We start from the raw sequence: 115343 nt of genomic DNA, 5'->3' as shown, positions 1-115343 counted from the left end.
TTTCAAACTGGTGAACGATACGTTGGGCCACAATGCCGGCGACGAACTGCTCAAGACTGTCGCGAGCCGTTTGGTGGGATGCGTGAAGGCGACCGACACCGTCGTGCGGGTAGGCGGCGACGAATTTGTCATCGTCCTGTTCGATCAACCCACCAATGTCGATGTCATTTCGGAAACCCTGCAGACGATCAGGGATGCGATTGCCGAGCCGGTTCCTGTCGCCGAGCACCGCCTGCGATTAACGGCCAGCATCGGTATCGCAAATTACCCGAAGGACGGGACGAGCCCGGACAAGCTGTTGGCCAATGCCGATGCCGCCAAGTCTCGCGCCAAGGAATTCGGCCGCGACAATTTTCAGTTCTACGCCCCCGAGTTCAACTCAAGCGCACACGAAAAATTCCTGCTTCAAGGGGAGTTGCGAAACGCGCTCGCCCGTTCGGAATTCGCGCTGCTCTACCAGCCGCAGGTCGATCTGCGATCGGGTCAGATCCTGGCCGTCGAAGCGTTGGTACGCTGGAACCACCCGGCGCGAGGCGTGGTGTCGCCCATGATGTTCATCCCGACCGCCGAGGAGACCGGGCTAATCGTGCCGATCGGCGACTGGATCCTGCACGAAGCCTGCCGGCAAAACAAAGCCTGGCAGCGCTCCGGTCTGCCGCCCGTCACCGTCTGTGTCAACGTGTCGGCGCGGCAGTTCAGGGAGAAGAACCTGATCGACCGCGTCGTCAACGCATTGAAGGAAAGCGGCCTGGAGGCGAGGTATCTCGAGCTCGAGGTGACCGAAAGCCTGATTATGCAGGATTTCGAGTTGGCGGTCGCAACGATGAACGGGCTGCAAGGGCTCGGCGTGCAGATATCGATCGATGATTTCGGAACCGGCTATTCCAGCCTCAGCGCTCTCAAGACCTTTCCTGTTCAGCGGCTGAAGATCGACAAGTCCTTTATCGACGACCTCGCGACCGACGAGAACGATCAGGCGGTTACCAGTGCCGTCATGTCATTGGGTCAAAAGCTGAACCTGAGGGTGCTTGCCGAAGGCGTCGAGACGGATGACCAGGTTGCCTTCCTGCGTAAGAACAATTGCGACGAAATGCAGGGCAATTATTTCAGCAAACCGCTGTCGGCCGGGGATATCGGCAAGCTCATCGCGAAAGGCTGACGATGGTTTGGCGTCGCTAACCGCAGGCGCTTACCTTCCCAGCACCAGGCTCCAGTAACGGACAGCGCTGTCGCGTCCGTCGCGCACATAGGCAAGGCCGAAGCGGCTGAAATCCGGATCGAGCATGTTGTGGCGGTGGCCAGCCGAATGCATCCAGATGTCGAACAGTTTCTGCTGGTCGAACCGGCCCTCCGCGATGTTCTCGGCAGCGGCGCCCCGCACGCCATTGTCCTTCATCCGCGACGCGAAATCCTTGCCCCAGCCTGTCGTGTGGCTCATGCGTTCGCGGGTGGCCATATAGCCGGCCTGCTGGAGTGCGGCCTGCTCGAGTTGTGCGTCCGGCACCAGCGCCGGCAGCCCGGCCGAGGCGCGGATGCCGGCCAGCGTCGCGGTGGCGGAGGACGAGACACCGGCGCCTTCGCCGGTCGGCACCGAAACGGTGCTGCAAGCGGCGAGCCCGGCCATGGCCGCGAGGCCGATCAGCAGCATGCGCCGGTTTGGTTTTGGGCTGATCTCGCGGGAACGGGATTGCGAGAGCGGATGATTGGCGGTGTCGATTGATGTCATGCCTGCCTGACTTAGCGGCGATCATGGCTTTTGCCGGGCAGGGCGAGCAAAAAACCGCGTGCTTGGCGAAGCCGCCGGTTGCGCTAGGTTGAGTGAAAGCATGCTCCGGATCGTCCGGACCGCTGAAGGTCCCGCGTGAGCTGCGCCAGAAGGGCTGGTTCAAGGGCAGCTACCCCGATTTCCGCATGCTTGGCCGGCTGGCCGACGATCGGCCCCGCGAAGTTTCGCGTCTGCCGGCCGAGCGATGAAAATCGCGTGAAGACGAAGGAAATGCCGTTGGCACGGCGACTTTTCCCTAGATATCGGCTATGATGCCGCCGTTCTTGAAGTGGCAGCTGCGGGCGGCCATCCAGGCAGTGACCGCCCCGACACACGGGAGGAAGGTTATGGCCGGCTTTCATGTCATGGCGGACGCGCACGGTATGCATGTGCAGCCCACGGTGCGCCATATCACCACCGCGGACCTCTGGGATGCGCTCAAGCTCGGTTTCGACGATTTCTGGGCCAAGCCTTCGCATTACGTGTTTCTCTGCCTGATCTATCCCGTCGTCGGCCTGATCCTGACGCGGTGGACCTCCGGCTCCAACGCTATCCAGCTGGTCTATCCGCTGATGTCGGGCTTCGCCCTGGTCGGCCCGTTCGCGGCGATCGGCCTCTACGAGATCAGTCGCCGGCGCGAACTCGGCATGAACACCTCCTGGCGGCATGCGCTTGATGTGCGCCGCTCGCCGGCGCTGCCGTCGATCGCGGTCATCGGCGCCATGCTGATGGTGCTGTTTTTGTTGTGGATGTTCACCGCACAGTCGATCTACACCAGCCTATTCGGCGATCAGCCGCCGGCTTCGATCGCCGGATTTCTGAGCGAGGTGCTGACGACCAGCAAGGGCTGGACGCTGATCCTGTTCGGCAATGCCGCCGGTTTCATCTTTGCCGTGATCGTGCTGGCGACGACGGTGGTTGCATTCCCGCTGCTGCTCGACCGCGACGTCGGCGCCGTATCGGCGATCGAGACCTCGGCGCGCGCGGTGATGGCAAATCCGCTGCAGATGCTGCTGTGGGGGCTGCTCGTCGCAGTGCTGCTGGTGATCGGCTCGATCCCGCTGTTTGCCGGGCTCGCCGTGGTCATGCCGGTGCTTGGCCATGCCACCTGGCACCTCTATCGCAAGGTGGTGGAGCCGGAGCGCGCGCAGCAGACGCGGCGGCCAATGTAGCGGTCACACATAGGGTGCCTTGATATCCAGGTCAGGCCGGCATCACCCGGATGGCAACGCACCCTAGCGCTGGGCGTCGGTTGCCATTTTCAGCGCCAGCGCGGCAAGCACCGTGCCCATCATCCAGCGCTGGATGACCATCCATAGCGGCCGTCCGGCGAGGAAGGTGGCGATTGAACCGGCCGTCACCGCGATGATCGCATTGACGGTCAGGCTGATTGAAATCTGCGTGGCGCCGAGCACCAGAAGCTGCGACAGCACATGGCCCTTGCCCAGCGAGATGAACTGCGGCAGCAGCGACAGATAGAGCACCGCCACCTTGGGGTTGAGGAGATTGGTCATCAGGCCCATGGCGAACAGCTTGCGCGGCCTGTCCTTCGGCAGTTCGCGCACCTGGAACGGCGAGCGCCCGCCGGGCCGCACCGCTTGCCAGGCGAGCCACAGCAGATAGAGCGCGCCGGCAATACGCAGCGCGTCATAGGCGAACGGCACGGCAAGCAGCAGCGCGGTGATGCCCAGCGCAGCCGATACGACATAGAACAAAAAGCCGACCGCCACGCCGCCGAGCGAGATCAGCCCGGCCTTCGGGCCCTGCGACAGTGAGCGCGAGATCAGGTAGATCATGTTCGGCCCGGGCGTCAGCACCATGCCAAGGCAGACCAGCGCGAAGGCGAGGTGGTTGGCGGTTTCGGGCACGGGCAAATCTCCAGGGGGCGGCGGCAACCTGCGCGTTCCGTTTTCACCGCAGTGCCGATCATGGCCGCATATCTGCGCTTGGCCGAAGCGGCGCACAAGAGCATGGCGTGATCAGCCATTGCGCCACGGGCCGACAGGACCGTGCCTAGCTCACCACGCGCAGGTTCGACAGCTCGTTGGCGATTTCCTTGAAATTGTCCGACAGCGTGGCGCCCGTCGCATTCCAGAACAGTTTCGCGGGCTTGCTCGGGTCGGTCGGATCCTTGCGGAAGCGTGAGTCGGACGAACACGTCTTCAGCGCGTCCATCGCGCTCTTGTCGCCGGCGTCGGTCGTCGACATGTCGAGCGCCACCGTCATCACCATGATGTTGGCCGCCTTGGCGTTGTTGCACAACGTCGCCATCTGCTCGTTGAGCGCGGCGGTGTAGTTGCTCGACGAATAGTTGAACTGGCCGATAGCGCTCGACGTGCCGCCGAACAGGCGGGTGACCGCGGTGCCGTTGTAGCCGACGCCGGTATAGCCATAGCCCGCATAGGTCGACTTGTTGCCGGCGGGATCGCTAGGGGGCATCGAATAGGTGTTCTCGCCGTCGGTAAGCACGATGACCACCTTGTCGTTGCCGCGCTCGGTCTCCGGGCGTCCCTCGGTGAAGGGCTCGGTGCTGGAGACGGTGCGCCAGCCCCAGGCCATGCCTTCCGGCACATTGGTGTTGCCGTTGGGTGCCATCAGGTCGATCGCAGCCTTGATCTTGGCCAGCCCGTCGGCGTTGGTGACATCGGTCAGCGGCGTGATCGGCGTCGTGGTGCAGCTGTAATTAGGCCCGGCGCCTTTCGACAGCACCGGCGCATTGATCGGCCGCGGCTGGAAATATTTCGCCATGTTGGACTGTCTGGTCTTGCCGGTGGTGCTCGACGGATCGTCGTTCCACCAGCTGTTGACAGCGCCATAGGTCTTGGGCGCCACCTCGTCGGGATCCTGCGTGATATACCAGTGGTTGCCCGGCTCATCTGGCGCAAACATCGGCACGAACATGGTCGCGGGGTCGCCGACGCCGGTGCCGGTGTTGTTCGGTCCGCCGGAGGCCGGCGCGTCGTTGACATTATAGGGATAGGGACGGACTTCGACACAGCCCTGCCAGCTGGCGAACGGACCGTATGTGTCGTTGTAGTCGTACTCGTCGTGGCTGCGCTTGCAGGTGTGGTTGGAGCGGTATTCGTCGCAGACCACGCGTTTGCTGCCGACGATGCGTTCATGGCTGGTGACCACCTTCATGTCGCGGTAAAGCGAGAAGCGGGTCAGCATCTGGCCTTCCTCTTCGCCCCAGCCGGTACCCTTCTTGTACCAGATGCCGCCGATCTTCTGGGCGTATTTGTCGGCAGCGTTCAGCGTCGACCAGTCGAAGTTCTCATTGTGGACAGGCGACAGCCCATAGGCGTCGATCCATGACGCGTTGTCGTTGCTGGCGCCGACATTGACGGATGCGGCGAACGGCACCAGGCTGAACTGCACCGGCTTGTCGATTTGCTTGATCATCGCTGCCTGCGAGGCAAGCGTGTCGACCAACTGCTTGGCCGCCTGCTTGAGAAGGTCGATGCGCTTTTGTCCGGAGCCGGTGCCGTTGTTTGACATCGAGCCTGAATTGTCGAGCACCATGGCCACTTCCAGCGTGTTCTTCAACCGCACCTGCGAGCACACGGAGTAGTCGATGTCGCCTGACGTCTTGCCGATCAACATCGAAGCTGCCGGCAGGAAATAGGGCTTGTAGACCAGGCTTGCGCAAAGCTTGACGATGCCGCCGCCGGCTGTGCTGCTGGGCAGCGTAACGTCGAGCGTCGTGTTGGCGGGATCGACGTCGTTGAGGTTTGCCTTGAAGAAGTCGAGTGCATAGGCCCGCAATTGGTCGTCGGTGGCGCCTTCCACCAGCTGGCGCGCGGTGGCGAAGTTGGCGGCGTCGAGCGCGTTGACCACCTTCTGCTTCTCGCTGATCATGCCGCTGAAGTCGACCGCCATCGCCACGCCGCCCATCAGCGGCACCATGGCCAGAACGGTCATGAGAGCATAATTGCCGCGCCGGTCGCGCCAGAAGTCACGCCAGAATTTGCGCATGTTATGTAAGCGGCCCCCGCCTGCGGATTCTTCAATGCCGCCACACTTTCACAAAACGCTGAAGGACGGGTTTGGGAAACCGCTCGATTGCGCGCCGAGCGCTTCACCAAGCGCTAACCAAAGGTGGCGGCCGGTGGATGACCGCTCCTCGCAGAAACGCCCCGCCGGAGACGGGGCGCTTCGTTTCCAAGGGAATGCGCCGGTCAGCCGACGATGCGCAGATTGGACAGTTCGTTGGCGATTTCCTTGAAATTGTCTGACAGCGTGGCGCCGGTGGCGTTCCAGTAGAGCTTCGCCGCCTTGCTCGGATCGTTCGGGTCCTTGCGGAAGCGCGAATCCGAGGAACATTCCTTCAGCGCGTCCATGGCTTTCTTTTCGTCCGACTTGGTGTCGACGAGGTCGAGCGAGACGGTCATGACCAGGAGATTGTTCGCCTTGGCATTGGCGCAAAGCGTCTTCATCTGCTGGTCGAGCGCGGTAGTGTAGGCAGTGGAGGTATAGGTGGAGACATTCGTATTCATGAACAGGCGCGTCACACTTCCCGATCCAGGGTAGGTTAGGCCGGTGTAGCCATAGGCGGCATAGGTCGATCGGTTGTTGGAACTGCTTGCATCGCTGACCGCGCTATAGGTGTTGGCGCCGTCGGTCAGCACGATAACCACCTTGTCGTTGCCTTTTTCGCTGTTCGGCCTGCCGTCGGTGAAGGGCGCGTTGCTCGATACCGTACGCCAGCCCCATGCCATGCCTTCCGGAACGTTGGTGTTGCCGGTCGGCGCCATGTCGTCGATGGCGTCGTCCAGTTCCTTTTTCTGGTCCGCGTCTGTCACGTCTTTCAGCGGCGTGATCGGATTGGTCGTGCAGCCAGCGTTCGGACCGTCGCCCTGTATGGTCTGGGCTGATCCATAGGGCTTTACCAGGAAATATTTTCGCATGTCTGACTGGCGTTGCTTGGCGCTTGAAACACCCGGCGAGTCTGCCCACCAGTTGTTGTCGGACTTTGGGTTGTTGATCCAAGCACTGACGTCGTTGTTGCCGTCGTGGTTGAAATCGAGCCACAGTGTGCCGGCCTCGTCCGGTGCGAACATCGGCACGAACAGCGTCGCCGGGTTGGCGGTATCCGGCGTGGTGTCGTCGTCATTGTATGGGTAGGGCCTCGCCTCCACACAGCCCTGCCAACTCGCATAGCGGCTCGTGGTGTAGACATAGGTCGGCGGCGGGTAGAACCAATGGCCCTTGTCACACGTGCCGTTCTTCTTGAAAACGTCACAGACATATTGCCTTGGGGTGGTAACCGTTTCGCGGCCGGATTCGACGGTCATGTCGGAATAGAGGCTGAAGCGGGTCAGCTTCTCACCCTCCGTATCCCCCCAACCAGCCCCGCGTTTGTACCAAACGTCGCCCACCTTCTCGGCATATCTGTTGCCATTGCTGGCCGCGTTGGCCGCCGTCATCGTCGTCCAGTCGAAATTCTCGTGATGGACCGGGGAGACGCCCTGCTTGTCCATCCAGTCGTCCTTGTCGTGGTCGGGGCCGACATTGACCGACGCCGAAAACGGAACCAGGGAAAACTGCACCGGCTTGGAGATCTGCTTCATCTGTTGCGCCTGAAGCGCCAGCGTGTCGACCAACTGCTTGGCGGCTTCCTTGAGCAGGTCGATACGCTTCTCGCCGGTGCCAGAACCGAGATAATTCATCGAGCCGGAATTATCGAGCACCAAGGCAACTTCAAGCGTGTTCTTGAGACGAACTTCCGAGGTGGCGGTCATGTGGACATCGGTGTTGCCTGACGATTTGCCAAGCATCCAGGCCGCGACCGGCAGAAAGTATGGCTTGAACGTCAGCGTCGCCTGAAGTTTCAGCGTGCCGCCGCCGGTATTGTTGTTGGGCAATGTCACGGTCAGCAACGCATTGGCGGGTTGGACGTGGCCGAGATTGGCCTCGAAGAAGTCCTTGGCATAGGCCTTGACCGCATCGTCGGTCGCGCCGGAGACGATCTGCTGGGCCGTGGCGATGCCTGCGGCGTCGAGCGCGTTCAGCGTGTCCTGGCGCTGGCGGATCAGTTCGGTGTAGTCGACGGCGAGTGCCAGGGCGCCCATCAAGGGCACCAAGGTTATCACTGTCATCAAGGCATAATTGCCGCGTCTGTCGCGTAGAAATCTGCGGATCATGCCTTCAGCACCCCTGCCAAGACCCAAATGTCGAATATCGGCGCGAAGATGCCCACAAATCGTTAAATTTCAGGTTGCTGAAATACGTTCAAGATCCGCCCATCCTTTCAAGGCTCGTTAACCACTCGGCCCTGGTGATCGGGGACGCGACATTTTTCGATCGACCGAAGCTTGGGGAAGGGGCGCTTTCCGCGAGATGCAATCGCCATCAAGCCGTGCCGCGACGGCGTCGAAAACGCCGAAAGCTGGTGACAGGATGAAACGCTTCGGTTAATGCGGGGCCGGTTGCGGCGTACCGTCGGCTGCAGCTCTCGCAACGATCGTCACATCAGGAAAACGGCATGGCGGATTCGCCTGACATCATCGGCTCGCTCGCGGATTTGTCGGGAGCGTACTCGGCCATCCTGTGCGATGTCTGGGGCGTGATCCACAATGGCGAATGGCATTTCCCGGCGGCCGCCGAGGCGCTTGCCGCTGCGCGCACTGCGAAGGTTCCGGTTGTCCTGATCACCAATTCACCGCGCCGCAATGCCGATGTGGTGGCGCAGATGAATGCGATCGGCGTCCCCACCGCTGCCTACGACCGTGTCGTCACCTCAGGTGATGTGACCCGCGACCTCATCGCCGAGGGCCCGCGAAAAATCTTCCATATCGGCGCCGACCGCGATTTCACCCTCTATGACGGTCTTGACGTCGATCTCGTCGAAGAGTTCGAGGCCTCCGGCGTCGTCTGCACAGGCCTGTTCGACGACGAGGTGGAAACACCTGAGGATTATGCCGAACTGCTGCGCCGGCTGCGGGCCAGGAACCTGCCTTTCATCTGCGCCAACCCCGACATCGTGGTCGAGCGCGGCGAGCGCATGATCTGGTGCGCCGGGGCCTTGGCCCGCGACTATGCCCAGCTCGGCGGCCGCACGCTGATCGCCGGAAAACCCTATGCGCCGGTCTATGACGCAGCAATGCGGGAGGTCGCCTTGCTTCTTGGCCGTAACGTCGAGCGCGCGGAGGTGCTGGCCATCGGCGACGGCATGATGACCGACGTCAAGGGTGCCGCCGACAATGGCATCGACGTGCTTTACGTGTCGGGCGGCATTCACGCGCGCGACTATGGCGATCCTATGCAGCCGGACCCCGCCAGGCTTGCAGCCTTTCTGCAAAAGCACGGCTACCGGCCCGTCGCGGTCATTCCGAGACTGCAGTAGGGTCGCTTCCATGAGCGCAGCCTTCGAACATATTTCCGCAACCGCGCCGCTGCCGGCGCACTTGCGTGGCGGCGTGGTGGCGATCGGCAATTTCGACGGCGTTCATCGTGGCCACCAGGCCGTGCTCGAACGCGCGCTTGCCGAAGCCAGGCGGCGCGGCGTGCCGGCGCTGGTGCTGACCTTCGAGCCGCATCCGCGCAAGGTGTTCAGGCCCGATATGCCGCTGTTCGTGTTGACGCCGCCGCCGATGAAGGCGCGGCTGTTGTCGCATCTGGGCTTTGCAGCACTCGTCGAACAGCCATTCACGCGCGCCTTTGCCGGCCTGTCGGCCGAGGCTTTCGTGACCGATGTGCTGGAAAGGAACCTCGGCATCACCCATGCCGTCACCGGCTTCGATTTCCACTTCGGCAAGGACCGGCAAGGCGGCCCGGCCTTTCTGATGGCGGCAGGCGAGCGCCACGGTTTCGGCGTCACTTTGGTCGACGCTTTTCGCGACGAAGGCGCCGAGGTCGTGTCGTCGAGCCGCATCCGCGCATTGTTGTGCGAGGGCGAAGCCGCGGAGGCCGCTGGCCTGCTCGGCTACCGCTTCACCGTCGAAAGCGAAGTCATCGGCGGCCAGCGGCTCGGCCGCACGCTCGGCTTCCCGACAGCCAACATGAGGCTTTCTCCGGAAGCTGAACTGAAGGAAGGGATTTATGCCGTCCGCTTCCGCCGCGCCGATGGAACGCTTTATGACGGCGTGGCCAGCTTCGGCCGCCGCCCGACCGTCGACGACAATGGCGCGCCGCTGCTCGAAACCTTCGTCTTCGACTTTTCCGGCGATCTCTATGGCGAGATTTGCGAAGTCTCGTTCTTCGGCTTCCTGCGCCCCGAGGTGAAGTTCGACGGGCACGACGCGCTGGTGGCGCAGATCAAGCGCGACGAGGCGGAGGCGCGCGCGCTGCTGGCCGGCGTCAGGCCACTTTCAGACCTGGACAGCGCGATCGCTTTTTGAGCGTCCGGCTGCCTACCTCTTCAAGGCCAGTCCGAGGGCGATGAAGCTCCAGCCCTGGAAGATCAGGTCGATGGCCAGGAACAGCCCGAGCACCCACAGGCTGTTGACGGGCCAGCCCATGGCGATGGTCAGGCCCGCCAGCACGCTGATCAGGCCCGCCGCGACGACCCAGCCCCAGCCATTTTCGGGCCGGTGGCTGTAGCCGACCCAGGCCCTGAGCGCGCCTGAGGCGACCAGCGCCACCGCCAGCAGCAAGGTCAGCACCGTCGATGCCAGCAGCGGATTGTCGAAGGCGAAGAAGCCGGCAACCGCATAGAGCAGGCCGCTGAGCAGCCAATAGAAGAAGCGGCTCCAGGTCTTCACGCCGAAGGCGTGCACGATCTCGATGATGCCGGCCATCAGCATCAGCCATCCGACGACATAGACCGAGGCGACGGTGGCGATAAACAGATTGCCGAAGGCAATGCCGCCGAAGATGAGCAGCAGCACGCCGAGCGCGACGAACCACCCCCATTTGTCTCGTGTCCGTCCGATCGCGTCTTTCAGGGTGTCGCCGTGCAGGGTCATAGCCGCATCTCCTCAAAGTCACTTTGCATCAAAGATCGCCTGGCTTGTCGCCGCCCCTGAGGTTAATCCCGGCGTCCGCGCCCGTCCAGCGATGCCGGGCAGCTCCGAACGGGCAAACGGTGATCTCTGTCTCGGATTTAAATCAAATTTTACCAAACGGTCGTCAAAGCTGTGGCCGGGGCACGGCTGTGTTGTGTTAGTGGAGTGACCATGAGTCCGGTCGGGAAAATGTCTGCGGTTGTGGCAGCGATTATGCTGGGTGCGCCCACGGTGGCAAACGCAGGCGAGGGCACCTTTGGCTGGCTCTCGGGCGACTGGTATCTGACGCTTGGCGCCACCGGCATGGTGGCGCCAAAATTCGAGGGCTCCAACAGTCTGCTGCTCGGCGCCACGCCGATCATCTCGCTGGGCAAGGTCGGTCCCTCCGCCCGCTTCACCTCCCGCAATGACAACATTTCGCTGGCGCTGGTCGACGATGGCGGCGTCCGCGCCGGCCTGACCGGAAAGTTCCTGTTTTCGCGCAGCAGCAAGGATGAGCTGAAAGGCCTCGACCCCGTGCGCTGGGGCGGCGAGGTCGGCGGTTTCTTCGAATTCTACCCGACGGACTGGCTGCGCGCCCGCGCCGAACTGCGCCACGGCATCCGTGCCCATGACGGCTTTGTTGCCGACATCGCCGCCGATGCGTTTTACGATGTGACGCCGACGGTCAGGATTTCGGGCGGCCCGCGTGTGTCGTTCGCCTCGTCGGGCTATTTCGACTCCTACTACGGCGTCAAGGCCAAGGAGGCCGCAGCCTCGGGCCTTAGCGAATATCACCCCGGCGGCGGCCTGAAATCGACCGGCCTCGGCGGCGCCATCACCTGGAAGGTGACGGAGCCGATGACCGCCAGCCTGTTCGGCGAATATGCGCGCCTGATGGGCCCGGCCGCCGATTCCAGCCTGGTCAAGGAGCGCGGCCAGCGCGACCAGGTCACGGTCGGCGTCTCGACCACCTACCGTTTCAACTTTTCAATGTAGGCGATTTCCGCGCTTTATTCCTGCCGTGGCTTCGGCTAAAAGCCCAGCCATGACCAGCTTTTCGCGCCTTTTCGCGATCGCGATACGAATTACAGGCCCGGTGTTCCGGGTGGCCTGAGCGCCGCCGGAGCCGCCGGGAATCTTGGCGCGCGCTCTCGCGCTTTTTCCAGATCATGATAATTCAACGCCCGAGCCTCTACGCCCGCCGGGCAATGCACATGGCAGACCAATGACCGACACTGTTGAAACGATCGACTATTCCAAGACGCTTTATCTGCCGCAGACGGATTTCCCGATGCGCGCCGGCTTGCCGGAGAAAGAGCCGCTGCTGGTCAAGCGCTGGCAGGACATGGACCTTTATCGCAAGCTGCGAGAGAAGGCCGCCGGCCGCGAAAAATACGTTCTGCATGATGGCCCGCCCTATGCCAACGGCAACATCCATATCGGCCATGCGCTGAACAAGATCCTCAAGGATGTCATCACCCGCTCGTTCCAGATGCGCGGCTACGACGCCAATTATGTGCCGGGCTGGGACTGCCACGGCCTGCCGATCGAATGGAAGATCGAGGAACAGTACCGCGCCAAGGGCAAGAACAAGGACGAGGTGCCGGTCAACGAATTCCGCAAGGAATGCCGCGACTTCGCCGCGCACTGGATATCGGTGCAGGGCGGCGAGTTCCAGCGCCTCGGCGTCGTCGGCGACTTCAAGAACCCCTATACGACAATGGCCTTCCACGCAGAGTCGCGCATCGCCGGCGAACTGTTGAAATTCGCCATGTCGGGCCAGCTCTACCGCGGCTCAAAGCCGGTAATGTGGAGCGTGGTCGAGCGCACCGCTCTGGCCGAGGCCGAGATCGAATACCAGGATTACGAGTCGGATACGATCTGGGTGAAGTTTCCGGTCGCCAGCCTGGTCCGTCCGATCGATGGTGGCGAGGCCAAGCTGACCGAGGGCGCGCTCGATCTACTCCAGGCCCACGTCGTCATCTGGACGACCACCCCGTGGACGATCCCCGGCAACCGTGCTGTCAGCTATTCGTCACGGATCGGCTACGGCCTTTATGAGGTGACGGCAGCCGAAAATGCGTTCGGTCCACAGCCCGGCGAAAAGCTGATCTTTGCGGACGCACTGGCCGAAGACGCCTCGGCCAAGGCCAAGGTCACCTTGAATCGGCTTCGCAGCGTTTCGGCTGAAGAGCTTGGAAGCCTTACGCTTTCGCACCCATTCAAAGGCCTCGGCGGCGGTTATGAATTCTCCGTACCGCTGCTCGCCGGCGACCATGTCACCGACGATGCCGGCACCGGCTTCGTCCACACCGCCCCCGGTCATGGCCGCGAGGACTTTGACGCCTGGATGGATGCAGCATCGGATTTGCGCCAGCGCGGCGTCGATCCCGCCATCCCGTTCACCGTTGACGATGCCGGCTTCTTCACCAGGGACGCGCCGGGTTTTGGCCCGGACCGCGAAGGTGGCGCCGCGCGCGTCATCGACGACAACGGCAAGAAGGGCAACGCCAACCAGGCGGTCATCGACGAGCTGATCCAGCGCAACGCGCTGTTCGCGCGAGGCCGGCTGAAGCACAGCTACCCGCACTCGTGGCGCTCGAAGAAGCCGATCATCTTCCGCAACACGCCGCAATGGTTCGTCTATATGGACAAGGACCTCGGCGACGGCACGACGCTGCGCAGCCGGGCGCTGAAGGCCATCGACGACACGCGCTTCGTGCCGGCGGCCGGCCAGAACCGCATCCGCGCTATGATCGAGGAGCGCCCTGACTGGGTGCTGTCACGCCAGCGCGCCTGGGGCGTGCCGATCGCCGTCTTCGCCGACGAGGACGGCAATGTGCTGAAGGACGAAGCGGTCAACCAGCGCATCATGGACGCCTTCGAACAGGAAGGCGCCGACGCCTGGTTCGCTGCCGGCGCCAAGGAGCGCTTCCTCGGTAATCACGATGCCTCCAAATGGAAGCAGGTGATGGACATCCTCGACGTCTGGTTCGATTCGGGCTCGACGCATGTCTTTACGCTGGAAGACCGTCCGGACCTGAAATGGCCGGCCGACGTCTATCTCGAAGGCTCCGACCAGCATCGCGGCTGGTTCCACTCCTCGCTGCTCGAAAGCTGCGGCACCAGGGGCAGGGCGCCCTACGACACCGTCGTCACCCATGGCTTCACCATGGATGAGGAGGGCCGCAAAATGTCGAAGTCGCTCGGCAACACCGTCGTGCCGCAGGACGTCATCAAGCAGTCCGGCGCCGATATCCTGCGGTTGTGGGTGGTGACGACAGATTATTGGGAAGACCAGCGGCTCGGCAAGAACGTGCTGCAGACCAACATCGACGCCTACCGCAAGCTCCGCAACACCATCCGCTGGATGCTGGGAACGCTCGCCCATGACGACGGCGAGGAGGTACCGCTGGAAAAAATGCCGGAGCTGGAGCGGCTGATGCTGCACCGGCTGGCTGAGCTGGATGAGGTCGTGCGCTCGGGCTACGACGCGTTCGAGTTCAAGCGCATCACCCGCACTTTGCTCGACTTCATGGTGGTCGAGCTGTCGGCCTTCTATTTCGACATCAGGAAGGACGCACTCTATTGCGACGGGCCTGCCAGCGTGAAGCGCAAGGCCTCGGTGCAAGTGGTGCGCCACCTCTTCGACTGCCTGGTGAAATGGCTGGCGCCGATGCTGCCTTTCACCATGGAAGAAGCCTGGCTCGACCGTCATCCCGATGCCGTTTCGTTGCATCTCGACCAGTTCCCTGAGATTCCGGCCAACTGGAAGAACGAGGCGCTGGCCGAGAAATGGCGCAAGGTGCGGCAGGTCCGCCGCGTCGTCACCGGCGCCCTCGAGATCGCACGGGCGCAGAAAGTCATCGGCTCATCGCTGGAAGCCGTGCCCGTCGTGACGCTCGACGATGCCGCGCTTGAAGCCGCAATCGCCGACGTCGACATGGCCGAAATGGCGATCACCAGCGATCTTGTCATCGCTCATGGCAAGGCGCGGGAAGGCGCCTTTGCGCTTGACGATGTTAAAGGTGTCGCCGTCGTGGTCGAAAAGGCCGAGGACCGCGGCTTGGTCAAATGCGCGCGCTCGTGGCGCTATACGGCCGATGTGGGGCAGGATGCCGAATTCCCCGACGTTTCGGCCCGCGATGCCGCGGTGCTGCATGAGCTGCAGGCTCTGGGACGTTTGTGAGTCCATAAGCCGGTGCACAAAGGCCACGCCGGGCGGGCGAAAACCGCCCGCGCGTTGCCCTTAACGAGTGGTTGAGGTAAACACGCGAAACTCCGGAAGACAAATTGTCGCCGGATTTCCGTCGCAAGAGCGTGGACGATGGGGACCGGACCTTTGGCCGGTGACGATCGAGAGGCTGTCTAGAGTGGGACTTTTTGGCATGACCGACAGAACTTCCGTGCGCGTTGCGCTGCTGGCGCCGCTTGTCGCGTCCGGCCTCGCTCTGTCCGGCTGCATGAGTTCGCCCACCTACGGCACCGACAAGACGGCTGGCGAGCAGCTTGCCGGCGACCTGTCCGGCGCCTTTTCAATCTCGCCGAAGCACAAGCAACAGATCGACTACAAGCCGCGTCCGGAGCTGGTGAAGCCCGCGCCAGGGCAAAAGGAAGTGCTGCCGGCACCGCAGGAAAGCATCGAGACGGCGAGCACCGATTGGCCCGAATCGCCCGAGCAACGCCGCGCCCGCCTGCGTGCCGACGCCACCGCCCACCAGGATGATCCGTCCTATCAGTCACAGATCGTCGACGATGTGCAGACCGATCCGGCTGCGGTGAAGAAGGCGATGGCGGATTCAGCGTCGAGCCACCCGCCGCGCTGGTCGCCGGCGGATTCCGACAAGGGCCGCGCCGCCGAGATCCAGCGCCGCACGGCTGAAGGCAAGCAGGGCGATCCCACCACGCGCAAATATCTGAGCGAGCCGCCTCTGGCCTATCGCGCCGCCGCCGACACCGCGCCGCAGGGCGAACTCGGCGAGGATGAATACAAGAAGGAACGCCGCCTCAAGAAGGAGGCAGCCGCCAAGAGCAAGAGCGGCGGGCTCTTCGACTGGCTGCCTTCCTGGTAGGGACTCCGCCCGCCATCATTGGCGAGGCCTACGTCTCGCGCCTTTCCCGAAAGAAATCCTTGAGCAGCAAGGCCGCATCGGCTTCGGCCATGCCCGGATAGATATCGGGCGTATGGTGGCAGGTGGATGAGGCGAAGAAGCGCACGCCGTTGACCACCGCGCCGCCCTTCTCGTCGGCCGCGCCGAAATAGAGCCGGCGCAGCCTGGCGAAGGAAATGGCGCCGGCGCACATAGCGCAGGGCTCCAGCGTCACATAGAGGTCGTGCCCGGTGAGCCGCTCGCTGGAGAGCGTTTGGCAGGCCGTGCGGATCGCCAGCATTTCGGCATGCGCCGTCGGATCGGCAAGCTCGCGGGTGCGGTTGCCGGCTGATGCCACCACCGTATCGCCGCTGGCAATGACGGCGCCGACCGGCACTTCGCCGCGCAAGGCGGCGGCTTGCGCCTCTTTCAGCGCCAGCGCCATGAAATCCGGCCGCTTCACGCGGTTTGCATCCTGATTATCTCCTCGCCACTTAGCTGTGATCCTGTTATGGAGCGCGTCAACCCGAACATCGGAACAGATTTTCGGAAATGATCATGCGCCACATCAAAGTGCTATAGCGTTCGTTGCGCGCCCCAAAGGATGCGCCACGCTGTAGCAGCGCAAACGGACAAAGGCCACATGGACGACAACGACAAGAAATCTCCGCGCCACAAAGGCCCGGGCAAAGGCGGCCCGAGAGCCGCAGGGCCGCGCCGTGATGGCGTCGCCGGCAAGGGCGGCAAGCCTTCCTTCGGGGCCAAGAAACCCTATGCGCCGCGTGGCGCCCGGCCGGCAGCGGCTGAAGGCGAGCGGCCGAAGCGCGACTTCAAGAGCGGCGACCGGCCGTTCAGCAAGGGTCCGCGCCCGGAAGGCAAGTCGTTCGAAAAGCGCGAAGGTCCGCGCAAACCTTACGCACCGCGCGGCGATCGGCCGATGGCGGCCGATGGCGAGCGGCCGAAGCGCGACCTCAAGAGTGGCGACCGGCCGTTCAGCAAGGGGCCGCGTCCCGAAGGCAAGCCTTTCGAAAAGCGCGAAGGGCCGCGCAAACCTTATGCACCGCGCGGCGACCGGCCGATGGCGGCCGATGGCGAACGACCGAAGCGCGACTTCAAGAGCGGCGACCGGCCGTTCAGCAAGGGACCGCGTCCCGAAGGCAAGCCCTATGAGAAGCGCGAAGGTCCGCGCACGCCCTACGCACCGCGCGGTGATCGGCCTGCCGCCGCCGAAGGCGAAAAGCGTTTCGACCGGCCAAAGCGCGATTTCGGCGATCGCCCGCAGCGCGACGCCGGGGATCGTCCCAAGCGTGACTTCGCGGATCGCCCCAAGCGCGATTTCGGTGGTGACCGGCCGCAAGGCGCATCCGGCAGCGGCTTCAAGCCGAGACCGCGCGCCGTGGAGACGGAAGAAGCCGGCGAGCGCATCGCCAAGCGGCTAGCCCGCGCCGGCCTTGCCTCGCGGCGCGATGCCGAGGATCTGATCGCGGCCGGCCGCGTCAAGGTCAACAACCGGGCTTTGACCTCGCCGGCCTTCAACGTCATGCCCGGCGACATCATCCATCTCGACGGCATGGAGATCCCGCCGATCGAGCGCACAAGGCTGTTCCTGTTCCACAAGCCGGCCGGAGTCGTCACCACCAACCGCGACCCCGAGGGACGCAAGACCGTGTTCGACGTGCTGCCGGCCGAATTGCCGCGGCTGATGACCATCGGTAGGCTCGACATCAACACCGAAGGCCTGCTGCTGCTCACCAATGACGGCGGTCTGTCGCGCGTGCTCGAACTGCCTGCCACCGGCTGGCTGCGTCGTTACCGCGTGCGCGTTCATGGCAAGGTCGAGGAAAGCGTGCTCGCAGGCCTGCGTGAAGGCATTGCCGTAGACGGCGTCTTCTACGGCGCCATCGAGGCGACGCTCGACCGTGAGCAAGGCACCAACGCCTGGCTGACGATCGGCCTGCGTGAAGGCAAGAATCGGGAAGTGAAGAACATCCTTGGTTCGCTCGGCCTCGACGTGACGCGGCTGATCCGCATCTCCTACGGGCCGTTCCAGCTCGACGACCTCGCCGAAGGCCATGTGCTGGAGATCAAGGGCCGCGTCTTGCGCGACCAGCTCGGCGAACGCCTGATCGAGGATTCCGGCGCCAATTTCGACGCCGAGATCACCAAGCCGTTCTCCAACCAGCCGGTGCGGCGTGAGCGCGAAGTGGAGCCCGAACGGCCGAAATTCACCCGCGAGGGCGACCGCCGGCCGATCGGCGAGGGCGGTCTGATCAAGAACCGCAAGCGCCGCGAGGGCAGCCGCGACGAGGCGCTGGGCAAGCTGTCGACCAGCCCCGAAAGAGCCGCTGTGCCGGCAAAGAGTTTTGGCGACCGCGGCCCCCGGCCCGAGCGAAGCGAGTTTCGCGACAAGCCACGTGGCGATTTCGGCGACAAGCCGCGTGGTGGCTTTGGCGATAAACCCCGTGGCGCCTTTGGTGACAAACCGCGTGGCGGCAAAAAACCCGAGCGCGAGCAGCGGCCGATCGAGCCGCCGGGCCAGCGCAAGGCCAATGTCTGGATGGCGCCGGGCGCGCGCCCGATCGGTAAGGGCAGGGCGGAAGCCGATGCCGCCAAGGCGGCCGACGCCAAGGCGCGCAAGGCCTCATTCAAGCCGGTCTATGGCAAGCCGGCCTATGGCAAGCCGGGTGGCGCCAAGCCGTTCAGCAAGCCGCGCGGCGAGCGTCCCGATGGCGGTCGGGGCGGTGAGCGGCCGCGCAATGGTCCCAAGGGTCCCCGGACCAGATGAGGGCCGTTTAGATGAGAATCGTCGGCGGCCAATTTCGCGGGCGTCCGCTGGCGACGCCGCGCGACCATGCCATCCGCCCGACCACCGACCGCGCCCGCGAGGCCGTCTTCAACGTGCTGGCGCACCGCTTCGCCGACAAGCTCGAGGGCGCGCGAGTGCTCGACCTGTTCGCCGGCACCGGCGCGCTCGGCCTCGAAGCGCTGTCGCGCGGCGCTTCCTATGGCGTCTTCATCGAGGAATCGGCGGAAGGCCGCGGCCTGATCCGCACCAATGTCGAAGCCTTTGGCCTCACCGGCCGCACCAAGATCTTTCGCCGCGACGCGACTGCCTTGGGCGAGGCCGGCACGCTTGCCGCATTTGGCCTGATCTTCGCCGATCCGCCCTATGGCAAAGGTCTCGGCGAGCGCGCACTGCGTTCGGCCAAGGCAGGCGGCTGGCTGCTGCCCGGCGCGCTCTGCGTGGTCGAGGAAGCCGCCTCGGCGCCCTTCGAGGTTGGGCCCGAATTCTCGGTGGTTGATGAGCGCAACTACGGCGAGACGGTGATCCGGTTCATCGAGCTTGGGTGATTAGCGCCTTCAAAATGACGCACAATTCACTTTGCCTCGGTGGCTAACCTTGCCTATCGTCGCGCGATAACAAACCGGAGCCATTGATGACACTTCATACTGAATGGCTGCGGAGAGCGTTGCTCGCCACCGCGCTGACCGTGGCCGGCCCGGCTCTGGCCGCGGACGACGGCAAGGTGGCGAACTTCCTGCTCGACAACGGCATGGAAGTGGTCGTCATCCCAGATCATCGCGCCCCGATCGTCACCCATATGGTGTGGTACAAGATCGGCAGCGCCGACGAGCCGCCAGGCAAGTCCGGCATCGCGCATTTCTTCGAACATCTGATGTTCAAGGCCACGACCAACCACGCCGCGGGCGAGTTCGACCGCGCCATTTCGGACATAGGCGGCTCCAACAACGCCTTCACGTCCTATGACTACACGGCCTTTCACGAGACGGTGACGCCCTCGGCGCTCGAACTGATGATGCGCTTCGAGGCCGACCGCATGCGCAACCTCGTCTTGACCGACGAGGTCATCAAGACCGAGCGCGACGTGATCCTGGAGGAGCGCCGCTCGCGTATCGACAGCGACCCCGAGGCCGTGCTCGACGAGGAGGTCGACGCGACACTCTGGCAGAACCAGCCCTACCGCATTCCTGTCATCGGCTGGATGCAGGAGATGGAACAGCTGAACCGCACCGATGCGGTCGCCTTCTATGACAAGTACTACCGCCCCAACAATGCCGTGCTGATCGTTGCCGGCGATGTCGAGCCGGACGCGGTGAAGGCGCTGGCCGAAAAGACCTATGGCAAGGTCGCGCGGGGCCCGGATCTGCCGCCGCGCATCCGCCCGGTCGAACCGGAGCAGAACACCAAGCGCACGGTGACACTCACCGATGCGCGCGTTTCGGTGCCGAGCTTTTCGACGCAATGGGTGGTTCCGTCCTACCACACCGCAAAGCCCGGCGAGGCCGAGGCGCTCGACCTGTTGGGAGAGATCCTTGGCGGCGGCAGCCGCAGCCGGCTTTACCAGCAGCTTGTGGTCAAGCAGGGCATTGCATCGGGGACCGGCGCCTTCTTCCAGGGCACCATGCTCGACGCTACCAATTTCACCGTCTATGGCGCGCCGCGCGGCGACGCCAAGTTGAGCGACGTCGAGGCGGCCGTCGACGCCGAGATCGCCCGCATCATCAAGGACGGCGTCACCGCCGACGAGCTGGAAAAGGCCAAGGCCCGCTATATCAGGGCCATGATCTTCGCCCGCGACAAGCAGGACGAGATGGCCAATCTCTATGGCGCCGAACTCGCCACCGGCGGCAACGTTAAGGATATCGAGGAATGGCCGGACCGCATTCGCAAGGTCACCGCCGACGAGGTCAAGGCGGTCGCCGCCCGCTATTTGCTGCTCGACCGTTCGACCACCGGCTATCTCTTGCCGCAGCAACAGGCGGGGAATTGATGATGAGCCTGGTTTCGACAAGCATGCGCGAGATTCCTTCTGCCCGCCAGGCTCCCCCTTCTCCCCTTGTGGGGTCCGAAGGACGGGGCGAGACCCGTGGCTCGCCCCTGGGCGGTGGCCGAGCGAAGCTCGGTCGGATGAGGGGTGCTTCAGCTTGGCAAGGACGGCGATCCGTCACTCACCCCTCATCCGTCTCGGCGCTGCGCGCCGATCCACCTTCTCCCACAAGGGGAGAAGGTAAGGCGCTCCGTACCTTCACCACCCTGTTCCTGTCCATCCTCTTCCTCGTCCTGCCGGCGCTTGCCGCGCGCGCGATGGACATCCAGCAGGTGACCTCGTCAAAGGGCATCAACGCCTGGCTGGTCGAGGATCACTCCATTCCGATCGTCGCCATTCGCTTCGTCTTCGATGGTGGCTCGACGCAGGATCCGGCCGGCAAGGAAGGGCTGGTCAATCTGATGACCGGCCTGTTCGACGAGGGCGCCGGCGACCTGGACAGCGAGGCCTTTCAGACCAGGCTTGACGATGCCGGCGCCGAAATGGGCTTCGACGCGGCGCGCGACGGCACCTATGGCTCGATGCGTATGCTGGCCGAGCAGAAGGATGCGGCCTTCGACCTGCTCAGGCTGGCGGTTACCAGCCCGCGCTTCGACCAGGCGCCGATCGACCGCATCCGCTCCCAGATATTGTCCGGCATCATCGCCAGTGAGCGCGACCCCAACACCGTCGCCCAGACCAAATGGCTGCGCGCCATCTATGGCGAACATCCCTACTCCCGGCCGGACCAGGGCACCAAAGACAGCATCGCCACCATCACTGCGGCGGATCTGGCTGCCTTCCACAAGGCCAATTTCGCCCGCAACGGCCTGCATGTCGCGGTGGTCGGCGACATCGACGCCGCGACGCTGAAAAAGAAACTCGACGAGGTGTTCGGCGATCTGCCGGAAAAGCAGCTGCTGCGGCCGGTTGCCGATACCGAGCTGAAGCTCGGCCAGCAGCTCGAGGTCGATTACGACCTGCCGCAGACCTCGCTGCAGTTCGCCTATCCCGGCGTGAAGCGCGATGCGCCGGATTTCTTCCCGGCGGTGCTGATGAACCAGATTCTCGGTGGCGGCACCTTCACCTCGCGCCTCTATGACGAGGTGCGCGAAAAGCGCGGCTTGGCCTATAGCGTCGATTCCAACCTGGTCGATCACCAGCATTCCAACGCGCTGATCATCACCACGGCGACGCGTTCCGACCGCGCCGCCGAGACGCTCGGCATCGTCAAGGACGTGGTCAGGAAGATGGCCGAGGAGGGCCCGACCGAGGCCGAACTGGACGCAACCAAGAAATACATGGTCGGCTCCTATGCCATCAGCAATCTGGATTCTTCCAGCTCCATTGCCGCGACCCTGGTGGAATTGCAGCTCGACCATCTTGGCATCGATTACGTGCAGCGCCGTACGGCGCTCATCAACGGCGTGACGCTCGATCAGGTCAAGGCGGCGGCGAAGAAGCTGCTGTCGGCGGCCCCTGCGATCATGAGCATCGGCCCGAAGCTGGAGGCCAAATGACAGGTCCCACTTTCGGCATCGCCTTTGGCGGCGGCGGCGCTCGTGGCCTGGCGCACATCCACATCGTCGAAGCGCTGGACGAGCTCGGCATCAAGCCGGTGGCCATCGCCGGCTCCTCGATCGGCGCCATTATGGGCGCCGGCATGGCCGCGGGCATGAGCGGCAAGGACATCGAGGACTATGCCCGATCGATCCTGAGCCGCCGTGCCGAGGTCGCGGCGCGCATGTGGCGCTCGCGGCCGGGTACCATCGCCGAGGCCATGCAGGGCGGCATCCGCGTCGGCCAGTTCAACATCGAGCGCATCCTGAAGGCATTCCTGCCCGAAGCCATTCCCGAAACCTTCGCCGAGCTGAAGATCCCGCTCAAGGTGACGGCGACCGACTATTTCGGCCACAAGCTGGCGGTCTTCGACGATGGCGACCTGCATTCGGCACTCGCTGCCTCGGCTGCCATACCCGCCGTGTTCCGCCCGGTGACGCGCGACGACCGCGTGCTGATCGACGGCGGCATCTACAATCCGGTGCCGTTCGACCTCATCGAAAATGCCGCCGACATCATCATCGCCATCGACGTAGTCGGCGCGCCGAGCGAAGCCGAGCGCAAGCACCCGACCACCGTCGACCTGATGTACGGCGCGACGCAATTGATGATGCAGTCGATCATCGCCCACAAATTGAAGCAGAATCCCCCCGACATACTGATCCGCCCCAACGTCTCAAAATACCGCGTGCTCGATTTCATGAAGATCGACACCCTGTTGGCCGAGACGCAGCAGATCAAGGACGAGCTGAAGCGCGAGGTGGAAAGGGTGGTCGAGGCGCGCGCCAGGGGCAAGCGAGGGAAGAAGGCCGGGTAGGGGGAGATGGGCGGCAGGCCAGAGGGGGGCGTCTCGCGTGAAGCTCGGTCCCCTACGGCGCGATAGGAGGTCGCGTCAGGACGGACCGCCCCCCTCTGTCGCCTTCGGCTACATCTCCCCCTCAAGGGGGGAGATTACCCCCACCAGCGCATCACACCTTCCCGGCCGCATATTCCAGCGCCACCACACCATTGCTGAACGTCATGGCCGAGATCGGCTCCAGCGCCACTGGCATATCGGTCGGAAACAGCTTCTTGCCCTCACCGACAGTGCCGGGATAACTGAGCAGCCTGACGCGGTTGACCAGGCCGTGGCGCAGCAGCTCCTGCGCGACGCTGAGGCTGCCATGCACATAGATGTTGCCGCCATTGCCTTGCTTCAGCTTGCTCACCGCTTCCGGTAAGGAACCCGTAAGCAATTCCGCCGGCTTCCAGTCCAACGCCTTCAGGCTGGTCGAGGCGACATATTTCGGCAGCGCATTGAACCGGTCGGCAAAGTCGCCGGTTTCGCTCGGCCATGAGCCGGCAAAGATCTCATAGGTCATGCGCCCCAGAAGCATGGCGCCGCTATCGGCAAGCTCATCCTCCTTGAACCTTTGCATTTCATCGTTCCAGGTCACTTTGGGCAGCTTCTCGACCTCGGCAATGCCGTCGACACTGATGAATTCGGTGACGATGAGTTTTCTCATGGCGTTCTCCTTTGGTCAGAGGACGGATGGCGCTGGGCAGATGCTACACGCTTGGTAGAAAAGAGTGCGGCGTTTCGACAACCAACCGCTGACAGGCGAGGTTTGCCGAACGCAATTGTGGTCTAACCATCCCCCTTGCCATCCCCTCGACCTTCCCCTAATCTCTCTGAGAAAACCTTTTCCCAAATCGCCGAGAACGTGCCGACCTCACCAGTCCGCACTCCACAGGGCGGTAAGAGAAAACCTTTTCTCAACTAAGGAACGCGCCGCGCACCATGTCTTCCGACGCCCCGCCCGCCAAGACACCGGTCACTCTGCGTGAGGTGGCGTCCGCCGCCGGCGTCAGCGTGGCGACGGCGTCGAAGGCGCTGAACGGGCAGGGGCGCATGACGGCTCAGACGCGCGAGCGTATTCGCGAGACGGCGCAGCGGCTCGGGTTCCGGCCGAACAGCTTGGCGCAGAGCCTGTTGCGCAAGCGCTCCTTCACCGTCGGGCTGCTTACCAACGATACTTACGGCCGCTTCTCGCTGCCGCTGATGGCCGGTGTCTCCGATGCGCTGGTCGATGCCGGCGTCTCGGTGTTCCTGTGCAATGTCGAGGACGACCAGCGGCTCGGCCAGCTGCATGTCGAGGCCATGCTCGACAAGCGCGTCGACGGCATCATCGCCACCGGCAAGCGCATCGACCGCCACCTGCCGGTCGACCTCGCCAATCTGCGCATCCCGGTGATCTACGCCTTCACCCAGCCCGATCCCGACGCCATCGGCTTCGTCTCCGACGATGCCGGTGGCGCGCGGCTGGCGGTCGAGCAGTTTTGCGCGCTCGGGCGCCGGCGCATCGCCCATGTCAGCGGTCCTGCGAGCTTCGCCGTGGTGCATGAGCGCGCCCGCGCCTACCGCGAAGTGCTGACCGAGCATGGCCTGCCGGTTGCCGAGCCGCTGCTCGGGCATTGGTCGGAGGCCTGGGGGCATGAGGCGGTCGCAAGACTGTTCGACGGCAAGTCGGGCAGGGGGGAGAAACCCGACGCCGTCTTCTGCGGCAACGACCAGATCGCGCGCGGCGTCATCGATGCGCTGCGCGAGCGCGGCATCGGCGTGCCCGGCGATGTCGGCGTCATCGGTTTCGACAATTGGGAGATCGTGGCGGAAGCGACGCGGCCGCCGCTAACCTCGGTCGACATGAACCTTTCAGCGCTTGGCCGCGAGGCCGGGCTTGCGCTGCTTTCGCTCGTCGGCGGCCAACCGGCCGCGCCGGGCATCCGAAAACTGCCGTGCCGGCTGGTGGTGCGTCAGTCATGCGGCCGTCCACCAGGCGGCTAGGAGAACGCGCGGCGCGATCTGGGAGAGCGCCGCAATAGGGAGGAGAACAAACATGAGGAGGAGAACCATGAAAACCATGATTGCCGGGCTTGCCTTTGCCGCGAGTATTTTCGCTATGCCCGCCATGGCCGCCGACACGGCCAATATCTGGGTGCGCGCCGACGGCTCGAATTTCATGCCGCGCATCGTCGACGCCTTCAACAAGGCGCATGAGAACCAGATCAAGCTCGACATCATCCCCAATGCCGAGATCATTCCGAAATATGGCGCCGCAGCCGCCGGCGGCACTGCGCCCGACGCGCTGTCACTCGACCTGATCTACACGCCGGCCTTTTCCGCCGCCGGCCAGCTGGAGGACATCACCGACTGGGCGAAGTCGCTGCCCTATTTCGCCAGCCTGTCGCCGGCGCACGTCAAGACCGGCACCTACAAGGGCCGCATCTACGGCCTGCCGTTCTCGGCCGATAGCTCGGTGCTGATCTGGAACAAGAAGCTGTTCAAGCAGGCCGGGCTCGACCCTGAAAAGGGCCCAGCCAACTGGGCCGAAATCGAAGCCGACGCCGAGAAGGTCAACGCGCTCGGCGGCGACATCAAGGGCTTCTATTTCTCCGGCAATTGCGGCGGCTGCAACATCTTCACCTTCACGCCGCTGGTCTGGGCCTCGGGCGGCGATATCCTCTCCGAGGACGGCTCGAAGGCGACGCTGGACAGCCCGCAGCTACGCAGCGCCATCGACCTCTACCGGTCGATGGTCAAGAAGGATCTGGTGCCGGCCGGCGCGCAGACCGACACCGGCTCCAACTTCTTTGCCGCCTTTGCCGCCGGCAATATCGGCATCTCGCCGTCCGGGGCCTTTGCGATCGGCGCGCTCAACACGCAGTATCCCAATGTCGATTACGGCGTCACCTTTCTGCCGGGCAAGGATGCCGGCTGGTCGTCCTTCGCCGGCGGCGACAATTTCGTCGTCACCAAGGGCACCAAAAAGCTCGCCGTGGTGAAGGAGTTTCTCGACTTCGCCTATTCGCTGGAGGGCCAGACCATCCTCGCCAAATACGGCAGCCTGCCGGTGCGCGGCGACATCGCCAAGGAGGCGCTGAAGGATCTCGATCCGCGCTACCAGATCGCCGCCGAGGCGATGGCCAAGGGCCGCACGCCCTATTCGGTGGTGTTCAACGATTTGATCAACTCCGCCAACGGCCCGTGGACGCAGATGGTCAACGAAGTCTTCTTCGGCGACGATGTCGACGGCGCGATCGCGAATGCCCAGGAGACCATGCAGTCGATCATCGACCAGGCGCCGCAGAAATAGCGCCGCCCTCAACCTCCCCCTTGAGGGGAGGTCGGACCCGAAGGGTCCGGGTGGGGTCGCCTGCGAAGTGCTCGGCCTTTCTGTCGGCGCACTGCGCAGAGGACCCCACCCCCGGCCTTCGGCCGGACCCTCCCCTCGAGGGGGAGGGGACGCCGCAACTGGAGCATCGCATGACCACCATCGCAGCAACCTCCGCCCCGGCGCGCCCGCGAAAACTGGTCGGTGCCGGCCGCCGGCAGTGGATCGGCCTGCTCTATGTCGCGCCGGCCGTGGCGCTGGTGGTTGTCTTTTTCATCATCCCGCTCGGCATGACGGCGTGGATGTCGTTGCACAACTGGCCGCTGATGGGCGAGCACAGCTACATCGGCCTCGATAATTATTGGGCGATCCTGCGCGACACCCGCTTCTGGAATGCGCTGCGCTTCACCGGCCTCTACACGGTGGTGGTGACGATCGCGATCTTCGCCGTCGCCTTTCCGCTGGCGCTGTTCATCGAGCGTCCCCGGCGGCTCACAGGCTTCTACCGCACGTCCTTCTTCATGCCGGCTGTTATCGGCTTTGCTTCGGCGAGCCTGCTCTGGTCGTGGCTTTTGAATGTCGATTCCGGCCTGTTCAGCCCGGCGGCCTTCGACCTCGGCCTGACCGGGAAGAAATTCAACCTTCTGGCCACCTTCCAGCCGGCCTTCTGGTCGATCATCGCCATGGTCGTGTGGAAGGTGGCGGGCTTCACCATGATCATCCTGATGACTGGCCTGCAGTCGATTCCGACCGACCTGCAGGAAGCCGCGATGATCGATGGGGCAGGGCCGTTCGCGCGCTTTCGCGCCATCACGCTGCCGCTGATGCGCCGCACGCTGGCGCTGGCGCTGATCCTGTCGGTCGCGGGCTCCATTCTCGCCTTCGACCAGTTCTACATCATCCTGCGCGGCGGCCCGCGCAATCAGACGCTGACCGCCGTCTACTGGATCTTCAACCAGTCCTTCGTATCGTTCAAGCTGGGCTATGGCGCCGCACTGTCGATGATCCTGCTCGCCATCCTGGTCGCGCTCAGCACGTTCCAGCTCTGGCTGCTGCGCAAGCCCGAGGGGGTCGACTGATGGCGCAGGCAAGAAGCCGCAACAGCCGGTTGCGCCTCGGCATCGCCGAGCACGCGACCGGCATGATCGCCTCGGTGCTGTTCCTGGCGCCGATCGTCTGGACGGTGCTGTCGGCCTTCAAGCCGTCGCAGGAGGCGCGCCTGCCGCCGCTGCCGCCTTGGCCGACCACCGGTTTTTCGGTCGAAAATTACGGCACGCTCAACACTTTCGGCGACGGGCTGTGGCTGCCGGCGCAAAACAGCCTCTATGTCTCCGCCATGACGGTGGTGTTTTCCGTCATCGTCAGCGTGCTTGCCGGCTACGGCTTCTCGCGCTTCCGCTTTCCGTTCAAGGACCTGCTCTTCGTCGTCATCCTGTCGACGATCATGATCCCGTTCCAGTCGATCCTGACGCCAATCTTCCTGGTGCTGACCAAGGTCGGCCTGCACAACACGCTGACCGGGCTGGTCTTTGTCTACGTCACGCTGCAGCTGCCGTTCTCGATCTTCATGATGCGCAACGCCTTCGACGCGGTGCCGCGCGAGATCGAGGAGGCCGCCCGCATGGACGGCGCCAACAATCTCACCATGCTGCTGAAGGTGATGCTGCCTTTGGTCTGGCCCGGCATCGTCACCATCGCGCTGTTCGCCTTCCTCGGCGCCTGGAACGAGTTCCTGGCTGCGCTGGTGCTGATGACCGACCAGTCCAAATTCACGCTGCCGATCATGATGACCGCACTTCAATCCGGCCGCTTCGGCGCCATCGACTGGGGCGCCGTGCAGGCCGGCGTCACCGTGATGATGGTGCCTTGCCTGATCCTCTTCCTGTTGCTGCAGCGCTTCTACATACGCGGCCTGATGGCCGGCGCCGTGAAATGACCGGCGGTGAAATGACAATGACGAAATCGAACGGAGCCAGCCGATGACCGCACACAAATCCGCCGCCCGGAAGACGGGAAAACTGAGCCTCGCCTTTCGCCCGCTGCCGGTGCCGCAGGTCGACGTGCGCGGCTTCTGGGGCGACCGCGTCGATGCGGTTGCGTCGCGCACCGCCGACATCCTCTATGAGCGCTGCGTCGAAGCCCGCATGCTGGACCAGATCGATCCGGACCGGCCATCGCCCGGCCTCGTCATCCCATTCCATTCGCCGTCGCCCGACGAGGCGGCCACGCCCGGCTTCACCGGCTCGACCGTGACGACGCAGATGTTCTGGGATTCCGACTGGGGCAAGACCATCGAGACCGCCGCCTATTCGCTCTACCGCCGCCGCAACGACCGGCTGGAGAAAAACATCGACGCCGTCATCGACATGTACGAAAAGCTGCAGCAGCCCGACGGCTATCTGTCCTCCTGGTACCAGCGCATCCAGCCTGGCCTGCGCTGGACCAATTTGCGCGACTGCCACGAACTCTACTGCGCCGGTCATCTGATCGAGGGCGCGGTCGCCTATTTCCAGGCTACCGGCAAGCGCAAGCTGCTCGACATCCTATGCCGGTATGCCGACCATATCGCCGACAGGTTCGGGCCAGAGCCCGGCAAGCAGAAGGGCTATTGCGGCCATGAGGAGATCGAGCTGGCGCTGGTCAAGCTGGCGCGGGCGACCGGCCAGCGGAAATACATGGAGCTGGCGAAATACTTCATCGACCAGCGCGGCGTTGAGCCGCATTATTTCGACGAGGAGGCGCGTGCGCGCGGCGCCGACCCGAAGGCCTATCATTTCAAGACCTACGAATACAATCAGTCGCACAGGCCGGTGCGCGAGCAGGACAAGGTCGTCGGTCATGCGGTCAGGGCGATGTACCTCTATTCCGGCATGGCCGACATCGCCACCGAATATGGCGACGATACGCTGCGGGCAGCGCTCGACCGGCTCTGGGACGATCTCACCACCAAGAGCCTTTACGTCACCGGCGGCATCGGGCCGTCGGCCCACAATGAAGGCTTCACCAGCGATTACGACCTGCCCAACGAAACCGCCTATGCCGAGACCTGTGCCTCGGTCGGGCTGGTGTTCTGGGCCAGCCGCATGCTCGGCATGGGTCCCAACGCCCGCTACGCCGACATGATGGAGCGGGCGCTCTACAACGGCTCGATCTCCGGCCTGTCGCTCGACGGCTCGCTGTTCTTCTACGAGAACCCGCTGGAAAGCCGGGGCAAGCACAATCGCTGGAAATGGCACCGCTGCCCCTGCTGCCCGCCCAATATCGGCCGCATGGTGGCGTCGATCGGCAGCTATTTCTACAGCGTCGCCGACGATGCGCTGGCCGTCCACCTCTATGGCGACTCGACGGCGCGTTTCGACATCGCGGGCACGCCGGTCAGACTGGTCCAGACCAGCAATTATCCCTGGGACGGCGCGGTCTCGATCCGGGTCGAACCGGATGCCCCCGTTGAGTTCACGCTGCATCTGCGCGTGCCGTCCTGGTGCCGCAAGGCGACGCTGAAGGTCAACGGGGCGTCTGTCGACCTCGATGCCGCGTCGAACGATGGCTACGCAGCGATCAGGCGCGAATGGCAAAAGGGCGACCGCGTCGAGCTTGACCTCGACATGTCGATCTCGCGCCTGTTCGCCAACCCGCAGGTGCGCCAAGACATCGGCCGCGTAGCACTTGCGCGCGGGCCGTTGATCTACTGCGTCGAAGAGACTGACAATGCCGGCCAACTGCACCGCATCACCTTGCCGCGCACGGCTGAGATCAAGGCGCAGCCCGAGCCGAACGTTCTCGGCGGCGTCGTCACCCTCTCGGCCACCGTCGATCGCGAAGCGGCGGAAAACTGGGACAACGGCCTTTACCGCGCCGAGGCGCCAGCCGTCGAGCAGGCGAAGCTCAAGGCCGTCCCTTATTATGCCTGGGACAATCGTGACCCCGGCGAGATGGTGGTGTGGTTGCGGGACGGGTGAGCTACAAACTCACAAAAGCCGTCAGCGGCAGGTGATCCGACGCCACCCGCGACAGCGGTGTGTCATGGGCTTCCACTGACGAGACCATGCCGTGCCGGTTGGCCATGATGCGGTCGAGCGCCAGCACCGGCAGGCCTGAGGGAAAAGTCGGCACCGCCGGCGGCGTGGCAAAGGTGGTGTGCAGCGTCTTCAGCGCCGAGCGGTTGCCCAGCCGCCATTCGTTGAGATCGCCGAGCAGCAGGGTCGGCCTTTCATCCTGGCTGCTCATAATGTCGAGCACGACGCGGGCCTGTTCGGAGCGCGAGCGGCGCAGCAGGCCGAGATGCGCGGCAATGACGCGCAGCGTGCGCGTTTCGTCGAGGTCGATCTCGGCCACCAGCGCGCCGCGCGGCTCCAGTCCCGGCAGCTTGATCTGATGCACGTCGCGCACGGTGCCGCGCTTGAACAAAAGCACGTTGCCACGCCAGCCATGGCCCTTGCCGTTTCCCGAAACCGGCACGGGGACCAGCCCGGTTTCGTGTTCGATCCGGGCCAGGTCTAGCAGCCCGGCGCGATCGCCGAACCGGTTGTCGGCCTCTTGCAAAGCAATGACGTCGGGGCCGATCTCGCGGATGACGCGGGCGGTGCGTTCAGGATCGAACCTGCGGTCGGTGCCGATGCATTTGTGAACATTGTAGGAGGCGACCACCATCTCAGCGCCATCAACCCGCTTGCGCGGCGTCGCGTTCGCCCTGCGCGCTTTCCTGCCGCGGATCGACAGGAGCACGGTTTCGGGGAGGCTGCGTCCGTTTATGTCCATGGGCCTGCGTTCAATCTGTCCTGATTCCTTGTTTTATGCATATCGTTCTCTCAAAAACCGGGACCACTTTTGAGCGATATGCATTAGAGATAGGGCGATCCCAGCCATAGCAACCGGTCGAAGACACGGATGACAAATGGCCGCGCTTTCAAGGTTGCGAATGTCACGGGTTTGGCCGCCGCGATTGCCGCTCCGATGCGCGCTTCGATCTCGGCGGCAAAGCCTGCATCCAGAACCTCGAGGTCGATCTCGAAATTCAGCCTGAGCGACCGGGCATCGAGGTTGGAGGAGCCGACATAGGTCCACACGCCATCGACCGACAGCAGCTTCGAATGGTCGAACGACCCTTCATGGCGCCACACCCGGCAATAGTGCTTCAGCACCTGGTCGTATTGCGCAGTCATGGCGCGGCCGACCAGGAAGAGATTGTTGACTGCCGGCACGACAATATCGATCTCGACGCCGCGCCGGGCCGCCGTGGTCAGCGCGCTGATGAATTCCCGGTCCGGCAGGAAATAGGGCGACATGATGCGGATCGATTTGCGGGCGACGGAAAATGCGCCCATCAGCAATTTGTGGTTGGTTTCGATGCTGGCGTCCGGACCCGACGCCACAGCCCGCATCAGGATTGGCTGACCGGGCGGCGGCGAGGGTTTCTCGACGTGCCAGACCTCGTCCTTGAGGGCCTCGTTGCCGGCAAAGCGCCAGTCCTCGGCGGCAACCGCAAACAGGTCGGCCACGACCGGTCCAGTGACCTGGAAATGCGTATCCGCCGAACTGGCGGTTCCCGTGAATTTGGCAGAGAATCCCTTGCGGATGTTTATGCCTCCCGTGAATGCGACCGCACCGTCGACGATCAGGATCTTCCTGTGCGTTCTCAAGTTCGCATAGGGAAGTCTCAGGCCCATGACGATGTTGCCGTTGAAGAGGTCGACGGTGACGCCGGCTTCGCGGAGAGTCGTGAGGATGCTGGGCACGGAATAGCGCACGCCGACGGCATCGATCAGCACGCGCACAGTGACGCCGCGCCGCACCGCGCCGGCCAGCGATTCGACGAACAGTTTGCCGACCTCGTCATTGTCGAAGATGTAGGTCTCGAGCAAGACGCTGCGCTGTGCCTCATCGATCGCCTTGCGCATGGCCGCGTAAGCATCGTCGCCTGTCCTCAGCATGGTGATTGCGTTTCCCGAAAGCAGCCCGCGTCGCGCCACCCTGTCGCCCAATGTCTTCAGGCCGGCAAAGCGTTGGCCGAATTCGGCTGAGATCAGCGCTTCGAGCGCAATGTCGCGGTCGTGTTTGGCTGTCTCGGCTTCGCCGGCCACGGGCCGCATCGCGCTGATCGTCGCGCGGCGGATGCGGTTGATGCCGGCAATGGCATAGATGATGGCGCCCAGGAACGGCGACAAGATCATCACGCCCACCCAGCCGGTGGCGGCGCGGACGTCTTCCTTCGTCATGATGGCGTGGACGATGCCGATGGCGGCCATCAGCATCGGAATGATCACGAGGATCAGAGGCCAGTAGGTCACAAAGGTCTGCCACATTGGCAGGACTATCGAGCCAGCGGCCGCAGAAGGCAATGCAAGGGATTAACGAGGACTGGGGCTTGGCACCTCAGTCCTTCGCCCGCTCCACATAGGAGCCGTCCGCCGTCATCACCACCACGCGCGTGCCGGCGCTGATGTGCGGCGGCACTGCGGTGCGCACGCCATTGGAGAGAACGGCCGGCTTGTAGGAGGACGACGCCGTCTGGCCCTTGGTCACCGGTTCGGTCTCGACCACCTCGAAGGTGGCGCGCTGCGGCAGCACGAGGGCAATGGCGATGCCGTTGAACTGCGAAATCTGGACCGCCATGCCTTCGAGCAGATAGGGCGCCATGTCGCCGACCACGCTTTCCGACACTGCGACCTGGTCGTAGGTTTCCGGATTCATGAAGTGATAGCCTTCGCTATCGGCGTAGAGGAAGGTGTGCTCGCGGTCCTCGACATAGGCGCGCTCGACCTGCTCGGTGGTGCGGTAGCGCTCCGAAACCTTCACCCCGTCGGAGATGCGGCGCATGTCGAGCTGGGTGACCGGAGTGCCCTTGCCAGGGTGGATGTTTTCGGCAAAGAGGATCACGTAAAGCTTGCCGTCCTTGTCGACGACGTTGCCTTTACGCAGGGAACTGGCGATGACCTTCACCACGGTTTTCAATCCTAGACTTCGTTGGCCTGAAACGATTGTTCGGCGCAAATCGGCTGCGAGAGCCGTCGCCGTAGCGCATCTTGGCGCGAACCGCCAGCCCTGTCAGCAATTCCGTTGCCCGGCAAATCCATGACCGAGGCCTCGCCCTGGTGGACACCGGACGTTCACGCCGACCGCCGGCCGCGGCTGATGGCGCGCAACGCCATCGCGGCCGCGATGCGTGACTGGTTTGGCGAGCGCGATTTTGTCGAGGTCGAGACGGCGGCCCTGCAGATATCGCCCGGCAATGAGGCGCATCTTTCGGCTTTCGCCACCGAGGCAATTGGTTCTGACGGGGAGCGCCGGCCGCTTTATCTCCACACATCGCCGGAATTCGCCTGCAAAAAGCTGCTTGCCGCCGGCGAAAGGCGCATCTTCAGCCTGGGTGCGGTCTGGCGCAACCGCGAGCGCGGCCCTTTGCATCATCCGGAATTCACCATGCTCGAATGGTACCGGGTCGGCGAAACCTATGAGAGCCTGATGGCCGACTGCGCCGAGCTGCTCACGTTGGCGGCCGAGCGGGCCGGCGCCAAAACCTTCCGCTTTCGCGGCCGCGAGGCCGATCCGTTCGCCGAGCCGGAGCGGTTGAGCGTGGCCGAAGCGTTTCAGCGCCATGCCGGCATCGACCTTCTCGCCACGGTGGCCGTGGACGGCAGCACGGATCGCGACGCGCTCCATCAAGCGCTGGTCAAGGCCGGCCTGCGCACGGCGGACGATGACAATTGGGCGGACCTGTTCAGCCGCGTGATGGTCGAAAAGATCGAACCGGTGCTGGGGCGGGGGCGGGCCACCATCCTGTACGGCTATCCGATCTCAGAAGCGGCCCTTGCTCGACCTAGCGCCGAGGACCCGCGCGTTGCCGAACGTTTCGAGCTCTATTGCTGTGGCGTCGAGCTCGCCAACGCTTTCGGCGAACTGACCGACGCTGCCGAGCAGCGCCGGCGCTTCGCCGCCGAGATGGACGAGAAAGAGCGCGTCTATGACGAGCGCTATCCGCTGGACGAGGATTTTCTCGCAGCCCTTGCCCTCATGCCGCAAGCCAGCGGCTCGGCGCTCGGTTTCGACCGGCTGGTGATGCTTGCGACGGGGGCAACCAGGATCGAAGACATCATCTGGACGCCCGTCGCCTGAAGGACAGGCAGGGCGGCTTATGCGGCCGCTTCTGGCTGCGCCGCGCCAGAACCTTGGCGACGAAAGCAGGACTATCGGATCTCCATAGTTCGTTCTGAAATGGATGCGATCCTGCCGGCCAGAATCTGTGTGCATAAATTAAATCAACTTGATTTTCTAAAGTGGTATTCTATGATTATGGAGCCCGGTAACAAGCCATATGACATCCAGAAAAGCCATCTCCGGCACCAATCTCGAACAGGCCAAGTCGCACAACAGGCGCGTGGTGATCGAGGCGATCCGCACCAATGGCGCCCTGTCGCGGGCGTCGATCGCGCGGCTGACGGCGCTGTCGTCGCAGACCATCTCCAACATTGTCGAAGAGCTCGAGCGCACCGAACTGCTGCGCCCGGAGGCGACGCTGAAGGGCGCGCGTGGCCAGCCGGCCGTGCCCTATTCGATCAACCCCGATGGCGGTTATTCCATCGGACTGCAGCTCGACCATCAGCTTGCCGTCGGCGTCGTCACTGACCTCTCCGGCACGATGCGCGCGCGTATCGAGAAAAACGTCGACCGGCCGACGCCTGCCGAGGCCATGCCGCTGCTCGCCGCCATAGCCGCCGAACTGATCGCCACCTCGCGTCTCGACCGGACAAGGCTGCTTGGCATCGGCATGAGCATGCCCGGCCCGTTCGGCGTCGAGGGCCTGACCTCCGTCGGCCCGACGGCGCTGCCCGGCTGGCACGATTTTCCGGTGGCCGAAGAGTTGCAGCGGCTCACCGGCATTCCCATGATGGTCGAAAACGACGCCACAGCAGCGGCCATCGGCGAACGCCTCTACGGCGTGGCCAAAAACCTCGACAGCTTCGTCTATCTGTTCATCGGCACCGGCCTCGGCGCCGGGCTGTTCCTCAACGGCCATCTCTACAAGGGCAGCCGGCACAATGCCGGCGAGATCGGCCACATCATCGTGCGGCCGGGCGGTCTGGCCTGTGGCTGCGGCAAGCGCGGTTGCCTGGAGCGCTACGTCTCGCTGCGCGCCGCATACGAGACGCTCGATTTGCCGGACCCCGACCATGCCTCGCCCGAGCTGCTCGAGGAATTGCTGGCCAAGGGCGACAGCCGTCTCGACGCCTGGATCGCGGACGCCGTCGAGCCGCTGCGCCAGGCGATCGACGTGCTGGAACTCGCGCTCGACCCGGAAACCGTGGTTCTCGGCGGCTTCATGCCGCTGTCGGTGATCGAGGAACTGGCGAGCCGGCTCGAGCCGCTGCATCTCTCCGTCAGCGCGACCAGCGCCCGCACCACGCCGCGCGTGCTGGTGGGTGCGGCCGGCAAGGACACGTCCGTTCTCGGTGCCGCCGCCTTGCCGATCTTTTCGGAAACCAACCCGCAATTCGACGTGCTGCAGAAACCGTTCGGCTGAAATCTTATGGCGGTTCGATCGATCATAAGATTTCCCAATCCGCTCCTGCGTGCTGTCGCGGAGCCGGTCGAGCTGTTCGACAGCGGCTTGTCCAGTCTGGCTGACGATCTCATCGACACTATGCACGCAGCGCCCGGGATCGGCATCACCGCCCCGCATATCGGCGTTTTGAAACGTCTGGTGGCGATACAACTGCCTTCGGCCTCTAAGTCTGGGATTTATGTAAATCCATCCATTGTCGAGGCCTCGCCCGAAGTGATCCGCCATACGGAAGGCAGCGTTTCGATGCCCGGCGTCACCGAAGAGATCGAGAGACACGCAAGCGTACGGGTTCGCTATCAGGATCTGGATGGCAACGAGCGCTTCGAGGACGCCGATGGACTGCTGGCGGTTTGCCACCAGCACGAGATCGATCAGCTCGACGGTATCTTCTGGACGCAAAAACTGTCGCGCTTGAAGCGCGACCGGCTGACCAAGCGCTACGACAAGCTGATGCGGACGACCTGAACGGAAGTCCGACGCTAGGATACCCCGTAGAGAGCCGGCATCAGTCCGGCGAGCGCACGGAATCGTTCCCATGACTTTCGCTCCGGCGTGGACCAGCCGGTTTCGGCAAGCGCCGAAAGCCTGGGAAAGACCAGCCGGTCGAAGACCGTGCGGTCGGTCATCGGTTCCGACCAGATGCAGCACTGCACGCCGAGGAAATGCTTCTTCTGTGTTGCGCTCCAGCCTTCGATGGGATCGAATCCGTAGAGTTTCTCGGGTGATGACCAGCCGGCCCAGGCAGCGCCCGGCTCCGACCATTCCTGGCTGTTGGCCATGTCGAGGTAATAGACCTGTCCCGGATTGACGACGATGTCGTAGCCTTCGCCGGCAAGTGCGGCCGAAACCTCGACGTTGCGCCAGCCATTGAGATAGCTTTTCGTCTTGTCGATGACATTGCCGTGCGCGGCTTCCTCCCAACCACCAGTGATGCAGCCTCGCGATGCCAGGAAGGTCTGGATCCGCTTGAGAAACTGGGCTTGCAGAACGGCAGCACCCGAGCCGTCGATCTCGTCGGCGCCATGCGTGTTAGTGACCACGCCGAGCCGCTTGGCATGCGATTGCGCCAGCGCCTCGCCACCGAGTTCGGCAAGCCGTTTCAGCGCCTGCGGCGAGCCCGACCAGGCGCCGATCGGCACCTCGTCGGCGCCGACATGGATGGCCTTGAAAGGGAACAGCTCGATCATCTCGTCGAAGATCGTTTCGAGCACGCGGTAAGTTTCCTCGCGAGCCGGGTTGAGGCAGTTGTTGGGAAAGCCCTGCACCGAAAAATAGTCGCCGTGCTCGCTGGGGTCGCGCAGCTCGGGCAGCGCTTTAAGCATGGCGTAGCAATGGCCGGGTACGTCGATCTCCGGCACCACCTCGATGCCGAACCGGCCGGCAAGCCCGACGATGTCGCGGATCGCAGCCTTCGTATAATAGCCGCCGGTCTTACCTGGACCCGAACCGAGGAGCGAGGGGAGCGGCAGGCCATGGCCGCGCCATGCGCCGATGCCGGTCAGTTGCGGATAGGCCGATATTTCGACTCGCCAAGCCTCGTCGTCGGACAGATGCCAATGGAAACGGTTCAGCTTGTTCCAGGCGAAAATGGCGAGGAATTGCTCGACCTCGGCCGAGGCATAGAACTGGCGCGCCGTATCGAGATGGCAACCGCGCCAGCCCATTGACGGCTCATCATGGATTTGACCCTGCGCCGGGAAGACGAAGGTTGCCGGATGTTTTCGGGCGCCGCGCAGGATCTGGCCGAGCGTGATCAGCCCGTAGAGAAACCCGGTGTCCGTCGCCGCTGACACCGTCGCAGCCTCGGCTGCGAAATCGATCGCATAGGCTTCCGGCCCAAATCCGTCTTTGCGGGAAAGATTGATCGGGAAGCCGCCTTCCGCCGCTGGGCGTACAAGTCCTTCGACCGGAAACAGCCTGGCGCTGAGCTCAGCGAAAGCAGCGGCCGCAGCTTTGGCCTCTTCGCCTTGCGGCCTCGGGTCGATGCCGGCCGGCACGGGCAGGGCACCGGACACCTCGACCTGGCGCGGCCATGGGATGACCGAAATGATGACTGGCGCCACGGCCGGCACCGGGTAGGGCTCGGCGCCGCGCTTCAGTGGCGCGTTGTCGCCTTTCGCTTTCGTCGGCTCGACGGAAAGGCGCTGGACGCTGCCATCGGCGAGCACCAGGTACGCGCCGGTGGCGCCGTCGGTCCAGTGCCGCAGCGGATAACTCAGGCCGCGCACCGTCAATGTCCAGGCAGCACCCGGTTCGAGCACGAAGCCGGGGGGCGGTACGAATTCGGCATGGTTCGATAGCCGCTCGACCAGCGTGGCACCTTCGACGGCGGCCGCCGGGTCGATCCGCGCCGGGCCGCTGATGCAGAGCCGGAAATCCTTGAGCGCCTGCTTTGAGGCGTTGGTGAGCTTCAGCGAATAGGCCAGCGCCTGGCTGTCCGATGCGGGCGTCCAAAAACTCTCCAGCCGCAGGGCAAGTGTCTCGGTCATGGCAATCTCATGTGTAAGCGTGAAAAGATCAGTCGGCCGATCTCAGCAGGCCGGCATAGATGCCGGGCTCCGAATTGGGGATTTGCGTCGCGCCGACAGTGCGTTCGTAGAATTCGGACGGGCCGACATCGCCGATGATGGCGTAGGCGTAGCCCATGGTTTTCAGATCGAGCAGCGAGGCCAAAAGCAGCGCATGGCCGATGCCCTGGCCGCGCACCGCCTCGTCGACGCCGGTGGGGCCGAAAAAGCCGCGGGCGATCGACTCATGGCAGGCGAAGCCGACCAGTTTTTCCGCCCTTGAGGCCAGAAAACAGGTCGGCGGCTGGCGCATGATCGAAACAGCCGTCTCGCCGGCCCAGCCGGCACTGAACTTGCGCCGCACCCAGTCGGTGACCAGCTCATATTCCGGCGCCAGGGCGCGGCGGATGGTGACGCCGGCCTTCGCCACGCGCTGGTCGAGCGCGGGGTCGGCTGCTAGCACGGAGAGATTGACCAGATAATCCATTGCGATGTCCGTTAAGAAGCCGCGCCGAGTGCGCGCACAAAATGGTCCGGCCCGACCTGGTCCACGACTGTGGATGTCGGGCGCGAGCGCTGCCGCACCTCCTCGGCATGGCCAAGGAAACGCGCGCTGTCGCCGGGTACGAAGGGACGGTCCGGGTCGGGCACGGCCGACAGCAGAAGCTGCGTGTAGGGATGGTGAGGATCGCCGATGACGGCATTCGTCGCGCCCCATTCGACCATCTGTCCCGCGAACATCACAATGACGTCCTCGGCGACATGGGCTGCGGTGGCGATATCGTGCGTGATGTAGAGCATGGCCAGGCTCTTCTCGCGCTTGATGCGCGCCAGCAGGTCGAGAATGCCGAGCCGGATCGAGACGTCGAGCATCGAGGTCGGCTCGTCGGCGACCAGCACTTCCGGCTGCACGGCGAGCGCCCTGGCGATGTTGATGCGCTGGCGCTGTCCGCCCGACAGCTCGTGCGGGAATTTGTGCGCCGTCAGATCGGGGTCGAGGCCGACGCCGGCAAGCAGTTCCGACACGCCCTTGGTTAGTGCTGCCTTGCCCTTGGCATGGCCATGCAGCGCCAGCGGCCGCGCCAAATGGTGATGCGCGGTGAACACCGGATTGAGCGAGGCGAACGGATCCTGGAACACCATCTGCACCGCGCGGCGATACGCGCGTTCTTCCTCAGCGGTGCCGGCTTTGGTCGCGTCACGGCCGCGAAAAGACAATGTTCCTGATGTCGGATGGTCCATGCGCGCGATGATGCGGGCGCAGGTGGTCTTGCCGCAGCCGGATTCGCCGACCAGCGCCAGCGCCCGGCCGGGCCGCAGCGCCAGCGTGATGCCGCGCAGCGCCTGCACAACGCCGAAGCTGCGTTCGATCGCTTCCAGGGCGATAATGGGTTCGGCGTTGACCACTGCCGAGAGCGAGGAGGGGAGCGCGTTCATACGGCCACTCGCGCCCGCGCCGGCAGTTGCGGGATCGCCCCCCACAGCTTGCGCGTATATTCATGCACCGGCGCCCGGCTTACTTGGCTGACGTCGCCGACTTCCACCAGTTCGCCTTTCAGCATCACTCCGATACGGTTGCACAGTTGCGACATCAGATGCAGATCGTGGGTGATGAACAGCACGGAGAAGCCGAGGCCGCGCTGCAGGTCGATCACCTGCTCCAGGATCTCGCGCTGCACCACCACATCGAGCGCCGTCGTCGGCTCGTCCATGATGATCAGTTCCGGCTCCAGCGCCAGGCAAATGGCAATGACGATACGCTGGCGCATGCCGCCGCTGAACTGGTGCGGATAATCGCGCAGCCGGTTGGCGGCGATGCCGACCAGCTTGAACATCGCCTCGGCGCGCGCCCGCGACTGCGCGCGGCTGAAGCTGTTGTGCCGGCGCAGCACGTCGTGAAACTGGTCTTCGACCCGCATCAGCGGATTGAGTGAATTCATCGCGCTCTGGAACACCATGCCGATACGGCTCCAACGCACTTTCTGCAGGGCCACTTCGGTGAGCTTCAAAAGATCCTGGCCGTTGAGCAGGATCTCGCCACCCGCCACCCAGGCCGGCGATTTGGCCAGCCTCGTAATGGCATAGGCGATGGTGCTCTTGCCGCAGCCAGATTCGCCGGCAAGCCCGAACAGCTCGCCGCGGCCGATATCGAACGACACGTTCTTCACCGCGCGGAAGGCACCCTTGTCTAGCAAATAGTCGACGCTGAGGTCGCGGACTTGCAGCAGGGGTCCGCTCACCGTGCTGCCTCCAATTCGCGCTTGCGCAGCCTGGTCAGTCGCAGCCAACGGGTGAGCGCCGGACCGGAGCGCAACTGCGGGTTGGCGATCTCGTCGAAGGTGAAATTGAGCAGCGCCAGCCCCAAGCCCACCAGCGCGATGCCGAGGGCCGGCGCACCGATGTCCCACCAGGCGCCGACGATGATCGCCGACGAGTTCTGCGCATTGTAGAGCATGGTGCCCCATGTGACGTTGAGCGGATCGCCGAAGCCGAGATATTCGAGTGTGGTCTGCGCAACGATGGCGTAGATGATCGAGCCGACGATGTTGATGCCGATCAACGGCACCAGATTGGGCAGGATCTCGACGAAGATGATGCGCCATGAAGGCTCGCCGACCATGCGCGCGGCGGTGACGAATTCACGGTTGCGCAGCCCCATCATCTGCGCCCGCGTCATGCGCGCGCCCCATGGCCAGGAGGTCAGCGTGATGATCGTCATGATGGTGATCGGCCCCACTGTTCCGGCAAAAGACGCCAGCAGAATGAGCAATGGGATGTTGGGAATGACCAGCACTGCGTTCGTGGCAAGATCGAGCGTCGCGTCGATGCGGCCGCCGAAATAGCCGGCGAAGAGGCCGATCACCGTGCCGAGTGCCGTAATGGCCAAACCTGTGGCGAAGCCGACGGCGAGCGAGGAGCGGGCGCCCCAGACGAACTGGCTGTAGACATCGCGGCCCATCTTGGTGGTGCCGAAATAATGCTCGATCGTCGGCGGCTGATGCGAGCGGCCGACGCGCGCGCCTGGGTCGTTCGGCGCCAGGACGGGTGCTGCCAGCGCCGTCAGGCAAAGTGCCGCGACGATGATGAAGCCGGCCACCGCCTTCTTTTGCCGGAGCAGGAGTTGCAGCCCGAACCTCATGCCCGCTCCTCGCTGACGCGCGGGTCGACCACGCCATAGACGATGTCGACCAGCAGATTGGCTCCGAGCGTCGCCAATGTCATCAACAGAAGCTGGCCCTGGATGACCGGATAGTCGCGCGCTACGCTCGCCGTGAACAATGTCAGGCCGAGGCCTGGGTAGTTGAACACGATCTCGGTGACGATCGAGCCGCCGAACACCGCGCCCAGCATCAGCGCCAGATTGGTTAGAACGGGGAGCATCGCGTTGCGCGCCGCGTAGGAGAACATCACCGCCGTTTCCGACAGGCCCTTGGCGCGGCCCATGGTGACATAGTCCTCGCCGAGCACCGAAATCATCGAGGAGCGCATTGTGGTCTGGAACTCGCCGATCATCAGAGGCGACAGCGTCAGCACGGGCAGGACGGCGTGCCAGAACACGCTGCCGAAGAAGGTGAAGTTGAGCCCTGGATCGAGGTCGGGATTGTAGGCATAGCCAACCGGACACCAGCGCAGCGCCACACCGAACGTGAACAGCGCCGCGAGCGCGAAGATGACTGGCGGAATGGCTTTCAGGACGACAGAAAACGGCGAGACGAACGCATCGAAACGTCCGCCCCGCCGCCAGGCTGCCACTGCGCCGAGGGAGACACCGACGCAGAGGGAAAAGATGATGGCGCAGGTGATCAGCAGCGCCGTCCAGCCGGCCGATCTCGCCAGCACCTGCGTGACCGTCTGCGGATAATATTTCACCGACACGCCGAGATCGAAGGTGGCGAGCCCCTTCAGATAGTCGACGAACTGTAGCCAGACAGGCTGCTGCACGGCGCCAAAACGGGCCTTGATCGCCTCGATGGCCGCGGGCGTGGCGCGCGGCCCAAGCTGCGCGATCATCGAGTCCACCGGGCTGCCAGGCATCAGCCTGGGAAGCGTGAAGTTTACGACGACGGCAAACAGGAAGGCGGCGAAATAAACGCCCAGCCGCCGAAGAGGTATCCGCATCGTCATTCCCCGTTGGTCTCCGTTTCGACCGGTGTCACAAGCAGTGCGAACAGGAGAGTAGCCTGATCCGCTTCGCCTGCCCGTGCAAATCGCCGCCTTCCCCTCGCAGTCGAGAGGGGAAGGCGGCTTAACTGTTTATTGCACCGGCTTCAGCCGCAGGAGATGCATCAACCGCATGCGGTTGTTGTCGTGGTTCTCGGGGTTCATCACCGGCTCGTCCTTGGTCACCCAGCCGGTGAAGCGCTTGGTCGAATACTGGTACCAGGTCGGGCCGTTGAACACCGGCACGACAGGGAAATCGTCGGCGATGATCACCTGCACCTGGTCGAACAGCTTCCTGCGCTCCTCATCCGTGGTTGCCTTGCGGTAGTCGTCGAACACCTTGTCGAGTTCAGGATTGGAGTAGCGCGAGTCGGCGTGGACGATGCGCCCGGCGAACGCCGTCGACAGCGTCTGGTAGTAGCCGCGGAACGGGGTCGGGCCGTCGGGACGGGAGTTCATGACGGCGTCGAAAGACCCGTCCAGGAGTTGCTTCTGCCACTGCTCGTATTCCGGCGTGGCAACCGAAGCATTGATGCCGATCTTGCGCAGACCCTCGGTGGCGATCTGCACGGCGTCGATCCAGTCGGTCCAGCCATTCGGAACGATGATGACGAAGGCGATCGGCTGCCCCTTCGGCGTGGTGCGCATGCCGTCGGCGCCCTTTTTGTAGCCGGCGTCGTCAAGCACCTTGTTGGCCTTGTCGACATCGTAGGTCATCCACACGTCCTTGTCGCCTTCGGCGGCCTTGTTGCGCCAGGCGTCGAAGCGCGGCGGCAGGCCGCTCGCGTGCAGATTGACCACCGGATAGCCGAAGCCGGCAATGTCGACCATCGCCGTGCGGTCCATGGCCAGGCTGAAGGCATGACGGAAATTGATGTCGCCGAAGGCTTCGGCCAGGCCGGGATTGGCGGTCTTGAAGTTCATCTCGAAGGCGATGGTTTCCGCCGGCGGCTGCCAGTAGCCGTTGTGGTCCTTGTCGAGCGCGACATAGGTCTTGTCGATCTCGGGCAGGAAGGAGCCGATCCAGTCCATCGAACCTTCCGGCAAAAGCGCCAGCATCTGGTCGTTGCCGGCAATCTGCGGCAGCTTCAGGCAGTCCACATGCAGCGAGGCAGCGTCCCAATAATTGGGGTTGCGGCACTGCTCATAGACCTGCGGCGTGAAGCGGCGGATCTCGGTCATCGGGCCGGAGCCGACCGGCTTCTCGTTCTTGAAGGTGAGCGGGTCGGCGATATCTTTCCAGATGTGCTCCGGCACGATGGGGAAATCGGCCATCGATTCGGGGAAATGCGTGTCGACGTCCTTCAGCGTGATCTTCACTTCCGTCGGCGAGGGCGCCTCAACCGAAGCCACGCTTTCGCTGACGCCGACGATATCGACGGCCTTGTTCTTGAGCATCAGGTCGAGCGTGTATTTCATGTCGGCCGAGGTCAGCGGCTTGCCGTCCGACCATTTGACGCCGTCGCGCAGCGTGTAGGTAATCGACTTCAGATCGTCGGAGAATTTGTAGCCTGTCGCCAGCCGGAAGATCGGCTTGCCGCCGTCATAGTCGTTGAAGATGACCAGCGGCTCGTAGACGAAATCCATCGTGCTCTGGCGGCGTCCGCCAAGGTCGAAAGGATTGAAGTTCTGCACCCAGCTCGTCTGCTCCTCAATATGCATGGCGAGCACCGATTCGGCCGCTGCCGGCTTCATCCCCGAGGCGAGGGCGACTGACGCCAAAGCCGCGCCGCCCAACGCCAAAAATCGGCGCCGGCTGAACCGCTCGCGCCCGGGTACCAACTGGTTGAATGGTTGCACGCGACCGAGCATCTTTTCTCCTCCCTGAGCAGACTGGCCTATGATGTAAATCAAATTGATTTAATCGTAGGCGAAAGCGGGCGTCAACCCTGCGTCCTGTGGAAAGGGCTGCTGTTTCGAGAAAGTTCGAAGCCTTGCCGCCGCGCAGTCGGCTTATCATCACCATCGCCTTGGCCTGAGGTGCCGACGCGGCGTTGCGGTCTGCTCGGGCGCTATGCCGCAGCGGCGCAATTGCCGGTCCGCCATTGCACAAGCCGCAGCGGAACAATAGATGGTGCAGCAGCCGCTACCGCCCGGCGCGGCTTGAAGCCAGGACCATGCCCATGACCGATACATCAGAGGCAGCGAAATTGACCGACCGCGTCGCGGCTCTGGTCGAGGCTGCCAAAAAGGCTGGCGCCGATGCTGCCGATGCGGTTGCCGTGCGCGGCCGCTCGACCGGCGTGTCGGTGCGGCTGGGCAAGGTTGAGAACACCGAGGCCTCCGAGGGTGACGATGTCTCGCTGCGCGTCTTCGTTGGCAACCGGGTGGCGAGCGTATCGGCGACAGCGGCGTCGGACCCCAAGGCGCTGGCCGAGCGCGCCGTTGCGATGGCGAAGGTCTCGCCCGAGGATCCCTTTCAGGGTCTCGCCGATCCGGCCTTGCTGGTCGGCAAGGTGCGCGACCTCGATCTGTTCGACGCCACCGAGGTCTCGGCCGATCAATTGAAGGAAGCGGCTTTGGCCGCCGAGGAAGCAGCGCTTGCCGTCAAGGGCGTCACCAATTCGGCCGGCAGCAGCGCCAGCGCTGGGCTGGGCGGACTGGTGCTCGCGACGTCGAACGGCTTTGTCGGCCACTATGTCGCCTCGCGCTTTTCGCGCTCGGCCAGCGTCATTGCGGGCGAGGGCACCGGAATGGAGCGCGATTACGAATATTCCTCGCACCAGCATTTTTCCGATCTCGACGCCCCCGAGCTGATCGGCCGCAAGGCTGGCGAGCGTGCCGTGCGCCGCCTCGGTGCCCGCAAGGCGGCGACCGGTCCGGTCAACGTCGTGTTCGATCCGCGCGTCGCGCGCGGCATTGCCGGCCATCTTGCCGGCGCCATCAACGGCGGCTCGGTGGCGCGCAAGACCAGTTTTTTGCGCGAGATGATGGGCAAGCAGGTCGCCTCAGCTGACATCACCGTCACCGATGAGCCGCTGCGGCGCCGCGGCCAGGCCTCGCGGCCATTCGACGGCGAAGGCGTCGAGGGCGAAAAGCTGCTGATGGTCGAAAACGGCGTGCTGAAGCACTGGTTCCTGTCGACGTCCGCCGCGCGGGAATTGGGACTGACCACCAACGGACGCGGTGCGCGCAGCGGTTCCTCAGTGTCGCCGTCATCGACCAATCTCGCCATCGAGCCGGGCGACAGGACGCCGGAAGATCTGATCAAGTCGCTGAAATCAGGCTTTTACGTCACCGAAGTGTTCGGCCAGGGCGTCGACATGGTGACCGGCGAATACAGTCGCGGCGCGTCCGGCTTCTGGATCGACAATGGCGAGCTTGCCTATCCGGTGGCCGAGGTGACCATCGCCTCCAATCTGAAGACGATGTTCCTCAACATGGTGCCGGCGAGCGACCTCGACCGTAATTTCGGCACCGCGGCACCGACGCTGCTGATCGAAGGCATGACCCTTGCCGGCGCGTGACCCGGTCATATCGGCTGCAGAAGACCTTGAGCTTTTGCGCGACGCCGCCCGCGAGGCCGGCGCCATCGCCATGCGCTATTTCGGCAAAAACCCGCAAGTGTGGATGAAGGGCGGCACCTCGCCGGTCAGCGAGGCCGACCATGCGGCTGATGCCTATTTGCGTGAGACCCTGCTCGCGGCGCGGCCGGACTATGGCTGGCTGTCGGAGGAAACTACCGACGATCCGGCGCGGCTTCTGGCGCGCCGCACCTTTGTCGTCGATCCCATCGACGGCACCCGTGGCTTCCTCGAAGGCCTGCGCTCCTGGTGCGTCAGCGTCGCCGTGGTCGAGGATGGCCGCACGCTCACCGGCGTGCTCGAATGCCCGGCCAAGGACGAAACCTATTGGGCGCTGCCCGGACAGGGCGCATTCCTCAATGGCGAGCCCATTGCCGTGCGCCGCTTGGACGAGACGGTCGAAATCGGCGGGCTGAAGCAGCTGATCGACCTTATGCCGGCGGAGTGGCAGGGCAGGGTGCATCGCGCGGCGCACATTCCCTCGCTCGCCTACCGGCTGGCGATGGTCGCCAACGGCACGCTCGACGCCACCTTCGTCAAGCCCAACGCGCATGACTGGGATATTGCCGCCGCCGATCTCATTCTGCGCGAAGCCGGCGGCGCCGTGCTCGACGGGCATGGCCGCGCGCCGCTTTACGCCGGCGAGGTGATCCGTCACGGAGCCTTGGTCGCCGGCAGCGGGAAGCTGCTCACCGTGCTTGCCGGCGTCATTGCCGGTACGGAAGCGTGATCGAAGGTTCCAAAGTCGACAGCTTTGGTCTAGACCTGTCACAAACTCACAATATGTGAAGGACCGAAATGGCCGCGGAAGACGGAAAGAAACAGCTTTTGCACCTGGTGTTTGGCGGCGAGCTGAAGAAGCTGGGTGGCACCGAGTTCCGCGATCTCGACGCGCTCGACATCGTCGGCGTCTATCCGGACTACCAAACCGCGCACAGCGCGTGGAAAGCCAAGGCGCAAGCCAGCGTGGACAATGCCCATATGCGTTATTTCGTCGTCCATCTGCATCGGCTGCTCGACCCCGAAAATAAGGCGGTCGGTTGACTTCGATGGATCATGATCTGGCGAAAGGGCCAGCGAATGAAGCCGCGCCCACGGGCAGGGGCCGCAGTCGTACGACCAAGGCGTTCTGGCGCAAGATTCGCGAACCGCTTGCACAGTCGCGATTCGTCAAAAACGCCATTGCCAGTCTGCTCGCCCAGTACGTGCGGCTGGTTCGCATAACCAGCCCGCTGGTCGCCGGATCGGCACGCTTTTCGGCCGGTGGCTATTCGGAGTTCGAACCCGGTATCATCGCGCTTTGGCACGGCCAGCACTTGCTGACGCCGGCCTATTATCCCAAGCGCAAGCCGCTGGTCGCCATGGTGTCGCGCAGCGCCGATGCAGAGCTCAATGCGCTGATGCTGGAGAAGTTCGGCATCGAGGCCGTGCGCGGTTCGGGCGGGCGTGAAAGCACGAAGCATCTCGACAAGGGCGGCGCCAAGGCGCTCATCGCCCTTAAAAAGTCGCTCGTCGCCGGCAAGAACGTCGCCATGATCGCAGACATTCCCCATGGCACGCCGCGCGACGCGGGCCTTGGTATCGTTCTTCTGGCGCGCCTCTCGGGTCGGCCGCTCCTGCCGGTCGCTATCGCCACCAGCCGCCGCAAGGTGCTGGAAAAGAGCTGGGACAAAACCACCGTCAACCTGCCATTCGGCCGTTCCGCTGTTACCATCGGCACGCCGATCTTCGTGGCGGCGGATGCCGATGAGTCTGAAATGGAGCGCAAGCGCCAGGAAGTCACGACCGCGCTCAATGCCGCAACCGCTGAGGCCTATCGCCTCGTGGACGGCATCCATGAGTGAGCGCTGGGCACGCGCCTTCCTGACGGCGTACCGCTTCGCCGGAGCGGCCGCCTATCCGCTGATCGGGCCTTATGTGGCCTGGCGGACGTCGCAGGGCAAGGAAGACCGAAGCCGCAGCCGCGAGCGCTATGGCGTCGCCGGGCGGCCGCGTCCCGAAGGCCCGGTGATCTGGATCCATGCCGCGAGCGTCGGCGAGACCATCGCTGTCGTGCCGCTGGTGCAAAGCATCCTCGACTACGGCGTCAACATCGTGCTGACGACGGGCACGGTGACCTCGGCGCAGGTCGCCGACGAACGGCTTGGCGACCGCATCATCCACCAATATGTGCCGCTCGATCTCAAGCCGGCGGTCAGCCGCTTCCTCGATCACTGGCGGCCGGACCTGGCCATCATCGCCGAATCCGAGATCTGGCCGATGACCATCCTTGAACTCGGCGCACGTCGCGTGCCGCAGGTGCTGGTCAATGGCCGGTTGTCCGACCGTTCGTTCAAATCCTGGAAGAAGCGCGCCAACATCGCCGAGGCGCTGTTCGAGAACCTCGCCCATGTCGTTGCCCAGTCTGATGTTGATGGCGAACGGTTTCGCGCGCTTGGCGCCCGGCCGGTGACCGTGTCCGGCAACCTCAAGGTCGACACGTTGCCGCCGCCGGTCGACGAAAGGACTCTGGCGGCGCTGAAGCGCCAGATCGCCGGCCGCCCGACCTGGGCGGCGATCTCGACCCATGACGGCGAAGAGGTGGTCGCCGCCGAGGTCCACGCCATGCTCTACAAGCGCCACCATGGACTGCTGACGATCATCGTTCCGCGCCACCCCGACCGCGCCGAAGCGCTTGCCGCGCAGATTTCCGGCATGGGCCTGAAGCTGGCTCGGCGCAGCAAGGGCGACCGGATCACCGCCGACACCGATATCCTGCTCGGCGATACGATCGGCGAGATGGGGCTTTATCTCCGGCTGACGGAAATCGCCTTTGTCGGCCGCTCGCTGACCTCGGAAGGCGGCCAGAACCCGCTGGAGCCGGCCATGCTCGACACCGCTGTGCTTGCCGGCCGCAACGTCCAGAATTTCCGCGAAGCCTATCAGCGTCTGCTCGACAGCGGTGGCGCCAAGCTGGTGCGCGACCGCGACATGCTGGCCGGTGCCGTCAATTTCCTGTTGAGCAATGAAGTCGCCCGCCATGAGATGATGGCGGCCGGTGCCGCCACGGTCGACCAGATGCGCGGTGCGCTGGCGCACACGCTGAAGTCGCTCGAGCCTTATATCCAGCCGCTGATCGTCAAGTCGCGCCTGAAGGGCGCCGACGGGCGCTAGGGTGGCGTCCGAAGCGCCACCTTTCTGGTGGGAAGCGCCGGACTGGCGGGTCTTCGCGCTGTCGCCGCTATCGGCCGCCTATGCCCTCGTCGCCGGCCGCCGTATGCGCCGGGCGCCGCGCGAAAAGATCGACGCGCCAGTGCTTTGCGTCGGCAATTTCACCGTCGGCGGCAGCGGCAAGACGCCGGTCGCCATCGCTCTGGCAAAGCAGGCCAGGCGCATGCAGCTCAATCCCGGCTTCCTGTCGCGTGGCCATGGCGGCTCGTTCGCGCAGCCGCATGTCGTCGATGTCAGCCACGACGCCGCCAAGCATGTCGGCGACGAGCCTCTGCTTCTGGCCGAGCATGCGCCGGTTGCGGTGAGCCCCAACCGCGCCGCCGGCGCCAAACTGCTCATGGAGGCCCATGGCTGCGATTTCCTGATCATGGATGACGGCTTTCAGAGCGCGCGCATCCATATCGATTATGCGCTGGTCGTCGTCGACGCCCGCTACGGCATCGGCAATGGCCGCGTCATTCCGGGTGGGCCGCTGCGCGCCAACATCGTCGATCAGCTTGTCTTCACCGACGGGCTGCTGAAGATGGGCGAGGGCACCGCCGCCGACCAGGTCGTGCGCCAGGCCGCGCGCGCCGGCCGGCCGATCTTCGAGGCACATGCCGAGCCCGGGGGCAAGGAACGCTTCGCCGGTCGGCGTTTCCTCGCCTTTGCCGGCATCGGCCACCCCGAAAAATTCTTCGACACGCTGCGCGGCACCGGCGCGGAGGTGGCGCTGAGCCGATCGTTTCCGGACCATCACTTTTATGCCCCCGATGAACTCGCCGAACTCGCGGCAACCGCGCGCCGCGAGGGACTGGGCCTCGTCACCACCGCCAAGGACGCCGCCCGGCTGCGCCATGGTGCAGCCTCGGCCGAATTCCTTGGCCAACTCGACGTGCTGGAGATCGACGCCACGTTCGAGCTCGACAATGTGCCCGAACGCATCATCGACGAGACGCTGGACGCCTGGCGCCAGCGCAAGCTGCGGGGCTGAGTTCGGTCCGGTCCGGCAGGAGGGGGCTGGCGTCAGCGCCGGCTGCGCAGTTCCGGATGCGTTTCGATCTCGCGGCGCAGCGAGGCGGCGGCGCTGACATAGGGCTCCTGCCTGGCGACGCTCCAGTATTTCAGCTCATCCAGCGGAATGCTCTCGCCGGTCACCGCGCAGCGCACGAATGCGCCGGGGCTGGTGACCTGGAAATCGCCGTCGAGATAGCGGATCCGGGCTTCCTTGCCGCCAGGGCCTTCGAAACGGTTCATCATGGGGTGATGCCAGAGTTCATGCTGATTTCATCGCCATAAATTGCCGGCAAGGTCAAGCTTGACGCAATGCAGAGGCGCTATCGTCGCGCCGCAATCCATTCTTATTGGACCGGCATGGACATTTCATCCACCCGCCTGACCGCCCTGCTGCGCGAAGCCATGATATTGGCAGCGGCGCCGTCGGCGAAGGCCGACCCGGCGAAAACGGCGCTGATCAAGGCGCTGGTCCAGCCATCGCCGCCATCCGGCGCGCCGTTGCCGCCGGCAGCGGCGCCAACGCTGCAGGCGCTGTTGTCTGCCACCCCCGCCAAGGCGCAGCAGACAGGATCGGCCGAAATCCTGCAGGCCTATCTGGCAATTGCCGAACCAGGCGCCGGGGCGCCAGATGGTGCGGGGCGGCCGATACGGGCCGTGGCGGCAGCACCGGCAAACGACGACGCTCAGCACGGTTTGCCGGTGCTGCCGCCAAGGACCGACGATGGCGCTGCTGCGAAACCCGCAGGCCTGCCATGGCTTGCCTTTCTCGTCCCTGAAGTTTCGCCGCAGTCTCGTGCCTCCGCAACCAATGCAGCGGCGAAACGAGGGCAGGCGGCGCCTCGATCGAATGGCGCAGTCCAGCCCGAAAGCCAGCAAGAGATGCGTATCGGGCTGATGGCGGTGGGGACCGGGTTTTTGGCTGTCGCGATTATCGGGTTCGTCCTGCTGGTGCTTCGCTGAGCACCGAACGATCGTCGCTAGCGTTCGGCTTCGAGGAACGCTTCCATCTTTTCCATCGCCAGCCCCGCCTCGATTGCGATGCGGCGTGAAAGTTCGGCGGCAGCAGTACGCGGCCGTCCCAGCGGCCGGTCGAGCCAGTATGACACCGGGTTGAGCGCGGTGCGCTCATCGACGGCGACGATGCGGCCCGCCTCCAGCTGTTGCCCGGTCAATGGCGGCCGCGCCAGCGCGATGCCGAGCCCATAGGCGGCGGCATCCAGCACCAGATTGTAGTCCTCGAAGCGGCGGTCCTGCGGGCGCGGGCGGTAATCCATGCCTTGCGCGGCAAACCAGGCGCGCCAGCCCGAAGCATCGGAATCGTTGATCAGCGGAAATTTGAGCAGCCGGGCAGGGTCGCCGCGGCCGATCTCGCGGGCAAGGCCAGGTGCGGCGACAGGGAAGACATGCTCCTCGAACAGCTTCACCGAGATGCGGCCCGGAATGCCGCCGCGCCCGCAGCGGATCGACAGGTCGATGCCCTCGTCGGCAAGGTCGGCCTGGCGGATGTCAACATCGAGCACGATGCGCAGCTTGCTGGGATTGTTCTCAAGCGCCGCCATGCGCGGCATCAGCCATAGCCCGCTGACCGAGGGGATCGAGGTCAGCCGCACCACGGCGGTGCCGCGCGGCTCGACCCAGCGGTCGGAATGGGTGGAGATCAGCGCAAAAGCTTCCGCCGTGCGCAGATGCAGACGGTTGCCCTCGATGGTCAGCGAGACGCCGCGCGCGCCGCGGTCGAACACTTTCAGGCCCAGCCAGTCCTCCAGCTTGGCGATCTGCCGGCTGACGGCGCCATGGGTGATGTTGAGCTTCTCAGCGGCGGCCGAAAAGCTGCCGGTGCGTGCCGCCGCATCGAAGGCCCGCAGTGTCTCGAGCGGCACCATTGTGTCTGAGCTGTGATCCATAGTCACAGGTGATCCTCGATTTGATCGTTTGTCAACGGCGTCGAAAAGGCGCTTTCTGGCTTTCGAGACCCAAGAACACGAAGGACAGTGAGATGAGCGCAACGACCAGCACGTCGAATCCGACACAACGGATGGACGCCACGGCAGCCATCGCCGTTGCGCTGACGGTGGTCGGCTGGGCGTCCGCCTTTCCCGCGATCCGCGCCGGCCTCGCCGCCTTCGGGCCGCTGGAACTCGGTGCGCTGCGCTTCGCCATTGCCGCGGTGCCGGCGGCGATCTTCCTTGCCGTCAAGCGCCCGGCGCTGCCGAGGCTCGACGAATTGTGGCGCCTCGTCTTTGGCGGCGCGATTTTCGTCGCGCTCTACACGGTCATGCTCAACTATGGCGAACTGACAGTGTCCGCAGGTGCGGCCGGTTTCATCATCAATGTCAGCCCGATCTTCACCGCCATCATGGCAATGGCATTGCTGGGCGAACGCTTCTCAGGGTGGGCCTGGTTCGGCACGGCGATTTCTTTCGCCGGTATCGGCATCATCGCCGTGGCCGACGGGAATGGCTTGCATTTCGACACCGGTGCGCTGCTGGTTCTAGGCTCCGCGCTGTGCTCGGCCGTCAACACCATCGTCCAGAAGCCGCTGTTTGCCCGCCATCACCCGCTGACCATCTCGGCCTCGAACATGATCCTTGGCGCATTTTGTCTGGCGCCCTTTCTGCCAAGCGGCTTTGCCCAGGCAGCGGTCGCCAACACAGCCGGGATCGGCGCCGTGATCTTTCTTGGCATCGTGCCGAGCCTGATCGCCTATGCCGCCTGGGCAACCGCTCTTTCGCGTCTGCCTGCGGCGCGCGCGTCAAACTTCCTCTATCTGGTTTCGCCCATGTCGGCCCTGATCGGCTTCTTCTGGCTGGGCGAAGTGCCAACGCTGCTCGGCATCCTCGGAGGTGCGCTGGCGCTTGGCGGCGTCATCGTGGTGAATTTGAAGCGCTAGATCAAAGCGTTGGACGCCTTTCTCGAATCAAAGTGAGAGCCCCGCCGGAGCTTCGCAGCTCACGAGATATCCGACTGCCGCTGCAGTGCAGACAGGACCCGACCGGGTGGCTATGGTGCGTTGAAACTCACCGGGGGGTCGGGATGGTCAGGCAGTTCGTATCAGCGGTCTTCTGCTTGCTGATGCTCAGCGGCAAAGCCACTGCAGGTTGGTATCACGTAGAAAACTACGAAGGGTCTATCGGTCCCGATCCCGTCCATCTCTCCTTGCAAACCTACAGTTTCGGCAGCGGCCTCACTGTCCAGGGCAGCTACTTCTATGACGCGAAGCAAAGTCCGATCGCGCTCTACGGCAAAGCCAGTGGCGCCGGCCTTGCGCTTTGCGCGATTGCGGATGACGAAGAGTTTGAGCGCGTCATCGTCATGGGCAAAAAAACAGGCCTTGATACCGCTGGATGCCCGTTTTCTCTCGAGCTTGGTGACGGTGTCTTGACGGGCAGCTGGAGCAAGGGCGCCGACAAATTTCCGGTCAGTCTCAGGAAGGTCGCGGGCCTTGACGATACCGGGGAGGGCAAGGTCGAAGGAACCGTCGAGATTCCCTTCTGGGCGCAGACGGCCACCGACCGGTTTGCCGGGATCTACACGAAAACCGACAACGGAATCTGCATGACAAAGATGCAGGTCATCAACAAGAAGCGGAAGAAGGTCGTGCAGACCATCAAATTCGGCGGCGACCTCTGCAATGCGGGCATGCTGATGACCCCCATCTACTGGAATGTGCAGAAGCAGACAGAACGGGGCAAGGACATCATATCGGTGAATTTCTACGACGGCCGCGCAGGCTATGAGGAGGAGTATGTCTTTGACCGCAAGATCAAGAAGTATCGCCTGAAGAAGTGAGACGACACTGCCCACGCAGTAGCCCACAGGCGTCGTTGTCGTCAGCGAAGGCGTATCGCGATAGACGCGGAAATCGAATCGCCTGCCGTTAGATTGCACTTGCGCCGGGCGTCATCCTTCAACGGCAAAAGATAGCTGCCGTCCTTGGGAAACAGCGATGTACCGAACGTGACGCCATTGATGGTGGCCTCGACAGGTATCACCCCCCAGCCATAGGTCGCGAACTTTGCCACCTTTTTGATCTCTTCGCCATGCTGCGCGGGGATTGGCGCGAAGAAGTATGGCGAAGGACCCCGCCAGTGGATCACCTCGGCTTCGAACTGGAACTGGAGCGTCGAGTTGCCGCTCACAGGCTTACCGCCGCCCGAATAGCCGCTCGATGTCGGCGAGCTTGAGCTCGATATAGGTCGGGCGGCCATGGTTGCATGTGCCGGATCCCGGCGTCGCCTCCATCTGGCGCAGCAGCGCGTTCATCTCTTCGGGTTTGAGCAGGCGGCCGGAGCGGACCGAGCCGTGGCAGGCCATGGTTGCCGCAATCTTGTCCAGCCGCTCTTTGAGTGTCTCGACCGTGTCATTGTCGGCGATCTCGTCGGCAAGGTCGCGCACCAGTTGCTGGACATTGGTTTCGCCCAGCATGGACGGCGTCTCGCGCACCGCCACCGCGCCCGGGCCGAAGCGCTCGATGCCGAGGCCGAAGCGGGCCAGCGTCTCGGAATGCAGGGCCAGCCGTTCGGCGTCCTCTTCCGGCAGGTCGACGATTTCAGGCAGAAGCAGCATCTGTGAGGGTACCGCGCGGGAATGCAGCGCATTCTTCAACGCCTCGTAGACCAGCCGCTCATGCGCCGCATGCTGGTCGACGATGACAAGCGAATCCCTGGTTTGCGCGACGATGTAGTTCTCGTGCACCTGCGCGCGGGCCGCGCCCAGCGCCATGCCGAGCAGCGTCTCGGTCGGCTCGGCTGTGCCGGCACGCGCATCGGCGCTGGCAAGCGGCCCGGCATCGAACGCCGCCTGGTCGTTGTCGGCAAAGCCGTTTCGTTGCGCCCTTGCTTCGCCGTAACCCATATCAAGCGGTCGCTGTGGCGAGTGCGATGGGTCGAAGCCGCCGGAGCCAGACGGCCGGTAGGCCGCGTCGTAGCTGCGGTGGCCGTTGGCCGGGCCGGCATGGGCATAGGACGCAGCGCCCGGCCGGAACGCCGCCATCATGCCGGCAGCGCCTGATGTGGCGGCGCGGATGCCGGCATTGGCCAGGGCCTCGCGGATGGCGCCGACGATCAGCCCGCGCACCAGGCCCGGGTCGCGGAAGCGCACATCGGCCTTGGCCGGGTGGACGTTGACGTCGACGGTCGCCGGATCGAGTGTCAGGAACAGCACGGTGACCGCGTGCCGGTCGCGCGGCAGCACGTCGGCAAAGGCGCCGCGGATCGCGCCGGCAATCAGCTTGTCGCGCACCGGCCGGCCGTTGACATAGGCATATTGCTGCAGCGCGTTGGCGCGGGTGAAGGACGGGATCGAGACATGGCCGGTCAGATGCACGCCGTCACGGCTGGCGTCGATGGCAACGGAATTGTCTGGGAACTCGGCGCCCATCACTTGGGCGACGCGGCGCAGGCTGCCTTCCGCGCTGTCGTCGGTCGCCGGCAACTCCAGCGTCGAGCGGTCGGAGCCGGCAAGCGTGAAGCGCACGGCGGGGAAGGCGATGGCGATGCGCTTGACCACGTCGCTGGTGGCAGAGCTTTCCGCCCGCTCCCCCTTCATGAATTTCAGCCTTGCCGGCGTCGCGAAGAACAGGTCGCGCACCTCGACCGTGGTGCCGCGGTTGGCGGCCGCCGGCTTGACAGCCGAAACCCGGCCGCCTTCGATGCCGATCTCGGCGGCAGCGTCGCCCGCGGCCGTGCGCGAGCGGATCGACAGCCGCGCCACCGAGCCGATCGACGGCAGCGCCTCGCCGCGAAAACCGAGCGATCGGATGTCGTGGATGTTGTCGGCGAGCTTGGAGGTGCAATGGCGCGCGATCGCCAGCGACAGCTCCGGTTGGGGGATGCCCGAGCCGTCGTCGGTGACGCGGATCAGATTCAGTCCGCCGCCAGCGGTGACGATCTCGACGCGGGAGGCGCCGGCATCGAGCGCATTCTCGACCAGTTCCTTCACCACGCTCGCCGGACGCTCGATGACTTCGCCGGCGGCGATCTGGTTGATCATCGTTTCGGAAAGCTGGCGAATGGGCATGGGGCACTATAGGCGGATTCGAGACGGCTGCGGAAGCGTTGATGCTACGGAACATCGGATACGCCAGCGGGACAGCACCCCCCTCTGGCCTGCCGGCCATCTCCCCCGCAAGGAGGGAGATTGGCAGCTTCATCGTTTCGCCAGCCTTTGGACGTTGAAAATTGGCGAAGGTCGAGGCGGTATCCGATCTCCCCCCTTGCGGGGGAGATGTCCGGCAGGACAGAGGGGGGTGTGAAGGAACTCCACGATGGTGATTGCGTAACGAGACGACTTCTCACGCCTGCGCGGCCAGCCAATCCCTGACCTTGCGCGCATTCTCGCTCAATTCCCGGTTCTTCGGCCAAACCACATAGAACGCCTTGCCGGTCCTCAGCACGTGATCCGTCACCGGCACCAGCAGCCCCGTCGCCAGCAGCCGTTCGGCCAGATGCCGCCAGCCGAGTGCGATGCCCTGGCCCTCCATGACGCCCTGGATCACCAGGCCGTAATCATTGATGCGCAGGCCGCGTGCGGTGTCGCCGAGGCTGCCGCCGGCCGACTGGAACCATTCGTCCCAGCTCGCCGCCTCGCGATAAGGTTCCTCGAGATGGATCAGTCGGTGCGTGGCCAGCTCCTCGACGCTTTTCGGCATGCCGAACTTTGCGAGATAGCTGGCGCCGACGACCGGGAAAATCTCCTCGTCGGCGAGCGGCAGCGAATGATAGTCGGCCCAGTCGCGCGGTTCGCCGCCGCGCACGGCGAGCGGAATGCCTTCGGCGATGATGTCGAGGTCGCGGTCGGCGGTCTGGATTCTGAGATCAATACCCGGCAGTTCGTCGCGGAACTGCTGCAGGCGCGGCATCATCCAGAACGAGCCGAAGGCAGTTGAGGCGGCAAGCGTGACATGGCCGCCGGTTGCCTGCAGGCGCAGGTCCTCCGCCGATTTGCGGATATGCGAGAGGCCGAGCGAGACATCGGCATGAAAACGCTCGCCGGCTTCGGTCAAAATCACCTGGCGGTGGCGGCGCTGGAAGAGCTGCGCGCCGAGCTGTTCCTCCAGCCCGCGCACCGCATAGGAGACGGCGGCCTGCGTCATGCCGAGCTCACGCCCGGCGGCGGTGAAGCTCGACAGCCGGCCCGCCGCCTCGAAGACGATCAGGCTGCCGGCCGAGGGCAGGAGGTGGCGCAGGCTTCGCATAAGCTGAGCTTATACAAGAGATCAGGATTTTCCAGCGTCACATCCATATTTCGTCTCGCTAACTTGACTGGATAAGACCGCAAGGGAGGCACCATGAACGCACCGGCCGCTGAACTGACCGAGCAGACCCACCGCCGTGGTGGCGGCCGCCTTGGGCGCAAGGCGTTGAGGAGTGCGCCCGTCACCTCGTTCCCGACCCTGGTCCGCGAGATTCCAACCTATCAGATGGTCCCGGATGAGGCGGTGGAGCTGATCCACCAGGAATCGCTCGCCATCCTCGAAGAAGTCGGATGCGAGTTCCGTGACGATGAGGCCATCGCCATGTGGAAGGCGGCGGGCGCCGATGTCTCGGAAACCCGTGTCCGCATCGACCGCGGCCTGTTGATGGAGCTGATCTCTAAGGTCCCGCCGGAATTCACCCTCAATGCGCGCAATCCCGAACGGACCGTGCGCGTCGGCGGCAAGAACTCGGTCTTCGTGCCAATGTATGGCGCGCCCTATGTGCGCGACCTCGACAACGTCAGGCGCTACGGCACACTTGCCGACCTGAACAATTTCCACAAGCTCGCCTACATGGCGCCGGCGCTGCATTCGTCGAGCTCGATCATCTGCGAGCCGATGGAAATCGCGGTGCCTAAGCGGCATTTGCACATCATCCATTCGGCGCTGAAGCACTCCGACAAGCCGTTCATGGGCATCGTCACCTCGAAGGAGCGGGCCGAGGACACGATGGCAATGGCTGGAATTGTCTTCGGCGAAGAGTACGTCCGCGAAAACCCGGTGCTGGTGTCGATCACCAACTGCAATTCGCCGCTGGTCTGGGACGCCACCATGCTGGACGCGATGAAGGTCTATGCGCGCCACAACCAGCCGCTGATCCTGGCGCCCTTCGCACTGTGCGGCGCCTCGACGTCGGCCTCTGCAGTCGGCGCGGTGGCGCAGGTCAATGCCGAAGCACTGGCCGGCGTCGCCTTCACCCAGCTCATCCGCCCGGGCTCGCCGCAGATCTACGGCCAGTTCATGGTGACCGTCGACATGAAGACCGGTGCCCCGATGGGCGGCACGCCGGAGGCCGCGCAAATGATGTATCTGATGGGCGCGCTGGCGCGGAAATACAAATTGCCCTGGCGCACCTCCGGTTTCCATGTCGGCTCGAAACTCAACGACGCCCAGGCCGGCTATGAATCCAATATGCTGATGCATGCCGCCATCCTCGCCGGCGCCAATTACATCTGGCATTCCGCCGGCTGGCTCGAAGCCGGGCTCACCTGCGGCTATTCGAAATTCGCCACCGACTGCGAGCAGCTCGTCGGCTGGTACAAATATGCTGGCGGCTTGCCGTTCGACGATTTCAAGGAGGCGATGGCGGCGATCCGCGAGGTTGGGCCGCAGGGCCATTTCCTTGGCACTCAGCACACGCTCGAGCATTTTGAGTCCGCTTTCTTCATGCCCACCATCATGGACTTCAACTCCTTCGAACAGTGGAAGGCCGAAGGCGCCAAGGACCACGACACGCGCGGCCGCGAGAAAGCCCGCAACATGCTTGCCGACTATGAGGAACCGAAGCTGGATGAGGGCATCGCCGAGGGCCTCAAGGATTTCATCGCGCAGCGCGAAGGGAGTCTGCCCGACAGCGTCAGCTGACAGAAACACCAGCGCGAATTGATAACGGGCAAAGACCCGACGGGAACCGCAAGGGAGGAAAACATGACACTGTTCAGAAGCAATGGCGATCGTGTGCCTGATACCATCGAGGCGATGGCGCAGGAAACGCGTGCGGGCCGTATGGACCGGCGCGAGTTTCTTGCATTGGCAAGCGCGTTCGGCGCCTCGACGGCGCTGGCCTACGGAATGATCGGCCTCGCCGCGCCGGGACAGGCTTTGGCCGAGGAGCCGAAGAAGGGTGGCACGCTGCACATTTCGATGTCAGTCAAGGCCCAAAAAGATCCGCGCACCTATGACTGGGTGGAGCTCGCCAACATCTCGCGCTGCTGGCTGGAGCCGCTGGTCCGCTACACCAGGGAATTCACCTTCGAGCCGGTGCTGCTCGAAAGCTGGGACGTCAATGACGACGCCACCGAATACACGCTGCATGTGCGCAAGGGCATCACCTGGAACAATGGCGACGCCTTCACCGCCGATGACGTGGTCTTCAATGTCACCCGCTGGTGCGAGAAGGCTGTCGCCGGCAATTCCATGGCCGCGCGCGTCGGTGGGCTGATCGATGAAAAGTCGGGCAAGGCGCGTGATGGCGCGATCACCAAGGTCGACGACTTCTCGGTCAAGCTTACGCTCGCAGCACCCGACATTTCGCTGATCCCCAACCTCACCGACTATCCCGCACTCGTCGTTCACCGCAATTTCGATGCCGACGGCGCCGACCCGATCAAGAAGCCGATCGGTACCGGACCGTTCGAACTGGTGTCTTACGATGTCGGCCAGAAGGCGGTGGTCAAGCGCCGTGAAAACGGCAAGTGGTGGGGCGGCGAGGCGCCGCTCGACAGTGTCGAGTTCATCGACTACGGCACCGACTTCAACGCCTCGGTGAACGCCTTCGATTCCGGTGAGATCGACCTCAATTTCGAGACGCCTTCCGACTTCATCGACATCCTCGACAAGATGGGCCTGCAGAAGTCGGAGGTCGCGACCGCGACCACTCTGGTTGCCCGCACCAACATCACCCACAAGCCCTATGACGACCAGCGCGTGCGCAACGCGCTGCAAATGGCGGTGGACAACAATACGGTTCTGCAGCTCGGCTATAACGGCCGTGGCACGGTCGGCGAAAATCACCATGTCAGCCCCATCCATCCGGAATATTTTGCGCTGCCCAAGAAGACGCGCGATGCCGCCGGCGCCAAGAAGCTGATGGCGGATGCCGGCCAGGCCGATTTCGAGCACGAGCTGATTACCGTCGAGGACGACTGGCAGAAGAACACCGGCGACGCGATTGCCGGCCAATTGCGCGATGCCGGCATCAAGGTGAAGCGCACCGTGCTGCCGGGCTCGACCTTCTGGAACGACTGGACGAAATATCCCTATTCGATGACCATCTGGTACATGCGCCCGCTCGGCGTCCAGGTGCTGGCGTTGGGCTATCGCACTGGCGAAGCCTGGAATGAATCGGCCTACGCAAATCCCGATTTCGACGCCAAGCTTAAGCAGGCGCTTTCCTTGATCGATGTGGAGAAGCGACGCGAAGTGATGAAGGATGTCGAGCAGATCCTGCAGGATTCCGGTGTCATCATTCAGCCCTTCTGGCAGAAGCTTTACAGCCACATGAACAAGAAGGTGAAGAACTACGGCGTCCACCAGACCTTCGAGATGGACCTGCAGAACGTCTGGCTGGATGGCTGAGACGCTGCACGCAAGGACTTCATGAGCCGCAAAAAAGCCGATATGCAGGATGTGTGGTATTGCCACCTTGCCGCCGAACATCCGGAGATTCCTGCATGAGACCGATTGTGCTGGCCGCTGCCCTTTGGATGGCCTTGCCCGCCGCTGCGCTGGCAGGGCCGGTTTCGAACGCCGTGAAGTTCTTTTATGTCCCTGAAGTGAAATTCGAAGGGGACGCCAAATACCGCGACCGCTTCACCGAGCCGGTGACGAAACTCTTCGATCTCAACGACCAGGCGCAGAAGAACAAGCCCGATGAGGTCGCTTGCCTCGACTTCGATCCCGGCCTCGACGCCCAGGATTTCGACCAGAAGACGATTGCCAAGACATTGAAGCTGGCCGAGTCCGTCAACGGTGATACAGCCGAGGTGACGGCGACGTTCAGCCTTTTTGCGGAAGGCGATGAGTCCAAACGCGAAATGCTGTGGTCGTTGAAGAAAATCGACGGCAAATGGAAGATCGCCGACATCACTTCGAAGACCAGCAACTGGACACTGAGCGCGCTCGAATGCATGCCCGACAAAGCGCCGGAGTGATCCAGTGTTCCGCCGTCTCGCCCTGGCGCTGCCTACTCTGTGCCTGCTGGCGGTGGGTATGAGCGGCGCCGCCGCTCAGGGGCTGCTGGGTCCGCCACCCGCAAATGCGCCGGCTGAGACAGCGCCGGGCGGCGCACCGCCCGCAAATCCACCTGGTAATGCGGTGGAGCCGGCGAAGCCACCCCTGGCATGGCCGCCATCCGAGCCGGCCGCGCCCGTGCTGCCGGGCTCGCCGACGGCTGTGGTGAAGCCGTTCTACGAACATCTCGGCCTGGAGCTCGATCCGACCCAGCGCAAGAACTTCGTCGATCCGGCCAAGACCGTGCTCGACAAGAGCGATGCATTGCGGGCGTCGGGGCAGGGCGAATGCCTCGACCCCAACATGGCGCTCGACAATGCCGATTACGACAAGCTTGCAATCGACAAGAGCCTGAAGAGCATCGAGGCCGTCAACGGCGATCAAGCCAAGGTGGTGGTCGCCTTCGTCGTCGAAGGCAATCAGCATCGGCTGGAGTGGAAACTGAAGAAAGTCGACGGCGCCTGGAAGATATCCGACCTGCTCTCGGTGACCGGCGAATGGGCGCTCAGCCAGTATCAGTGCGAATGATGATTGAGGATCGGCGCTTGCGATCCTTCGCGCCCCCCTCTGTCCTGCCGGACATCTCCCCCACGGGTGGGGAGATCAGCAGCTCCAGCGTCGCGCCCGCTCCGCACCGTTTGAGATTGGCGAAAGCAGCCGCAGCGGCCAATCTCCCCCCTAGTGGGGGAGATGTCCGGCAGGACAGAGGGGGGCGCTGTCCCGCCAAAGTTCCGCAAATAGAATCAGCCGCGGCCGCGATAGGGGGCAACGCCGGTGTCGGGCAGCCAGGCGTCTTCGGGTGGCGCCCCCGTCTGCCAGAAGACGTCGATCGGAATGCCGCCGCGCGGATACCAATAGCCGCCTATGCGCAACCACAGCGGCTTGGTCGCCGCCACAATGCGGCGGCCGATCGTCACCGTGCAGTCTTCATGGAAAGCGCCATGGTTGCGAAACGAGGTCATGAACAGTTTGAGCGACTTCGATTCCACCAGGGCGGCATCGGGTGCGTAGTCGATGACGATATGGGCAAAGTCCGGCTGGCCGGTGACCGGGCAGAGCGAGGTGAATTCCGGACAGGTGAAGCGCACGATCGCCGGCGGCCCGTCGCCGCGCTGGAACGGCACGGTCTCGAGGACCGCAGTTTCGGGGCTCTGTGGCGTCTCGACGTGCGCGCCGAGCTGGGTAAGGGTTTTGGTATCGATCATAAGCGGTTGTCCTTGGATTTTTCGCGCTCATTAGCATCGGACCGAAAAATGTGCAGCGGTTTTCGGATAGATCCGATGCTTAAAATAGGAACTGGAGCAGCGCATGCTGCTCCGACACAAAATGAAAATGCAGGAAGACGATGACCTCCAACGATCCGCTTCTCCAGCCCTATCAGCTCAAGCACCTGACGCTGAAGAACCGGGTGATGTCGACCAGCCATGAGCCGGCCTATTCCGAGGACGGCATGCCGAAACAGCGCTATCGGCTCTATCATGCCGAAAAGGCCAAGGGCGGCATGGCGCTGACCATGACCGCCGGCTCGGCGATCGTCTCGCGCGACAGCCCGGCCGCATTCGGCAATCTGCATGTCTATGACGACCGCATCGTGCCGTGGCTGGCCGAGCTTGCCGACGCCTGCCACGAGCATGACTGCAAGGTGATGATCCAGATCACGCACCTTGGCCGCCGCACCGGCTGGAACAAGGCCGACTGGCTGCCGGTTTTGTCGGCCTCGCCGGTGCGTGAGCCGGCGCATCGCGCTTTCCCAAAAGCCATCGAGGACTGGGACATCGAGCGCATCGTCGCCGACTATGCGTCGGCCGCCCAGCGCTGCCAGGCGGCCGGCCTCGACGGCATCGAGTTCGAATCCTACGGCCATCTGATGGACGGTTTCTGGTCGCCGGCCACCAACCACCGCGACGACGAGTTCGGCGGTTCGCTCGACAACCGGCTGCGCTTCACCGACATGGTGCTGGATGCCGTACGGGCGGCGGTAGGCGAAAAATTCGTCGTCGGCATCCGCATGGTCGCCGACGAGGATTTTGAAAAGGGCCTGTCGAAAGCGGAGGGCGTCGAGATCGCCAAGCGGCTCGCTGGCTCCGGCAAGGTCGACTTCCTCAACATCATCCGCGGCTCGATCGAGACCGATGCGGCACTGACCAAGGTCATCCCGGTGACCGGAATGCGCTCTTCGCCGCACCTCGATTTCGCCGGCGAGGTGAGGGCGGCGACGAAATTCCCGACCTTCCATGCGGCGCGCATTTCCGATGTCGCCACCGCGCGCCATGCCATAGCGACGGGAAAGCTCGACATGGTCGGCATGACCCGCGCCCATATCGCCGATCCGCACATCATCAAGAAGGTCATGGAAGGCCGCGAGCACGAGATCCGCCCTTGCGTCGGCGCCACCTATTGCCTCGACCGCATCTATGAAGGCGGCGAGGCGCTGTGCGTCCACAATGCCGCGACCGGCCGCGAGGCCGAGATACCGCATATCATCGCCAAGACCGAAGGGCCCAGGCGGAAAGTCGTCATCGTTGGCGCGGGGGCAGGCGGGCTGGAGGCTGCCCGCGTGATGGCCGAACGCGGCCATGACGTCACGGTGCTCGAAGCCTCTGGCCAGGCCGGCGGCCAGGTTCGACTGGCGACGCAGAACCCGCGCCGCAAGGAGTTGATCGGCATCATCGACTGGCGGCTGGCCGAACTCGACCGGCTCGGTGTCGAGATCCGCTACGACACATGGGCCGAGCAGGACGACGTGCTGGCGCTGGCGCCCGATGTGGTGGTGATCGCCACCGGCGGCCTGCCGCAAAACCCGCCGCTGACAGCGGGCGACAATCTCGTCACGTCGAGCTGGGACATCATGGCCGGCAGCGTCAAGCCCGCGGAGAACGTGCTGCTCTTCGACGACAATGGCGGCCACCAGGGCATGGGCGCGGCGGAACTGATCGCCAATGCCGGGTCAAAGCTGGAACTGGTTTCGCCGGAACGCTTCTTCGCCCCGGAAATGGGCGGCATGAACCACGTTCCCTATATGCGCGCCTTCCAGGAAAAGGGCGTCACCATCACCATCAACACCAGGCTGCGCTCGGTTCGGCGCGAGGGTAACCAGCTGGTCGCCGAATTGGCCTCCGATTTTGCCGATGGCTGGCGCGGCGAAAGGCGGGTCGACCAGGTCGTGGTCGAGCATGGCACCGCCCCCCTCGACGATCTCTATCTCGCGCTGAAGCCGCTGTCGAAGAACGGTGGCGCGATCGACTACGAGCGGCTCGTCGGCGGCGGCGACATTTTTCCGCAGCGCAACCCGCAGGGCAGCTTCGTGCTGTTGCGCATCGGCGACGCGGTCGCCTCGCGCAACATCCACGCCGCCATCTATGACGGCATCAGGTTCGGCTTGCGGGTCTGAACCGTGTTCTTCGGTCGATGGGTGGCGCGCAGCCAAACCTTTGTGCGGAGAGCCACCTTGCACATCCGTCCGAGCTGCGCGCCGCGTACGCCGCCGACTTGGAGCCAGGCGACGCACGATGCGGAATGCTTTCAACCGGGAGATAACGCGCGGCAGGGCTCAAACCATCCTGGCGGTCGCCATGCAAAGTACGGTGAGCACCAGCAGCCATGCGGCGATGCGCTCGCCACCAGCCATCCTGGCGCGCAAAGCCCTCTCCGTTGTGGCGTCCGCGCCCGCAAGCTGCCGGCTGGTCTTGCGAACCACGACACTGAGAACGCCGGCCGCCGCGATGGCAGCCAAAATGCCCAGCGCCAGCACCATTTCCATCGAGCCGAAATAGGCGCCATGGAAGAAATACCAGAGCAGCGCGCCGGTCAGGAACACCACGCCCGCCGAGCCCAGTTGCGGCTGGATGAAACGCTCGGCCTTGATTTCGGGATCACGGGCCAGCGTGATGGTGGTGCCGGCCCAGAACACCCCCGCCATGACGTGAAGGCCGATAACGACGATGTAGACATATTGCATGATCGTTTCCTCCTTGCCCCACCTCGAGTCCCTGTCGAATGCAGGATAACACGCCTTGGTAGATCGACAGACGTGATAGTTAGGTATCGAATGATTCGATGTCAATGAATAATGCTGCGTTCCCTCGCTCGGTGCCTTGTTCTACTGTCGGCTCATGACTCCCTTTGACCGCCCGCCCGTCGGCATGAATCTCGCGCGTACATCCAAGCTGGTAGCGCAAGCTTTTGACGCCGCTTTGGTCGAGGCCGGCGGCACGCTGCCGGTGTGGCTGACCCTGCTTTCGGTCAAGTCGAGCGAGCTTGCCAATCAGCGCGAGCTTGCCGGCATGATCGGCATCCAGGGCGCCACGCTCACCCACCATCTCAATGCCATGGAGACGCAAGGTCTGCTGACGCGCCGCCGCGATCCTGATAACCGCCGGGTTCATCTGGTCGAGCTGACCGCAGCAGGCGAGGCAATGTTCGTGAAACTGCGCGCGGCGGCGCTCATCTTCGACAAGCGGCTGCGCGCGGGATTGGCGGACGACAGGCTGGCGGAGTTCGCCGAGGTGCTGGCAGCGTTGCGGGCCAATGTCGCGCCCGCCAAATGACCGGCACCGCCGTGGCAATAGTCTAGGCTAAATTGCCCTGCAGCACCTTCAGCTTGGCTTTCTTCGGGCTACGCGCCAGCAGCCATTCGCGCGCCTTGTCCTGCGGCATCGGGAAGGCGATGGAATAGCCCTGCACCTGGTCGCAGCCGATCGCCATCAGCGAATCGAGCTCGGCCTCGGTTTCCGCACCCTCGGCGACGATCGAGATGCCGAGGCCGCGCGCCAGTTCGGTGATGGCGCGCACGATCTTGGTGTTGTCGCCATTCTCGTTGATGTTCTGGACGAAGCGGCGGTCGATCTTCAGCCGGTCGATCTCGTTCGGATTGACGTGGCTGAGCGAAGCATAGCCGGTGCCGAAATCGTCGAGTTCCAGATGGACGCCGGCGGCTCGGATGTGGCGCAGCTTGGCCGCGATGCCGGTCTTCTCGTCGTCGAGAATGACGGATTCAACGATTTCCAGCGACAATTTGTCGGGCGCCAGACCAGCCTTCTCCAGCGTCGCGAACAGGAAGCGGTCGAAGTCGGGTTCGCGCAGTTCGGTGCCCGACACGTTGACGGCAAGCCGCCCGAAGGCGATGCCGGCGCGGTCCCATTCGGCTGCCTGCTCGATCGCCTTGGCAAAGACGATGCGGCCGATCTCGGGCATGAAGCCGCATTTTTCGGCGACGGGAATGAACTCGCCTGGCGAGATCATGCCGCGCTCGGCGTGTTTCCAGCGCACCAGCGCCTCGATGCCGCTGATAGTGCCATTGGTCAGCGACACCTGCGGCTGGAAATAGACCTGGAAAGCATTCTCAGAAATGGCGACCCTGATGTCGTGCTCGAGCTGCTTGCGGTAATCGAGTTCGCGCCTGAGCTCCTCGGAGAAGAACGAGAAGCTGCCGCCGCCGAGCTTCTTGGCGGAATAGAGCGCGAGGTCGGCATGGACGAGCAGATCCGCCGCATTGTCGGCGTCGATGGGATAGACCGCAATGCCGGCGCTGGCGCCCGGAAGGACGGTCGTGCCCTGGAACATGATCGGCTCGTTGATCTGCTCGAGGATGCGCCTGGCCAGCATGTTGATGTCCTCGGTGCCACCGGCGCCATTGAGGATCATCACGAATTCGTCGCCGCCAAGACGCGCGCACAGATCCGACGCGCGGCAGGAATCGCGCATGCGTTGCGCGGTGACCACCAGCACATAGTCGCCGGCGGCGTGGCCGAGCGTGTCGTTGATCTGCTTGAACCGGTCGAGATCGAGCTGGATCACCGCCAGCCTTTCACGCCGGCGATGCGCGCCCTTGATCAGCGTTTCGAAGTGATCGGTCAGGAAGGTGCGGTTGTGCAGGCCGGTCAGCCCGTCATGCACGGCGATGAAGGCCATCGAATTGCGGGCGTCGATAAGCTCATGCGTCTTGCGCAGGATCGCCTTTGACATCGGACGGAAGATGAAAAGCGCCACCAATACGATGACGGCGATGGTGGCGTAGAACAAGGTGCGGTGGAGATCGAGCAGCTTTTCCGACCGCTCGTCGGCGAAAGCGCTAATGCGCTGGCCAAGGGCGGCATAGCCCGACAGCGTCGCGTTGGCGACGGAGGCGTCGAGATTGACGCGCTCGCCGCCACCCTTGTAGGCGGCCTTGCCGGAGAGCTGGGACTCAAAGGACGAGATCAGCCTTTCGCCATTGGCGATAAGTCCGACCGAGAAATAGTCGAGGTGGAACGGCTTGGCGAACAGCACGTTTTCGATCGATTTTGGGTCGGACCGCGCCGGTGACTGGGGATCGGCCCCGGTCTGCTCGAGCAGCAGATCGTAATTCGTCTCGAACTCGGTGGTCGCCTGCTTCAGCGCAGAAACCAGGGCCGGCTGTTTGTCGCGCGAGGCGGAGCCGGTTGCACTTGCCAGGAAGACGATGCGCTGCGACAGTGCCTTCTGGGTGCTGACGATATCGAGCAAAGTGTCGTTGTGCTGCTGGGCCGCCATCATCTGCTGCAGCAGGATGAAGGAGGCCATCACCATGGCCGCTATGATCAACAGCGCCAGCCAGTAGCCGGTCTTGATCAGCAGGATGAGTTTGCCCGAGATGGTTTGCGCCGGCTGCTGCGACATATTCTAGGTGACCCCTCGGTCGAACGGATTCTGCCACGGATTCATGGCGAGAAGACCATTGGCTTGAAAGGGTTAACAGGTCTCGAAGCCGGCGGAATGGTTGCTTCAGCAGTGAACGAAAGCTGCTGAAATGGTTATCATGTTCTTTCGCGGCACGGCCATATTTGCACGTCTGCTACTCCAACATGCTGGTTTTGCGACCGGATCGCGCCAAGGTTGAGCTTGCCGCGCCACCGAAGCGGTCGCATTTACGGTGGATTTTTCATTCAGGGGGCGCGACAGTCGCCGCCAATCTCAATAGGACCTGATCATGAGCGCGGCATTCCTCTCCCATATCGACAATGAACTGCAAGGGTTGAAATCCGCCGGGCTCTACAAATCCGAGCGTGTGATCACCTCGACGCAGTCGGCTGAGATCGAAGTCGGTGGCGACAAGGTTCTGAACTTCTGCGCCAACAACTATCTCGGCCTTGCCGACAGCCCCGAATTGCGCACCGCAGCCAAAGGCGCGCTCGACCGCTATGGCTACGGCATGGCTTCGGTGCGCTTCATCTGCGGCACGCAGGAAGAGCACAAGCAGCTCGAGGCCACGATTTCTTCTTTCCTCGGCCTGGACGACACCATTCTCTATGGCTCCTGCTTCGACGCCAATGGCGGCCTGTTCGAGACGCTGCTCGGCGAGGAGGATGCGATCATTTCCGATGCGCTCAACCACGCCTCGATCATCGACGGCGTGCGATTGTCGAAGGCCAAGCGTTTCCGCTACGCCAACAACGACATGGCCGATCTCGAAGCCCGGCTGAAGGAGGCCAAGGATTGCCGCTTCCGGCTGATCGCCACCGACGGCGTGTTCTCCATGGACGGCATCATCGCCAATCTGAAAGGTGTCTGCGATCTGGCGGAAAAATACGACGCCATGGTGATGGTCGATGACAGCCACGCCGTCGGCTTCGTCGGCAAGAACGGCCGCGGCTCGGCCGAACATTGCGGCGTCGAGGGCAGGGTGGACATCATCACCGGTACGCTCGGCAAGGCGCTGGGTGGCGCGTCGGGCGGCTACACCTCCGGCAAAAGCCAGGTGGTCGACTGGCTGCGTCAGCGTTCGCGGCCTTACCTCTTTTCCAACACGCTGATGCCGGCGATCGCCGGCGCCTCCATCAAGGCGTTCGAGCTGATCCGCAATGGCGACGCGTTGCGCGAGCGCCTATATGCCAATGCGGCGCGGTTCAGGTCCGAAATGGGCAAGCTCGGCTTCACGCTTGCCGGTGCTGATCATCCCATCATCCCGGTGATGCTGGGCGATGCCAGCCTGGCGCAGGAGATGGCACAGCGCATGCTGAAGCGCGGCATTTATGTCATCGGCTTTTCCTTCCCGGTGGTGCCGAAAGGCCAGGCGCGCATCCGCACGCAGATGTCGGCGGCGCATTCCAGCGCTGATATCGACCGCGCCGTGGCGGCATTCGCGGCGGTCGGCCGGGAACTGGGCGTCATTGGCTGAGAGTTTTACCCTCCCCCCTTGTGGGGAGGGTCGACTTTCGACCGCTTGCGAAAGCAAGCGGGCGGGAGGCGGGGTGGGGGTCTGCAGGGTCACGACCTCTCCCAGTTGTTTGACCCCCACCCGGCCCTTCGGGCCACCCTCCCCACAAGGGGGAGGGTAAGGAGCTAGACGATGTCGAACATGATGAAGGCGCTGGTGAAGGCCAAGGCCGAACCGGGCATCTGGATGGAAGAGGTGCCGGTGCCGGAGATCGGCCCCAACGACGTGCTGATCAAGGTCAAGAAGACGGCGATCTGCGGCACCGACGTGCACATCTACAATTGGGACCAGTGGGCGCAGAAGACCGTGCCGGTGCCGATGGTGACCGGCCATGAATTCGTCGGCACGGTTGCCGATTTCGGCGCCGCGGTCACCGAATACAAGGTCGGCCAGCGCGTCTCCGGTGAAGGCCACATCGTCTGCGGCCATTGTCGCAACTGCCGCGCGGGCAGAGGCCACCTCTGCCGCAACACGCTCGGTGTCGGCGTCAACCGTCCCGGCGCCTTCGGCGAATATCTGGCGATCCCGCAGCACAATGTCGTGCCGATCCCCGACGATGTGCCCGACGAGATCGCCGCCATCTTCGATCCACTGGGCAATGCCGTGCATACCGCTCTGTCCTTCGATCTGGTCGGCGAGGACGTGCTGGTCACCGGCGCCGGCCCGATCGGCATCATGGGCGCGCTGGTGGCGCAATGCGTCGGTGCCAGAAAAGTCGTCATCACCGACATCAACCCGGTGCGGCTGGCGCTCGCCAAAAAGCTCGGCGTCCAGCATGTCGTCGACGCCTCGAAGGAAAAGCTTAGGGATGTCATGCCGGCGCTTGGCATGACCGAGGGCTTTGACGTCGGCCTCGAAATGTCCGGCGCCGCACCTGCTTTCCGCGACATGATCGACACCATGAACAATGGCGGCAAGATCGCCATTCTGGGCATTGCGCCGACCGGTTTCGAGATCGACTGGAACAAGGTCATCTTCAAGATGCTGCACCTCAAGGGCATCTACGGCCGCGAGATGTTCGAGACCTGGTACAAGATGATCGCCTTGGTGCAGGGCCCGTTGGACGTGTCGGGCCTGATCACGCACCGCATCGGCATCGACGATTTCCAGACGGGGTTTGATGCGATGAGGAGCGGCAGTTCTGGCAAGGTGGTGATGGATTGGTGAACACGTCGATAGAGACGTAGAGTTCCTTCGCGCCCCGTCAGCCTATCGGCTCACTTTTCTTTCAACGCACCCTCCAGCGCCGCGACGCCTGTAACAATCGCCGACCGCTCTTCCGTACTCAGCCTCTCCAGCAACTCCTGTTCAAACGCCTGCGCCAGCGGCACCATTTCGCGATAGGCGGCCAGCCCCGCCTTGGTCAGCGCCAGATGCTCCACACGCCGGTCGTTCTCGTCCGGCGTGCGCGTCAGCCAGCGCCGCCGTTCCAGCTCAGCCACAGCCCGCGACACCTTGGTCTTGTGCATGGCCGATTGTTCGCCGAGCGCCGTTGCGGTCATCGTGCCGCGCTGCCCAAGTCCGGAAAGCGTGCGCCATTCCGGCCGCGTCAGGCCGTGGCGGTCCCGGTAGATTTTCGAGAATTCGCGGCTGACCGCGTCCGCTAGCCGGTAAAGCCGATAAGGCAGGAAGCTTTCAAGCTCTAAGATTTCCGATTCCATCTGCGCACCTTGTGCGGCGTTCGCGGTTGATAGTTACATTTTCAATGGTTACAAATGAAACCAGTTTGGTCAACAGTACCGGCAAGCCGCGTTCAGCTGGCTCAAGAGACCGGGATCAGGGAGGATCGGATGGCCTTTTCCTACATGCCGGGCTTCGGCAATGATTTTGAAACCGAAACCTTGCCCGGCTCGCTGCCGCAGGGGCGCAATTCCCCGCAGCGGCCGGCCTATGGGCTCTATGCCGAGCAGCTTTCGGGCTCGCCCTTCACTGCCCCGCGGGGCACCAATGAGCGCTCCTGGCTCTACCGCATCCGGCCGAGCGTAAAACACACCGGCCGCTTCAAGGCGGCAAGTTACCCCCTGTGGAAGACAGCCCCCAATGTCGGCGACCACGAACTGGCGCTCGGCCAGTATCGCTGGAACCCGGTGCCCATGCCGACGGAGCCGACCGATTTCATCGCCGGCATGCACACCATCACCACCGCCGGCGAAGTGCTGGGACAGAGCGGCATGGCCGCGCATGTCTATGTCGCCAACCGTTCGATGGTCGACGACCATTTCTTCAACGCCGACGGCGAATTGCTGGTCGTGCCGCAGGTTGGCGCCTTGCGCTTCGTCACCGAGATGGGCGTCATCGAGCTTCGGCCCGGCGAGATCGCCGTGCTGCCGCGCGGGCTGGTGTTCAAGGTCGAACTCGTCGACGCCGAAGTGCGCGGCTATGTCTGCGAAAACTACGGCGCCAAGCTGACGCTGCCCGACCGCGGCCCGATCGGCGCCAACTGCCTGGCCAATCCGCGCGACTTCAAGACGCCTTGCGCCTGGTTCGAGGAAAAGGAGACGCCGTGCCGGCTGACGGTGAAATGGTGCGGCAATTTCCACGTCACCGAGATCGGCCATTCGCCGCTCGACGTCGTCGCCTGGCACGGCAACTATGCGCCCTATAAATATGATCTGGCGACGTTTTCGCCCGTCGGCGCCATCCTGTTCGACCACCCGGACCCGTCGATCTTCACCGTGCTGACGGCGCCGAGCGGCGAGGAGGGCACCGCCAACATTGACTTCGTCATCTTCCCGCCGCGCTGGCTGGTGGCGGAGGATACGTTCCGGCCGCCCTGGTATCACCGCAACATCATGAGCGAGTTCATGGGCCTGATCCACGGCCAGTACGACGCCAAGGAGGAAGGTTTCGTGCCCGGCGGCATCAGCCTGCACAATCTGATGCTGGCCCACGGCCCAGATGCGCCTGGCTTCGAAAAGGCCTCGCGTGTCGAACTGAAACCGGTCAAGCTCGACAACACCATGGCGTTCATGTTCGAGACCCGATTCCCGCAGATGCTGACCCGCTACGGCGCCGAGCTGGAAACAAGACAGGACAATTACATCGACTGCTGGTCCGATCTGAAGAAGCGTTTCAACGGCACGCCGGAGGGCGACTGGTCTTGAGGCTCGCCCTATGAGCGACCGGCTGGTGTGTCTCGGTTCCAAGGGCGGCCCGGCGCTGCGGCCGGGTGGGCCATGGCCGAGTTCATCGCTGCTGGAACTCGGCGGGCGAACCATCGTCGTCGATTGCGGGCTCGGCGTCACGCGTGGCCTGGTCGATGCCGGCATCGGCCTCAAGGCGCTCGACCTGATCTTCATCACCCATCTGCATTCCGACCATGTGCTGGAACTGGGGCCGCTGCTGCACACCGCCTGGACCGCCGGTCTGGCCAGTCCGGTGACACTGTTCGGACCGCCCGGCACCGGCCACTACTGGCGCCGTTTCTGCCAGGCGATGGAGTTCGACATCGAGATCCGCATCGTCGATGAAGGCCGGCCGGACATTCGTGAACTGGTTTCGATCGTCGAATTCGCCGAGGGCGAGATTTTCGCGAAGGACGGCCTCAGGGTTTCAGCACTGCGCGTCGATCATCCGCCGGTGACCGACTGTTTTGCCCTGCGCTTCGACCACGCCGGCAAAAGCGTAGTGTTCTCAGCTGACACCGCCTTCTTCCAGCCGCTCGCCGGTTTTGCCAAAAATGCCGACATCCTCGTCCATGAAGCCATGCTGGAAGAAGGCATCGAGCGTCTGGTCGCCAGGACCGGCAACGGCGTGCGGCTCAGGGAACACCTGCTTGCCAGCCACTCTTTTGCCGAGGAAGCCGGGCGCATCGCCACTGAGGCCGCGGTAAAAAGGCTGGTGCTCAATCACCTCATTCCGGCCGACGATCCCGCGATCGTGGAGATCGATTGGGAGGCCGCTGTCAGGAAATCGTGGGTGGGTGACTTGACGATTGCCCGCGACGGCCTTGTTGTGAACGTAGACGGCGCCAAAGCCGCATCAGGAGAGGAAACCGCATGAAGCTTGCCACATTGAAGGACGGGACGCGCGACGGAAAACTCGTCGTCGTCTCGCGCGACCTGACGCGCTTCACCGACGCCTCGTTCCTGGCGCGAACGCTGCAGGCGGCGCTCGACGACTGGCAGCGGATTTCGCCGCATCTGGCGACGATTGCAGAATCGCTGGAAAACAATGCAGTGCCGTCGGCACGCTTTCATGAGCATGACGCCCATTCGCCGCTGCCGCGCGCCTATCAATGGGCCGACGGGTCGGCCTATGTGAACCATGTCGAGCTGGTGCGCAAAGCCCGTGGCGCCGAGATGCCGGCAAGCTTCTGGACCGATCCGCTGATCTATCAGGGCGGCTCGGATTCCTTTATCGCGCCGCGCGAGCCGATCCGCATGGCCGATGAGGCCTTCGGCATCGATATGGAGGCGGAGGTCGCCGTCATCGTCGACGATGTGTCGATGGGCGCAAGCCTAGACCAGGCGCGTGCGGCGATCCGGTTGGTCATGCTGGTCAACGACGTGACGCTGCGCGCGCTCACCGGTCCCGAACTCGCCAAAGGGTTCGGCTTCTTCCAGTCAAAGCCGTCCTCGGCCTTTTCGCCGGTGGCGGTGACGCCGGACGAACTCGGCGACGCCTGGGATGGCGGCAAGGTCAGCCTGCCGCTGCTCGCCGACCTCAACGGCAAGCCGTTCGGCCGCGCCAATGCCGGCGTCGACATGACCTTCGATTTCCCGGCTCTGATTGCCCACGCCGCCAGGACGAGGCCACTGATAGCCGGCACCATCATCGGTTCCGGCACCGTCTCCAACAAGCTGGATGGCGGGCCAGGCAAGCCGGTGTCGGCGGGTGGCGCCGGCTATTCCTGCATCGCCGAATTGCGCATGATCGAGACCATTGAGTCAGGCGAACCCAAGACGCCATTCCTGCGCTTCGGTGACACGGTGCGCATCGAGATGAAGGACAAGACCGGCCATTCGATCTTCGGCGCCATCGAGCAGAAGGTCGAGAAATACCAGGCGTAGCAGGGGGCAATGCAATGACGGGCGAGGCGTTCTATCTGTTGGCCGGCGTCTGGGCGCTTGGGATTCTGGTGGTGTTCATCCAAGCAATCCGGCTGAGTTACCGCATTGAGGCGCGCTCGCCCGACCTGACCAACCGCAGCGGCTACCCGCGCAAGGCGATGATGTTCCACACCATCACTAACACCAATGTGGCGCGTGACGAGGAAACGCAGGCCATGCGCCGGCGCATGAACCGGCTGTTGCTGATAGTTGTCGCCGGCTTCGCGGTCATGGCGGCAGGCATTGGCCTGGTCAGACGAATGAACTCGTGACCCTGCTCGACCACCTGCGCCGCATGGCCGGCAACAATCTCTGGTCGAATGACCGGCTCTACCGCGCCGTGCTGCAGCTGAAGCCCGGCGAATTCGAAGCCGAACGCACCAGCTTCTTTCCGTCGATCAAGGCGACGCTCAACCACATCCTCGCGGTCGACCATCTCTATCTCGATTTCCTGGAAGAGGGCGGCGTCGGTGCGGCCGCCCATGACGATTACGTGCCGTTCGATGAGCCGCAAGCGCTGTTTGCCGCCCAGACCGCGGCCGACCGGCGGCTAATCGCTTTTTGCGGCAAGCTGTCGGAGGCCGATCTCGACCGCCGCGTCATCACCGACCGGCGCGAGGACGGCATGATCCCCGAAAAGATCGGCGATATCCTCGCCCATGTCTTCCTGCACGACATCCACCATCGCGGCCAGGTGCATGCGATGCTGTCCGGCACGTCGGTCGCGCCGCCGCAGTTGGACGAGTTCCTGCTCGATTATGATTTGAAGGTGAGGAAGGAAGAGGTCGAGCGGCTGGGCCTCTAGTTATAGGCGATCGGCCTTTCCGAGACCGAGGTGAAGTCGATGCGTGGTTGAGAGCCAAGCTGAGCCGGCGGAGGCAGAAGACGCGCTACGGGCTTGCCGCGGCGGGTGATTACTATCTCTTCGCCGGCTTTCGCGCGCCTTACGAGTTCCGACAGTTTGGCTCTGGCTTCGGTTATGGAGACGTTCACAGCTCGACCTCTTGTGATCTTAGCTTAGATCAAAGCCGATCGAGCCGCAAACAAGTGTGTGGTCTCAGGCCGCTTTGCCGTCGACCTTGATCACGCCGCGCTTGATCTGATCCTGCTCGATCGATTCGAACAGAGCGCGGAAGTTGCCTTCGCCAAAGCCTTCGTCGCCCTTCCTCTGGATGAACTCGAAGAAGATCGGGCCGATCACGGTCTTGGAGAAGATCTGCAGCAGAATCTTGGTCATGCCGCCATCGACCACGCCTTCGCCGTCGATCAGGATGCCGTGCTTCTTCATCCGCTCGATCGGCTCGTCATGGCCGTTCACGCGCTCGTGCGACATCTCGTAATAGGTGTCGGGCGGGCCGGGCATGAACTTCAGCCCGTTTGCGGCGAGCTTGTCGGTGGCTTCGTAGATCGCGTCGGTGCCGACCGCGATATGCTGGATGCCCTCGCCATTGTACTTCTTCAGATATTCGGCGATCTGGCTGGTTTCGTCCTTGGACTCGTTCAGCGGGATGCGGATCTTGCCGCAGGGCGAGGTAATCGCGCGGCTCACTAGCCCGGTGATCTTGCCGTCGATGTCGAAGAAATGAATCTGCTTGAAGCCGAACAGCTCGCGATAAAAGTCCCACCATTTATCCATCTGGCCGCGATAGACATTGTGGGTGAGGTGATCGAGGAAATAGAAGCCGACGCCTTGCGGCCGCGGATCGCGTTCGCCCAGCCACTCGAACTCGGCATCATAGGCCGAGCCCTTCTTGCCATAGGCGTTGATGAAATAGAGCAGCGAGCCGCCAATGCCGACGATCGCCGGCACATCCAGCGCCTTGTCGTCGTCTTCATAGGGCGTCGCGCCTTTCGACACCGCATGGTCGAAGGCATGTTTGGCATCGACCACGCGCCACGCCATCGAGGCGGCGCAGGGACCGTGCTTGTCGGCGAATTTCATCGCATGCGAGCCCGGCTCGGCATTGACGACATAGTTGATGTCGCCCTGGCGCCAGACGGTGATGTCTTTCGTGCGGTGTTTGGCCACCGCGACATAGCCCATGCGGGTGAACAGTTCGGCGAGCTTCTGCGGCTCCGCATGCGCGAACTCGACGAATTCGAAGCCGTCGGTGCCGGCGGGGTTCTCCTTGCTGATCTTGGCGGGCGGGGCGTCGTGCGGGAAGGGACCCATGGCATTCCTCCAAACGGATGGTGGCCGCATCGGACCACGAGATATCGAATGATAGCTCAAAGTGGCCGCACGGTGCTTGCATTCAAACGCTTGAAATGATCATGTCGTGCGTAATTCATGCATGATTGGAGAAAAATCCATGGATGGCGCGCGCATCGATCAATTCGATCGCAAGATAATGGCTCTTTTGCAGGGCGACGCGCGGCTCACCAACAACGACCTGTCGGAACGCGTGAACCTGTCGGCATCACAATGCTCACGCCGCCGCCAGCGGCTGGAGGAAGACGGCTACATCAAGGGCTACCGCGCCGTTCTCGACCGCGACAAGCTCGGCTTCTCGCTGGTCAACGTCATCTCGGTGACCTTGGCCACCCACAACCGCGACAACGCCAGGCGCTTCGGCGAATTGCTGGCGCGGCTGCCGGAGGTGCAGGAGGCGCACGCACTGACCGGCGAGATGGATTATATATTGAAAGTGGTGACGCCGGACCTCAAGTCACTGTCGGAGTTCGTCAACGGCGTCCTCCTGCCGCACGAATCCGTGCAGCATGTGAAGACGGCGATCGTGCTCGAGACGCTGAAGGAAACCGGCGCGTTGCCGATCTAGTTTTCCTAGATTTTATCGGATGCGTCGGCGGGACAGCGCCGCCCTCTGTCCTGCCGGACATCTCCCCCACAAGCAAGGGGGGAGATCGGATGTCGCGCGGGCTTTCGCCAATCACCTAACGTTGTAGGAAAGGCGCCGTCGGCGAAGCTGCTAATCTCCCCACCTGTGGGGGAGATGTCCGGCAGGACAGAGGGGGGCGCGAAGGATCGCCAGCCCTTGGGGACTGCGCTAACCCTTCACCCCTTCGACTGCTGGATCAGCCCATACAAATTCGTGCACCGCGCACCTGAGCGGCAGTAGGCGAAGACCGGGCCTTCGAGCGCGTCGAGCGCCTCGGCCTGGTCTTCTACATTCTCGGCCGTGATCTGGCCGCTGATCACCGGGATGTAGCGGAAGGCCAGTCCTGCGGCTTCGACCGCCGCCTTGACGCTGTCGGCTGAAGGCTGGCCTGGCTGTTCGTCATCCGGCCGATTGCAGATCACGCTCTTGAAGCCGGCTTCCTTGATGGCGGCGGCATCTTCGGGCTGGATCTGGCCCGAGACCGAATAGTCCTCGCTGATTTCGCGATATTCCATGGCTGTCATCCTCGCAATCTGGTTCGGCCGGAGTCTTGCCACTCTCGCACGAGATCGGCAATCCGCGCCGGAAAGAAATCCCTCGGCGCAGATAGACATTTGCGACCTGAGATCCAACCCAGGCTCAAGAGGTTTCACGCTGTTGGCCTTGCCCGCAGCCAGTGCCAACTCTAAACAGGCCCCCTCCGACAACAGGAAGGAACCTCCCATGAGCATTCGTCGCATTGATGTTGGCCCGCGCATGAGCCAGATCGTCATCCACGGCAACACCGTCTATCTGGCCGGCCAGGTTGGAACGCCTGGCGCCAGCGTCGGCGAACAGACCAAGTCGATCCTGGCCACCATCGACGAATTGCTGGCCAAGGCCGGCACTGACAAGACCAAGATCCTGCAGGCGATCATCTGGCTGGCCGACATGGGTACCTTCGCCGAGATGAACAAGGAATGGGACAAGTGGGTGCCGCAAGGCAACACGCCTGCCCGTGCCACTGGAGAGGCCAAGCTCGCTGGGCCAGAGTATGTGGTCGAGATTATTATTACGGCGGCGATTTAAGGCGGGGCGCTAAACCCTCCCCCCGGGGGGAGGGTAATCAACCCTGCGAAGGCCTGAACCTTGCCACCAGCGTGTGGCTCTCCGCGGCATAAGTGAACCTCACCTGCGTCACTGGATACTCGGCGCTCCAGGTCCGGCGTTCGACCACCAGGCACGGCGCGCCGGTTGCGATGTCGAGCGCTTCGGCAATGTGCCTGTCCGCCCCTACCGCGCGGATGCGGTGCTCGGCCTCGCTCCATGGCACGCGGCCGATCAGCCAGGGGCCGGGGGCGATGTCGAGAAATTCTTCCTCAGCGGCTTCCGCGACAGCGGCGAGATTGATCAGCCGCTGTTCGTGCGCGAATGGCCGCTTGCCGGCGAAATGCCGGCATTCCAGCGCCAGCACCTGTCCGGCGGCGCTGAGTTCCAGCAAGCCACGATCCTCGGCGCTGCTGCGCCTCTTTTGCCGCGCCACGCGCTCGTAGCGATAGGCCAAGCCGAGCGCCTCGACCTCGATCCTGATGTCGTGGATCTCCAGCACCGCCGCTTGCGACTGTGGTTGGCGCACAAAGCTGCCAGAGCGGCGGCGACGCTCGATCAGCCCGGCCTTGGCCAGTTGCGACAGCGCCTTGTTCACCGTCATGCGCGAGCAATTGTATTCGGCCGTTAGTTCGAGCTCGAACGGGATGCGGAAGCCAGGCGCCCAGACGCCGGAGATTATTTTCTCGCTTATGTCGGACAGGATGCGCTGGTGCAGCGAGCCGCCGCCTTCCACCGCCGCTGTCTCGATCATGCTCATGCTGAAAGCGCCATCATCACTTGGCGAAAACGCTCGGCGATCGCCTCGCGCCTGGCGTGCCGGCCGCCGCTGACCTGCTTTATGCCATGCACCCAGACGCAATCGACCTTGCTGCCATTGGCAAAGATCCAGGCATCGAGGATGGCATCGCCGCTCTTGCCGGCAAGCGAAACATGGTTTTTGTCGAGCGAGACGAAATCGGCTGCGGCGCCTGCCGCGATCCGCGACGGGCCGGCGCCAAGTGCGGTGCTGCCGCCGTCGAGCGCGGCGTCGAACAGCGCGCGCCCGGTCGAGCCGCCGGCAACCGCCAGCACATTGCGGGCGCGGTGCGCAAGGCGCTGCGAATATTCGAGCTGGCGCAATTCGTCCGGCAGGCCGATCAGCACATTGGAATCGGAGCCGACGCCGAAGCGGCCGCCATGTTCGGTGAACAGCGGCGCCGCAAAGGTGCCGTCACCGAGATTGGCCTCGGTGATCGGGCACAGGCCGGCAATGGCGCCACTCTTCGCCATGCCGATGATCTCAGTCTTGGTCATGTGGGTGGCATGGATCAGGCACCAGCGTTGGTCGATGCCGGCATTGGCGAGCAGCCATTCGACCGGCCGCGCGCCCGACCAGGCCAGGCAGTCCTCGACCTCCTTCACCTGCTCGGCGACGTGGATGTGGATCGGGCCTTCCGGCGCCATAGCAGCGACCGCGCTGAGTTCCTCCGGCGTTGCGGCGCGCAGGCTGTGCGGGGCGACGCCGACGACAGCCTGATTCAACCCGCGAACGGATTCGCGGCTTTTCTCAAGCAAGCGTCCGAAGCGATTCACATCGTTGATGAATCGCCGCTGGCCTTCGTTTGGAGCAGTACCGCCGAAGGACGAATGCGCATAAAACACTGGCAGTAGCGTCAGGCCGATACCCGTCTCGGCGGATGCAGCAGCAATGCGCTCGGCCATCTCGGCAAGGTTGGCGTAGGGTTTTCCGTCGCGGTCGTGGTGGAGATAGTGGAATTCGCCGACGCGCGAAAAACCGGCCTCCAGCATCTCGACATAGAGCTGCGCGGCAACTGCCTCGACCTGGTCCGGCGTCATCGACAGCGCGAAGCGATACATCACCTCGCGCCAGCTCCAGAAACTGTCGGCAGAGGGGCCGCGCAGTTCTGCAAGCCCGGCCATGCCGCGCTGGAAGGCGTGGCTGTGCAGGTTCGGCATGCCGGGCACGAGAATAGCGTACCGGTCATCGTCGGCCTGCAGCGAGGAGCCTGGCTCGACCGCCGCGATCTGACCGCCACTCAGCGAGATTCGCACCTTGTTATGCCAGCCATCGGCCAGCAGCGCCTGTTCCGCAAAGATCGCCGTCACGTTTTTCTCCGCATTCCATGAACAATGCACTTGCAGTGCGTTTCAATATGTATATACATAATCGCCATCCAATCAACGGAAAAAGATGATGGCGGCACAGAACAAAAGCCGGGCAGGGGGCCTTCACCTTTGGCGCAATGCGCGCCTGGCGACCATGGCCGAAGCCGGACTGAGTATTGTCGAGAAGGGCGCGATCGCCGCCCGCGACGGCGTCATCGTCTATTCCGGCCCGGAAGCCGACATGCCGTCAGCCCTGGCTCAGGGCAGCGAGACGACCAACTGCGAAGGCCGCTGGATCACGCCCGGCCTGATCGATTGCCACACCCATCTCGTCCATGCCGGCAACCGCGCCAATGAGTTCGAAATGCGGCTGGCCGGCGCCACCTATGAAGAGGTCGCCCGCGCCGGCGGCGGCATCGTCTCCTCGGTCAAATCCTTGCGTGCTGCCAGTGAAGACGAGTTGGTTGCGCAGACGCTGCCACGCCTCGATGCACTGATGGCAGAGGGCGTCACCACGGTGGAGGTAAAGTCGGGCTACGGGCTCGATCTCGAAAATGAACAGAAGTCGCTGCGCGCGGCCCGGCGCCTCGACAAGGAGCGGCCAGTGACGGTCCGCACCACCTTCCTCGGCGCGCATGCGTTGCCGCCGGAAGCCAAGGGCGACAAGGACGCGTTTGTCGATCTGGTCGCAAACACAATCCTGCCGGCTATCGCCGGAGAGGGCCTTGCCGACGCCGTCGACGGTTTCTGCGAAGGCATCGCTTTTTCGCCGGAGCAGATCGCCCGCGTCTTCGACAAAGCAAGGGCACTCGGCCTGCCCGTAAAACTCCATGCCGACCAGCTGTCCAACCTGCATGGTGCAGCCCTTGCCGCCCGTTATGGCGCGCTGTCGGCCGACCATCTCGAATATACAGACGACGCCGGTGCTGCGGCGATGGCCAAGGCCGGCACCGTGGCGACCATCCTGCCCGGCGCCTACTACTTCATTCGCGAAACCAAGAAGCCGCCGATTAGCCTGTTTCGCCAACACGGCGTCAAGATGGCCGTCGCCACCGACAACAATCCCGGCACCTCGCCGCTGACCTCGCTGCTTCTGACCATGAACATGGCTGCGACGCTGTTTGGCCTGACGGTCGAGGAATGCCTGGTCGGCACCACCCGCGAGGCGGCCCGCGCGCTCGGACTGCTCGGCCAGACCGGCACGCTCGAGGCAGGCAAATCCGCCGACCTGGCGATTTGGAACATCGAGCGCCCGGCCGAACTCGTCTACCGCATGGGCTTCAACCCGCTTCATGCCCGCATCTGGAGAGGACAATGACCGAACTCAACCTGAAGCCCGGCAATGCGACGCTGGCCGACTGGCGCGCGATCTACCGTGGCGCCGTGCCGAAGCTCGACGTTGCCTGTCGCCCGAAGATCAAGGCCAGCGCCGAGGCGGTCGCCCGCATCGTCGCCAAGGGTGAACCGGTCTATGGCATCAACACCGGCTTCGGCAAACTGGCCAGCGTCCGCATTCCGGCCGCCGACCTCGAAACGCTGCAGCGCAACATCGTTCTGTCGCACGCCGCCGGCGTCGGCGAGCCGATGCCGGTCGCGGTGGTCCGGTTGATGATGGCGCTAAAACTCGCCAGCCTGGCGCAGGGCGCTTCCGGCGTGCGGCCGCAAACCATCGAATTGCTGGAAGCGATGCTGGCCAACGACGTCATCCCCGTCGTGCCGGCGCAAGGCTCGGTCGGCGCCTCCGGCGATCTCGCGCCGCTGTCGCACATGACCGCGGTGATGATCGGCGTCGGCGAATGCTTTACCCCGCATGGCCGCTTCCCGGCCAAGGTCGCTTTCGTCTCGCACGGGCTGGAGCCGGTGACGCTCGGCGCCAAGGAAGGTCTTGCACTGCTCAACGGCACCCAATTCTCGACCGCCTATGCGCTGGCCGCATTGTTCGAGGCCGAGGTGCTCTACCAGTCGGCGCTGGTCGCCGGTGCGCTGTCGACCGACGCCGCCAAGGGTTCGGACGCGCCCTTCGATCCGCGCATCCATCTGCTGAGAAAGCACCCCGGCCAGATCGAGACGGCGCAAGCGCTGCGCAACCTGATGGCCGGCAGCGCCATCCGGGAATCGCACCGCGTCGGCGACGAGCGCGTGCAGGACCCGTACTGCCTGCGTTGCCAGCCGCAGGTAATGGGTGCAGCCCTCAGCGTGTTGCGTCAGGCCGCCGATACGCTCGGCACCGAAGCCAATGGCGTCACCGACAATCCGCTGATCTTCGCCGAGGACGATACCGCGCTCTCCGGCGGCAATTTCCACGCCGAGCCGGTGGCTTTCGCCGCCGACATGATCGCGCTCGCCGTCTGCGAGATCGGCTCGCTGTCGGAACGCCGCATCGCCATGCTGGTTGACCCCGCGCTGTCCGGCATGCCGGCGTTTTTGACGCCGAAGCCCGGCCTGAACTCCGGCTTTATGATCCCGCAGGTGACGGCGGCAGCGCTGGTTTCCGAGAACAAGCAGAAGGCCTATCCGGCCAGCGTCGATTCCATCCCGACCTCGGCCAACCAGGAAGACCATGTCTCGATGGCGGCGCACGGCGCGCGCCGGCTGATCGGCATGGTGGAGAATGCCACGGCCGTCATCGGCATCGAACTTTTGGCCGCCGCGCAAGGCTGCGATTTCCATGCGCCTCTGGCGTCGAGCGCGGCCCTTGAAGCCGTGCGCAAGCTGGTCCGCGCCGAGGTGCCGCATCTCGACACCGACCGGCATTTCCATCCCGACATGGAAAAGGCCATCGCCATGGTGCGCAGCGGCGCCACCATCAAGGCTGCCGGCGCGGTGACACTGCCTTCGATTTCGGGAGCCTGACATGACCGACTGGCTGACAGTCACGGAAGGCACCGCACCTCTTCTGGTGTCGATCCCGCACACCGGCATCGATCTCGCCGGCATCGACAACCGGCTGGTCTCGCCCTGGCTCGGCCGCCGCGATTGCGACTGGTGGATCGACAATCTCTATGATTTTGCCGCCGGCCTTGGCGCAACGGTTGTGCATACGTCGATCTCGCGCACCGTCATCGACGTCAACCGCGATCCCTCCGGCGCCTCGCTCTATCCTGGGCAGACGACGACCACGCTTTGCCCCACCGAGACCTTCGACGGCGATCCACTGTATCTGCCGGGCGCAGAACCGACGCCGTCGGAGATAGACCAGCGCCGCATATCCTATTTCGTGCCCTACCATGAAATGCTGGCGGCCCAGGCCGTCAGGCTGCGCGGCCTGCACGAAAAAATCGTCATCTACGATTGCCACTCGATCCGGTCGGTGCTGCCGCGCCTGTTCTATGGGACGCTGCCGGTATTCAACCTCGGCACCAATGACGGCCAGACCGCCGACCCGACGCTGCAGGCGCTGGTCGGCCAGATCATGGCCGAAAGCGGTGAAACCAATGTCATCAACGGCCGTTTCAAGGGCGGCTGGATCACGCGCTATTTCGGCAACCCGCAAGGCGGCTACCATGCGTTGCAGATGGAACTCGCCGATCGCGGCTATCTGCGCGAGCCCGAAGGCAAGGGTGAACCCGATAATTGGCCGGTGCCATACGACGCCGCGTTCGCCGCGCCAATGCGCGCCACGCTGACGAAAATCCTCCAATCCGCCATTGACTGGGCCGGGCGCTGACACGCCGCCTTACGCGAAAGGGACAATGATGAACAATCCTCGCCACAACATCCGTGAAGTGCGTGCGCCGCGCGGCGACAAGCTCAACGCCAAATACTGGACGACCGAAGCGCCGCTGCGCATGCTGATGAACAACCTCGATCCGGACGTCGCCGAAAACCCCAACGAGCTCGTCGTCTATGGCGGCATCGGCCGCGCCGCACGCACCTGGAACGATTTCGACAGCATCGTCGCCTCGCTGAAGACCCTCAATGAGGACGAGACGCTGCTGGTCCAGTCCGGCAAGCCGGTCGGCGTTTTCCGGACGCACACCGACGCGCCGCGCGTGCTCATCGCCAACTCCAACATCGTGCCGCACTGGGCGACCTGGGATAAATTCAACGAGCTCGATAAGAAGGGCCTGATGATGTACGGCCAGATGACGGCCGGCTCGTGGATCTATATCGGCACGCAAGGCATCGTGCAGGGCACTTACGAGACCTTCGTCGAGGCCGGTCGCCAGCACTATAACGGCAACCTCAAGGGCAAGTGGATCCTGACCGGTGGTCTCGGCGGCATGGGCGGCGCCCAGCCGCTTGCAGCCGTCATGGCCGGCGCCTGCTGCCTCGCCATCGAATGCAATCCGGACTCGATCGATTTCCGCCTGCGCACCCGCTATGTCGACGAGAAGGCCGAGACGCTCGACGAAGCGATGGAAATGATCGAGCGCTGGACCAAGGCCGGCGAAGCGAAATCCGTCGGCCTGCTCGGCAACGCTGCCGAGATCGTGCCGGAAATGTTCCGCCGCGGCATTCGCCCCGACATGGTCACCGACCAGACCTCGGCGCATGACCCGATCAACGGCTATCTGCCGAAAGGCTGGACGATGGCTGAGTGGCGCGAAAAGCGCGTCAGCGACCCGAAGGCGGTCGAGAAGGCGGCGCGCGCGTCGATGCGCGAGCATGTCGAGGCGATGGTGGCCTTCTGGAACGCCGGCGTGCCGACGCTCGACTATGGCAACAACATCCGCCAGGTCGCCAAGGACGAGGGTTTCGAAAACGCCTTTGCGTTCCCGGGCTTCGTGCCGGCCTACATCAGGCCGCTGTTCTGCCGGGGCATCGGCCCGTTCCGCTGGGCGGCACTGTCTGGCGATCCCGAGGATATCTACAAGACCGATGCCAAGGTGCGCGAGCTCACCCCCGGCAACACCCATCTGCACAACTGGCTGGACATGGCGCGTGAGCGCATCTCGTTCCAGGGCCTGCCGGCGCGCATCTGCTGGGTCGGCCTCGGCGACCGCCACCGCCTCGGCCTCGCCTTTAACGAAATGGTTGCCAAGGGCGAACTCAAGGCGCCTGTCGTCATCGGCCGCGACCACCTCGATTCCGGCTCGGTCGCTTCGCCGAACCGCGAGACGGAAGCGATGAAGGACGGCTCCGACGCCGTCTCCGACTGGCCGCTGCTCAATGCGCTGCTCAACACCGCGTCCGGCGCCACCTGGGTGTCGCTGCACCATGGCGGCGGCGTCGGCATGGGTTTCTCGCAGCATTCCGGCATGGTCATCGTCGCCGACGGCACGCCGGACGCTGCAAGGCGCCTGGAGCGCGTGTTGTGGAACGACCCGGCGACCGGCGTCATGCGCCACGCCGATGCCGGCTACGACATCGCCATCGCCTGCGCCCAAGAGCACCAGCTCAATCTGCCCGGCATTCTCGGCTGATTGGCTGAAACGATGCGCATCCTTCGTGCCGCCGACTACCGCACCATGCCGTGGAAGAATGGCGGCGGCACGACCACCGAAATCACCGTTTCGCCTGACGGCGCCGGGCTCGACGATTTCGACTGGCGCGTTTCGATGGCGCGTGTCGAGGGCGGCGGCCCGTTCTCGGGCTTTGCCGGCGTCGACCGCACGCTTGCCGTGCTGGAAGGCGGGGGCATCGTCCTCGATATTGGCGGCCGGCCGCCGGAGCGGCTGACGGGAGCCTCCGCACCACTGTCGTTCCCGGCCGATGTGCCGACCACGGCCGCGCTGATCTCTGGTCCGATCACTGACCTCAACGTCATGACCCGCCGCGGGCGGGCGACCCATACGGTCGAGCGCCTCATGGTTTCAGCCCCGACCGATATCCGTCCAACGACCGCAACGACCCTTATCCTGCCGCTCGACGGCGAAGTCGGCGTGACCGACCCGATACCGTCCCGGCTTGGACCTCGTGACACGCTCGTGATCGGCCCAGACCTCGCGCAATTGCACGTGGAACCGGTGCGGCCGACGACCGTGTTCGTGATCCGGATCGCCGGCCTGGGCTAGCTGCGCCGCCAGCAACGATTAACGCCTGTTGCCAAACATGATCGCACGCGGGAGAAATCTGGCGTAAGCTGTTGCCTGGATCACGAAAAAGCCTGAATCCTTCCGTCGTTCCAAGGCGGACGGGAGGGCAGGGGTGCTCGTCCTTGAGTTGTCGAAAGCCCCTCCTTGAAATGTCGAAGGGATAACGCCCCTGGCGCGGTGCGACGCAAAACTTTCGGCCAGTGTAATCATGCAACCAATTGCATTTGAATCGGTTTTAGGGACATTGCCGTGGCGGTGACGCCGCATCGCGTCCCCCATGCGGAATTTTCAATGAATATCCAGACGAATCCTGCCCAGATCGAAAAGACCAGCGCCAGCTTCCCGGCCATCACCGAAGAGCCGATACGCTCCAATTTCCTGCCAGAAGAGCGTCTGCGCGCGCTGGGCGACAGCCTCGCCAAGGGCGACGTCAAGGACCTGTTCGGCCTGACGCCGTTCGAGTTCCAGGCCCGCATCCGCGACAGCGCCAAGAAGATCCTCGAAGTTTACCGTTCGACCAATGCCGCGCAGACCAGGGGCGAAACCATCACGCCTGCCGCACAGTGGCTGCTCGACAACAATTATCTGGTCGAGGAGACCATTTTCCAGGTCAAGCGCGACCTGCCGCGCCGTTTCTACCGGCAGTTGCCGACCCTGAAACTGTCCGATGGCGCGGCTGTGCCGCGCGCGCTGGCCTTGGCTTGGAGCTATGTCGCCCATTCCGACAGTTCGGTCTCGGCGACCATGTTCAAGGCCATCGTCGAGGGTTTTCAGTCGGTCGAGCCGCTGAAGATCGGTGAACTCTGGGCGCTGCCGTCGCTGCTGCGCTTCGTGCTGATCGAAAACCTGCGCCGCATCGCAGTGCGCGTCGACCGCACCAGGCAGATGCGCCACATCGCCAACGAAGTTGCCGACCGGGTTCTGGCGACCGACGACAATGCCGACCGGCAGAAGATCCTGTCGAGCTATAGCGCCCATGCCCAGGACACGACCTTTGCCACGCAGTTGCTCTACCGCCTGCGCGACGGCTCGCAAAATGCCGGCAGGGCGCTGGAATGGCTGGAGGTCGAGCTCGAGAAAACCGGCTCCGACGCCGAGGAAATCATTATTTCCGAGCATCGCACGCTGTCCAGCGGCAATGTCACCACCGGCAACATCATCCGCGGCCTGCGGCTTATCAACGACGTCGACTGGACGGTCTGGTTCGAAGGCGTCAGCCGCATCGACACGCTGCTGCGCGAGCGCACCGATTTCGCCGCGCTCGATTTTTTTTCGCGTGACCAGTACCGCACGTCGATCGAGCAACTGGCGCGCCGTTCCGACCTTTCCGAATTCCGCGTCGCCGAAAAGGCGATCGAGCTTGCCAGCCATGTGCCGGGCGTCACCGATGCCTCCGGCGTGCCGGATGCATCAGCCGATCCGACCATGCATACCGATGTCGGCTTCTTCCTGGTCGGCCCGCGCCGGCCGGATCTGGAAAAGGCAATCGGCTACCGGCCGCCTTTCTATGTGACGTTCAAGCGCGCCTTTACCAGCACAGGCTGGCTCGGCATCGTCGCGCCGGTCTTCCTGCTGACGGTGCTGCTGCTGGTGCTCTCCGGCAATGCGCTTGCCCATCTCGGCCTCTCGGTTCCCTCGATCACGTTGATGCTGGCGCTGTTTGCTGTGCCGGCCAGCGAAGGTGCGCTCGCTTTCTTCAACACCGTCGTTTCGCTGTTCCTGAAGCCGACGCGGCTTGTCGGCTATGACTACAAGCACGGCATCCCGACCGCTTCACGCACGCTGGTCGTGGTTCCGTCGCTGATCGGCTCGCGCGACGATGTCGAGGAAAACATCCGCAACATCGAGGTGCATCACCTCGCCAATACGGCCGACGAGATCCATTTCGCGCTGCTCTCCGATTGGCCGGATTCCAAGACTGAGATCGATGCCGCCGACATCGAGATCCTGCAATATGCGCGCGACGAGATCGCCAGGCTCAATGCCCGCTACCCCTCCGAAGGCGCGCCGCGTTTTTATATCCTGCATCGCCGCCGGCTCTACAACCAGGCGCAGGGCGCCTGGATGGGCTGGGAGCGCAAGCGCGGCAAGCTGCACGAGCTGAACCTTCTCTTGCGCGGTGACAGCGACACCACGTTCCTGCCGCTCGACGTGCCGCTGCCGGAAAAGGTCGTCTACGTCATGACGCTCGACGCCGACACGCGCACCACGCGCGACGCCGTGTCGTCGCTGGTCGGCAAGCTCGCCCATCCGCTCAACCGGCCGCATTTCGACGCGGCAAAGCGTGTCGTCACCGCCGGCTACACCATCCTGCAGCCGCGCATCACGGCCTCGCTCACCAGCGGCGACGACGCCTCCTTCTTCCAGCGCGTCTTCTCGGCCAACAGCGGCCTCGACCCTTACGTCTTTGCCGTCTCGGATCTCTACCAGGACGTATTCAGCGACGGCTCCTTCACCGGCAAGGGTCTCTATCACGTCGACGCCTTCGAGGCGGCGCTGAAGGGACGCATCGAGGAAAACACCATCCTCAGCCACGATCTGCTTGAAGGTGCGCTGGCCCGTGCAGCGCTCGTCACCGACGTCGAACTGGTCGAGGACTATCCGACCCGCTATTCGGTCGACGCCTCGCGCCATCACCGCTGGGCGCGTGGCGACTGGCAGTTGCTAAGCTTCATCTTCAGCCCGCGTTCCGGGGTGCCGGCGCTGTCGCGCTGGAAGATGATCGACAATCTGCGCCGTTCGCTGACCCCGATCTTCTGGGTGATGGCGGCGATCGCCGGCTGGACGCTGCTGCCCTTCACGCAGGCCGCGCAATGGCAGGCGCTGCTCATCCTCTCGCTGTTCATGGCGCCGACTTTCGATGTCATCAACGCCATCTTGCCCAAGAGCGGCGACCAGACGCCGCGCGGCCATTTCTCGGCGCTGGCGCGCGACACCGTCTTCGGCACGGCGCTGGTCGCGCTGAAAGTGCTTTTGATGGCGCACAATGCCTGGATGATGGGCGACGCCATCGTGCGCACGCTCTACCGCCTGTTCGTCAGCCGCCAGAACCTTTTGGAATGGCGCACGGCGTCGCAGGCGCACAAGGGCGGCGACAACGACCTCGGCTCCTATTACAGCATGATGTATGGCGCCGTGATCATTGGCGTCGTCGGTCTCGCTATCCCCGTGCTGGCCGATTCCACCGGCGCCTTCGTCGCCTTCTTTTTCGCTTTGTTCTGGATCGGCTCGCCGGCGGTTGCCTGCTGGATCAGCCGTTCTGCCGAGACCGAGGACCGCCTGCGCATATCGCAGGCCGACATCCATGCGCTGCGCACAGTGGCGCGCCGCACCTGGCATTATTTCGAAACCTTCGTCACCGCCGAACACCACAATTTGCCGCCGGACAATTTCCAGGAAAGCCCGGCGCCGGTGGTGGCGCCGCGGACATCGCCGACCAATATCGGCGTCTATCTGCTGTCGGTGGTATCGGCGCGCGATTTCGGCTGGATTGCGCTCTCCGACGCCATCACCCGCATCGACGCGACGATGACGACCATCGAGAGCATGCCGCGCAACCGCGGCCATCTCTTCAACTGGTACGACACCACGACGCTGAAGCCGCTCTATCCGCTCTACATCTCGGCAGTCGACAGCGGCAATCTCGCCGGCCATCTGGTCGCGGTGGCGGCAGCTTGCGCCGAATGGGCGGAAGCTCCGTCCGTCCATCTGCAGGGCGATTTCGAAGGCGTCCTCGACACGGTGACCATCCTCGACGAGAGCCTCGAGGACCTGCCCGATGACCGCCGCCAGCTCCGCCCGCTGCGCCAGCGGCTCGCCGACCGCCTCGATGGCATGCGGCGTGCCGTCCTGACCATCAAGGCGCAGCCGGAGATGGCCTCGATCCGCACCATCAATCTGGCCGTGCTTGCCGGCGAAATCCGCAAGCTCGCCACCGCCATCCACACCGAGGCCGGATCGCAGCGCAGCGACGTCATTGCCGACTGGGCGGCTAGACTGGAAGCGACCTGCGAGGCGCATGTGCACGACTCGCACAGCGACGAGAACGCCGTCGAGGCCTTGCGCGCCAAGCTCTTGGCGCTGCGCGAGCGCTGCCGCCGCTATGCCTTCGAGATGGATTTCTCCTTCCTGATGCGGCAGGAAAGAAAACTGCTCTCGATCGGCTACCGGGTCGAGGAACACCAGCTCGACGAGAGCTGCTACGATCTGCTGGCGTCAGAAGCGCGGCTGACCAGCCTGTTCGCCATCGCCAAGGGCGACCTACCGACCGAGCATTGGTTCCGGCTCGGACGTCCCATTGTCGAGATCGGCTTCCAGGGCGCGCTGATGTCCTGGTCGGGCTCGATGTTCGAATATCTGATGCCGCCGCTGGTGATGAAGGAGCCGCAAGGCTCGATCCTCAACCAGACCAGCAAGCTGATCATCAAGCGCCAGATCCAGTATGCGCGCTCGAAGAACATGCCGTGGGGCATTTCGGAAGCGGCCTACAACGCCCGTGACCGCGAACTGACCTACCAGTACACCAATTTCGGCGTGCCCGGACTTGGCCTCAAGCGCGGTCTTGGCCAGAACACGGTCATCGCGCCTTACGCCACGATCCTCGCGGCGCAGTTCACGCCGCGCGAATCCGTGCAGAACCTAGTCAGGCTGCGTTCGATCGGCGCGCTGGGAAGGCACGGCTTTTACGACGCCGTCGATTTCACGCCGCAGCGCGTGCCGGAAGGCACTGACCACGCCGTCGTGCTGAACTACATGGCCCACCATTCCGGCATGTCGATCGCCGCCGTTGCCGACGCCATCTTCGAAGGCCGGCTGCGTGACCGCTTCCACAGCGATCCGGTGATCGAGTCTGCCGAACTCCTGCTGCAGGAGAGGGCGCCGCGCGACATCCCGACCGCCACCGTCAGGACAGAAGCCGACGAGCGCTCGAAGGACGAGACCGAGGTCGAGAGCCCGGATTCCCGAATTGTCCTCGACCCGCTGAAGGCGCTGCGCGCCACCAGCGTCATGTCCAACGGCCGCTACTCCGTCATGGTCTCGGCAACCGGCTCCGGCTACAGCCGCTGGGGCGAACTCGCCGTCACCCGCTGGCAGCCGGATCCGACCGAAGACCGGCTCGGTTCCTATATCTTCCTTAGGGATGCCGGCACCGGCGACTGGTGGTCGGCCACCGCCGAACCGAGGCAGGCGACCGGCGAGAGAGTGCAGACGCTGTTTTCCGACGACAAGGCGAGCTTCGTCAAAACGGTCGGCTCGTTGCGGTCGGAGGTCGAGTGCATCGTCATCTCGGAAGGCAATGGCGAAGGACGGCGCGTCACCCTTTACAATGACGGCGCTACCGACCGGCATATCGAGGTGACCTCCTTTGCCGAGCTGGTGCTCGGCAACGAGGCCTCGGACAACGCTCATCCGGCATTCTCGAAAATGTTCATCGAGACCGAGATATCAGCCAACAACGGCGCCATCTTCGCCACCAGGCGCAAGCGCGACAAGAACGAGCCCGACCTCACCATGGTGCATTTCGTCACCGATCCGTCGGGATCGGCACGCGATGCCGAGGCCGAGACCGACCGCCGCGCCTTTATCGGCCGTGGCCGCACCATCGCCGAGGCTGCCGCTTTCGATCCGGGCGCCAAACTTGGCGGCCATCATGGCTTCACGCTCGACCCGGTCGCGGCGCTGCGCCGGCAGGTGCGGGTGCCGGCCAACAAGAAGATCTCGCTGACCTTCTGGACCGCCGTCGGCGCCAACCGCGCCGAACTCGACGAAGCCATCGCCAGGCTCGACCATCCCGAAAGCTTTGCTCGCCAGGCGATGCTCGCCTGGACGCGTTCGCAGGTGCAGACCAGGCATCTCGGCCTCAGCCTGACCGACGCCGCCAATGTGCAGAAGCTGGCACGTTATCTGATCTATCCCGATCCGTTCCTGCGCCTGCCGGCCGAATCCATTGCTTCGGGGTTGGGCAAGCAGTCCAGCCTGTGGCCGACCAGCATCTCCGGCGATTTCCCGATCTTCCTGGTCCGCATCGGCGACGTCGCCGACCTCGAAATCGTCGCCCAGGCGCTGCGCTTCCAGGAGTATATGCGCGCCCGCGGCATGATGATCGACTTCGTCGTCGTCAATGAGCAGGCGTCATCCTATGTGCAGGACCTGCAGCGCGCGGTCGAGACGCTGTGCGAAAACAGCCGCTTGCGCGGCAAGGAGCTCGGGCCGCGCCAGCATATCTTCGCGGTGCGCCGCGACCTGATGGACGAGGCGACCTACAAGACGTTGCTGGCCGTCGCCCGCGTCGTGCTGCACACCCGCAATGGCACCATCTTCGACCAGATCGAGCGCGCCGAGGCGGCAGCCTTGCAGGCCCGCGACGCCTTGCAGCCGGCGGGTGCTGCGACCCTTCGCGAAACGGCTCTGCCAGTGCCGGTGGCGCCTGCATACCATGCTGCGTCTGACGCCAGTGCCGACGGCAGCGGCCTCAGCCAATGGAACGGCTTCGGCGGTTTCGAAGGCGATGGCCGCCACTACGTCACCCGCCTTGCCGGCCGGCGCACGACGCCGCAGCCCTGGATCAACGTCGTCTCCAACGCCTCGTTCGGCTTCCATGTCTCGGCCGAGGGGGCCGCCTTCACCTGGAGCCGTAACAGCCGCGACTACCAGCTCACGCCGTGGTCGAACGATCCGGTCACTAACCGACCGGGCGAGGGCGTCTACATCTATGACTATGCAAGCGGCAAGGCGTTCTCGCCGCTTGCCGCCGTAGTCCGCGATCCCTCGATGACTTACGAGACATGGCACGGCCAGGGCTTTTCGACCTTCCGGTCGAAGCGCGGCCCGCTGTCGATGGATCTGACGCATGTGGTCGATCCCACCGATCCGGTGAAGATCACGCGGCTGCGCATCCAGAACTCGGGCTCGGCACCGGCGCGGCTGCGCGTCTATGCCTATGCCGAATGGGTTCTCGGCAGCCATCGTTCGAGCACGGCGGCCACCATCGTCCCGTCGAGGGATTCGGCGACCGGCGCGCTCTTGGCGCAAAACCCGTACGGGCTCGATTTCGGCGACCGGGTGGCCTTCCTGGCCGCTGCCGGGCCGGTGCATTCGGTGACAGCCGATCGCGGCGAGTTCATCGGCAGGCAGGGCACCAGCGCCTTCCCGCACGCCGTCGTCAGCGGCGCCGGCCTGTCGGGCCGCGTCGAGGCAGGCGATGATCCTTGCGCGGCTGTCGCCAGCGACGTCGACATCCCCGCCGGCGGCGACGTCACGCTCGTCTGGCTGCTCGGCGATGCCGCCAATCAGGCCGAAGCGAGCGCGCTGGTGCAGACCCATTCGGGCAAGGATTTTGACCAGCGGCTGGCCGACAATGAACGCGTCTGGCGCGGCTTCCTCGACACCATCCAGGTCGAGACGCCGGACAAGGCACTCGACGCCATGGTCAATCACTGGTTGCCCTATCAGAGCCTGGCCTGCCGCATCCGCGCCCGCTCGGCCTTCTACCAGGCAAGCGGTGCCTTCGGCTTCCGCGACCAGCTGCAGGACACGCTGGCGCTGCTGGCGCATGATCCGAAGCTGGCGCGCGACCAGATCCTCAACGCGGCGCGTCGGCAGTTCCCCGAAGGCGACGTCCAGCATTGGTGGCTGCCGCGCACCGACGCCGGCGTGCGCACCCTGATCTCGGACGACGTGGTCTGGCTGGCGCACGCCACCAACAGGTATATCGAGGTGACTGGCGATACCGGGATCCTCAAGGAGCAGCTGCCCTTCATCGACGGGCAGATACTGGGCGAGGGCGAGCACGACGCTTTCTTCACGCCAGAGATCTCCAAGACGCATGCCTCGCTCTACGACCATTGCGCGCGGGCGCTCGACCTTGCGGTCAAGCGCAGCAGCCCGGCCGGGCTGCCACTGATCCTCGGCGGCGACTGGAACGACGGCATGAACCGCGTCGGCGAGCAGGGCAAAGGCGAGAGCGTATGGCTCGGCTGGTTCCTGCTGAAGACGCTTGGCGACTTTGCCGCTGTCGCCAAGGGGCAAAGCGACACCAAGCGGGCGCAGGCCTGGACAAAACACGCCGACGTGCTGAAGCGAGCACTGGAAAGCACCGCTTGGGATGGCCAATGGTACCGGCGCGGCAGCTACGATGACGGCACGCCGCTCGGCTCGCACAATTCGGACGAGTGCAAGATCGACTCGATCGCGCAGTCGTGGAGCGTGCTCTCCGGCGAGGGCGACCCGGCGCGCTCGACCACGGCGATGCAGCAGGCGACGAACCTGCTGGTCGACGACAAGCTCAAGATCGTCAAGCTGTTCACCCCGGCCTTCCAGAAAACGCAAAAGGACCCCGGCTACATCAAGAGCTACCCGCCTGGCGTGCGCGAGAACGGCGGCCAGTACACCCATGCAGCGACCTGGTTCGTCATCGCGCTCGCCGAAATGGGCCGCACCGACGATGCCTATCGCTGCTTCTCGATGCTGAACCCGGTCAACCATGCACTCGACGATGCGTCGGCCGAGCACTACCGGGTCGAGCCCTACGTCGTCGCCGCCGACATCTATTCGGGTGAAGGCAAGGGCGGTCGGGGTGGCTGGACCTGGTACACGGGCTCAGCCGGATGGCTCTACCGTGCTGCCGTCGAAGGCATTCTGGGCATCGAGCGGCGCGGCAAGCAGATCACGTTCCGGCCCAAACTGCCCAGCCACTGGGACGGTTACTCGGCAACGCTCAAGATGCTGGGAGCCGAGGTCAAGGTTCGCGTCATCCGCGACAAAAAGGCCAAGACCATCTCGCTCGAAGTCAATGGAACCAAGACAAAGTCTTCCGGCTTTGAGCCGAAAGCCGGTGACAAGACCGAGGTGGTCGTCAAGATACCCGCGTAAAATCAAAGGTTTGAACCAATTTGCGCGCGCCTTTCGGGGCGCGCGTTTCTATTTGGTCATGCGCGTGGCGCAAAGCAGCCCTGCTTCTTATGTATTGGCGCTGCGGGGTGTGGGTGATTAAAAATGTGGCAGCCTTGGGCACGTGCCATGATTTTGCCGCAAGACTGACATTTCACCTTTTATCTCAAACCGTTAGGTGATCACGGCAGATTTCGCAACGTCGTCATCTTTTGTTCGCAGAATGGGAACGGAAGAGCTAGACGGGCATTGTTTTGCGACCCGTTAACCGATACGTGTCAAGAAATGGTGCAGTGCACAATGAATGTTTGGGCGGAGTAGCTGAAGTGTCACTTCTGCAAATCTACTGGAGAGCGCTGGGTTATCTCGCAGCCGACAGGAAACGCGTTGCGTTGATCTGCGGTGCGAATGTCGCGCTTGCCATCATCGCCATCCTCGAGCCGATCATGTTCGGTCGGGTGATCGACGCCATCTCCGATAAGGGTTCGGTGTTTTCGACGCTGGCTCTCTGGGCCGGCCTCGGCGCCTTCAACATCATCGCCTTCGTGCTGGTGGCGCGTGGCGCCGACCGTTTTGCCCACAAGCGCCGCAGCGAAGTGCTGTGCCAGTCGTTCGAGCGCGTGATCACCATGCCGCTTGCCTGGCACCATCAGCGCGGCACCTCCAACGCGCTGCACACGCTGCTGCGCGCTGTCGAGACGCTGTTCAGCCTGTGGCTTGAATTCATGCGCCAGCATCTGTCGACGGCCGTTGCGCTTGCTCTGCTGATCCCCACCGCGATCAGCATGGATCTGCGCATGTCCATGGTGCTGATGGGCCTTGGCGTTCTCTATATCGTCATCGGCCGCCTGGTGATGAAGCGCACCAAGGCAGGCCAGGCCGCCGTCGAGCGCCACTATCACAAGGTGTTCGCGCATGTGACCGACTCGGTCAGCAACGTCGCCGTGCTGCAGAGCTACAACCGTCTCGGCCATGAGGCCGATACGCTGCGCCGCTATGTCAAGAACCTGCTCGATGCGCAGAACCCCGTGCTCGACTGGTGGGCGATGGCCAATGCGCTGCACCGCCTGTCGTCAACCATTTCGATGATGGTCGTGCTGCTGATCGGCGCCTATCTCGTCACCCATGGCCAGCTCAAGATCGGTGACGTCATCGCCTTCACCGGCTTTGCCACGCTGCTGATCGCTCGTCTCGACCAGATGTCGGCTTTCGCCAACCAGATTTCGGAAGCCCGCGCCAAGCTGGAGGACTTCTATCATCTCGAGGATTCGGCCGCTGACGCCGCCGAGCCCGATGGCTTGCGCGATCTCACCAACGTCACCGGCCACGTCCGCTTCGAGAATGTCGGCTTCGAGTTCGGCAATTCGGGGCAGGGCATCGACGACGTGTCGTTCGAAGTCCAGGCCGGCCAGACCGTTGCCATCGTCGGCCCGACCGGCGCCGGCAAGACGACGCTGATCAATCTCTTGCAGCGCGTATTCTCGCCGTCCCATGGCCGTATCCTGATCGACGGCATCGACACCCGCACGGTGACCCGCAAGTCGCTGCGCCACTCGATCGCCACCGTGTTCCAGGATGCCGGCCTGCTCAACCGCTCGATTGAGGACAACATCCGCGTTGGCCGCGCCGAGGCGACTTATGACGAAGTGCATGCCGCAGCCGACGCTGCCGCGGCGCAGGACTTCATCCTGGCCAAGAGCGAAGGTTACGACACCGTCGTCGGCGAGCGTGGTGGCCAGCTCTCGGGCGGTGAGCGTCAGCGTATCGCCATTGCCCGCGCCGTGCTCAAGGACGCCCCGATCCTGGTGCTCGACGAGGCGACCAGCGCGCTCGACGTGGAGACCGAGGACCGCGTCAAGGAAGCGATCGATGAACTGCGGCGCAACCGCACCACCTTCATCATCGCCCACCGCCTGACCACCGTTCGCGACGCCGATCTGGTCGTGTTCATGGACAAGGGCAAGGTGGTCGAGATGGGCGGCTTTGCCGAACTGTCGCTGCGCAACGGCCGTTTCGCCAGCCTGCTGCGCGCCGGCGGCCTGCTCAACGACGAGGAAGTCCGCCGCCTCAGCCGCACGGTAAATATCGAAGCGGCGTAATCCGCCGCCCGGCCCCTCGCAGGCCCAGGGTGCTCGAAGCTCGAAAAGCCAAGCAGTTGGCTTTTCGTCCGCTAGCGGACCGCTTCTCACCCTGCGACACTCCTCGATTGCCCCAAGCGCCCCGTCGGTCTATTTAGGTCCGCATGAGCGACACCTCTTCACGCCTCACCGGCTGGATCGACCTCGCCAACCCGACACGCTTCGTCGGGCTGGCCGACAGGCTGGTGCCGTGGCTGGCGTCCATCGCCGCGATCCTGCTCGCCGTTGGCCTCTATATGAGCTTTGCCGCGCCTGAGGATTTCCAGCAGGGCATCACGGTGCGCATCATGTACATCCACGTGCCTTTCGCCTGGCTCGCCATGATGTGCTACACGGTCATGGCGGTTGCGGCGCTCGGCACGCTGGTCTGGCGCCATCCGCTGGCCGATGTCGCGCTGAAATCGGCCGCCCCGATCGGCGCCACCTTCACCGCGCTTGCGCTGGTCACCGGCTCCATCTGGGGCAAGCCGATGTGGGGCACCTGGTGGGTGTGGGATGCGCGCCTGACGTCTGTGTTCGTGCTCTTTCTCATGTATCTCGGTATCATCGCGCTGACGCGCGCGCTGGATGACGCCAGCCGCGCCGCCTGGGCTGCCGCCATCATCACGCTGGTCGGCTTCATCAACATTCCGATCATCAAATTCTCGGTCGACTGGTGGAACACGCTGCACCAGCCGGCTTCAGTGTTCCGGCTCGGCGGCCCGACCATCGATCCCAGCCTGCTGTGGCCGCTGCTGGTGATGGCGCTCGGCTTCACCGTGCTGTTCTTCGCTCTGCATCTGACAGCGATGCGCACCGAAATCCGCCGTCGGCGAGTGATTGCCATGCGCCGTGTCGCGGCGCGACAGGCTAACTGAGCTCCCCCCTTTTCCCACAGGGGGAGAAGGGAAAGCGCTAGTCACCCCATCCGCCCACGCGCCACCACCGGCAGCGTCTCCAGCACCTTGTCGCCGTCGATGAGATGCACCTGGTCGAACAGGTTGGTCACCACGCAGCAGTGGTCCGGCACCACGCGCACGCGCTCGCCGATGCGAAGGCTCGCACCGTTTCCAAGCGTGACCGTGCCGTGCTCCTCGCTCAGGCCGGTGACGCGGGCGCCGGGCATACCGAGCAACTCGCCAAACTCGGGCAATCCCAGCGTGTCGCTGGACAGCGCCTTGCTGCCGCTGTCCAGAATGGCGCGGGTCGGCGTCGGATGGCTGACCACGGTTGCAAGCACCGTCAGCGCGCAGTCGTCGAGCGTGCCGACGCCTTTGGCGACCTGATAGCGGTCGAGATAGATATAGGTGCCGGGACGGTATTCGGTGACCACGCTGTCTTCGCCGGAGCGCCACATGTCAGGCGTGCCGCCGCTGGAGATACGATCACAGGCGAGACCCGACGCCGCAAGCGCCTGCTTGGCGCCAACCAGCCATGTCTCGGCCTCCGTTGCGCGGCCAGCCGCAGGGTAGGTCATCAGCCCGCCGAAGGTGAGCCCCCTGGCTTGATCGATCACTTTTGCCAGCGCCAGGGCCTCGGCGGCGCTCTGTACGCCGCAGCGGCCCATGCCGGTGTCGCATTCGACCAGAACGGGCAGGGGATGGCCGGCATCGGTGAAGGTGGCGGCGAGCCCTTCCAGCGTTTCACGGCTGTCGGCCGTCACCGACAGCGTCACGCGGCCATGCATCGCCTTGAGCCGCTCCAGCTTGGCGCGGCCTAAAATGTTGTAGGGCAGAAAAATATCGGAGAGCCCGGCATCGGCCATCACCTCAGCCTCGCCGATCTTCTGGCAGGTGATGCCGACCGCTCCCGCCGCCACCTGTTTCTTCGCCCAATAGGGCAGCTTGTGGGTCTTGATGTGCGGCCTGAGCTTCAGCCCGTGGCGGTCGGCATGCGCCTGCGCTCGTGCGATGTTGGCTTCGGCGCGGGCTGCATCGATCAGGATCGCCGGCGTGTCGAGGTCGTCTATGCCTTGCATGAATATCACCTTGGGAAATTTGGCTGGACTTATGGCCCCGATCGGCCCGGATGTCATGGGGCCAGCGTGCAGTTTGCGTCGACACCGCAACGCTGTTCGGCTATGCGCTTTAGGCAGGAACGCGACGCCAAGGGATCACGACCATGAAACGCTCCACCGTCAACGACATCATCCGCGATGCCGACGCCTTCATCCGCTCGTTCGGCTACATCATGCCGCCCTTCGCCTACTGGTCGCCGGAGGAGATGAAGGCGCACAAGGCTGACTCCGCGGCTATTTTCACCTCGCGGCTCGGCTGGGACATTACCGATTACGGCCAGGAAAAATTCGACGAACTCGGCCTGTTCCTGTTCACCGTGCGCAACGGCGTCTATGCCGACATGAAGAAGGGCATGGGCATGCTCTATGCCGAGAAGATCATGATCTCGCGCAAGGATCAGCTGTCGCCGATGCATCGCCACAACATCAAGGCCGAGGACATCATCAACCGCGGCGGCGGCAAGCTGGTGCTGGAACTGTTCATGCACGATCGCGACGGCGGCATCGATCCAAAGGCCGAAGTGTCGGTGCCGGTCGACGGCACCATCCACAGGCTGCCGGCGGGCGGGCTCTTGAAGCTCGACCCGGGCCAGAGCGTGACGTTGATGCCCGGCGTCTGGCACGCCTTCTGGGCCGAGGGCAAGGACGTGCTGATCGGCGAGGTCTCGACCGTCAATGACGATCTCACCGACAACGTCTTCCGCGAGCCGATCGGCCGCTTCTCCAACATCGACGAAGATGTTGCGCCAGTGCATCTGCTGGTGTCCGACTATGAGAAATGGGTGGGGTAGGCGAGAGGCACTCCATTTCATCGGCTGGTGCTGCCCCTCATTGCCCTGCTGGGCATTTCTCCCCGTATAGTGACGGGGAGAAGAGAGCTGCCGCAGCGCCGCGCCTATTCTGCAAAGCTGGATATTGGCGAAACCATCCGCGACAGCATCTTTCTCCCCGTCTCTATACGGGGAGAAGGTGCCGGCAGGCGGATGAGGGGCAGCGCTGGCGTTCTGTGATTGTTACCAGGCGCTTAGAGTGCCTTCCTACCGCTGATACTTGTCCGCCTTGCGTGTTCCCAGCAGAAGCTTGCGTTCGAGCTGTGCCCGCAGTTCGCCGTAATAGGCGGTGAGGAAGGCCCTGGAATCGACCGGCTCGATGGCCATGCCGATCTTGCGCCCGATCGTCTCGGCCACGGCTTTCAGCGCGAAATAATCGTCGCGGCGCAGTACCTCTTCCAGCTTGTGCAGCTCGGCGATGCCATAGGCATCGAGCTGCGCCTGGCTGAAGCGGAAGGCACGTGCGTTTTGGCGTTGCGACAGGTCCTCGACCAGCGCCAGTTTCGGCGCCTCGACCACCCAGGTTCCGGCGAGCAGGTCGCCGATGCGCATGCGGTCGCGGTTGAACAGCGGGAAGAGCGCAAACAGCAGCGCCCAGACTAGTCCGAAGATCGTCGACAGTGTGTCGGCGAGTCCCATCTCGCTGCGGCCGAGGATGATCGACAGCGGCAGGAAGATCTCGATCTCGCGCATCAGATTGCGGGCGATGACCTGATCTACCGAAAGGCCGGCGCCGCTGCGCGACGCCACCCGGATGCCGAGCATCCGCTTGCCGGGCGTGGCGGCGCGGCGGCCGGCCTCGAAGACGATGAAATAGGCGTTGCGCAGGAAGAAGATCAGGATGATCCAGACGATGAACAGCGGCTGCGCCCCTTCGCCCTGGAGGCCGGCCAGCCCGAACAGCGCGACGATCGTGATCACGATTGCCGTGACGATGATGATGACGAAGTCGAGCAGGAAGGCGGCGGCGCGGGTGCCGGCATCGGCGAGCTTGATCCTGAGATCGACACCTTCCGGCGTGATCAGCGGCCGTATCGTCGAGACGGCAGCGCGCCTAGCGGTCGCCATGCCGCACCACCCTGAACAAATAGAAATAGCAAAGCCACAGCGTTAGCATGCCGCCGCCGATGGCATAGCGTGTGGCGTCGCTGGTGATCACCTGCCTGCCGATACCTTCGAGCAGGCCGGCGCACAAAAGCATGATCGTCACCCCGACCATGGTGGTGGCGGCCACTCGCCCGGCATCGGCCGCGGCCGTCATCCGGGTCAGTTCGCCGGGAAAGGCGATGCGCGTGCCGATGCGCATGCCGGCAGCGCCCGCCAGCGCGATTGCAAACATCTCCGTGGTGCCGTGGATGGACAGCCATCCGCCCAGCTCCACGCCAAGCCCCTTGGCGACGTAGATCTGGAACATCGCGCCGAGCAGGCAGCCATTCATCAGGATCAACAGCACGCTCGGCACCGCGAAGGCAAAGCCAAGCGCGAAGGCCAGGATCGCCACCTGGACATTGTGCGTGAACAGATAGGCGGCGAAGCCCGACAGGAAATTGCTGTCGGCGCCATCATAAAGCACCTGTCGCAGCACTTCGACTGATGCGTCCGGATTGCGCCCGCCGGCGAGACTCGGCGGGATGATGGCGTCGTACCAGCCCTTGTCTTTCGTCACCAGCCAGTCGCCGGCGCCGAAGCCGACAAAGGTCAGGACAACCGACAGCAGGGTCTCCCGCCACAAATCGCGAATGGCATGCGGCCAGTCATGCAGGAAGAAATCACCGATGCGCTGCCGGAGGCTCCGGCGCGCGCCATAGAGGTAGAAGTAGCCGCGCAGGCAGAGCGCTTCGAGATAGCCGACCAGCGCATTGTCGAGCGAGGTCGCCCGCGCCACCGAGAGCGAGGACAGCGCCGAGCGGTAGAGCAGCGGCAGCGACAGCAACTCGTCTTCCGACAGCGTGCGCGGCGCGCGTTTCTCGACCCGGGCAAGCAGCGCCTCGAACGCCTTCCAGTCGGCCTCTCGTTCCGAACGGAAGCTCGCCAGCGACTGGCGCACGGCATCCTTGCCGACCAGCGCGTTCACAACAGATCCTCCTCCTTGAGTTCGAGATAGCGCTCGACCAGCGCCGGTCCGAGCCTCTGGTGGTCGGCCTCGATGACATGGGCGCCGAGCAGCCGCAGCCGTCCGATGACGACCTGCCTTTCGCGCAACAGCCCACCGGCGACCACCGCGCGCGCCACATCCTCGGGTGTGTCCGGCGGCATGTCGGCCAGTGTCTCCAGCTCGACATCCTTCATCATCATGAACAGCACCAGATGCCGTTCGGTCAGCCGGCCGACGGTGCGCAGCATCAGTTCGGCGCTGATCGGATCGACGAAATCGGTGAAGATGATCACCAGCGAGCGCCGGTCGAGCCGCGCCGCAAGCGTCGTCAGCGCCAAAGTGAAATTGGTCTCTTCGGTGGAATAGTCGATCTCCGCCGCCCGCTTCTGGATCATGGCGAAGCTGGCCGAGCCGCGCACGGCGCCGCTGGACACGCGCGGCCGCGCATCGAAACCGAACAGGCTGATCATGTCGCCGCCCTTCAGCGCAATGAACGCTGTCAGCAAGGCGGCGGTGACGGCGCGGTCGACCTTCGGCACGCCGTCGACGGGCTCGCACATCAGCCGGCCGCTATCGATGGCCAGCACGATGTTGTTGTTCTCCTCGATGCGGAACTCGCGCGCCAGAAGCCTGCCGTGGCGGGCGCTGCGCTTCCAGTCGATCATGCGCCGGCCCATGCCGGGCTGGTAATCTTTCAGCGCCTCGAATTCGCGGCCCTGGCCGGCGCGGCGTTGCGCATGGCCGTCTGGCAACGACTGGCGCTGCAGAAGCGTGATCGCCTCGTCGCGGGCGCTGCGGATGTCAGGCAACACCGCGACCTTGTTGTCCATCGGCAGCACGACCTGGTTCCAGACCAGACCGAACGGCCCGCGCCAGCGCACCCACAAGCGGTCGAACCTGGCCATACCGCGCCGCAGCGCCTGGAATTTGAGGTCGAGCGATGCGCTGCCGGCCTCGGCAGCCAATGCTCCGCCTGTGCCGCCCAGCGGCTCCAGCCGCTCATCATGGCCGAGACGCGCCTGCACCGCGCGCGGACGTCCGCTGAGCCTGGCGGTGACATTGACAGTGAACTGGCCGCCGACGCTAACCTGCGGCGGCGCATGGATGGTGGCGTCCAGGGAAGCGCGTCCGCGCCCGGCGGCAGCGTCCACAGCTAGGAACGCAAGCAGCACGCAGATCCACAGCAGGCCGAGATACCATAGCGACGGCAGCGCGAGTGCGATCAGGAAGGCCGGTATTGCACCTGCCGCACCTGCCCAGACTGCCCGGCCGCTCGGATAAATCAACGTGGCGCTTCCGTCTGGTCGACAAGGTCGGTGACGATCTGCTCGACCAGGCGGCCGTCGATCTGCGCCGCCGGCGAAAGGATCACGCGATGGCGCAACGCCGGCACGGCAAGCGCTTTGACGTCGTCGGGGATGACATAGGCACGCCCGTCGAGCGCTGCCCGGGCGCGTGCGGCTCTCGCCAGCATGGCGCCCGCGCGCGGGCTGGCGCCAACTTCGAGGTCGGGGCTGGCGCGCGTCGCCCGCACCAGCCTGGCGATATAATCGACGACATCGTCGACAAGCGTGACCTCGCCGACTGTCGCCAGCGCCTTTTCCAGCGTCTTGCGGTCGGCCTGGGCGGTGATGCCGTACTGCTTGATATCGTGCGAGGCGGTGCCGCCGCCGTGATGGATGATGATTGCCTTTTCCTCTTGCGCGTCGGGATAGCTCACCCGGTGCTTGAACAGGAAGCGGTCGAGCTGGGCCTCGGGCAGGGGATAGACGCCCTGGTGTTCGATCGGGTTCTGCGTCGCCACCACCATGAAATTCTGGCCGAGCGAATGGGTGGTGCCGTCAAAGGTGACGGCATGCTCCTGCATCGCCTCCAGCAGGGCGGCCTGGGTCTTTGGCGGTGTGCGGTTGATTTCGTCTGCAAGCAGCAGGTCGCAGAAGATTGGACCGTGCGTCAGCGTGAATTGCCCGGTCTGGAAATTGTAGATGTTGGAGCCGACGATGTCGCCGGGCATCAGGTCGGGCGTGAACTGGATGCGGCCATAGGCGACGCCCAGCGCCTGGGCAAAGCAGCGCGCCGTCATCGTCTTGGCCGTGCCCGGCGGTCCCTCGAGCAGAATATGCCCGCCGGCGAACAATGCCGTCAGCATCAGATCGACCGTATCGTGTTGCCCGGTGATGGCCTTGGCCACCTCTTCCCTGATCTGTGTCGCCAGGGCCTTTACATCATCGACGTTCACCGAGCCTCCTTGCCGTCCAGTCGTGCAGCTTTTCGGCTGCCTCATGCATTTGTGTCAGGGTCTTTGCCGCGTCGGCGGCCTGCAGGCGGGTCGTGAAACCGCCGGTTTCGTCCTTATCGCGGGAATCGAGCCAGCGGTCGAGCGCTTCGCCCTGCAAACCATGCGGCGCACCAAGCAAAGCGCCGGCACGCACCCGCGCCAGCGCGCCGTAGCGATCGCCCAGCTCCTCCAGCCGGCCGGCGCGGCGCAACAGCATCGCCGTGGTGTCGACCAGCGCGCGCTTGCCGAAGGCGATGGCGCGCTGATCGGCCCGCGGCGGACCGAACCGGCCAAGGCCATGCAGGAACGCCAGCGCCGCCGCCGCCAGAATGGTCAGCGTCAGCGCCAGGAAAGGCGGTTCGACCAGAAGCTTGGCGAGGTCGTATTTTCGCCCGAAACCGTGCAGCGTCAGGTCGAACGTCACCGGACCCTCTTCGGACTGCAGGAACTCGATCAGCTTCAGCGCCGCCGCTGCCTTGTCGGGATCCTTGAGCGCGGCATTGTTGATCAGGTCGGGGTCGGTCAGGATATAGAACCGCTCGTCTTCCACCTCGGTCAGCACCGCCTTACCGTTGCCGGCGGCAATCAGCGGGTGTTCGTCTGCTACCCACTGCAATTGGTCGGGAACGTTGACCATCTGCCCTGAGACGTCGATTTGTTTGACCGTGATCTCGCCTCCGCCGAGCTTGGCCTTGGCGATGCGGCCGAGCCAGTCGTTCACCACGACGGCCGGTAGCCGCTCGATCTTCATCTCCCAGCCCTCATGCTGGAACAGCGGCAAGGTCGCCCATTTGGGCAGCACGAACAGCGTATCCATACCCTTGCGAAGCTTGATGATGTTGGCGAGCGCATCCGGATCGCTGTCGGGTGAGATGGTGACGACCAGCAGCATTTCGGTCTCGAGGTCGCTGTCGGACCGCGCCATGTCGGGGGCTTCGCCGGTAAGCTCCAGCCACTCCGCCAGGCCCGCATAGCCGATGCCGCTCTTCGACAACGGCGTCGCGCCGCCGACGCTGGGCTGACGGAAGTCGGGGGCATAGGTGGACAGCAGGAAGAAGCCCGCCGCCGCGAGCAAGCTGGCAAAAATGCCCCAGAACAGCGTCCTTCGGCTGAACGGTTCCTGCTGGGCGATGTCGGCGGTCGAAGCACTCACACCCAGGCATCCCTGAAGACGAATCGCTCATAGGCGCCGCGCGCCTCCTGCCAGCCCTCTGGGCCGACCGGCCGGCGCGCGAAAAGCGCCGCCTCGACGATACGCGCGATCTGGGTGAAGGCGCTGCGCGCCCGTGTCGGGATCGAAGCTGCACTGGCGATGTCGCGCGCGGTCAGCGACGGGCGCAGAAAGTCCGGCAGGCGCCCGGCAATGTCGGCGACACTGCGGCGAAGCAGGAGATGCACCGCCTCGTCATACTCGCCGCGGGCAGCCAGCGCATCGGCTTCCGACAACAGGATCTGCGCCGCACCGACGTCGGGACGCCACGTCGCTTCAGCCTCGGTCACGCTCTTCTTGCGCCGCCAGGGCAGGCGCCAGGCGACGCCTTTCACCTCGAGCAAAATCAGCAACAGGATGATCGCGGCACCTGTGATCACGGCGCCCCAGAACAGGTAGATCATGTAGGGGCCAAGCCATTTCAGGAACTCGCCAAACGGCTTCAGCCACTCGGGTGGCTGGGGCTGCACATAGGCCGGCAGGTCGAACTGGATCGAATCGTCCGACAGCAACTGCTTGTGCAGTTTGGCCAGCCATTCGGCTTGCGCAGCGTCCGGCTGTGCAGCAGTCACCTTTTCGCCCCCATGCAACCCGCAGTTCGCGCGCCGACACTGACAATGCAGCGCAACATTTGCAAGTGGGCTAGACGCCGCTCGCCAATCTTGGCAAATTTACTACTGCGGTCGCCGGACAATATTCGGCGGGGGAACAGGGGGCGCATCATGACTTCGGCAACATTTGCACGGCCCGAGAAATTTCAGATCGGCAGGGTCTTCAACAACAGCTTCTCCGTCATCGGCCGAAATATCGTCCTGACGGTCGGATTGGCCTTTCTGTTTTCGGGCTTGCCGACGATCTTGCTCCAGCTGTGGACCGATTCTCGCATGCAAGCGCTCCTGCAGGCCGATCCTGGCGCCGCGGCCGATCCCACCTTAATGTTGCGCAATTCCTGGGTCACGGTTGTCGCCATTTTCGTCAACTCCATTTTCGCGCTGTTGCTTCAGTCGGCGCTTGTGCGGGCCACGATCGAGGACCTGAACGGCAAGCGTCCGACCTTCGGCGACAGCCTGCAGATCGCCATTCGCTTTCTGCTGCCGACCCTGGCGATAGGTTTCCTCGTTGCTTTGGGATCGGGCCTGGCGATGATCGCCTTGATCGTGCCCGGCATCATCCTGTGGCTCGGCTGGTCGGTCTCGGTGCCGGTTTTGATCCAGGAGCGGCTTGGCGTGTTTGGCTCCATGTCGCGCAGCCGCGCCCTGACCAAGGGCAGCCGCTGGTCGCTGTTCGGCCTGTTCGTGGTGCTGTTGATCATCGCCATGGTCATCCAGGGGGCGGTTGGCGTGGTTGTCTACCTGTTTCACGGCACCGCCGCTACGATCGTGGCGGGGCTGGTGCAGAGCGTGACGTCGATGCTGCTGTCGGTCGCCGCCGCGGTCAGCTATGTCGAGCTGCGCCAGGTCAAGGAAGGCACCAGCGTCGACGAGCTGGCGGAAATTTTCTCGTAAGGCGACGCCGCTGCGGTCGGCTGGGCTTCAATGGCAGCAGCTATGCTCCGCTTGCACGCTCGTCCGGCACAGGCATGACGAGGTGATCGCCAAATCCGCCTTGGCCAGTGCCGTGGCCAGCTTCACCAGCAGCCCCGCCAGTTCCGCGCTCTCGCCGCGCCGTTTCAGGCACTCGACCAGCCCGTGCAGCGCCCAGACATTGTCGGGGTGCTGGGCGCAGCGCTGAACCTTGCCGCTGAGGCCCAGATCGTCGCGATAGACCTGCTCGGCCTCCTCAGCGTGGCCCTGGTCGAGTAGCAGGGCGGCTAGTGCGTGGCGTGGCGGGTGCATCCAGGCCCATGGCTCGGTGTAGGACAGATTGTCGTCGAGCTCGACTGCGTGGCGCAGATGAGTATAGGCCTCGTCATGCTGGCCCTGGTGGTAAGCAAGCTCGCCATCGAGCAGGGCCGCACCAACGGCCAGCGAAGCCCGCGTCGGATTGCTGAGGAAGCGCCGTTCCGGTGGGATGCTCTCGACCTGCCTGCGGAAATTTTCGCGCTCGCGCTCGGCGGCCGTGAATTGGTTGAGCGTGGCATGCGCGACGCCCTTGGCGTAGTGCTGCATGGCTGATGTCAGCACATAGAGTTCCGGCTCCGCCACCATCGGCTCGTCAATGATCTCCTGCCAGCGGCCGAAGCGCACCTGCACGTGCGGTTTCATCGCGTGATAGCCTTCAACCGTCTGCGTCAGCTTCGGCCGGTCGGGGATGGCGACCACGTCGCGCGCGACCAGGCTGCGCACCTTGTCGGCCGCCCACAGCGCCGGCTGGCACTGGCCGAGGAACATGCAGGTGAACATCATCAGATGCAGATCGTGGCAGCAGCCGAGCAGATAGTAAGTCGGCTCACTGGCATAGGCGAGATAGAGGTCGTTGGCGCGCACCGCCTTTTCGCTGGCGAGCTTCGCCTTCTCGTATTCGCCGCACAGCACATGGATATGCCCGGGCATGTGGTTCATGTGGCCGGCATCGGGACACATCGTGCCAAGCAAATCGGCCGAACGTATGCCGCGCTCCGGCTGCGTCGACATTTCCAGGAGATGGATGTGCAGATGCAGGATCGCCGGATGCGGCGCAGTGCCGGCTTCGTCCGACAGCCGGATCGAACGCTCACAGACTTCCAGCGCCTCCAGCACATCCGAATTCGGCGCCGGTCTGCCAGTCTTCAAATCCCACAGCCGCCGCACCGTGCGCATCATCAGCGCCTCGACGGTGAGCGCCATCACGTCATGGTCGTCGGGAAAATCGCGATAGACCTGCCGCATCGCGGCGGCATAGGCATTGTCCCATTGTTCGAATTCCGCGGGCGTGACGCCATGAGGCTGCTGGAAGCGGGCGGCCAGCGCCTCGATCAGCCGCTGCTCGACGGGGCTGGCGCTCGCAGAACCTGCCCGCGCCAGCTGCACATGATCGAAGCAGCGGCGGGTGGCACGGTTCGCCTCGTCCTTGCCGTGCTCTTTCCAGGTGAGGTTGTAAAAAGGCCCGGCGGCATAGGCGATGCCCCAATGCACGAAGGCGCAGCCTGGATCGGTTTCCAGCGCCTTCTCGAAGCACTTTATGCCTTCCTCATGGTTGAAGCCGTAACACCAGTTCAGCCCGATATCGAACCAGCGCTGCGTCTCGGCCGAGGCGGTGGAGATGGGACGGCGATAGCTGCCGAGGTCGAAATGGTCCATGCCTGATTCGCTCTGAGCCGAAAGTCGGTCAGGCGCAATCTGTGCCAAAATTCGTGGCGATGGCAAATGGCATTCGGCCGGCACGGCTCATTCGAACCGCGCCGGCCCAACAGTCCCGGGAGGGATCAGCTTTCCAGCCACACCTTCTCGAAGTGCTGTTCCAGCGACTGGTGTTGTTCGCAGCCTTGCACGCCCTTGCGGTAGGTGCGGTAGACCGAGCGCCAGTAGGGCTGGATGATGATGCCGGCATCGCGCAGATTCTGCTCGATCTTGGCCATGATCTCCTTGCGCTGGGCGGCATCCGGCGTTGCCAGCGCCTTGTCGAGAAGTTCGTCGAATTCTTTGTTGGCGTAGGCGCTTTCGTTCCAGGCCGCACCCGATTTGTAAGCAAGCGCCAGCACCTGGACGCCGAGCGGGCGGCCGAGCCATTCGGTGGTGGAGAAGGGGTATTTGCTCCAGTCGTTCCAGAAGGTTGCTGCCGGCAGCACCGTGCGCTTGATCTTCAGGCCGGCCTCGCGCATCTGCGCTGCGATCGCGTCGCCGGTGCTCTTTTGCCATTCGACGTCGACCGAGATCAGGTCGAATTCGTGGTCGGTCTTGCCGGCCTCGGCGAGCAGTTTCTTCGCCTGGTCCACGTCGCGCTTGGCCGGGCCGATATCGGCAAATTCCGGGTGCATCGGGCCGACATGGTGGTTGTCAGCGGGCTTGCCGCGGCCACCGAGGCCAAGCGCCAGCACGGCCGAATTGTCGACGGCAAGCTGGGCGGCGCGGCGCACCTTGACATCGTCATAGGGCGCGTTGCCGACATTGAAGCGGGCGACGATGGTCGAGCCGGTGGCGATCTCGGAATTCAGCAAGCCCATCTGCTCGGTCTGCGACACGGCGTCGGAAGCGGTTTCGTGGTCGGTGTCGATCTCGCCGGATTCGAACGCCGACAGCATGGCGTTGGGGTCGGAGCCGTAATCGACCCATTTGATGCCGTCGAGGTAGAAGTCGCCCTTCCACCAGGGCTTGTCCTTGCGCTTCACCTCCGCACTTGTCTCGGCACTCCAGCTGACCAATTCGCACGGACCGGTGGTGATCGCCAGCGCCTTCATCGGGTCGTCGCCACCTTCATAGGAGCGGTGCATGATCAGCGCCGGATAGTCGGCCATGCCCGCGATCAGCGAAATATCGGGCTTCGGCAGATTAAGTTTTACGGTGAAGTCGTCGACCTTCTCGATGCCGCCGTCGACCGGCTTTTTGGTGTCGGCATTGACCAGCGCGCCCATGCGCGCGGCGACCGAATTGCCGGCAACTGACGCATCGCACCAGCGGGTCAGATTGTGGATGACATCGTCGGCGTTAAAGGTGTCGCCGTTAGACCAGGCGATGCCCTTGCGCACATGCAGGGTGATTGTTTTCGCGTCGTCGCTGGTTTCCCAGCTTTCGAGCAGCCATGGCTCGAAGGTGAAGTCGCGGTTCCAGCGCACCAGATATTCGTTGCAGTGGCGCGCGACATTGGACATTTCGACGCCGTCGAAAGTGCGCGGATCCTTGAAGCCCTTGACGTTCATGGCGACGCGCAAGGTGCCGCCGCGCTTCGGCTCCTCGGCCCGGGCAGGCGAAGCGCTGAGGCCGCCCAGCGCCAGCGCGCCGGCAGCACTGACACCGAAGCCGGCCATGATGGCGAGATATTCGCGCCGGCTGACACCGCCTTTCCTGAAATCATCGGCAACGGGTTTCGCCTGCGGGTGCAGTCTTCTGTCGGTCAGCATGAATTTCATCGTCGTTCCCTCTTTTGTTGGGCGCCCCGACGGATCGCGTCCGCTGGGGGCAGATGCGATCGCCGGGGCGCCGTTGCCTGAGCAGACAATGATAGGGCGAGCTTACGCAGGGAAATGTTCGCCTTTCCGCAATTCTTGTGCGCTGCTCCGCAGGGGGGAGCCTGAGCGAAGGCCCCCTCACCCAGCCTCCGCTTCGCTCGGCTGACCTCTCCCCGAGGGGAGAGGAGATGGCGAATGCTGGCGCCTACCTCTTCTCCCCAGCGGGGAGAAGGTGGCCGCGAAGCGGCCGGATGAGATGAGGGGGCCTTCGCTAGGTCCGGAGCGCAACGAAGCTCAGTACGGCCACTCACCCTTGCCGAGCACGGCGACGGCGGCGATGGCCGCCAGGATGCACAAAAACGCTTCGCCAGCGCGCCCTACATTCTTGCGGGCGCGCAAAAAACTGTGCACCAACCGCGGCTCCTCATACCACCAGGCTCGGCCGCCAGCGGCGAGGATACGGTCGCGATAGGTCTCGCCATCCGACGACAGCGGATCGCATTGGGCGGTGACGATGACCGTCGGCGGCAGGCCGGAGAAATCGCTGTCGCTCAGCGGCGAAAATGTCGGGTCATCGCGCGACTGCGCCGGACCGGAGCGGATGGTGCGGTAGGCCTCGATGTCGCGCAGCGTCAGCAGGGGCGCTTGCGCATGCTCGACATACGAGCCGGCATTCTCGTCGCCGCCGAGGCCGGGATAGATCAGCACCTGGCCGACGGCGTGGCGCGGGTGGCGGCGCGACGCATGCGCGACCGCGGCGGCAAGGTTGCCGCCGGCACTCTCGCCGACGAGCACGATCGGCAGATCAGTCGTCTGCGCCGCCCATTCGAAGGCGGCAAGCGCATCCTCGAAAGCGGCCGGGTGCGGATGCTCCGGCGCCAGCCGGTAGTCAGCGGAGACGACGTCGAAGCCGGTGCCGGCGCAGATTTCGGCGCAGATGTCGTCATGACTGTCGAGCCCGCCCAGCACAAACCCGCCGCCATGATAATAGACGACGAGTGCGCGTAACGGCTTGCCCGCCATGCGATAGTGGCGGATGGGAATGGCGTGCCCTTTATCGCCGGCAATGATGCCATCGTTCGCGGTGACGCCTTTGGGATAACCCTGATGGAAGGCGCGGCACATGGCATCATAGACCGACCTCTGCTCGGCGATCGGCAGTTCGGCGATTTCGGGCGGAAACCAGTCGTTGATCCGGTCGATGTAATCCCACAGCGCCGGGTCGAGCAGGGCGGCGTATTTTCCCCGCCGGGGTGTCTTGAGCTTGTGGACCGTGCCCATTGTCTCTTGCCGCTCAGAGTTCGCCGTACAGCCGGCCGGCGTTTTCAAAGGTGAAGCGCAGCGGCACCGAGCCCTCGACCTGCCATGCGCTGACGGTATCGCCCGCCATCAGCCGGCAGGCGTCGATGGTGTTGGTGACGGCGCCGCCATAGAGCCGGTTGGCGAGGTTGAGGATGGCGGTCTGGTGCATGGCGGCACTGCCGCTGCCGCATGCATCCTTGACCAGCAGCACACGAAAGCCGGATGCCACCGCGTCCTTCACCGTGGCGTCGACGCAGGCCTCGGTCCACACGCCGGCGACGATCAGCCACTCGATCCCGCCGGATTTGAGGTCGCGCGCCGCCGGCCCCGAACGGAAGGCGCTGGCCTCCGCCTTGATCAGCAAGGCTTCGCCATTGGCCGGTGCCACCTCATGACAGATTTCCGTCAGCGGATCGCTCTTGTCGGAAAAGGCCGACTTGCCGTCGGCATCGAGCGGATGGAACGGCCGCGCCTTGGCGGTGTCGACAATATAGGCCCAGTGGTAGAGCGGCACGAAGTTGCGCCGCGCCGCCGCCTGCAGGCGCTGGACGTTGGCCAGCACCTCGCCATAGCCTTCGACCAGATAGCGCTTGTCCTGCCGGTGCTCCTCCTGGAGGTCGATAAACACCGCCGCCACCGTGCCGCGTTTGATCGAGATCGGTGCCTTCATCTAGGCAGCCCCTGCCAGAAACTCATCCTCGTAGGGAAAGCGCGACAACAGTTCGGTGCCTGTGTCGGTGATCAGGATCTCGTCCTCCAGCTTGACGCCCTCGCGACCGCCTTTCTCGCCGATATAGCTTTCCACGCTGACCACCATGCCGGGCACGATAATGCCGTCGCGGCCGTAGGTCTCATAGTCCATGGCATGGGCAATGAACGGCGTCTCGCCATGCATGCCGACGCCGTGCATCACTGAGGTATAGCGCTGGTCGACGAAACGGTCCGGGATTTTCCACGCTCTTTCGGCGATCTCGCGAAACGCCATGCCCGGCTTCACGATCGAAATGTTGTGCTGAACCTGGTCGTGCGCCATGCGGTAGAGCGATTTCTGATAGTCGGTCGGCTTGCCCGGCCCGCAGCGGAAGGTGCGGGAAAAATCGGAATAATAGCCGTAGCAGCCGATCGTGTCGGTATCGAGCGCCAACAACTCGCCCGGCCGGATCTTGCGGCCGCTGGCCTCGTTGAACCACGGATTGGTGCGCTGGCCGGAGGTCAGGAGCCGCGTCTCGATGAATTCGCCGCCTTGGCGGATCACCTCGCCATACATGATGGCAAACAGCTCGTTTTCGGAGACGCCGGGCTTGATCGCCTCGCGCACGGCGTAGACGGCCGCCTCGGCGCCGGCCATCGACACCTGCAGGCATTTCACTTCCTCAGGCGTCTTCACCGCCCGCACCGCCAGGATTTCGCCCTGACAATCCCGGACTTCGCAGCCGCGCTTTTCCAGCGCCAGCGCCTGCAGATGGCTGCAGCGGTCGAGCCCGAGCTTCATCGAGCCGCCACCATGCTTCTTCAACAGTTCGGCGATCTCGTCGGCGAAAGGGCCGGCGGTCTCGTCGTCGCGGCCCGACACCGAAGACCATACCAGCTTGGATGGCCGCGCCTCGTCGATGGTGTCGAGCACCATCGAAACATGGTAACTCTGCGGATATTCGAACAGCACGATCGGCCCTTCGGTCGGGATAAAGAAATAGCGCGTCGAATTGCGCAGAAAATAGCCGAACATGTTGCGCGAGCCGGTGGCGTAGCGCTGGTTGTAAGGGTCGAACAGCACGACGCCGCCATAGCCGGCCTCGCGCATCCAGCCGCGCAGTTTCGCAAGCCGGCCCTTGCGCAACGCGTCGGCATCGATGAAGGACGGCTCGGTGTCCGACAGCCACATTCCACCGGCAGAGTCCGCAGCCGCCGGATGGCGCATGCGATCCTTGAAATCCACGTCCTCGGTGCTGTCGGGATCGAAAACGACGATGCTCATGGGTCGGCCTCCTGAAGGCTCGAACATAGCCGGGCGCTAGGCAAAGTCTGTGCGGAATCCCGCAAATGTTGTGCGCAATGCCGCTGGCGTTAGCGAAGCACCACTAATGCCGCCGCATCGCCTTCGGCGCATGCCCGTGTTCTTCGCGAAAAGCCCTCGCAAAACTCGACATCGACGCAAAGCCGCAGGCCAGCGCCACATCTCGTACCATCAGCGTTGAATGCGCCAAAAGGTCGGCGGCGCGCCGCAGCCTGAGGCGCCGGTAGTAGCCGTTGGGCGAAATGCTGAGCTCGCTGCGGAAATTGCGCTCCAGCTTGTCGGAGGAGACGCCGAGCCTGGCCGCCAGTTCCGTCATGCCGAGCCGCTCTTCCACCGCATCTTCCATGATGGCGATGGCCGACAGCACCAGCTCGTTCTGGACCCCGGTGCGCAGCCTGAGGGGCATCAACTTGCGGTCCACACTGGAGCGCAAAGGGCTGTGCACGAACCATTCGGCGACGCCTGCCGCGAGCTCGCCACCATAATCGTTGGTGATGATCTCCAGCATCATGTCGAGGCTGCCGACGCCACCGGCCGAGGTGAAGCGCTTGCGGTCGATGACGTAGAGGTCGCGCCTCAACTCGATGTCCGGAAACGCCTCGGTGAAGGCGGCCTGGCTGGTCCAGTGCAAGGTGCAGGCATGGCCGTCGAGCAGGCCGGCCCTGGCGAGGAAGAAGGCGGCATCGGCCACCGCGCCGATATGGGCGCCGCCCCGCAGGCTCTTGCGCATCCAGGCAACCGCATCGTCGGCGATAAGCAAGTCGGCATTGCCGCCCGAGCAGACGACGATGCGGTCGACCTTCGGCGCGCCTGAGGCTGAGAATCCCGGTTGTATGACAACCCCAT

The 115343-nt window shown here is 63.9% G+C and carries 99 protein-coding genes (2 of these 99 running past the window's edge); 55 read left to right on the top strand and 44 right to left on the bottom strand.

Annotation, left to right across the window (positions count from 1 at the left end; translation table 11 throughout):
- Nucleotides 1–1159, top strand: partial view of an EAL domain-containing protein gene (locus AC04SH_RS25690; RefSeq protein WP_488577166.1) — the end only. 1520 nt of this gene lie to the left of the window's left edge; the window shows 1159 of its 2679 coding nt (coding positions 1521–2679); its start codon lies off the left edge, out of view; it ends in the stop codon at nt 1157–1159.
- A 30-nt stretch (nt 1160–1189) separates the two neighbouring features.
- Here AC04SH_RS25690 and AC04SH_RS25685 read toward each other — a convergent pair whose 3' ends face one another.
- Nucleotides 1190–1726: a CAP domain-containing protein gene (locus tag AC04SH_RS25685; RefSeq protein ID WP_488577165.1), complete on the bottom strand. Its 537-nt coding sequence runs from the start codon at nt 1724–1726 to the stop codon at nt 1190–1192.
- A gap of 92 nt (nt 1727–1818) precedes the next feature.
- Here AC04SH_RS25685 and AC04SH_RS25680 point away from each other — a divergent pair, with 92 nt between their 5' ends.
- Nucleotides 1819–1974: a hypothetical protein gene (locus tag AC04SH_RS25680; protein ID WP_488577164.1), complete on the top strand. Its 156-nt coding sequence runs from the start codon at nt 1819–1821 to the stop codon at nt 1972–1974.
- Nucleotides 1975–2112: 138 nt separating this feature from the next.
- Nucleotides 2113–2937 carry a DUF2189 domain-containing protein gene (locus AC04SH_RS25675; RefSeq protein ID WP_488577163.1) on the top strand — a complete coding sequence of 275 codons (825 nt, stop codon included), beginning with the start codon at nt 2113–2115 and terminating at the stop codon, nt 2935–2937.
- 63 nt (nt 2938–3000) lie between these two features.
- On the opposite strand, the gene AC04SH_RS25670 is transcribed toward AC04SH_RS25675, so the two are convergent.
- The 3 genes from AC04SH_RS25670 to AC04SH_RS25660 all read right to left on the bottom strand — a co-directional run bounded on the left by AC04SH_RS25670 (nt 3001) and on the right by AC04SH_RS25660 (nt 7908).
- Complete coding sequence (locus tag AC04SH_RS25670; RefSeq protein WP_023742986.1) at nt 3001–3633, bottom strand: LysE family translocator; 633 nt, start codon at nt 3631–3633, stop codon at nt 3001–3003.
- A gap of 145 nt (nt 3634–3778) precedes the next feature.
- On the bottom strand, nt 3779–5740 hold the full coding sequence (locus tag AC04SH_RS25665) for a TadE/TadG family type IV pilus assembly protein (protein ID WP_488577162.1): 1962 nt from the start codon (nt 5738–5740) through the stop codon (nt 3779–3781).
- A 203-nt stretch (nt 5741–5943) separates the two neighbouring features.
- Entirely contained in the window at nt 5944–7908 is a 1965-nt protein-coding gene (locus AC04SH_RS25660) for a pilus assembly protein TadG-related protein (protein WP_488577161.1), read from the bottom strand.
- A 341-nt stretch (nt 7909–8249) separates the two neighbouring features.
- Between AC04SH_RS25660 and AC04SH_RS25655 the strand changes: the two genes are divergently transcribed.
- Together AC04SH_RS25655 and AC04SH_RS25650 are read left to right on the top strand one after the other, a co-directional pair.
- Complete coding sequence (locus AC04SH_RS25655) at nt 8250–9110, top strand: TIGR01459 family HAD-type hydrolase (RefSeq protein WP_488577160.1); 861 nt, start codon at nt 8250–8252, stop codon at nt 9108–9110.
- Between the two features lie 10 nt (nt 9111–9120).
- Entirely contained in the window at nt 9121–10104 is a 984-nt protein-coding gene (locus AC04SH_RS25650) for a bifunctional riboflavin kinase/FAD synthetase (RefSeq protein ID WP_488577159.1), read from the top strand.
- A 12-nt stretch (nt 10105–10116) separates the two neighbouring features.
- On the opposite strand, the gene AC04SH_RS25645 is transcribed toward AC04SH_RS25650, so the two are convergent.
- Complete coding sequence (locus AC04SH_RS25645; RefSeq protein ID WP_477236423.1) at nt 10117–10671, bottom strand: HdeD family acid-resistance protein; 555 nt, start codon at nt 10669–10671, stop codon at nt 10117–10119.
- Between the two features lie 210 nt (nt 10672–10881).
- Between AC04SH_RS25645 and AC04SH_RS25640 the strand changes: the two genes are divergently transcribed.
- The 3 genes from AC04SH_RS25640 (at nt 10882) to AC04SH_RS25630 (ending at nt 15764) form a co-directional block, all read left to right on the top strand.
- Nucleotides 10882–11688, top strand: a complete 807-nt coding sequence (locus AC04SH_RS25640; RefSeq protein ID WP_488577158.1) for a MipA/OmpV family protein — start codon at nt 10882–10884, stop codon at nt 11686–11688.
- A gap of 229 nt (nt 11689–11917) precedes the next feature.
- Nucleotides 11918–14881 (top strand): isoleucine--tRNA ligase, encoded by a 2964-nt coding sequence (gene ileS, locus AC04SH_RS25635; protein WP_488577157.1) that lies wholly within the window; start codon nt 11918–11920, stop codon nt 14879–14881.
- Nucleotides 14882–15080: 199 nt separating this feature from the next.
- Nucleotides 15081–15764 (top strand): hypothetical protein, encoded by a 684-nt coding sequence (locus AC04SH_RS25630; protein ID WP_488577156.1) that lies wholly within the window; start codon nt 15081–15083, stop codon nt 15762–15764.
- A 28-nt stretch (nt 15765–15792) separates the two neighbouring features.
- On the opposite strand, the gene AC04SH_RS25625 is transcribed toward AC04SH_RS25630, so the two are convergent.
- On the bottom strand, nt 15793–16245 hold the full coding sequence (locus AC04SH_RS25625; RefSeq protein ID WP_488577155.1) for a nucleoside deaminase: 453 nt from the start codon (nt 16243–16245) through the stop codon (nt 15793–15795).
- Between the two features lie 180 nt (nt 16246–16425).
- On the opposite strand from AC04SH_RS25625, the gene AC04SH_RS25620 reads away from it, so the two are divergent.
- The 5 genes from AC04SH_RS25620 (at nt 16426) to AC04SH_RS25600 (ending at nt 22988) form a co-directional block, all read left to right on the top strand.
- The gene (locus AC04SH_RS25620) at nt 16426–18567 is read left to right on the top strand and encodes a pseudouridine synthase (RefSeq protein ID WP_488577154.1); all 2142 of its coding nucleotides are present in this window, start codon (nt 16426–16428) and stop codon (nt 18565–18567) included.
- Between the two features lie 11 nt (nt 18568–18578).
- On the top strand, nt 18579–19133 hold the full coding sequence (gene rsmD, locus AC04SH_RS25615) for a 16S rRNA (guanine(966)-N(2))-methyltransferase RsmD (protein ID WP_488577153.1): 555 nt from the start codon (nt 18579–18581) through the stop codon (nt 19131–19133).
- Between the two features lie 86 nt (nt 19134–19219).
- Nucleotides 19220–20575 (top strand): M16 family metallopeptidase, encoded by a 1356-nt coding sequence (locus tag AC04SH_RS25610; protein ID WP_488577152.1) that lies wholly within the window; start codon nt 19220–19222, stop codon nt 20573–20575.
- 314 nt (nt 20576–20889) lie between these two features.
- Complete coding sequence (locus tag AC04SH_RS25605; protein ID WP_488577181.1) at nt 20890–22131, top strand: M16 family metallopeptidase; 1242 nt, start codon at nt 20890–20892, stop codon at nt 22129–22131.
- On the top strand, nt 22128–22988 hold the full coding sequence (locus AC04SH_RS25600; RefSeq protein WP_488577151.1) for a patatin-like phospholipase family protein: 861 nt from the start codon (nt 22128–22130) through the stop codon (nt 22986–22988). The genes AC04SH_RS25605 and AC04SH_RS25600 overlap by 4 nt, the downstream gene beginning before the upstream one ends.
- 151 nt (nt 22989–23139) lie before the next feature.
- Here the strand turns inward: AC04SH_RS25600 and AC04SH_RS25595 are convergent, their stop codons facing one another.
- Nucleotides 23140–23676: a dihydrofolate reductase family protein gene (locus AC04SH_RS25595; RefSeq protein ID WP_488577150.1), complete on the bottom strand. Its 537-nt coding sequence runs from the start codon at nt 23674–23676 to the stop codon at nt 23140–23142.
- Between the two features lie 275 nt (nt 23677–23951).
- On the opposite strand from AC04SH_RS25595, the gene AC04SH_RS25590 reads away from it, so the two are divergent.
- The 5 genes from AC04SH_RS25590 (at nt 23952) to AC04SH_RS25570 (ending at nt 30281) form a co-directional block, all read left to right on the top strand.
- Nucleotides 23952–24995: a LacI family DNA-binding transcriptional regulator gene (locus AC04SH_RS25590; protein WP_488577149.1), complete on the top strand. Its 1044-nt coding sequence runs from the start codon at nt 23952–23954 to the stop codon at nt 24993–24995.
- 67 nt (nt 24996–25062) lie between these two features.
- Entirely contained in the window at nt 25063–26304 is a 1242-nt protein-coding gene (locus tag AC04SH_RS25585) for an ABC transporter substrate-binding protein (protein WP_488577148.1), read from the top strand.
- 170 nt (nt 26305–26474) lie between these two features.
- Nucleotides 26475–27401, top strand: a complete 927-nt coding sequence (locus tag AC04SH_RS25580) for a carbohydrate ABC transporter permease (protein ID WP_477344977.1) — start codon at nt 26475–26477, stop codon at nt 27399–27401.
- Nucleotides 27401–28258 (top strand): carbohydrate ABC transporter permease, encoded by an 858-nt coding sequence (locus AC04SH_RS25575; protein ID WP_488577147.1) that lies wholly within the window; start codon nt 27401–27403, stop codon nt 28256–28258. Before AC04SH_RS25580 ends, AC04SH_RS25575 begins: the two co-directional genes overlap by 1 nt.
- A gap of 43 nt (nt 28259–28301) precedes the next feature.
- Complete coding sequence (locus AC04SH_RS25570) at nt 28302–30281, top strand: glycoside hydrolase family 127 protein (protein WP_488577146.1); 1980 nt, start codon at nt 28302–28304, stop codon at nt 30279–30281.
- Between the two features lies 1 nt (nt 30282).
- Here the strand turns inward: AC04SH_RS25570 and AC04SH_RS25565 are convergent, their stop codons facing one another.
- The 3 genes from AC04SH_RS25565 to efp form a co-directional block, all read right to left on the bottom strand.
- The gene (locus tag AC04SH_RS25565) at nt 30283–31080 is read right to left on the bottom strand and encodes an endonuclease/exonuclease/phosphatase family protein (protein WP_488577145.1); all 798 of its coding nucleotides are present in this window, start codon (nt 31078–31080) and stop codon (nt 30283–30285) included.
- An 83-nt stretch (nt 31081–31163) separates the two neighbouring features.
- Nucleotides 31164–32624, bottom strand: coding sequence for a phospholipase D-like domain-containing protein (locus AC04SH_RS25560; RefSeq protein WP_488577144.1), 1461 nt, complete (start codon nt 32622–32624; stop codon nt 31164–31166).
- A gap of 70 nt (nt 32625–32694) precedes the next feature.
- On the bottom strand, nt 32695–33264 hold the full coding sequence (efp, locus tag AC04SH_RS25555; RefSeq protein WP_477236455.1) for an elongation factor P: 570 nt from the start codon (nt 33262–33264) through the stop codon (nt 32695–32697).
- Between the two features lie 129 nt (nt 33265–33393).
- Here efp and epmA point away from each other — a divergent pair, with 129 nt between their 5' ends.
- The 3 genes from epmA to AC04SH_RS25540 all read left to right on the top strand — a co-directional run bounded on the left by epmA (nt 33394) and on the right by AC04SH_RS25540 (nt 36346).
- A complete protein-coding gene (gene epmA, locus AC04SH_RS25550; protein ID WP_488577143.1) occupies nt 33394–34434 on the top strand; it encodes an EF-P lysine aminoacylase EpmA in 1041 nt (346 codons plus the stop codon).
- Nucleotides 34435–34633: 199 nt separating this feature from the next.
- Nucleotides 34634–35839: an ROK family transcriptional regulator gene (locus tag AC04SH_RS25545; protein WP_488577142.1), complete on the top strand. Its 1206-nt coding sequence runs from the start codon at nt 34634–34636 to the stop codon at nt 35837–35839.
- Nucleotides 35840–35845: 6 nt separating this feature from the next.
- Nucleotides 35846–36346, top strand: coding sequence for a peptide deformylase (locus tag AC04SH_RS25540; protein WP_488577141.1), 501 nt, complete (start codon nt 35846–35848; stop codon nt 36344–36346).
- A 14-nt stretch (nt 36347–36360) separates the two neighbouring features.
- Here the strand turns inward: AC04SH_RS25540 and AC04SH_RS25535 are convergent, their stop codons facing one another.
- From AC04SH_RS25535 to AC04SH_RS25505, 7 genes are all read right to left on the bottom strand, one after another.
- On the bottom strand, nt 36361–38370 hold the full coding sequence (locus tag AC04SH_RS25535; protein WP_488577140.1) for a beta-N-acetylhexosaminidase: 2010 nt from the start codon (nt 38368–38370) through the stop codon (nt 36361–36363).
- 28 nt (nt 38371–38398) lie between these two features.
- Entirely contained in the window at nt 38399–38875 is a 477-nt protein-coding gene (locus tag AC04SH_RS25530) for a GNAT family N-acetyltransferase (RefSeq protein ID WP_488577139.1), read from the bottom strand.
- Nucleotides 38876–38886: 11 nt separating this feature from the next.
- Entirely contained in the window at nt 38887–39825 is a 939-nt protein-coding gene (locus tag AC04SH_RS25525) for an ABC transporter ATP-binding protein (protein ID WP_488577138.1), read from the bottom strand.
- Entirely contained in the window at nt 39822–40628 is an 807-nt protein-coding gene (locus AC04SH_RS25520; protein WP_488577137.1) for an ABC transporter ATP-binding protein, read from the bottom strand. Before AC04SH_RS25520 ends, AC04SH_RS25525 begins: the two co-directional genes overlap by 4 nt.
- Nucleotides 40625–41527: an ABC transporter permease gene (locus AC04SH_RS25515; RefSeq protein ID WP_488577136.1), complete on the bottom strand. Its 903-nt coding sequence runs from the start codon at nt 41525–41527 to the stop codon at nt 40625–40627. Before AC04SH_RS25515 ends, AC04SH_RS25520 begins: the two co-directional genes overlap by 4 nt.
- A complete protein-coding gene (locus AC04SH_RS25510; RefSeq protein WP_488577135.1) occupies nt 41524–42507 on the bottom strand; it encodes an ABC transporter permease in 984 nt (327 codons plus the stop codon). Before AC04SH_RS25510 ends, AC04SH_RS25515 begins: the two co-directional genes overlap by 4 nt.
- Before the next feature lie 135 nt (nt 42508–42642).
- Nucleotides 42643–44361, bottom strand: a complete 1719-nt coding sequence (locus tag AC04SH_RS25505) for an ABC transporter substrate-binding protein (protein ID WP_488577134.1) — start codon at nt 44359–44361, stop codon at nt 42643–42645.
- A gap of 311 nt (nt 44362–44672) precedes the next feature.
- On the opposite strand from AC04SH_RS25505, the gene AC04SH_RS25500 reads away from it, so the two are divergent.
- The 6 genes from AC04SH_RS25500 to lpxK all read left to right on the top strand — a co-directional run bounded on the left by AC04SH_RS25500 (nt 44673) and on the right by lpxK (nt 50256).
- Nucleotides 44673–46016 (top strand): TldD/PmbA family protein, encoded by a 1344-nt coding sequence (locus AC04SH_RS25500; protein WP_488577133.1) that lies wholly within the window; start codon nt 44673–44675, stop codon nt 46014–46016.
- A complete protein-coding gene (locus tag AC04SH_RS25495) occupies nt 46003–46803 on the top strand; it encodes a 3'(2'),5'-bisphosphate nucleotidase CysQ (RefSeq protein ID WP_488577132.1) in 801 nt (266 codons plus the stop codon). The genes AC04SH_RS25500 and AC04SH_RS25495 overlap by 14 nt, the downstream gene beginning before the upstream one ends.
- Nucleotides 46804–46871: 68 nt before the next feature.
- The gene (locus tag AC04SH_RS25490; RefSeq protein ID WP_477403895.1) at nt 46872–47117 is read left to right on the top strand and encodes a DUF4170 domain-containing protein; all 246 of its coding nucleotides are present in this window, start codon (nt 46872–46874) and stop codon (nt 47115–47117) included.
- A 5-nt stretch (nt 47118–47122) separates the two neighbouring features.
- Entirely contained in the window at nt 47123–47917 is a 795-nt protein-coding gene (locus AC04SH_RS25485; RefSeq protein WP_488577131.1) for a lysophospholipid acyltransferase family protein, read from the top strand.
- On the top strand, nt 47910–49226 hold the full coding sequence (gene waaA / locus AC04SH_RS25480; RefSeq protein ID WP_477236485.1) for a lipid IV(A) 3-deoxy-D-manno-octulosonic acid transferase: 1317 nt from the start codon (nt 47910–47912) through the stop codon (nt 49224–49226). The genes AC04SH_RS25485 and waaA overlap by 8 nt, the downstream gene beginning before the upstream one ends.
- 1 nt (nt 49227) lies before the next feature.
- Nucleotides 49228–50256: a tetraacyldisaccharide 4'-kinase gene (lpxK, locus tag AC04SH_RS25475; protein WP_488577130.1), complete on the top strand. Its 1029-nt coding sequence runs from the start codon at nt 49228–49230 to the stop codon at nt 50254–50256.
- Nucleotides 50257–50288: 32 nt separating this feature from the next.
- Here lpxK and AC04SH_RS25470 read toward each other — a convergent pair whose 3' ends face one another.
- The gene (locus AC04SH_RS25470) at nt 50289–50522 is read right to left on the bottom strand and encodes a DUF2093 domain-containing protein (protein WP_112564953.1); all 234 of its coding nucleotides are present in this window, start codon (nt 50520–50522) and stop codon (nt 50289–50291) included.
- Nucleotides 50523–50636: 114 nt separating this feature from the next.
- On the opposite strand from AC04SH_RS25470, the gene AC04SH_RS25465 reads away from it, so the two are divergent.
- The gene (locus AC04SH_RS25465) at nt 50637–51239 is read left to right on the top strand and encodes a hypothetical protein (protein ID WP_488577129.1); all 603 of its coding nucleotides are present in this window, start codon (nt 50637–50639) and stop codon (nt 51237–51239) included.
- Nucleotides 51240–51256: 17 nt separating this feature from the next.
- On the opposite strand, the gene AC04SH_RS25460 is transcribed toward AC04SH_RS25465, so the two are convergent.
- Nucleotides 51257–52183: a LysR substrate-binding domain-containing protein gene (locus tag AC04SH_RS25460; protein WP_477236491.1), complete on the bottom strand. Its 927-nt coding sequence runs from the start codon at nt 52181–52183 to the stop codon at nt 51257–51259.
- Nucleotides 52184–52275: 92 nt separating this feature from the next.
- Between AC04SH_RS25460 and AC04SH_RS25455 the strand changes: the two genes are divergently transcribed.
- Together AC04SH_RS25455 and AC04SH_RS25450 are read left to right on the top strand one after the other, a co-directional pair.
- Nucleotides 52276–53169, top strand: a complete 894-nt coding sequence (locus tag AC04SH_RS25455) for a DMT family transporter (RefSeq protein ID WP_488577128.1) — start codon at nt 52276–52278, stop codon at nt 53167–53169.
- A gap of 143 nt (nt 53170–53312) precedes the next feature.
- Nucleotides 53313–54068, top strand: coding sequence for a hypothetical protein (locus AC04SH_RS25450; RefSeq protein WP_488577127.1), 756 nt, complete (start codon nt 53313–53315; stop codon nt 54066–54068).
- A gap of 41 nt (nt 54069–54109) precedes the next feature.
- Here the strand turns inward: AC04SH_RS25450 and AC04SH_RS25445 are convergent, their stop codons facing one another.
- The 3 genes from AC04SH_RS25445 to AC04SH_RS25435 form a co-directional block, all read right to left on the bottom strand.
- Nucleotides 54110–54418: a DUF1905 domain-containing protein gene (locus tag AC04SH_RS25445; RefSeq protein WP_488577126.1), complete on the bottom strand. Its 309-nt coding sequence runs from the start codon at nt 54416–54418 to the stop codon at nt 54110–54112.
- Between the two features lie 4 nt (nt 54419–54422).
- Nucleotides 54423–56297: a DNA mismatch repair endonuclease MutL gene (gene mutL, locus AC04SH_RS25440; protein ID WP_488577125.1), complete on the bottom strand. Its 1875-nt coding sequence runs from the start codon at nt 56295–56297 to the stop codon at nt 54423–54425.
- Nucleotides 56298–56571: 274 nt separating this feature from the next.
- Entirely contained in the window at nt 56572–57474 is a 903-nt protein-coding gene (locus tag AC04SH_RS25435) for a LysR substrate-binding domain-containing protein (RefSeq protein ID WP_488577124.1), read from the bottom strand.
- Nucleotides 57475–57567: 93 nt separating this feature from the next.
- On the opposite strand from AC04SH_RS25435, the gene AC04SH_RS25430 reads away from it, so the two are divergent.
- The 4 genes from AC04SH_RS25430 to AC04SH_RS25415 all read left to right on the top strand — a co-directional run bounded on the left by AC04SH_RS25430 (nt 57568) and on the right by AC04SH_RS25415 (nt 62013).
- The gene (locus AC04SH_RS25430; RefSeq protein WP_488577123.1) at nt 57568–59118 is read left to right on the top strand and encodes a trimethylamine methyltransferase family protein; all 1551 of its coding nucleotides are present in this window, start codon (nt 57568–57570) and stop codon (nt 59116–59118) included.
- A gap of 63 nt (nt 59119–59181) precedes the next feature.
- Entirely contained in the window at nt 59182–60831 is a 1650-nt protein-coding gene (locus tag AC04SH_RS25425; protein ID WP_488577122.1) for an ABC transporter substrate-binding protein, read from the top strand.
- 95 nt (nt 60832–60926) lie between these two features.
- Entirely contained in the window at nt 60927–61406 is a 480-nt protein-coding gene (locus tag AC04SH_RS25420; RefSeq protein WP_192252939.1) for a DUF3828 domain-containing protein, read from the top strand.
- A gap of 58 nt (nt 61407–61464) precedes the next feature.
- Nucleotides 61465–62013, top strand: coding sequence for a YqhG/Tai3 family protein (locus AC04SH_RS25415; protein ID WP_488577180.1), 549 nt, complete (start codon nt 61465–61467; stop codon nt 62011–62013).
- A 215-nt stretch (nt 62014–62228) separates the two neighbouring features.
- Here the strand turns inward: AC04SH_RS25415 and queF are convergent, their stop codons facing one another.
- Nucleotides 62229–62690 (bottom strand): preQ(1) synthase, encoded by a 462-nt coding sequence (gene queF, locus AC04SH_RS25410; RefSeq protein ID WP_488577121.1) that lies wholly within the window; start codon nt 62688–62690, stop codon nt 62229–62231.
- Between the two features lie 140 nt (nt 62691–62830).
- On the opposite strand from queF, the gene AC04SH_RS25405 reads away from it, so the two are divergent.
- The gene (locus AC04SH_RS25405) at nt 62831–64876 is read left to right on the top strand and encodes an oxidoreductase (protein ID WP_488577120.1); all 2046 of its coding nucleotides are present in this window, start codon (nt 62831–62833) and stop codon (nt 64874–64876) included.
- Between the two features lie 159 nt (nt 64877–65035).
- Here the strand turns inward: AC04SH_RS25405 and AC04SH_RS25400 are convergent, their stop codons facing one another.
- The gene (locus tag AC04SH_RS25400) at nt 65036–65443 is read right to left on the bottom strand and encodes a hypothetical protein (RefSeq protein ID WP_488577119.1); all 408 of its coding nucleotides are present in this window, start codon (nt 65441–65443) and stop codon (nt 65036–65038) included.
- A 184-nt stretch (nt 65444–65627) separates the two neighbouring features.
- Here AC04SH_RS25400 and AC04SH_RS25395 point away from each other — a divergent pair, with 184 nt between their 5' ends.
- Nucleotides 65628–66032 carry a MarR family winged helix-turn-helix transcriptional regulator gene (locus AC04SH_RS25395; RefSeq protein ID WP_488577118.1) on the top strand — a complete coding sequence of 135 codons (405 nt, stop codon included), beginning with the start codon at nt 65628–65630 and terminating at the stop codon, nt 66030–66032.
- A gap of 22 nt (nt 66033–66054) precedes the next feature.
- Here AC04SH_RS25395 and AC04SH_RS25390 read toward each other — a convergent pair whose 3' ends face one another.
- Nucleotides 66055–68121: a putative bifunctional diguanylate cyclase/phosphodiesterase gene (locus AC04SH_RS25390; RefSeq protein ID WP_488577117.1), complete on the bottom strand. Its 2067-nt coding sequence runs from the start codon at nt 68119–68121 to the stop codon at nt 66055–66057.
- 310 nt (nt 68122–68431) lie between these two features.
- Here AC04SH_RS25390 and AC04SH_RS25385 point away from each other — a divergent pair, with 310 nt between their 5' ends.
- The gene (locus tag AC04SH_RS25385; protein WP_488577116.1) at nt 68432–69619 is read left to right on the top strand and encodes a glycine C-acetyltransferase; all 1188 of its coding nucleotides are present in this window, start codon (nt 68432–68434) and stop codon (nt 69617–69619) included.
- Between the two features lie 171 nt (nt 69620–69790).
- Entirely contained in the window at nt 69791–70825 is a 1035-nt protein-coding gene (gene tdh, locus AC04SH_RS25380) for an L-threonine 3-dehydrogenase (protein WP_023672918.1), read from the top strand.
- Nucleotides 70826–70875: 50 nt separating this feature from the next.
- On the opposite strand, the gene AC04SH_RS25375 is transcribed toward tdh, so the two are convergent.
- A complete protein-coding gene (locus AC04SH_RS25375; RefSeq protein WP_488577115.1) occupies nt 70876–71319 on the bottom strand; it encodes a MarR family winged helix-turn-helix transcriptional regulator in 444 nt (147 codons plus the stop codon).
- Between the two features lie 129 nt (nt 71320–71448).
- Between AC04SH_RS25375 and hmgA the strand changes: the two genes are divergently transcribed.
- The 5 genes from hmgA to AC04SH_RS25350 are packed head-to-tail and all read left to right on the top strand — an operon-like array spanning nt 71449 to nt 75514.
- A complete protein-coding gene (hmgA, locus tag AC04SH_RS25370; protein ID WP_488577114.1) occupies nt 71449–72762 on the top strand; it encodes a homogentisate 1,2-dioxygenase in 1314 nt (437 codons plus the stop codon).
- Between the two features lie 10 nt (nt 72763–72772).
- Complete coding sequence (locus AC04SH_RS25365; protein ID WP_488577113.1) at nt 72773–73660, top strand: MBL fold metallo-hydrolase; 888 nt, start codon at nt 72773–72775, stop codon at nt 73658–73660.
- A complete protein-coding gene (locus AC04SH_RS25360; RefSeq protein WP_488577112.1) occupies nt 73657–74670 on the top strand; it encodes a fumarylacetoacetate hydrolase family protein in 1014 nt (337 codons plus the stop codon). Before AC04SH_RS25365 ends, AC04SH_RS25360 begins: the two co-directional genes overlap by 4 nt.
- Nucleotides 74671–74684: 14 nt before the next feature.
- Complete coding sequence (locus tag AC04SH_RS25355; RefSeq protein ID WP_488577111.1) at nt 74685–74981, top strand: hypothetical protein; 297 nt, start codon at nt 74685–74687, stop codon at nt 74979–74981.
- Nucleotides 74978–75514, top strand: a complete 537-nt coding sequence (locus tag AC04SH_RS25350) for a DinB family protein (RefSeq protein WP_488577110.1) — start codon at nt 74978–74980, stop codon at nt 75512–75514. The genes AC04SH_RS25355 and AC04SH_RS25350 overlap by 4 nt, the downstream gene beginning before the upstream one ends.
- Here the strand turns inward: AC04SH_RS25350 and AC04SH_RS25345 are convergent.
- Nucleotides 75511–75702, bottom strand: coding sequence for a type II toxin-antitoxin system Phd/YefM family antitoxin (locus tag AC04SH_RS25345; protein ID WP_488577109.1), 192 nt, complete (start codon nt 75700–75702; stop codon nt 75511–75513). The two genes, AC04SH_RS25350 and AC04SH_RS25345, sit on opposite strands and share 4 nt — an antisense overlap.
- Before the next feature lie 64 nt (nt 75703–75766).
- Nucleotides 75767–76882 carry a 4-hydroxyphenylpyruvate dioxygenase gene (gene hppD, locus AC04SH_RS25340; protein WP_488577108.1) on the bottom strand — a complete coding sequence of 372 codons (1116 nt, stop codon included), beginning with the start codon at nt 76880–76882 and terminating at the stop codon, nt 75767–75769.
- A 139-nt stretch (nt 76883–77021) separates the two neighbouring features.
- Between hppD and AC04SH_RS25335 the strand changes: the two genes are divergently transcribed.
- Entirely contained in the window at nt 77022–77489 is a 468-nt protein-coding gene (locus tag AC04SH_RS25335; protein WP_488577107.1) for an Lrp/AsnC family transcriptional regulator, read from the top strand.
- Between the two features lie 236 nt (nt 77490–77725).
- On the opposite strand, the gene AC04SH_RS25330 is transcribed toward AC04SH_RS25335, so the two are convergent.
- Nucleotides 77726–78064 carry a protein tyrosine phosphatase family protein gene (locus AC04SH_RS25330; RefSeq protein ID WP_352592462.1) on the bottom strand — a complete coding sequence of 113 codons (339 nt, stop codon included), beginning with the start codon at nt 78062–78064 and terminating at the stop codon, nt 77726–77728.
- A gap of 208 nt (nt 78065–78272) precedes the next feature.
- Between AC04SH_RS25330 and AC04SH_RS25325 the strand changes: the two genes are divergently transcribed.
- A complete protein-coding gene (locus AC04SH_RS25325) occupies nt 78273–78617 on the top strand; it encodes a RidA family protein (RefSeq protein ID WP_142869644.1) in 345 nt (114 codons plus the stop codon).
- 37 nt (nt 78618–78654) lie between these two features.
- On the opposite strand, the gene hutC is transcribed toward AC04SH_RS25325, so the two are convergent.
- Nucleotides 78655–79395 carry a histidine utilization transcriptional repressor HutC gene (gene hutC / locus AC04SH_RS25320; protein WP_488577106.1) on the bottom strand — a complete coding sequence of 247 codons (741 nt, stop codon included), beginning with the start codon at nt 79393–79395 and terminating at the stop codon, nt 78655–78657.
- A complete protein-coding gene (locus AC04SH_RS25315; protein WP_488577105.1) occupies nt 79392–80744 on the bottom strand; it encodes a formimidoylglutamate deiminase in 1353 nt (450 codons plus the stop codon). The genes hutC and AC04SH_RS25315 overlap by 4 nt, the downstream gene beginning before the upstream one ends.
- Before the next feature lie 88 nt (nt 80745–80832).
- Between AC04SH_RS25315 and hutI the strand changes: the two genes are divergently transcribed.
- From hutI to AC04SH_RS25275, 8 genes are all read left to right on the top strand, one after another.
- Nucleotides 80833–82062, top strand: coding sequence for an imidazolonepropionase (gene hutI, locus AC04SH_RS25310; RefSeq protein ID WP_488577104.1), 1230 nt, complete (start codon nt 80833–80835; stop codon nt 82060–82062).
- Nucleotides 82059–83597 (top strand): histidine ammonia-lyase, encoded by a 1539-nt coding sequence (hutH, locus tag AC04SH_RS25305; protein ID WP_488577103.1) that lies wholly within the window; start codon nt 82059–82061, stop codon nt 83595–83597. The genes hutI and hutH overlap by 4 nt, the downstream gene beginning before the upstream one ends.
- 1 nt (nt 83598) lies before the next feature.
- Nucleotides 83599–84411, top strand: coding sequence for an N-formylglutamate deformylase (gene hutG, locus AC04SH_RS25300; RefSeq protein ID WP_488577102.1), 813 nt, complete (start codon nt 83599–83601; stop codon nt 84409–84411).
- 28 nt (nt 84412–84439) lie between these two features.
- Nucleotides 84440–86110: a urocanate hydratase gene (gene hutU / locus AC04SH_RS25295; protein WP_488577101.1), complete on the top strand. Its 1671-nt coding sequence runs from the start codon at nt 84440–84442 to the stop codon at nt 86108–86110.
- A 12-nt stretch (nt 86111–86122) separates the two neighbouring features.
- On the top strand, nt 86123–86701 hold the full coding sequence (locus tag AC04SH_RS25290) for a HutD/Ves family protein (protein WP_488577100.1): 579 nt from the start codon (nt 86123–86125) through the stop codon (nt 86699–86701).
- 312 nt (nt 86702–87013) lie between these two features.
- The gene (locus AC04SH_RS25285; protein ID WP_488577099.1) at nt 87014–95593 is read left to right on the top strand and encodes a glycoside hydrolase family 94 protein; all 8580 of its coding nucleotides are present in this window, start codon (nt 87014–87016) and stop codon (nt 95591–95593) included.
- 344 nt (nt 95594–95937) lie between these two features.
- Nucleotides 95938–97710: a glucan ABC transporter ATP-binding protein/ permease gene (locus AC04SH_RS25280; protein WP_477236554.1), complete on the top strand. Its 1773-nt coding sequence runs from the start codon at nt 95938–95940 to the stop codon at nt 97708–97710.
- 143 nt (nt 97711–97853) lie between these two features.
- Nucleotides 97854–98606, top strand: coding sequence for a heme ABC transporter permease (locus AC04SH_RS25275; RefSeq protein WP_477236556.1), 753 nt, complete (start codon nt 97854–97856; stop codon nt 98604–98606).
- Nucleotides 98607–98647: 41 nt separating this feature from the next.
- Here AC04SH_RS25275 and AC04SH_RS25270 read toward each other — a convergent pair whose 3' ends face one another.
- On the bottom strand, nt 98648–99706 hold the full coding sequence (locus AC04SH_RS25270; RefSeq protein WP_488577098.1) for a D-TA family PLP-dependent enzyme: 1059 nt from the start codon (nt 99704–99706) through the stop codon (nt 98648–98650).
- A 143-nt stretch (nt 99707–99849) separates the two neighbouring features.
- Here AC04SH_RS25270 and AC04SH_RS25265 point away from each other — a divergent pair, with 143 nt between their 5' ends.
- Entirely contained in the window at nt 99850–100536 is a 687-nt protein-coding gene (locus tag AC04SH_RS25265; protein ID WP_488577097.1) for a D-lyxose/D-mannose family sugar isomerase, read from the top strand.
- Nucleotides 100537–100782: 246 nt separating this feature from the next.
- On the opposite strand, the gene AC04SH_RS25260 is transcribed toward AC04SH_RS25265, so the two are convergent.
- Genes AC04SH_RS25260 through AC04SH_RS25235 form a run of 6 tightly spaced genes read right to left on the bottom strand, consistent with a single transcriptional unit; the run spans nt 100783 to nt 106730 of the window.
- Nucleotides 100783–101643, bottom strand: coding sequence for an RDD family protein (locus AC04SH_RS25260; RefSeq protein ID WP_488577096.1), 861 nt, complete (start codon nt 101641–101643; stop codon nt 100783–100785).
- Nucleotides 101630–102649 carry a stage II sporulation protein M gene (locus AC04SH_RS25255; protein WP_488577095.1) on the bottom strand — a complete coding sequence of 340 codons (1020 nt, stop codon included), beginning with the start codon at nt 102647–102649 and terminating at the stop codon, nt 101630–101632. The genes AC04SH_RS25260 and AC04SH_RS25255 overlap by 14 nt, the downstream gene beginning before the upstream one ends.
- Nucleotides 102646–103956: a DUF58 domain-containing protein gene (locus tag AC04SH_RS25250; protein WP_488577094.1), complete on the bottom strand. Its 1311-nt coding sequence runs from the start codon at nt 103954–103956 to the stop codon at nt 102646–102648. Before AC04SH_RS25250 ends, AC04SH_RS25255 begins: the two co-directional genes overlap by 4 nt.
- A complete protein-coding gene (locus AC04SH_RS25245; RefSeq protein ID WP_112563586.1) occupies nt 103953–104909 on the bottom strand; it encodes an AAA family ATPase in 957 nt (318 codons plus the stop codon). The genes AC04SH_RS25250 and AC04SH_RS25245 overlap by 4 nt, the downstream gene beginning before the upstream one ends.
- A complete protein-coding gene (locus tag AC04SH_RS25240) occupies nt 104896–106101 on the bottom strand; it encodes a DUF4350 domain-containing protein (RefSeq protein ID WP_488577093.1) in 1206 nt (401 codons plus the stop codon). Before AC04SH_RS25240 ends, AC04SH_RS25245 begins: the two co-directional genes overlap by 14 nt.
- Complete coding sequence (locus tag AC04SH_RS25235) at nt 106098–106730, bottom strand: DUF4129 domain-containing protein (protein WP_436259551.1); 633 nt, start codon at nt 106728–106730, stop codon at nt 106098–106100. Before AC04SH_RS25235 ends, AC04SH_RS25240 begins: the two co-directional genes overlap by 4 nt.
- Before the next feature lie 150 nt (nt 106731–106880).
- On the opposite strand from AC04SH_RS25235, the gene AC04SH_RS25230 reads away from it, so the two are divergent.
- The gene (locus tag AC04SH_RS25230; protein ID WP_488577092.1) at nt 106881–107663 is read left to right on the top strand and encodes a hypothetical protein; all 783 of its coding nucleotides are present in this window, start codon (nt 106881–106883) and stop codon (nt 107661–107663) included.
- 27 nt (nt 107664–107690) lie between these two features.
- Here the strand turns inward: AC04SH_RS25230 and AC04SH_RS25225 are convergent, their stop codons facing one another.
- From AC04SH_RS25225 to AC04SH_RS25200, 6 genes are all read right to left on the bottom strand, one after another.
- Nucleotides 107691–109376, bottom strand: a complete 1686-nt coding sequence (locus AC04SH_RS25225; RefSeq protein WP_488577091.1) for a hypothetical protein — start codon at nt 109374–109376, stop codon at nt 107691–107693.
- Between the two features lie 125 nt (nt 109377–109501).
- Complete coding sequence (locus AC04SH_RS25220; protein WP_488577090.1) at nt 109502–111142, bottom strand: ABC transporter substrate-binding protein; 1641 nt, start codon at nt 111140–111142, stop codon at nt 109502–109504.
- A 333-nt stretch (nt 111143–111475) separates the two neighbouring features.
- Nucleotides 111476–112462 (bottom strand): alpha/beta hydrolase, encoded by a 987-nt coding sequence (locus AC04SH_RS25215; protein ID WP_488577089.1) that lies wholly within the window; start codon nt 112460–112462, stop codon nt 111476–111478.
- Nucleotides 112463–112475: 13 nt separating this feature from the next.
- Entirely contained in the window at nt 112476–113153 is a 678-nt protein-coding gene (locus AC04SH_RS25210) for an isochorismatase family protein (RefSeq protein WP_488550468.1), read from the bottom strand.
- A complete protein-coding gene (locus AC04SH_RS25205) occupies nt 113154–114458 on the bottom strand; it encodes a M24 family metallopeptidase (protein ID WP_488577088.1) in 1305 nt (434 codons plus the stop codon). It abuts the gene before it with no gap.
- 103 nt (nt 114459–114561) lie between these two features.
- Nucleotides 114562–115343, bottom strand: the 3' portion of a protein-coding gene (locus AC04SH_RS25200; RefSeq protein ID WP_488577179.1) for a GlxA family transcriptional regulator. Its footprint extends 115 nt past the window's final position; 782 of the gene's 897 nt are visible here — the last part of the coding sequence; the start codon falls outside the window, past its right edge; it ends in the stop codon at nt 114562–114564.

This window comes from Mesorhizobium sp. CNPSo 4688, assembly GCF_057784295.1.
Note: the sequence above shows the minus strand (reverse complement) of the source record. Positions and strands in the feature narration are given on the sequence as shown.

Bases quoted from the DNA above. Each gene is read 5' to 3' on its own strand.
- AC04SH_RS25490 (WP_477403895.1), top strand. From the start codon at position 46,872: ATGGCCGCGGAAGACGGAAAGAAACAGCTTTTGCACCTGGTGTTTGGC.
- AC04SH_RS25545 (WP_488577142.1), top strand. From the start codon at position 34,634: ATGACATCCAGAAAAGCCATCTCCGGCACCAATCTCGAACAGGCCAAG.
- AC04SH_RS25535 (WP_488577140.1), bottom strand. From the start codon at position 38,370: ATGACCGAGACACTTGCCCTGCGGCTGGAGAGTTTTTGGACGCCCGCA.
- AC04SH_RS25460 (WP_477236491.1), bottom strand. From the start codon at position 52,183: ATGGATCACAGCTCAGACACAATGGTGCCGCTCGAGACACTGCGGGCC.
- AC04SH_RS25685 (WP_488577165.1), bottom strand. From the start codon at position 1,726: ATGACATCAATCGACACCGCCAATCATCCGCTCTCGCAATCCCGTTCC.
- AC04SH_RS25485 (WP_488577131.1), top strand. From the start codon at position 47,123: ATGGATCATGATCTGGCGAAAGGGCCAGCGAATGAAGCCGCGCCCACG.
- AC04SH_RS25285 (WP_488577099.1), top strand. From the start codon at position 87,014: ATGAATATCCAGACGAATCCTGCCCAGATCGAAAAGACCAGCGCCAGC.
- AC04SH_RS25675 (WP_488577163.1), top strand. From the start codon at position 2,113: ATGGCCGGCTTTCATGTCATGGCGGACGCGCACGGTATGCATGTGCAG.
- AC04SH_RS25575 (WP_488577147.1), top strand. From the start codon at position 27,401: ATGGCGCAGGCAAGAAGCCGCAACAGCCGGTTGCGCCTCGGCATCGCC.
- AC04SH_RS25590 (WP_488577149.1), top strand. From the start codon at position 23,952: ATGTCTTCCGACGCCCCGCCCGCCAAGACACCGGTCACTCTGCGTGAG.
- AC04SH_RS25355 (WP_488577111.1), top strand. From the start codon at position 74,685: ATGACGGGCGAGGCGTTCTATCTGTTGGCCGGCGTCTGGGCGCTTGGG.
- AC04SH_RS25260 (WP_488577096.1), bottom strand. From the start codon at position 101,643: ATGGCGACCGCTAGGCGCGCTGCCGTCTCGACGATACGGCCGCTGATC.
- AC04SH_RS25505 (WP_488577134.1), bottom strand. From the start codon at position 44,361: ATGCTCGGTCGCGTGCAACCATTCAACCAGTTGGTACCCGGGCGCGAG.
- hutU (WP_488577101.1), top strand. From the start codon at position 84,440: ATGAACAATCCTCGCCACAACATCCGTGAAGTGCGTGCGCCGCGCGGC.
- AC04SH_RS25510 (WP_488577135.1), bottom strand. From the start codon at position 42,507: ATGCGGATACCTCTTCGGCGGCTGGGCGTTTATTTCGCCGCCTTCCTG.
- AC04SH_RS25515 (WP_488577136.1), bottom strand. From the start codon at position 41,527: ATGAGGTTCGGGCTGCAACTCCTGCTCCGGCAAAAGAAGGCGGTGGCC.
- AC04SH_RS25560 (WP_488577144.1), bottom strand. From the start codon at position 32,624: ATGTGGCAGACCTTTGTGACCTACTGGCCTCTGATCCTCGTGATCATT.
- AC04SH_RS25430 (WP_488577123.1), top strand. From the start codon at position 57,568: ATGAACGCACCGGCCGCTGAACTGACCGAGCAGACCCACCGCCGTGGT.
- AC04SH_RS25620 (WP_488577154.1), top strand. From the start codon at position 16,426: ATGGACGACAACGACAAGAAATCTCCGCGCCACAAAGGCCCGGGCAAA.
- AC04SH_RS25435 (WP_488577124.1), bottom strand. From the start codon at position 57,474: ATGCGAAGCCTGCGCCACCTCCTGCCCTCGGCCGGCAGCCTGATCGTC.
- AC04SH_RS25660 (WP_488577161.1), bottom strand. From the start codon at position 7,908: ATGATCCGCAGATTTCTACGCGACAGACGCGGCAATTATGCCTTGATG.
- AC04SH_RS25290 (WP_488577100.1), top strand. From the start codon at position 86,123: ATGCGCATCCTTCGTGCCGCCGACTACCGCACCATGCCGTGGAAGAAT.
- AC04SH_RS25400 (WP_488577119.1), bottom strand. From the start codon at position 65,443: ATGCAATATGTCTACATCGTCGTTATCGGCCTTCACGTCATGGCGGGG.
- AC04SH_RS25655 (WP_488577160.1), top strand. From the start codon at position 8,250: ATGGCGGATTCGCCTGACATCATCGGCTCGCTCGCGGATTTGTCGGGA.
- queF (WP_488577121.1), bottom strand. From the start codon at position 62,690: ATGATCGATACCAAAACCCTTACCCAGCTCGGCGCGCACGTCGAGACG.
- AC04SH_RS25570 (WP_488577146.1), top strand. From the start codon at position 28,302: ATGACCGCACACAAATCCGCCGCCCGGAAGACGGGAAAACTGAGCCTC.
- AC04SH_RS25405 (WP_488577120.1), top strand. From the start codon at position 62,831: ATGACCTCCAACGATCCGCTTCTCCAGCCCTATCAGCTCAAGCACCTG.
- hutH (WP_488577103.1), top strand. From the start codon at position 82,059: ATGACCGAACTCAACCTGAAGCCCGGCAATGCGACGCTGGCCGACTGG.
- AC04SH_RS25595 (WP_488577150.1), bottom strand. From the start codon at position 23,676: ATGAGAAAACTCATCGTCACCGAATTCATCAGTGTCGACGGCATTGCC.
- AC04SH_RS25365 (WP_488577113.1), top strand. From the start codon at position 72,773: ATGAGCGACCGGCTGGTGTGTCTCGGTTCCAAGGGCGGCCCGGCGCTG.
- AC04SH_RS25425 (WP_488577122.1), top strand. From the start codon at position 59,182: ATGACACTGTTCAGAAGCAATGGCGATCGTGTGCCTGATACCATCGAG.
- AC04SH_RS25465 (WP_488577129.1), top strand. From the start codon at position 50,637: ATGGACATTTCATCCACCCGCCTGACCGCCCTGCTGCGCGAAGCCATG.
- AC04SH_RS25360 (WP_488577112.1), top strand. From the start codon at position 73,657: ATGAAGCTTGCCACATTGAAGGACGGGACGCGCGACGGAAAACTCGTC.
- AC04SH_RS25270 (WP_488577098.1), bottom strand. From the start codon at position 99,706: ATGCAAGGCATAGACGACCTCGACACGCCGGCGATCCTGATCGATGCA.
- epmA (WP_488577143.1), top strand. From the start codon at position 33,394: ATGACCGAGGCCTCGCCCTGGTGGACACCGGACGTTCACGCCGACCGC.
- AC04SH_RS25395 (WP_488577118.1), top strand. From the start codon at position 65,628: ATGAATCTCGCGCGTACATCCAAGCTGGTAGCGCAAGCTTTTGACGCC.
- AC04SH_RS25610 (WP_488577152.1), top strand. From the start codon at position 19,220: ATGACACTTCATACTGAATGGCTGCGGAGAGCGTTGCTCGCCACCGCG.
- AC04SH_RS25630 (WP_488577156.1), top strand. From the start codon at position 15,081: ATGACCGACAGAACTTCCGTGCGCGTTGCGCTGCTGGCGCCGCTTGTC.
- AC04SH_RS25665 (WP_488577162.1), bottom strand. From the start codon at position 5,740: ATGCGCAAATTCTGGCGTGACTTCTGGCGCGACCGGCGCGGCAATTAT.
- hutI (WP_488577104.1), top strand. From the start codon at position 80,833: ATGGCGGCACAGAACAAAAGCCGGGCAGGGGGCCTTCACCTTTGGCGC.
- mutL (WP_488577125.1), bottom strand. From the start codon at position 56,297: ATGCCCATTCGCCAGCTTTCCGAAACGATGATCAACCAGATCGCCGCC.
- AC04SH_RS25580 (WP_477344977.1), top strand. From the start codon at position 26,475: ATGACCACCATCGCAGCAACCTCCGCCCCGGCGCGCCCGCGAAAACTG.
- AC04SH_RS25390 (WP_488577117.1), bottom strand. From the start codon at position 68,121: ATGTCGCAGCAGCCGGCGCAAACCATCTCGGGCAAACTCATCCTGCTG.
- AC04SH_RS25645 (WP_477236423.1), bottom strand. From the start codon at position 10,671: ATGACCCTGCACGGCGACACCCTGAAAGACGCGATCGGACGGACACGA.
- AC04SH_RS25650 (WP_488577159.1), top strand. From the start codon at position 9,121: ATGAGCGCAGCCTTCGAACATATTTCCGCAACCGCGCCGCTGCCGGCG.
- AC04SH_RS25470 (WP_112564953.1), bottom strand. From the start codon at position 50,522: ATGATGAACCGTTTCGAAGGCCCTGGCGGCAAGGAAGCCCGGATCCGC.
- AC04SH_RS25450 (WP_488577127.1), top strand. From the start codon at position 53,313: ATGGTCAGGCAGTTCGTATCAGCGGTCTTCTGCTTGCTGATGCTCAGC.
- AC04SH_RS25585 (WP_488577148.1), top strand. From the start codon at position 25,063: ATGAAAACCATGATTGCCGGGCTTGCCTTTGCCGCGAGTATTTTCGCT.
- AC04SH_RS25220 (WP_488577090.1), bottom strand. From the start codon at position 111,142: ATGAAATTCATGCTGACCGACAGAAGACTGCACCCGCAGGCGAAACCC.
- AC04SH_RS25540 (WP_488577141.1), top strand. From the start codon at position 35,846: ATGGCGGTTCGATCGATCATAAGATTTCCCAATCCGCTCCTGCGTGCT.
- AC04SH_RS25415 (WP_488577180.1), top strand. From the start codon at position 61,465: ATGAGCGGCGCCGCCGCTCAGGGGCTGCTGGGTCCGCCACCCGCAAAT.
- hmgA (WP_488577114.1), top strand. From the start codon at position 71,449: ATGGCCTTTTCCTACATGCCGGGCTTCGGCAATGATTTTGAAACCGAA.
- waaA (WP_477236485.1), top strand. From the start codon at position 47,910: ATGAGTGAGCGCTGGGCACGCGCCTTCCTGACGGCGTACCGCTTCGCC.
- AC04SH_RS25525 (WP_488577138.1), bottom strand. From the start codon at position 39,825: ATGAACGCGCTCCCCTCCTCGCTCTCGGCAGTGGTCAACGCCGAACCC.
- ileS (WP_488577157.1), top strand. From the start codon at position 11,918: ATGACCGACACTGTTGAAACGATCGACTATTCCAAGACGCTTTATCTG.
- AC04SH_RS25210 (WP_488550468.1), bottom strand. From the start codon at position 113,153: ATGAAGGCACCGATCTCGATCAAACGCGGCACGGTGGCGGCGGTGTTT.
- AC04SH_RS25335 (WP_488577107.1), top strand. From the start codon at position 77,022: ATGGATGGCGCGCGCATCGATCAATTCGATCGCAAGATAATGGCTCTT.
- hutG (WP_488577102.1), top strand. From the start codon at position 83,599: ATGACCGACTGGCTGACAGTCACGGAAGGCACCGCACCTCTTCTGGTG.
- AC04SH_RS25230 (WP_488577092.1), top strand. From the start codon at position 106,881: ATGACTTCGGCAACATTTGCACGGCCCGAGAAATTTCAGATCGGCAGG.
- AC04SH_RS25420 (WP_192252939.1), top strand. From the start codon at position 60,927: ATGAGACCGATTGTGCTGGCCGCTGCCCTTTGGATGGCCTTGCCCGCC.
- AC04SH_RS25265 (WP_488577097.1), top strand. From the start codon at position 99,850: ATGAAACGCTCCACCGTCAACGACATCATCCGCGATGCCGACGCCTTC.
- AC04SH_RS25215 (WP_488577089.1), bottom strand. From the start codon at position 112,462: ATGGGCACGGTCCACAAGCTCAAGACACCCCGGCGGGGAAAATACGCC.
- AC04SH_RS25600 (WP_488577151.1), top strand. From the start codon at position 22,128: ATGACAGGTCCCACTTTCGGCATCGCCTTTGGCGGCGGCGGCGCTCGT.
- hppD (WP_488577108.1), bottom strand. From the start codon at position 76,882: ATGGGTCCCTTCCCGCACGACGCCCCGCCCGCCAAGATCAGCAAGGAG.
- AC04SH_RS25530 (WP_488577139.1), bottom strand. From the start codon at position 38,875: ATGGATTATCTGGTCAATCTCTCCGTGCTAGCAGCCGACCCCGCGCTC.
- AC04SH_RS25330 (WP_352592462.1), bottom strand. From the start codon at position 78,064: ATGGAATATCGCGAAATCAGCGAGGACTATTCGGTCTCGGGCCAGATC.
- AC04SH_RS25375 (WP_488577115.1), bottom strand. From the start codon at position 71,319: ATGGAATCGGAAATCTTAGAGCTTGAAAGCTTCCTGCCTTATCGGCTT.
- AC04SH_RS25455 (WP_488577128.1), top strand. From the start codon at position 52,276: ATGAGCGCAACGACCAGCACGTCGAATCCGACACAACGGATGGACGCC.
- AC04SH_RS25225 (WP_488577091.1), bottom strand. From the start codon at position 109,376: ATGGACCATTTCGACCTCGGCAGCTATCGCCGTCCCATCTCCACCGCC.
- AC04SH_RS25325 (WP_142869644.1), top strand. From the start codon at position 78,273: ATGAGCATTCGTCGCATTGATGTTGGCCCGCGCATGAGCCAGATCGTC.
- AC04SH_RS25605 (WP_488577181.1), top strand. From the start codon at position 20,890: ATGGACATCCAGCAGGTGACCTCGTCAAAGGGCATCAACGCCTGGCTG.
- AC04SH_RS25565 (WP_488577145.1), bottom strand. From the start codon at position 31,080: ATGGACATAAACGGACGCAGCCTCCCCGAAACCGTGCTCCTGTCGATC.
- tdh (WP_023672918.1), top strand. From the start codon at position 69,791: ATGTCGAACATGATGAAGGCGCTGGTGAAGGCCAAGGCCGAACCGGGC.
- AC04SH_RS25640 (WP_488577158.1), top strand. From the start codon at position 10,882: ATGAGTCCGGTCGGGAAAATGTCTGCGGTTGTGGCAGCGATTATGCTG.
- AC04SH_RS25205 (WP_488577088.1), bottom strand. From the start codon at position 114,458: ATGAGCATCGTCGTTTTCGATCCCGACAGCACCGAGGACGTGGATTTC.
- AC04SH_RS25500 (WP_488577133.1), top strand. From the start codon at position 44,673: ATGACCGATACATCAGAGGCAGCGAAATTGACCGACCGCGTCGCGGCT.
- hutC (WP_488577106.1), bottom strand. From the start codon at position 79,395: ATGAGCATGATCGAGACAGCGGCGGTGGAAGGCGGCGGCTCGCTGCAC.
- AC04SH_RS25275 (WP_477236556.1), top strand. From the start codon at position 97,854: ATGAGCGACACCTCTTCACGCCTCACCGGCTGGATCGACCTCGCCAAC.
- rsmD (WP_488577153.1), top strand. From the start codon at position 18,579: ATGAGAATCGTCGGCGGCCAATTTCGCGGGCGTCCGCTGGCGACGCCG.
- AC04SH_RS25385 (WP_488577116.1), top strand. From the start codon at position 68,432: ATGAGCGCGGCATTCCTCTCCCATATCGACAATGAACTGCAAGGGTTG.